Annotated in this window: 109 protein-coding genes (1 of these 109 running past the window's edge); 75 read left to right on the top strand and 34 right to left on the bottom strand. The window is 58.4% G+C overall.

Translation table 11 applies throughout. The features are described 5' to 3' along the window. The 13 genes from ACYVIS_RS05900 to rpsQ all read left to right on the top strand — a co-directional run. Positions 1–551, top strand: partial view of a GntR family transcriptional regulator gene (locus ACYVIS_RS05900; protein WP_232741943.1) — the 3' portion only. The gene continues 205 nt to the left of window position 1, outside the view; the window shows 551 of its 756 coding nt (coding positions 206–756); the start codon falls outside the window, past its left edge; its stop codon occupies positions 549–551. A 166-nt stretch (positions 552–717) separates the two neighbouring features. Beyond that, positions 718–1611, top strand: coding sequence for an MBL fold metallo-hydrolase (locus ACYVIS_RS05895; protein WP_232741944.1), 894 nt, complete (start codon positions 718–720; stop codon positions 1609–1611). Between the two features lie 100 nt (positions 1612–1711). After that, on the top strand, positions 1712–2683 hold the full coding sequence (locus tag ACYVIS_RS05890) for a Bug family tripartite tricarboxylate transporter substrate binding protein (RefSeq protein ID WP_232741945.1): 972 nt from the start codon (positions 1712–1714) through the stop codon (positions 2681–2683). A 227-nt stretch (positions 2684–2910) separates the two neighbouring features. Beyond that, positions 2911–3600 (top strand): 50S ribosomal protein L3, encoded by a 690-nt coding sequence (rplC, locus tag ACYVIS_RS05885; RefSeq protein ID WP_232741946.1) that lies wholly within the window; start codon positions 2911–2913, stop codon positions 3598–3600. Positions 3601–3602: 2 nt separating this feature from the next. Continuing rightward, positions 3603–4223 (top strand): 50S ribosomal protein L4, encoded by a 621-nt coding sequence (gene rplD, locus ACYVIS_RS05880; RefSeq protein ID WP_232741947.1) that lies wholly within the window; start codon positions 3603–3605, stop codon positions 4221–4223. Continuing rightward, positions 4220–4516, top strand: coding sequence for a 50S ribosomal protein L23 (gene rplW, locus ACYVIS_RS05875; protein ID WP_232741948.1), 297 nt, complete (start codon positions 4220–4222; stop codon positions 4514–4516). Before rplD ends, rplW begins: the two co-directional genes overlap by 4 nt. Continuing rightward, positions 4517–5344, top strand: a complete 828-nt coding sequence (rplB, locus tag ACYVIS_RS05870) for a 50S ribosomal protein L2 (protein WP_232741949.1) — start codon at positions 4517–4519, stop codon at positions 5342–5344. A 12-nt stretch (positions 5345–5356) separates the two neighbouring features. Further along, on the top strand, positions 5357–5632 hold the full coding sequence (gene rpsS, locus ACYVIS_RS05865) for a 30S ribosomal protein S19 (protein WP_232741950.1): 276 nt from the start codon (positions 5357–5359) through the stop codon (positions 5630–5632). 3 nt (positions 5633–5635) lie between these two features. Then, positions 5636–5965: a 50S ribosomal protein L22 gene (gene rplV / locus ACYVIS_RS05860; RefSeq protein WP_232741951.1), complete on the top strand. Its 330-nt coding sequence runs from the start codon at positions 5636–5638 to the stop codon at positions 5963–5965. 9 nt (positions 5966–5974) lie between these two features. Further along, on the top strand, positions 5975–6778 hold the full coding sequence (rpsC, locus tag ACYVIS_RS05855; protein ID WP_232741952.1) for a 30S ribosomal protein S3: 804 nt from the start codon (positions 5975–5977) through the stop codon (positions 6776–6778). 2 nt (positions 6779–6780) lie between these two features. Further along, on the top strand, positions 6781–7197 hold the full coding sequence (gene rplP / locus ACYVIS_RS05850; protein WP_232741953.1) for a 50S ribosomal protein L16: 417 nt from the start codon (positions 6781–6783) through the stop codon (positions 7195–7197). Positions 7198–7206: 9 nt separating this feature from the next. Next, the gene (rpmC, locus tag ACYVIS_RS05845) at positions 7207–7398 is read left to right on the top strand and encodes a 50S ribosomal protein L29 (protein WP_232741954.1); all 192 of its coding nucleotides are present in this window, start codon (positions 7207–7209) and stop codon (positions 7396–7398) included. A gap of 1 nt (position 7399) precedes the next feature. Continuing rightward, the gene (gene rpsQ / locus ACYVIS_RS05840; RefSeq protein ID WP_232741955.1) at positions 7400–7681 is read left to right on the top strand and encodes a 30S ribosomal protein S17; all 282 of its coding nucleotides are present in this window, start codon (positions 7400–7402) and stop codon (positions 7679–7681) included. A gap of 1076 nt (positions 7682–8757) precedes the next feature. Here rpsQ and ACYVIS_RS05835 read toward each other — a convergent pair. Next, on the bottom strand, positions 8758–10092 hold the full coding sequence (locus tag ACYVIS_RS05835) for an OmpP1/FadL family transporter (RefSeq protein WP_460873488.1): 1335 nt from the start codon (positions 10090–10092) through the stop codon (positions 8758–8760). 353 nt (positions 10093–10445) lie between these two features. Here ACYVIS_RS05835 and gtdA point away from each other — a divergent pair, with 353 nt between their 5' ends. From gtdA to ACYVIS_RS05785, 10 genes are all read left to right on the top strand, one after another. Next, entirely contained in the window at positions 10446–11498 is a 1053-nt protein-coding gene (gtdA, locus tag ACYVIS_RS05830; RefSeq protein WP_232741957.1) for a gentisate 1,2-dioxygenase, read from the top strand. Between the two features lie 59 nt (positions 11499–11557). Further along, complete coding sequence (locus ACYVIS_RS05825; protein ID WP_232741958.1) at positions 11558–12256, top strand: fumarylacetoacetate hydrolase family protein; 699 nt, start codon at positions 11558–11560, stop codon at positions 12254–12256. Next, positions 12257–13519 (top strand): flavin-dependent oxidoreductase, encoded by a 1263-nt coding sequence (locus ACYVIS_RS05820; RefSeq protein WP_232741959.1) that lies wholly within the window; start codon positions 12257–12259, stop codon positions 13517–13519. A 39-nt stretch (positions 13520–13558) separates the two neighbouring features. After that, the gene (locus ACYVIS_RS05815) at positions 13559–14521 is read left to right on the top strand and encodes a tripartite tricarboxylate transporter substrate binding protein (RefSeq protein WP_460873487.1); all 963 of its coding nucleotides are present in this window, start codon (positions 13559–13561) and stop codon (positions 14519–14521) included. Positions 14522–14544: 23 nt separating this feature from the next. Next, positions 14545–15183 (top strand): maleylacetoacetate isomerase, encoded by a 639-nt coding sequence (gene maiA, locus ACYVIS_RS05810; protein WP_232741961.1) that lies wholly within the window; start codon positions 14545–14547, stop codon positions 15181–15183. Positions 15184–15214: 31 nt separating this feature from the next. Then, positions 15215–15610, top strand: coding sequence for a chorismate mutase (locus ACYVIS_RS05805; RefSeq protein ID WP_460873486.1), 396 nt, complete (start codon positions 15215–15217; stop codon positions 15608–15610). Continuing rightward, on the top strand, positions 15591–16586 hold the full coding sequence (locus tag ACYVIS_RS05800) for a Bug family tripartite tricarboxylate transporter substrate binding protein (RefSeq protein ID WP_232741963.1): 996 nt from the start codon (positions 15591–15593) through the stop codon (positions 16584–16586). The genes ACYVIS_RS05805 and ACYVIS_RS05800 overlap by 20 nt, the downstream gene beginning before the upstream one ends. Before the next feature lie 68 nt (positions 16587–16654). Beyond that, a complete protein-coding gene (locus tag ACYVIS_RS05795) occupies positions 16655–17998 on the top strand; it encodes an FAD-dependent oxidoreductase (RefSeq protein WP_460873485.1) in 1344 nt (447 codons plus the stop codon). 45 nt (positions 17999–18043) lie between these two features. Beyond that, the gene (locus tag ACYVIS_RS05790; RefSeq protein ID WP_232741965.1) at positions 18044–19240 is read left to right on the top strand and encodes a 3-hydroxybenzoate 6-monooxygenase; all 1197 of its coding nucleotides are present in this window, start codon (positions 18044–18046) and stop codon (positions 19238–19240) included. A gap of 155 nt (positions 19241–19395) precedes the next feature. Next, positions 19396–20319 carry a LysR substrate-binding domain-containing protein gene (locus ACYVIS_RS05785; protein ID WP_460873483.1) on the top strand — a complete coding sequence of 308 codons (924 nt, stop codon included), beginning with the start codon at positions 19396–19398 and terminating at the stop codon, positions 20317–20319. A 26-nt stretch (positions 20320–20345) separates the two neighbouring features. On the opposite strand, the gene ACYVIS_RS05780 is transcribed toward ACYVIS_RS05785, so the two are convergent. The 4 genes from ACYVIS_RS05780 to ACYVIS_RS05765 are packed head-to-tail and all read right to left on the bottom strand — an operon-like array spanning position 20346 to position 24580. Continuing rightward, complete coding sequence (locus tag ACYVIS_RS05780; RefSeq protein WP_460873482.1) at positions 20346–21284, bottom strand: CobW family GTP-binding protein; 939 nt, start codon at positions 21282–21284, stop codon at positions 20346–20348. Then, complete coding sequence (locus ACYVIS_RS05775; RefSeq protein WP_232741968.1) at positions 21281–22933, bottom strand: amidohydrolase; 1653 nt, start codon at positions 22931–22933, stop codon at positions 21281–21283. Before ACYVIS_RS05775 ends, ACYVIS_RS05780 begins: the two co-directional genes overlap by 4 nt. A gap of 9 nt (positions 22934–22942) precedes the next feature. Then, positions 22943–24346 (bottom strand): sodium:solute symporter family protein, encoded by a 1404-nt coding sequence (locus ACYVIS_RS05770; RefSeq protein ID WP_232741969.1) that lies wholly within the window; start codon positions 24344–24346, stop codon positions 22943–22945. 33 nt (positions 24347–24379) lie between these two features. Continuing rightward, the gene (locus tag ACYVIS_RS05765; RefSeq protein WP_232741970.1) at positions 24380–24580 is read right to left on the bottom strand and encodes a DUF3311 domain-containing protein; all 201 of its coding nucleotides are present in this window, start codon (positions 24578–24580) and stop codon (positions 24380–24382) included. Positions 24581–24734: 154 nt separating this feature from the next. On the opposite strand from ACYVIS_RS05765, the gene ACYVIS_RS05760 reads away from it, so the two are divergent. After that, complete coding sequence (locus ACYVIS_RS05760) at positions 24735–25634, top strand: LysR family transcriptional regulator (protein ID WP_232741971.1); 900 nt, start codon at positions 24735–24737, stop codon at positions 25632–25634. 27 nt (positions 25635–25661) lie between these two features. On the opposite strand, the gene ACYVIS_RS05755 is transcribed toward ACYVIS_RS05760, so the two are convergent. Beyond that, a complete protein-coding gene (locus tag ACYVIS_RS05755) occupies positions 25662–26645 on the bottom strand; it encodes a Bug family tripartite tricarboxylate transporter substrate binding protein (RefSeq protein ID WP_232741972.1) in 984 nt (327 codons plus the stop codon). 55 nt (positions 26646–26700) lie between these two features. Continuing rightward, positions 26701–28284 (bottom strand): sulfatase family protein, encoded by a 1584-nt coding sequence (locus tag ACYVIS_RS05750; RefSeq protein WP_460873481.1) that lies wholly within the window; start codon positions 28282–28284, stop codon positions 26701–26703. Between the two features lie 139 nt (positions 28285–28423). On the opposite strand from ACYVIS_RS05750, the gene ACYVIS_RS05745 reads away from it, so the two are divergent. Continuing rightward, entirely contained in the window at positions 28424–29341 is a 918-nt protein-coding gene (locus ACYVIS_RS05745) for a LysR family transcriptional regulator (protein WP_460873480.1), read from the top strand. A gap of 7 nt (positions 29342–29348) precedes the next feature. On the opposite strand, the gene ACYVIS_RS05740 is transcribed toward ACYVIS_RS05745, so the two are convergent. Next, entirely contained in the window at positions 29349–30491 is a 1143-nt protein-coding gene (locus ACYVIS_RS05740; protein WP_460873479.1) for a serine hydrolase domain-containing protein, read from the bottom strand. A 130-nt stretch (positions 30492–30621) separates the two neighbouring features. Here ACYVIS_RS05740 and ACYVIS_RS05735 point away from each other — a divergent pair, with 130 nt between their 5' ends. After that, entirely contained in the window at positions 30622–32094 is a 1473-nt protein-coding gene (locus ACYVIS_RS05735; RefSeq protein ID WP_460873478.1) for a M81 family metallopeptidase, read from the top strand. A gap of 415 nt (positions 32095–32509) precedes the next feature. On the opposite strand, the gene ACYVIS_RS05730 is transcribed toward ACYVIS_RS05735, so the two are convergent. From ACYVIS_RS05730 to ACYVIS_RS05700, 7 genes are all read right to left on the bottom strand, one after another. Then, positions 32510–34024 (bottom strand): M81 family metallopeptidase, encoded by a 1515-nt coding sequence (locus ACYVIS_RS05730; RefSeq protein ID WP_460873477.1) that lies wholly within the window; start codon positions 34022–34024, stop codon positions 32510–32512. A gap of 97 nt (positions 34025–34121) precedes the next feature. Further along, the gene (locus tag ACYVIS_RS05725; RefSeq protein ID WP_460873476.1) at positions 34122–35390 is read right to left on the bottom strand and encodes a Zn-dependent hydrolase; all 1269 of its coding nucleotides are present in this window, start codon (positions 35388–35390) and stop codon (positions 34122–34124) included. Between the two features lie 20 nt (positions 35391–35410). After that, positions 35411–36124, bottom strand: a complete 714-nt coding sequence (locus ACYVIS_RS05720) for an ABC transporter ATP-binding protein (RefSeq protein ID WP_460873475.1) — start codon at positions 36122–36124, stop codon at positions 35411–35413. Then, complete coding sequence (locus tag ACYVIS_RS05715) at positions 36124–36888, bottom strand: ABC transporter ATP-binding protein (RefSeq protein WP_232741979.1); 765 nt, start codon at positions 36886–36888, stop codon at positions 36124–36126. The genes ACYVIS_RS05720 and ACYVIS_RS05715 overlap by 1 nt, the downstream gene beginning before the upstream one ends. After that, positions 36885–37868 (bottom strand): branched-chain amino acid ABC transporter permease, encoded by a 984-nt coding sequence (locus tag ACYVIS_RS05710; RefSeq protein WP_460873474.1) that lies wholly within the window; start codon positions 37866–37868, stop codon positions 36885–36887. The genes ACYVIS_RS05715 and ACYVIS_RS05710 overlap by 4 nt, the downstream gene beginning before the upstream one ends. Beyond that, positions 37869–38726, bottom strand: a complete 858-nt coding sequence (locus ACYVIS_RS05705; protein ID WP_232741981.1) for a branched-chain amino acid ABC transporter permease — start codon at positions 38724–38726, stop codon at positions 37869–37871. A 135-nt stretch (positions 38727–38861) separates the two neighbouring features. Next, positions 38862–40073, bottom strand: a complete 1212-nt coding sequence (locus tag ACYVIS_RS05700; protein ID WP_460873473.1) for an ABC transporter substrate-binding protein — start codon at positions 40071–40073, stop codon at positions 38862–38864. A gap of 617 nt (positions 40074–40690) precedes the next feature. Between ACYVIS_RS05700 and pdeR the strand changes: the two genes are divergently transcribed. Continuing rightward, positions 40691–42682: a cyclic di-GMP phosphodiesterase gene (pdeR, locus tag ACYVIS_RS05695; protein WP_460873496.1), complete on the top strand. Its 1992-nt coding sequence runs from the start codon at positions 40691–40693 to the stop codon at positions 42680–42682. Positions 42683–42751: 69 nt separating this feature from the next. On the opposite strand, the gene ACYVIS_RS05690 is transcribed toward pdeR, so the two are convergent. Both ACYVIS_RS05690 and ACYVIS_RS05685 read right to left on the bottom strand, forming a co-directional pair. Continuing rightward, the gene (locus tag ACYVIS_RS05690) at positions 42752–43618 is read right to left on the bottom strand and encodes a crotonase/enoyl-CoA hydratase family protein (RefSeq protein WP_460873472.1); all 867 of its coding nucleotides are present in this window, start codon (positions 43616–43618) and stop codon (positions 42752–42754) included. A 586-nt stretch (positions 43619–44204) separates the two neighbouring features. Next, positions 44205–45632: an NAD-dependent succinate-semialdehyde dehydrogenase gene (locus ACYVIS_RS05685; protein WP_460873471.1), complete on the bottom strand. Its 1428-nt coding sequence runs from the start codon at positions 45630–45632 to the stop codon at positions 44205–44207. A 409-nt stretch (positions 45633–46041) separates the two neighbouring features. Here ACYVIS_RS05685 and rplN point away from each other — a divergent pair, with 409 nt between their 5' ends. The 22 genes from rplN (at position 46042) to ACYVIS_RS05575 (ending at position 59581) form a co-directional block, all read left to right on the top strand. After that, the gene (rplN, locus tag ACYVIS_RS05680) at positions 46042–46410 is read left to right on the top strand and encodes a 50S ribosomal protein L14 (protein WP_232741985.1); all 369 of its coding nucleotides are present in this window, start codon (positions 46042–46044) and stop codon (positions 46408–46410) included. A 10-nt stretch (positions 46411–46420) separates the two neighbouring features. Continuing rightward, positions 46421–46741, top strand: coding sequence for a 50S ribosomal protein L24 (gene rplX, locus ACYVIS_RS05675; RefSeq protein WP_232741986.1), 321 nt, complete (start codon positions 46421–46423; stop codon positions 46739–46741). Between the two features lie 12 nt (positions 46742–46753). Then, entirely contained in the window at positions 46754–47293 is a 540-nt protein-coding gene (gene rplE / locus ACYVIS_RS05670) for a 50S ribosomal protein L5 (RefSeq protein WP_232741987.1), read from the top strand. A gap of 11 nt (positions 47294–47304) precedes the next feature. Beyond that, positions 47305–47610 carry a 30S ribosomal protein S14 gene (gene rpsN, locus ACYVIS_RS05665; RefSeq protein WP_232741988.1) on the top strand — a complete coding sequence of 102 codons (306 nt, stop codon included), beginning with the start codon at positions 47305–47307 and terminating at the stop codon, positions 47608–47610. 11 nt (positions 47611–47621) lie between these two features. Then, on the top strand, positions 47622–48017 hold the full coding sequence (gene rpsH / locus ACYVIS_RS05660; protein WP_232741989.1) for a 30S ribosomal protein S8: 396 nt from the start codon (positions 47622–47624) through the stop codon (positions 48015–48017). Between the two features lie 10 nt (positions 48018–48027). After that, complete coding sequence (rplF, locus tag ACYVIS_RS05655; RefSeq protein WP_460873470.1) at positions 48028–48561, top strand: 50S ribosomal protein L6; 534 nt, start codon at positions 48028–48030, stop codon at positions 48559–48561. A gap of 21 nt (positions 48562–48582) precedes the next feature. Further along, complete coding sequence (rplR, locus tag ACYVIS_RS05650) at positions 48583–48948, top strand: 50S ribosomal protein L18 (RefSeq protein WP_232741991.1); 366 nt, start codon at positions 48583–48585, stop codon at positions 48946–48948. Between the two features lie 9 nt (positions 48949–48957). Then, positions 48958–49479, top strand: coding sequence for a 30S ribosomal protein S5 (gene rpsE / locus ACYVIS_RS05645; RefSeq protein WP_232741992.1), 522 nt, complete (start codon positions 48958–48960; stop codon positions 49477–49479). Between the two features lie 3 nt (positions 49480–49482). Further along, positions 49483–49668, top strand: coding sequence for a 50S ribosomal protein L30 (gene rpmD, locus ACYVIS_RS05640; protein WP_232741993.1), 186 nt, complete (start codon positions 49483–49485; stop codon positions 49666–49668). Positions 49669–49679: 11 nt separating this feature from the next. Further along, positions 49680–50120, top strand: a complete 441-nt coding sequence (gene rplO, locus ACYVIS_RS05635) for a 50S ribosomal protein L15 (RefSeq protein WP_232741994.1) — start codon at positions 49680–49682, stop codon at positions 50118–50120. Positions 50121–50131: 11 nt separating this feature from the next. Continuing rightward, on the top strand, positions 50132–51457 hold the full coding sequence (secY, locus tag ACYVIS_RS05630; protein WP_460873469.1) for a preprotein translocase subunit SecY: 1326 nt from the start codon (positions 50132–50134) through the stop codon (positions 51455–51457). Positions 51458–51466: 9 nt separating this feature from the next. Beyond that, entirely contained in the window at positions 51467–51685 is a 219-nt protein-coding gene (infA, locus tag ACYVIS_RS05625; RefSeq protein WP_068375372.1) for a translation initiation factor IF-1, read from the top strand. Positions 51686–51716: 31 nt separating this feature from the next. Further along, the gene (gene rpmJ / locus ACYVIS_RS05620; RefSeq protein ID WP_003805360.1) at positions 51717–51830 is read left to right on the top strand and encodes a 50S ribosomal protein L36; all 114 of its coding nucleotides are present in this window, start codon (positions 51717–51719) and stop codon (positions 51828–51830) included. 34 nt (positions 51831–51864) lie between these two features. After that, a complete protein-coding gene (rpsM, locus tag ACYVIS_RS05615) occupies positions 51865–52230 on the top strand; it encodes a 30S ribosomal protein S13 (RefSeq protein ID WP_073104496.1) in 366 nt (121 codons plus the stop codon). Between the two features lie 14 nt (positions 52231–52244). Further along, the gene (gene rpsK / locus ACYVIS_RS05610) at positions 52245–52646 is read left to right on the top strand and encodes a 30S ribosomal protein S11 (RefSeq protein WP_232741996.1); all 402 of its coding nucleotides are present in this window, start codon (positions 52245–52247) and stop codon (positions 52644–52646) included. 11 nt (positions 52647–52657) lie between these two features. Further along, positions 52658–53281, top strand: coding sequence for a 30S ribosomal protein S4 (gene rpsD / locus ACYVIS_RS05605; protein WP_232741997.1), 624 nt, complete (start codon positions 52658–52660; stop codon positions 53279–53281). Between the two features lie 155 nt (positions 53282–53436). Continuing rightward, complete coding sequence (locus tag ACYVIS_RS05600) at positions 53437–54423, top strand: DNA-directed RNA polymerase subunit alpha (protein WP_232741998.1); 987 nt, start codon at positions 53437–53439, stop codon at positions 54421–54423. 186 nt (positions 54424–54609) lie between these two features. Beyond that, entirely contained in the window at positions 54610–54996 is a 387-nt protein-coding gene (gene rplQ / locus ACYVIS_RS05595) for a 50S ribosomal protein L17 (RefSeq protein WP_232741999.1), read from the top strand. A 238-nt stretch (positions 54997–55234) separates the two neighbouring features. Further along, entirely contained in the window at positions 55235–55606 is a 372-nt protein-coding gene (gene cutA / locus ACYVIS_RS05590; protein ID WP_232744737.1) for a divalent-cation tolerance protein CutA, read from the top strand. A gap of 120 nt (positions 55607–55726) precedes the next feature. Beyond that, the gene (gene dsbD / locus ACYVIS_RS05585) at positions 55727–57757 is read left to right on the top strand and encodes a protein-disulfide reductase DsbD (RefSeq protein ID WP_460873468.1); all 2031 of its coding nucleotides are present in this window, start codon (positions 55727–55729) and stop codon (positions 57755–57757) included. Between the two features lie 133 nt (positions 57758–57890). Continuing rightward, positions 57891–58526, top strand: coding sequence for a DUF1007 family protein (locus ACYVIS_RS05580; RefSeq protein ID WP_460873467.1), 636 nt, complete (start codon positions 57891–57893; stop codon positions 58524–58526). Continuing rightward, on the top strand, positions 58508–59581 hold the full coding sequence (locus ACYVIS_RS05575; protein ID WP_460873466.1) for a nickel/cobalt transporter: 1074 nt from the start codon (positions 58508–58510) through the stop codon (positions 59579–59581). The genes ACYVIS_RS05580 and ACYVIS_RS05575 overlap by 19 nt, the downstream gene beginning before the upstream one ends. Before the next feature lie 34 nt (positions 59582–59615). Here the strand turns inward: ACYVIS_RS05575 and ACYVIS_RS05570 are convergent, their stop codons facing one another. The 3 genes from ACYVIS_RS05570 to yihA all read right to left on the bottom strand — a co-directional run bounded on the left by ACYVIS_RS05570 (position 59616) and on the right by yihA (position 62712). Further along, on the bottom strand, positions 59616–61010 hold the full coding sequence (locus ACYVIS_RS05570) for an HdeD family acid-resistance protein (RefSeq protein WP_460873465.1): 1395 nt from the start codon (positions 61008–61010) through the stop codon (positions 59616–59618). 65 nt (positions 61011–61075) lie between these two features. Beyond that, entirely contained in the window at positions 61076–62092 is a 1017-nt protein-coding gene (gene hemB / locus ACYVIS_RS05565) for a porphobilinogen synthase (RefSeq protein ID WP_460873464.1), read from the bottom strand. Next, a complete protein-coding gene (gene yihA, locus ACYVIS_RS05560) occupies positions 62089–62712 on the bottom strand; it encodes a ribosome biogenesis GTP-binding protein YihA/YsxC (RefSeq protein WP_460873463.1) in 624 nt (207 codons plus the stop codon). Before yihA ends, hemB begins: the two co-directional genes overlap by 4 nt. A gap of 153 nt (positions 62713–62865) precedes the next feature. Here yihA and ACYVIS_RS05555 point away from each other — a divergent pair, with 153 nt between their 5' ends. The 14 genes from ACYVIS_RS05555 to galE all read left to right on the top strand — a co-directional run bounded on the left by ACYVIS_RS05555 (position 62866) and on the right by galE (position 84532). Further along, positions 62866–63570, top strand: coding sequence for a c-type cytochrome (locus ACYVIS_RS05555; RefSeq protein ID WP_232742004.1), 705 nt, complete (start codon positions 62866–62868; stop codon positions 63568–63570). Between the two features lie 89 nt (positions 63571–63659). Then, on the top strand, positions 63660–65702 hold the full coding sequence (locus ACYVIS_RS05550; RefSeq protein WP_232742005.1) for a cytochrome c biogenesis protein ResB: 2043 nt from the start codon (positions 63660–63662) through the stop codon (positions 65700–65702). A gap of 11 nt (positions 65703–65713) precedes the next feature. Further along, positions 65714–67072, top strand: a complete 1359-nt coding sequence (gene ccsB, locus ACYVIS_RS05545; RefSeq protein ID WP_232742006.1) for a c-type cytochrome biogenesis protein CcsB — start codon at positions 65714–65716, stop codon at positions 67070–67072. A 363-nt stretch (positions 67073–67435) separates the two neighbouring features. After that, positions 67436–67558, top strand: a complete 123-nt coding sequence (locus ACYVIS_RS05540; protein ID WP_460873462.1) for a hypothetical protein — start codon at positions 67436–67438, stop codon at positions 67556–67558. 183 nt (positions 67559–67741) lie between these two features. Then, positions 67742–70453: a sugar ABC transporter gene (locus ACYVIS_RS05535; RefSeq protein ID WP_460873461.1), complete on the top strand. Its 2712-nt coding sequence runs from the start codon at positions 67742–67744 to the stop codon at positions 70451–70453. Next, positions 70446–75611: a tetratricopeptide repeat protein gene (locus tag ACYVIS_RS05530; RefSeq protein ID WP_460873460.1), complete on the top strand. Its 5166-nt coding sequence runs from the start codon at positions 70446–70448 to the stop codon at positions 75609–75611. The genes ACYVIS_RS05535 and ACYVIS_RS05530 overlap by 8 nt, the downstream gene beginning before the upstream one ends. Before the next feature lie 66 nt (positions 75612–75677). Then, the gene (locus tag ACYVIS_RS05525; protein WP_232742009.1) at positions 75678–76217 is read left to right on the top strand and encodes a penicillin-binding protein activator LpoB; all 540 of its coding nucleotides are present in this window, start codon (positions 75678–75680) and stop codon (positions 76215–76217) included. A gap of 12 nt (positions 76218–76229) precedes the next feature. Then, positions 76230–77606 (top strand): PelD GGDEF domain-containing protein, encoded by a 1377-nt coding sequence (locus tag ACYVIS_RS05520; RefSeq protein ID WP_460873459.1) that lies wholly within the window; start codon positions 76230–76232, stop codon positions 77604–77606. Continuing rightward, positions 77599–78603, top strand: coding sequence for a hypothetical protein (locus ACYVIS_RS05515; RefSeq protein ID WP_460873458.1), 1005 nt, complete (start codon positions 77599–77601; stop codon positions 78601–78603). Before ACYVIS_RS05520 ends, ACYVIS_RS05515 begins: the two co-directional genes overlap by 8 nt. Next, positions 78600–80153 (top strand): GT4 family glycosyltransferase PelF, encoded by a 1554-nt coding sequence (gene pelF / locus ACYVIS_RS05510; protein ID WP_460873457.1) that lies wholly within the window; start codon positions 78600–78602, stop codon positions 80151–80153. The genes ACYVIS_RS05515 and pelF overlap by 4 nt, the downstream gene beginning before the upstream one ends. Next, on the top strand, positions 80153–81529 hold the full coding sequence (gene pelG, locus ACYVIS_RS05505; RefSeq protein WP_460873456.1) for an exopolysaccharide Pel transporter PelG: 1377 nt from the start codon (positions 80153–80155) through the stop codon (positions 81527–81529). The genes pelF and pelG overlap by 1 nt, the downstream gene beginning before the upstream one ends. Before the next feature lie 4 nt (positions 81530–81533). After that, a complete protein-coding gene (locus ACYVIS_RS05500) occupies positions 81534–82412 on the top strand; it encodes an endo alpha-1,4 polygalactosaminidase (RefSeq protein ID WP_460873455.1) in 879 nt (292 codons plus the stop codon). Positions 82413–82480: 68 nt separating this feature from the next. After that, on the top strand, positions 82481–83482 hold the full coding sequence (locus ACYVIS_RS05495; protein WP_460873454.1) for a GGDEF domain-containing protein: 1002 nt from the start codon (positions 82481–82483) through the stop codon (positions 83480–83482). A gap of 39 nt (positions 83483–83521) precedes the next feature. Beyond that, positions 83522–84532, top strand: coding sequence for a UDP-glucose 4-epimerase GalE (galE, locus tag ACYVIS_RS05490; RefSeq protein WP_460873453.1), 1011 nt, complete (start codon positions 83522–83524; stop codon positions 84530–84532). Between the two features lie 48 nt (positions 84533–84580). Here galE and ACYVIS_RS05485 read toward each other — a convergent pair whose 3' ends face one another. The 3 genes from ACYVIS_RS05485 to lptM all read right to left on the bottom strand — a co-directional run bounded on the left by ACYVIS_RS05485 (position 84581) and on the right by lptM (position 89372). After that, a complete protein-coding gene (locus ACYVIS_RS05485) occupies positions 84581–87562 on the bottom strand; it encodes a putative bifunctional diguanylate cyclase/phosphodiesterase (protein WP_460873452.1) in 2982 nt (993 codons plus the stop codon). A gap of 232 nt (positions 87563–87794) precedes the next feature. After that, complete coding sequence (gene lysA, locus ACYVIS_RS05480) at positions 87795–89066, bottom strand: diaminopimelate decarboxylase (RefSeq protein WP_460873451.1); 1272 nt, start codon at positions 89064–89066, stop codon at positions 87795–87797. An 84-nt stretch (positions 89067–89150) separates the two neighbouring features. Then, complete coding sequence (gene lptM, locus ACYVIS_RS05475; RefSeq protein ID WP_460873450.1) at positions 89151–89372, bottom strand: LPS translocon maturation chaperone LptM; 222 nt, start codon at positions 89370–89372, stop codon at positions 89151–89153. A gap of 31 nt (positions 89373–89403) precedes the next feature. On the opposite strand from lptM, the gene cyaY reads away from it, so the two are divergent. Next, a complete protein-coding gene (gene cyaY / locus ACYVIS_RS05470; RefSeq protein ID WP_460873449.1) occupies positions 89404–89733 on the top strand; it encodes an iron donor protein CyaY in 330 nt (109 codons plus the stop codon). Positions 89734–89772: 39 nt separating this feature from the next. On the opposite strand, the gene ACYVIS_RS05465 is transcribed toward cyaY, so the two are convergent. After that, on the bottom strand, positions 89773–92220 hold the full coding sequence (locus ACYVIS_RS05465) for a penicillin-binding protein 1A (protein WP_460873448.1): 2448 nt from the start codon (positions 92218–92220) through the stop codon (positions 89773–89775). Between the two features lie 115 nt (positions 92221–92335). On the opposite strand from ACYVIS_RS05465, the gene ACYVIS_RS05460 reads away from it, so the two are divergent. The 3 genes from ACYVIS_RS05460 to ACYVIS_RS05450 are packed head-to-tail and all read left to right on the top strand — an operon-like array spanning position 92336 to position 95163. Continuing rightward, positions 92336–92947, top strand: coding sequence for a shikimate kinase (locus tag ACYVIS_RS05460; protein WP_255696595.1), 612 nt, complete (start codon positions 92336–92338; stop codon positions 92945–92947). Further along, positions 92944–94029 carry a 3-dehydroquinate synthase gene (aroB, locus tag ACYVIS_RS05455; RefSeq protein ID WP_460873447.1) on the top strand — a complete coding sequence of 362 codons (1086 nt, stop codon included), beginning with the start codon at positions 92944–92946 and terminating at the stop codon, positions 94027–94029. The genes ACYVIS_RS05460 and aroB overlap by 4 nt, the downstream gene beginning before the upstream one ends. A 9-nt stretch (positions 94030–94038) precedes the next feature. Beyond that, entirely contained in the window at positions 94039–95163 is a 1125-nt protein-coding gene (locus ACYVIS_RS05450) for a deoxyguanosinetriphosphate triphosphohydrolase (RefSeq protein WP_460873446.1), read from the top strand. Positions 95164–95202: 39 nt separating this feature from the next. Here ACYVIS_RS05450 and ACYVIS_RS05445 read toward each other — a convergent pair whose 3' ends face one another. Next, positions 95203–96573 carry an MFS transporter gene (locus ACYVIS_RS05445; RefSeq protein WP_460873445.1) on the bottom strand — a complete coding sequence of 457 codons (1371 nt, stop codon included), beginning with the start codon at positions 96571–96573 and terminating at the stop codon, positions 95203–95205. A 129-nt stretch (positions 96574–96702) separates the two neighbouring features. Continuing rightward, positions 96703–98322 (bottom strand): GMC family oxidoreductase, encoded by a 1620-nt coding sequence (locus ACYVIS_RS05440; protein ID WP_460873444.1) that lies wholly within the window; start codon positions 98320–98322, stop codon positions 96703–96705. Between the two features lie 35 nt (positions 98323–98357). Here ACYVIS_RS05440 and ACYVIS_RS05435 point away from each other — a divergent pair, with 35 nt between their 5' ends. Then, positions 98358–98531, top strand: coding sequence for a hypothetical protein (locus ACYVIS_RS05435; protein ID WP_232742026.1), 174 nt, complete (start codon positions 98358–98360; stop codon positions 98529–98531). A gap of 33 nt (positions 98532–98564) precedes the next feature. Beyond that, positions 98565–99335 (top strand): IclR family transcriptional regulator, encoded by a 771-nt coding sequence (locus ACYVIS_RS05430; protein ID WP_232742027.1) that lies wholly within the window; start codon positions 98565–98567, stop codon positions 99333–99335. A gap of 23 nt (positions 99336–99358) precedes the next feature. On the opposite strand, the gene uvrA is transcribed toward ACYVIS_RS05430, so the two are convergent. After that, a complete protein-coding gene (uvrA, locus tag ACYVIS_RS05425; protein WP_460873443.1) occupies positions 99359–102217 on the bottom strand; it encodes an excinuclease ABC subunit UvrA in 2859 nt (952 codons plus the stop codon). A 128-nt stretch (positions 102218–102345) separates the two neighbouring features. On the opposite strand from uvrA, the gene ACYVIS_RS05420 reads away from it, so the two are divergent. After that, positions 102346–103554, top strand: a complete 1209-nt coding sequence (locus ACYVIS_RS05420) for an MFS transporter (protein WP_460873442.1) — start codon at positions 102346–102348, stop codon at positions 103552–103554. 180 nt (positions 103555–103734) lie between these two features. On the opposite strand, the gene catC is transcribed toward ACYVIS_RS05420, so the two are convergent. The 3 genes from catC to ACYVIS_RS05405 form a co-directional block, all read right to left on the bottom strand. Beyond that, positions 103735–104010, bottom strand: a complete 276-nt coding sequence (gene catC, locus ACYVIS_RS05415) for a muconolactone Delta-isomerase (protein ID WP_232742030.1) — start codon at positions 104008–104010, stop codon at positions 103735–103737. 20 nt (positions 104011–104030) lie between these two features. Continuing rightward, entirely contained in the window at positions 104031–105020 is a 990-nt protein-coding gene (locus tag ACYVIS_RS05410; RefSeq protein ID WP_232742031.1) for a Bug family tripartite tricarboxylate transporter substrate binding protein, read from the bottom strand. 81 nt (positions 105021–105101) lie between these two features. Next, entirely contained in the window at positions 105102–106229 is a 1128-nt protein-coding gene (locus ACYVIS_RS05405) for a muconate/chloromuconate family cycloisomerase (RefSeq protein WP_460873441.1), read from the bottom strand. Positions 106230–106367: 138 nt separating this feature from the next. On the opposite strand from ACYVIS_RS05405, the gene ACYVIS_RS05400 reads away from it, so the two are divergent. Together ACYVIS_RS05400 and ssb are read left to right on the top strand one after the other, a co-directional pair. Beyond that, positions 106368–107273, top strand: coding sequence for a LysR family transcriptional regulator (locus tag ACYVIS_RS05400; RefSeq protein WP_232742033.1), 906 nt, complete (start codon positions 106368–106370; stop codon positions 107271–107273). Positions 107274–107444: 171 nt separating this feature from the next. Next, a complete protein-coding gene (ssb, locus tag ACYVIS_RS05395) occupies positions 107445–107951 on the top strand; it encodes a single-stranded DNA-binding protein (RefSeq protein WP_460873440.1) in 507 nt (168 codons plus the stop codon). Between the two features lie 209 nt (positions 107952–108160). Here the strand turns inward: ssb and ACYVIS_RS05390 are convergent, their stop codons facing one another. Continuing rightward, positions 108161–108739, bottom strand: coding sequence for an AAA family ATPase (locus ACYVIS_RS05390; RefSeq protein WP_460873439.1), 579 nt, complete (start codon positions 108737–108739; stop codon positions 108161–108163). 14 nt (positions 108740–108753) lie between these two features. Beyond that, positions 108754–110403: an MFS transporter gene (locus ACYVIS_RS05385; protein ID WP_460873438.1), complete on the bottom strand. Its 1650-nt coding sequence runs from the start codon at positions 110401–110403 to the stop codon at positions 108754–108756. A gap of 331 nt (positions 110404–110734) precedes the next feature. Between ACYVIS_RS05385 and ACYVIS_RS05380 the strand changes: the two genes are divergently transcribed. Both ACYVIS_RS05380 and ACYVIS_RS05375 read left to right on the top strand, forming a co-directional pair. Beyond that, positions 110735–111544, top strand: a complete 810-nt coding sequence (locus tag ACYVIS_RS05380) for an enoyl-CoA hydratase/isomerase family protein (protein ID WP_460873437.1) — start codon at positions 110735–110737, stop codon at positions 111542–111544. 78 nt (positions 111545–111622) lie between these two features. After that, positions 111623–112594 carry a Bug family tripartite tricarboxylate transporter substrate binding protein gene (locus ACYVIS_RS05375; RefSeq protein WP_460873436.1) on the top strand — a complete coding sequence of 324 codons (972 nt, stop codon included), beginning with the start codon at positions 111623–111625 and terminating at the stop codon, positions 112592–112594. A 5-nt stretch (positions 112595–112599) separates the two neighbouring features. On the opposite strand, the gene ACYVIS_RS05370 is transcribed toward ACYVIS_RS05375, so the two are convergent. Both ACYVIS_RS05370 and ACYVIS_RS05365 read right to left on the bottom strand, forming a co-directional pair. After that, positions 112600–113034: a cupin domain-containing protein gene (locus ACYVIS_RS05370; RefSeq protein WP_232742039.1), complete on the bottom strand. Its 435-nt coding sequence runs from the start codon at positions 113032–113034 to the stop codon at positions 112600–112602. 39 nt (positions 113035–113073) lie between these two features. Further along, positions 113074–114543 carry a M20 family metallopeptidase gene (locus tag ACYVIS_RS05365; protein WP_232742040.1) on the bottom strand — a complete coding sequence of 490 codons (1470 nt, stop codon included), beginning with the start codon at positions 114541–114543 and terminating at the stop codon, positions 113074–113076. A 264-nt stretch (positions 114544–114807) separates the two neighbouring features. Between ACYVIS_RS05365 and ACYVIS_RS05360 the strand changes: the two genes are divergently transcribed. Then, positions 114808–115119: a high-potential iron-sulfur protein gene (locus ACYVIS_RS05360; protein WP_232742041.1), complete on the top strand. Its 312-nt coding sequence runs from the start codon at positions 114808–114810 to the stop codon at positions 115117–115119. Positions 115120–115343: the final 224 nt, after the last annotated feature.

Raw genomic sequence — 115343 nt, 5'->3', positions numbered from 1 at the left:
TGATCGAGCGCACGCGAGGCAAAGGTACGTTCGTGATTGGCGATGCCACCAAAGAGCGTTGGCTGATGTTGCCCGGAGACTGGCATTCACTGGTACGGCATATCGAGAACCTGCGGGTTCGCTTTGTGGTGCTCGATAGCGGCTACGGTACGCTTCCTGCCGAAGTGCAGGGGCAGGCCGGCAGTGGGCTTTATTGGTGGACCATGCGGGTAAACTGGACCGACGATATGCCCTATAGCATCAATACCGTCTATGTCATCAAGCGCTTGGTGGATCTGAAAAAATCGGCCTTCAAGTCCGAGCCGGTACTGCCTGTGATCAACCGGTATTTCAAAGACGAACTGCATACGGCTACGCAAATATTGACGATCCGGTCCGCCGACGCCCTGGTCGCCAAGCAATTGCATATCGAGATCGGCACGGCGGTAGCGCAGGCGCTGCGGGTCGCGCGCAACGAGCAGCAAGAGATCGTATATGTTGCGCGAGTCCTGTATCCGGCCAAGCACCTGTGCGTCGAGACGCAATTCCATCCGCGCGACGAAGCGGATTGATGCCGCATTTTGCGGAAAATTTGAATTTTACTGATTGACTTCTTCAAAAAAAATGATAAAGTCACAAAAAACGGACTTTGATACTTTAAAAGACTCTTGTCCATGAAATTTGGCTGCGGATCGGCCTGCCGTGGGCTTGAGGGTTCTTGGGCTTTAGGAGACACACTTGAAAATCACTATGCTTGGCACGGGTGCGGCGCTACCCGATCCCGATAGGGCGCAATCGTCGATTCTGGTCACCCTGGATAATGGCCGGAATTATCTGTTCGACTGCGGCGAAGGTTCAACGCGCCAGATGGTGCGGGCCAATATCAATCCCGCCGACGTGGGCTGGGTATTCATCAGCCACTTGCATTACGATCATGTCTGCGGCCTGCCCTTTTTTGTCTTGTCCAGCTGGGTGTTCAACCGCGAAGGCCGGCTTAAAGTGTACGGGCCGCGCGGTACACAGGACTTCGTCGACCATTCGTTTGAAAACGGCGCCTTCAAGGTCGATATCCAGGCTCGTGCCTCTTATGGCGTGCGACAGAAGAATATCGAGGCGGTGCGTCCACTGGTAACCGAGGTCAGTCCTGGCCTGATCTACCAGGACGAAGACGTCAAGATTTACGTCGATCTCGTTGACCATATCCCCACGGAAATTACCGATTGCTTCGGCATTCGCCTGGAAGCCGAGGGCAAGGTCGTGGCTTTCAGCGGCGACACCAAGCCGTGCGAGTCCATGATACGGCTGGCCAAGGATGCCGACCTGCTGATCCACGAATGCACCTTTCCCGAGTCGTTCCTGGCGCATCGGGCTAAATCCGGGGTCGGCACCTACGCACACACGAGCCCTTTGGAATTAGGGAAAATTGCCACGCAAGCCAATGTGCAGGCACTCGTTGCCACTCATTTCGGGCATTACGACTCCACCAGCCCGGTGATCAAGCGGGCGGCAGCGAATCACCTGCCCGTGGACTTGATGGGCCCGGACATGCTTGATGAAGTTGTGCGGGACTTGCGCAAGAACTACAAGGGATCGATACGGCTGGCCCATGATTTGATGCGGATCGATTTATAGTAAGGCGGTGCGTGGAAATCTGGCCGGGGCACCGAGTTAGAAGCTTTATGAAAAAGAGGTGCCGGCCTTTGCCCTTATGCCGTTGTCCGGGAGATAGATTATGTTTGCAAGGCGTTATGGATTAGGTAAATGGCTGGCCGTTTTAGGCCTGAGCTTCAGTGCGGCCGCCGCCGCGGCTTATCCAGATCATCCGATACGGGTGGTATTGCCGTATGCCGCGGGAGCGGCCGGGGATATCGTGTTCAGGATGCTGCAGCCCGGATTGAACAAAGAATTGGGCCAGTCGGTCGTACTGGACTACAAATCGGGAGCGGGCGGAAACATCGGCACGCAAGAGGTGGTGCGCGCGGCCCCAGACGGCTACACCCTGGTATTTGGCGCAACCAATAATTTCGTCATCAACCAGTTCCTCTACAAGATGAACTTCGATCCCCTGAAAGCTTTGGAGCCCATCGCCAAGGTGGCCGAGGTTCCCGCATTCATTTATCTGAACGCCAATGTGCCGGCGCATGATTTTGCCGAATTCAAGGCTTATGCCGCACAACATCCAGGCGTCCTGAACTATGGCACACCGGGCGCCGGCACTACTCCGGCCCTGTCGGGCTGGATGTTGTCCGAGGCCGTGCATGGCGACATGACGGCCATTACGTATCGCGGGTCGGCCCCGGGCGTGCAGGCGTTGCTATCCAATCAGATCCAGGTCTATATCGGCGGCTACGGAGTGGCTTCCGCTTATCTGCCCTCCGGCAAGCTGCGCGTTTTGGCGGTTGCCCTGCCCAAAAGGTTCGCCGAATTGCCGGATGTCCCTACTACCAAAGAAGTGGGCATAGGCGATGCCGTGGTCAGCAACTGGTGGGGACTGGCGGCGCCCAAAGGCACTCCGGCCGCGGTGGTGGCGCGCATCGAGCAGGCCCTGCATAAGGTACTGGCCGATCCGGCAATCCAGCAAAAGCTGCAAGCCCAGGGCTTTTTGGTCAATCTGGGCAGCGCAGCCGCGTTCAAGGCCGATCTGCAAAAAGAGGCGCCCTACTGGCAGGATGTCATCAAGCGTTCGGGCGTAAAGATCAATTGATCCGGGTGCTTGTGGCGCGCAGGCAATACGGCATCGGCAAACAGGCATTCTTGGCAGGCAGCAGCTTGCCAAGTGGGCAAAATCCGTGTTAAAGTTGCTAGCTTAGCCAAAGTTCTTGGTTATGTGATTGCGTGCGCAAGCACATATTACATTTGCGTGGCGGGGGAAGTAACCTTGCGCCGCGCCTAATTAGCCCCGACCAATCGTAGTTGGGAATGGAGAAAACGATGTCGAATCCGACACCTACGCCTGCCGCCTATCGGCTGGGACTCGTGGGGCGCAAAGTCGGCATGACCCGTATTTTTACCGAGGAAGGCGAGTCCATCCCGGTTACAGTACTGGACGTGTCGAACAACCGCGTTACCCAAGTCAAGTCGCCAGAAGTCGATGGTTATGCAGCCGTGCAAGTTGCCTATGGTAGCCGTCGCGCCTCGCGCGTGACCAAGCCGGTGGCAGGGCATTATGCCAAAGCCGGCACCGAAGCCGGTAGCATCCTCAAAGAATTCCGTCTAGACCCCGCCAAAGCCGCTGAGTTTTCAGCCGGTGCCGTCGTGGCCGTTGAAAGCGTATTCGAAGCAGGCCAGAAAGTTGATGTAACAGGCACGACGATCGGTAAAGGCTTTGCCGGCACGATCAAGCGTCACCATTTCAAATCGCAACGTGCTTCGCACGGTAACTCGCGTTCGCATCGCGTTCCGGGTTCGATTGGTCAGGCACAGGATCCGGGTCGTATTTTCCCGGGTAAGCGCATGTCCGGCCATTTGGGTGATGCGACTCGCACTGTTCAAAATCTCGACATCGTTCGTGTCGACGCAGAACGCGGTTTGTTGTTGGTCAAGGGCGCTGTCCCCGGCCACAAGAATTCCGATGTCATCGTGCGTCCGGCCATCAAGATGTCGGCCAAGAAAGGAGCTTAATCATGGAACTCAAGCTCCTGAATGACCAGGGTCACTCTGCTTCGACCTTCGCCGCGCCCGACACAGTGTTCGGCCGCGATTTCAACGAGGCGCTCGTACACCAGATCGTCGTGGCGTTTCAAGCCAATGCGCGCAGCGGCAATCGTGCGCAAAAAGATCGTGCAGAAGTCAAGCACAGCACCAAAAAACCCTGGCGCCAAAAAGGCACCGGTCGTGCCCGTTCGGGTATGACATCCTCGCCCATCTGGCGTGGGGGTGGTCGTGCATTCCCGAACTCGCCTGAAGAAAACTTCAGCCAGAAGGTCAACAAGAAAATGTATCGCGCCGGTATCCGTGCGATCCTTTCCCAGTTGGCCCGCGAAGATCGTATCGCCGTGGTGGACACCTTTGCTCTCGAATCTCCCAAGACCAAGCTGGCCGCTGCCAAGCTCAAAGGCATGGGTCTCGAGTCAGTTCTCATCATTACCGATGTGCTCGACGAAAACGTTTATCTCGCAACGCGCAATTTGCCGCACGTTGCCGTGGTCGAACCGCGTTATGCCGATCCGCTGTCGTTGATCCACTATAAAAAAGTGCTGATCACCAAGCCGGCCATCGCTCAATTCGAGGAGATGTTGGGATGAACGCCGAACGTTTAATGCAAATTATCCTGGCTCCGATCGTGACTGAAAAAGCTACCTTCGTTGCCGAAAAAAATCAGCAAGTCGCTTTCCGTGTCGTCGCCGATGCTACCAAGCCCGAAATCAAGGCCGCCGTCGAACTCCTGTTCAAGGTGGAAGTCGAGTCCGTGCAGGTCCTGAACCGCAAGGGCAAGGAAAAACGCTTTGGTCGTTACATGGGTCGCCGCCGCAATGAGCGCAAGGCATATGTCTCGCTCAAAGACGGTCAGGAACTCGACTTTACGGAGGTGAACTAAATGGCACTCGTAAAAGTCAAGCCGACTTCGGCTGGCCGCCGCGGCATGATCAAGGTCGTCAGCCCTGATCTGCACAAAGGCGCGCCATTCGCAGCTCTGCTCGAAAAGAAAACGCGTGGTTCGGGCCGTAACAACAACGGCCACATCACGGTTCGCCATCGTGGCGGCGGTCACAAGCAGCATTATCGTCTGGTCGACTTTCGTCGCAGCAAAGACGGCATTCCTGCCAAGGTTGAACGCCTCGAATACGATCCCAACCGCACTGCGCACATTGCGCTGCTTTGCTATGCAGACGGTGAACGCAGCTACATCATCGCCCCTCGTGGTCTGGCGGTAGGCGCAACGCTGGTGTCCGGGGTGGAAGCTCCGATCCGCGCCGGCAATACCCTGCCTATCCGCAATATTCCCGTGGGTACGACGATACACTGCATCGAGATGCTGCCTGGCAAAGGCGCGCAAATGGCGCGTTCGGCCGGCGCATCGGCCGTCCTGCTGGCTCGCGAAGGCACCTATGCCCAAGTGCGCCTGCGTTCGGGTGAAGTGCGTCGCGTACACATCGACTGCCGCGCAACGATTGGCGAAGTCGGCAACGAAGAACATAGCTTGCGTCAAATCGGCAAAGCCGGTGCCATGCGCTGGCGCGGTGTCCGTCCTACGGTGCGTGGCGTTGCCATGAACCCGGTCGATCACCCGCACGGTGGTGGTGAAGGACGTACTGGTGAAGGTCGGGAACCGGTCAGCCCATGGGGCACGCCGGCCAAGGGCTTCAGAACCCGTCGTAACAAGCGCACAGACAATATGATTGTCTCGCGTCGCAAGCGCAAGTAAGGGGCGAACAACATGTCACGTTCGATCAAGAAAGGTCCATTCGTCGACGCGCATCTGATCAAAAAGGTCGATGCTGCCGTCGGAGGCAAGGACAAAAAGCCGATCAAAACCTGGTCGCGCCGTTCCACCATACTGCCCGAGTTCATTGGGCTGACGATTGCTGTGCACAATGGTCGCCAGCACGTTCCCGTTTACATCAACGAGAACATGGTCGGCCACAAGCTCGGCGAGTTCGCCCTGACCCGTACGTTCAAGGGCCATGCTGCGGACAAGAAGGCCAAGAGGTAAGCGATGGAAACTACAGCTATCATTCGTGGAGTCCATATTTCAGCGCAAAAGACGCGCCTTGTTGCGGACACCGTCCGTGGCAAATCGGTGTCTCAGGCCCTGAATATCCTGACTTTCACACCCAAAAAAGCCGCGGGCATACTCAAGAAAGCACTTGAGTCCGCGATCGCCAACGCCGAGCACAACGACGGCGCCGATATCGACGAGCTTAAAGTCACCACTATTTATGTGGACAAGGCTCAATCGATGAAGCGTTTCTCCGCCCGTGCCAAAGGCCGCGGTAACCGTATCGAGAAGCAGACTTGCCACATTGTGGTCAAAGTCGGCGCTTAAGGAGCGACAATGGGACAGAAAATACACCCGATTGGGTTCCGCCTCGCGGTTAACCGCAACTGGAGTTCGCGCTGGTATGCCGACGATAAAGCCTTTGGCGGCATGCTCGCCGAAGACATTCGTGTACGCGAATATCTGAAGAAAAAACTCAAGAGCGCTTCCGTCGGTCGCGTGATTATCGAGCGTCCTGCCAAGAATGCCCGCATTACGGTTTACTCGGCTCGTCCGGGTGTCGTGATCGGCAAGCGCGGCGAAGACATCGAAAGCCTGAAGGCCGATCTGCAGCGTTTGATGGGCGTGCCCGTGCATGTCAACATCGAAGAGATTCGCAAGCCTGAAACCGATGCCCAGCTTATTGCCGACTCGATTGCCCAGCAGCTCGAAAAACGCATCATGTTCCGTCGCGCCATGAAACGCGCGATGCAAAATGCCATGCGTCTCGGTGCCCAGGGCGTCAAGATCATGAGTGCGGGCCGTCTGAACGGTATCGAAATTGCTCGCACCGAGTGGTATCGCGAAGGTCGCGTACCTCTTCATACATTGCGCGCCAATATCGACTACGGCACAGCCGAAGCACAAACGACCTACGGCATTATCGGTATCAAAGTCTGGGTCTACAAGGGCGACATGCTGCCTAACGGCGAAATGCCCCCCGAGACCGCGGCTCCTCGCGATGAAGAGCGTCGTCCTCGTCGCGCACCTCGCGGTGAGCGTCCGGATGGCCGTCGTCCGGCTGCCGGCCGTGGTCGCGGTGGCCCTCGCAAAGACGCTGCGCCAGCTGCGGCTGCCGCGCCGGCGCCTGAAGGAGAATAAACATGCTGCAACCGTCACGCAGAAAATACCGCAAAGAGCAAAAAGGCCGCAATACCGGCCTGGCTACGCGCGGTGCTCAAGTGTCGTTTGGCGAATATGGTCTGAAAGCCACCGGTCGTGGCCGTCTGACCGCTCGCCAAATCGAAGCCGCACGTCGTGCGATCAACCGTCACGTCAAACGTGGCGGCCGTATCTGGATTCGTATCTTTCCCGATAAGCCTATTTCCCAAAAGCCAGCAGAAGTGCGTATGGGTAACGGTAAAGGCAATCCCGAATACTGGGTCGCAGAAATTCAACCCGGCAAGGTGCTCTACGAAATGGAAGGTGTAAGCGAAGAGCTTGCACGTGAAGCGTTCCGCCTGGCCGCCGCTAAGTTGCCAATCTCGACGACATTCGTGTCGCGTCATATTGGAGCTTAAGGAGACCCTATGAAAGCCAGCGAACTCCGTTCCAAAGATGCAACCGAGCTTAGTAAAGAGCTCGAGAGCCTGCTGAGAGCACAATTCAGCCTGCGCATGCAGCGTGCCACCCAGCAGCTTTCCAATACCAGTCAGCTTGGCAAGGTCCGTCGCGATATCGCGCGTGTCCGTACCCTGGTGACTGAGAAGGCAGGAAAGTAAGATGAGCGAAACTCAAAATACTCAAGAAACCAAGCGTCAACGTACGTTGATCGGCCAGGTCGTCAGCAACAAGATGGAAAAGACTGTCGTGGTTCAAGTCGAACGCCGCGTCAAGCACCCCGTCTACGGCAAGATTGTCATGCGCTCCAACAAGTACAAGGCGCACGACGAGACGAATCAGTACAACGAAGGCGACACTGTAGAAATTGCAGAAGGCCGCCCTATCAGCCGCGATAAGTCGTGGACAGTTGTACGTCTGATCGAGGCTGCTCGCATTATCTAAAAACGATGCGGACGCTTCAGAAAAGGGCCCGAAGAGCGATCTTCGGGCTTTTTTCATTTATCGGCGCGTGGGCAGCGCTTGCGCCATCCGCCTCAGGTGGGGCACACCATCTTCGATGCGATCATTCCAGGCATGCCCGGCGCTTGGTGGGGAGGCAATTGTGAAAGCGCTGATTGGAACATTTTTTGGCTCAAGTGTTTTATGGCACTGGGCGTGTTTCAGTCGATTTTTTTTGAGCCGTTTTTAGGTTTGAGCTGCTTGTACAGGCTTGAACGATGAGGTTGGACGGTGCGTTGCTGTGTAGGCGGCGGTTGATTCTATAAAGACGCCGCAGGGTGGGCGGTGCTGTGTAGTCCGGCACGTCCAGCGGTCGTGGTGCTACGCACCCCGACTGCCCGGGTCTGCCTCGTCCAGGCGGGCGTCGGGCCAACTCACTGCGCCGCTGGCGCGGCTCCGTTCAAACAGGGCCCGCCGACACCCCCCGCCTTCCCTTCGTCAGCACCCGGCGCTGGACTACCGCCGGACTACACAGCGCCGCCCACCCTGCGGCTTGCGTTGAGGTAATGCATCGAGGTATACGTGACCACGTGATGGAGGCATGGTGCGTGCACGTTAATTCCAGACATCCCGTAACGTAATTCCAGGCATGCCATTACGCGAGCCGTCTATTGGGGCTTGGGGTCAGGGCCGGCGTAAGGCGTGCGCCGGATGCTACCGTAGGGAAGGCGGGGGCTTTCGGCGGGCGCTGTCTGAGCCCAGCCTCGTGAGGCTGGGCGAGTTCGCCCGACGCCCGCCTGGACGAGGTAGATCCGGATCAAGCACGCCGTGCCGGTCCTGACCCCAAGCCCCAATAGACGGCGTCTTCAAATACCAAAGCTACCAATCCATCGAGTGCCATAAACACTCAAACCAAACATGCTCCAACCTTCGATCCCAGGACCAATTCCGCGGTCGTTCAAGCGAAACAGTGATGGTTGAATACCTGAAAACTGTATCTGTTTCGATTCAATCGTGGGCATTATGATATCTGCCGCCAGAGCGTCTGGGACGGTCGTCCTGGACGCGGCGGCGCCTGCCTAGAAACGGTATGACATCTGCACCCCCAGCATATCGGCGCTGGTCTGTAGATCACCGCTCACAGTACCCTTTTTAGGATCGGTGCTGTTGTTGATCGAGGAGTGGAAGAACAGGTGCGCGTAGCCCACATCGATCGTGGTGCGCTCATTGAAGCGATACTGGGCGCCAATCGATGCGATGATCCGGTCGGAATCGGGCAATGAAGTGGGGCGCAATGAGCTGTTGGGTATCGGTGTCTGGTCGTAGGCGATGCCGGTCTTGAATTGCCAGCGCTGATTGAACTGATAGTTGACACCCAATGCCACGCGCCAAGTGTCGCGGAATTTCAGTTTCAGGCTGTCCTCGCCCAGTGCGCCGTTGTTGATGTCCAGCGACGGTATGCTGCTCCAGCCAGTCCAGGATACATCGCCCAATAACTGCCATTTGCTGTTCAGGTCGTGCACGATGCTGAAAATGGCGGTATCCGGCAAGGTAACGTCGGCGCTGTTGTCGACCTTGCCGGGCAGTTTCCCGGCAAACAAACCGGGAATAGTCGAGAGCGTCGTGGTGCCGGAGAGGTTATATTTCATTTTGGAGCGGTAGGCGACGCCGATACGGGTATCGTCCGTAACCTGGTAGAGCAGGCCCAGATTCCAGCCCCAGGCATCGCCCTTCAGTTCGGCCCGGGCATTCATGTCGGGCGAGGCGGCCAATTGCCCGGCATATTGTTGGAAAAGATTGGGGGGCAAGCCATTGGGCAGCTGTGCAATCAGCCCCGCCGCGGGCAGGTTGCGCCGGTAGTCGGCATCGAGATGCTGCCAGTTGACGCCCGCGCCCAAGGAAAGCCGGTCATTGACCTTGTAGGCGATCGAGGGGTTGACATTGATGGTTTCGATACTGAAGCTGGTGGACTGATAGCGGCCGATCCAGCTTTTGTTGTAGCTGGTCGCAAGACCGAACGGGGCGTTTACCCCCAGGCCCACGAACCAGTCGGGATTGAGCTGCCACGAAATGTAGGCATTGGGGATGACGCCCAGCGAGCCCGCATCGCCGCCTGTATTCGAGCCCAGCGGCAAGCCGCCCGGGCCGGTGCTGCCATTGTTTGAAAACTTGAACGACGTTGAGATGGCCGTGGCACCCGCCGAGATACTCACGCCCGGCAGGCGCGTCATGCCGGCGGGGTTGAAAAATATGGTGCTGGCGTTATCGGCAATGGCTGCCGATCCTGCATACCCATTGCCCAGGCCGCTCGCGTTTTGCTCGATGAGCTGAAATGCCGACGCGTGTGCGTTGCTTGCCCCTATGCTCAAAATAATCGCCGAAACGAAATGTAACGGCGAAATGCTTTTCCTCATGACACTGCCCCTGATTGAATTGGTTTTATGCATAGCAAAGCCGGCTAAAGCCGCTGTGGTTTAACTATATGTCTTGAATATATAGGTAGTCTGATACGTCGTCCATACAGAATGAGGGCTTTGGGGAAAAGATTTCATACACGTTGCCATTATTGGTATTGAAATATTCGACCAGATATATAAATTTTCGTATGATTAATAATAATATTTCATTTTTAAACATATACCGGACAGGACACAATAAACAAAATTCATGGCACTGCCCGGCCTGCACGGTGTGGCTGTGTGACGATATTGCGTGTGACAGGCAGCGGCCCGCCATCGCGGGCATGAGCTTGCCCAGGAGAGACAAAATGAAAAAAGTGGCGGCCAATCAGGCCGAGCGCGACGATTACTACCGACGTATCGGCGACAAGAATATGACCCCTTTATGGGAGTCGCTGCACAATCTGGTGCCGAAATCACCCAGTTCGCCTTGCGTTCCCGCAATCTGGAAATACGCCGCCGTGCGCGCCGAAATCATGGAGTCCGGCGGCTTGATCAGCGCCGCGGAGGCTGTGCGCCGTGTTCTGGTCCTGGAAAATCCCGGACTGAAGGGCCTGGCCAGCATAACGCAAACGTTGTACGCGGGTTTGCAGCTCATTCTGCCGGGCGAAATCGCACCCAGCCATCGCCATGTGCAGTCGGCACTGCGCTTTATCGTCGAGGGCAAAGGGGCGTATACCTCGGTCAATGGCGAGCGTACCACCATGCGGCCGGGCGATTTCATCATCACGCCGTCCTGGACCTGGCATGACCACGGTAATGTGCAGGTGGCCGAGGGCGGCGAGCCTGTGGTCTGGCTGGATGGCCTCGATATTCCATTTATTCGCTTCATGGATGCGGGCTTTGCCGAAAACTATCCCAAGGCCGAGCAGCCCGTGGTGCGCCCGGAAGGCAATAGCTTTGCGCGTTTCGGCTACAACATGGCGCCGGTGCGCCATGAACACGCCGGCAAGACTTCCCCGATTTTCAATTATCCCTACGAGCGTAGCCGCGAGGCGCTCGATCATTTGTACCGCCATGGCGAAGTGGATGCCTGGGATGGCGTGAAACTACGCTATACGGATCCGACGACCGGCGGTTATGCGATGCCCACCATGGCGACGTTCATGCAATTGCTGCCGGCGGGATTCCAGGGCAAGGCCTACCGCTCCACCGATGCCACCGTATTCTCGGTGGTCGAAGGCACAGGCTCGGTATGCATAGGCGAAGAACGCTTCGAGTTCGGGCCACGCGATGTGTTTGTGGCGCCTTCGTGGCTGGCGGTCCGGCTTTTTGCCGATGATGATGCCGTGCTGTTCAGTTATTCGGATCGCCCGATTCAGGCCGTGCTGGGCCTGTTGCGCGAAGAACGGATGGACTGAGGCGCGGTGCGCCGTATTGCAGTGGGTCGTATCGAATTATTAGATATAAAGGTCATGGAATGTCATTTGTAATCAATCCTCCAGAAGTGGTGTCGATTCCGGTTGTGGGGTCGGCCGATCGGTTCCCCGTGCGCCGGGTGTATTGCGTGGGGCGCAATTATGCCGCGCATGCTCGTGAAATGGGCTTTGATCCCGACCGTGAACCTCCCTTCTTTTTTTGCAAGCCGGCCGATGCCGTGCAGCCCGTTGCCGAAGGCCGGACGCTGGATTTTGCGTATCCGGCCGAGACCGAAAATTTACATTATGAAATCGAGCTGGTTGCGGCAATCGGCAAGGGCGGGGCCGGGATTCGTGTCGAAGACGCGCTGGGCCACGTCTGGGGTTATGCGGTAGGGCTGGATATGACGCGCCGTGATCTGCAGATGAAAATGCGGCAGGCCGGCCGGCCCTGGGAACTGGGCAAGGCTTTCGACGGCAGCGCGCCCATCGGCCCCCTGTATCCCGCCAGCCAGTTCAGCCATGCCGAGGACGCTTCGATTTCATTGACGGTAAACGGCGAGGTCAGACAGCACAGTACGACAGCCAAGCTGATCTGGTCGGTGGCCGAGACGGTAAGCTACCTGTCCCGTTATTTCCGGCTTGAGCCCGGCGATCTGATCTATACCGGTACGCCTGAAGGTGTGGGGCCGGTCGTGGTGGGAGATCTGATGACAGGCACCATAGCCGGCCTGGGTACGCTTTCGGTGAAGGTGGTTTGAATGGCCAGGTTCGACACCGAAGTCGCCATCATCGGCGCGGGCGTAGGGGGACTGGTGCTCGCTCTGAGCCTGCACCAGGCGGGTATTTCCTGCCGCGTGTACGAGGCCGTCGATGAGATCAGACCGCTCGGAGTAGGCATAAATCTGCTGCCGCATGCCACCAAAGAATTGGACGAGCTGGGCCTGCTGCCCAGGCTGGACGCTGTCGGAGTCAGAACCAAAGAATCCATATTCTTTACCCGCCATGGGCAGTTTGTGTATAACGAGCCGGCAGGACAGGCTGCGGGCTATGACTGGCCTCAGTATTCCGTTCATCGCGGTGATCTGCAGATGGCCTTGCTGGCTGCCGTGCTGGAGTGTCTCGGCGCGGAGAGTGTGGTGACCGGATGCCGTTGTACGGGAGTCAGCCAGGAGGGCGATCATGCCGTGGCCAGTTTCGAGGACGGCGACGGGAATGGACTTGCGCCCGTCACCGCGGCCATCGTTGTCGGGTGCGACGGGATTCATTCCGCGCTGCGCAGGCAGCTTTATCCGCATGAAGGGGCGCCGCGTTATTCCGGCATAAACATGTGGCGCGGCGTGACATCCTGCAAGCCGTTTCTGACGGGCGCCAGCATGGTGCGGGCGGGCTGGCTGGCGCATGGCAAGATGGTGATCTATCCGATTCGCAACAATATCGATGCGCAGGGAAACCAGTTGATCAACTGGGTGGCCGAGATCGAATCGCCTGCGCGGGTGCAGCGGGACTGGACTCGGCAGGGCCGCCTCGATGATTTTTTCCCGGCGTTTGCCGACTGGCATTTTGACTGGCTGGACGTAGCCAGGCTGATACAGGACGCGCAGGCCATATTTGAATATCCGATGGTGGATCAGGACCCGCTTCCCACCTGGACCCAGGGGCGCATGACCCTCTTGGGCGATGCGGCGCATCCCATGGTGCCCAGAGGATCCAACGGTGCCGGCCAGGCCATCATCGATGCACGGTATCTGGCGGGCCAGCTGAAGCGCTTGGGCTTGACCCATGAGGCCTTGATGAATTACGACCGGGCGCGGGTCGAGGCGACCACGCGTGTCGTCCTTACCAATCGTCAAAACCCGCCCGATACCATACTCAGAGAAGTTTATGAGAAGTCGGGCGACAAGCCCTTCGATCGTATCGAAGACATCATCAGCCGCGGCGAGCTGGAGGCCATCTCGAATCGCTATAAGCAGATTGCCGGGTTCGATCCCGGCACCTTGAAGTCCAGGCAGTCCTTTTTGTAAGCGCCGATTGATTCCTAAGAAATAAAACAGGGAGACATTATGTTCAACTCGATTCGTATCGCACTGACGGCCTTGCTGGCCGCCGCATGTTCGCTGAGCTACGCCGCCGATTGGCCCAGCCAGCCCATCACGCTCATCGTGCCGTTTACGCCCGCCACGGGGATCGATCTGATCGCCCGGCAACTGTCTGCGGCGCTGCCCAAGAAACTGGGCCAGCCGGTCGTGGTCGAGAACCTGGCGGGGGCCAGCGGCAATATCGGTACGGAAAAAGCGGCGCGTGCCAAACCGGATGGCTATACCTTCCTGGTGACGGTGAGCACCTTGGTGATGAATCGCACGCTCTACAAGCTTCCCTACGATCCGGTCAAGGATTTTGCGCCGGTTGGCCAGACCTCGTGGGGTACGCTGGTCCTGGTGACGGGCCCCGCCAATCCGATACATACCGTCGCCGGGCTCGTCGCCGCGGCCAAGGCCGAGCCCGGCAAGCTGACGTACGGCTCGCCGGGTGTGGGAACGCCGCATCACCTGGCCATGGCCCTGCTTGACGGCCTGACCGGGATTCAGATGCTGCACGTACCCTACAAGGGCACGGCGGGCGCCGTGCAGGATATGCTGGGCGGCCGCCTGGACTACATGTTCCTGCCCATCCATGTCGCCCTGCCGCAGATAAAGGCCGGGAAGCTGAAAGCCATTGCGGTTGGAAGCCCGAACCGGGTTCCACAGCTTCCTGAAATTCCCACACTGGGCGAGGCTGGCTTAAAGGGCGCGAATGTCGATATGTGGTACGGCGTTCTGGCACCCAAAGGCACTTCCGCCGCGATCATCGGCAAAATGAACAAGGCGGTCAATGAGGTCCTGGCATCTCCGGCAACGGCCGTGGCGTTCGAGTCGCAAGGCATGGTACCCGCTGCATCGACGCCTGAACAATTTGGCGCCTTGATTGCCAAGGACGATGCGCGCTGGGCCGATGTCATCAAGCGCGCCAAGATTACTGCCAATTGAAATAATGTTCCGGATCGTCAACCATGCAGCTTTATAGTTTCTTCAACAGCTCCACTTCGTATCGCGTCCGTATTGTGCTGGCCTTGAAGCAGGTGCGGTACGATTACCTGCCGGTGAATATCCGCACATTGCAGCACAGGGCGGCCGACTACGTGGCGAAAAATCCCGGCGAAGGCGTGCCCCTGCTTGTGGATGGCGACTTCAATCTGGGCCAGTCGCTGGCCATCATCGACTACCTGGATGCCACGCATCCCGAACCCCGTCTGATTCCACGGGAGCCGCCGCAGCGTGCGCGAGTGCTTGAAATTGCCAACCTGATCGCTTGCGATATGCATCCGGTCAACAACCTCAAGGTCTTGCGCTACCTGGTCGAGGTGCTTGGCGCCAGCGACGAGCAAAAAACAGCGTGGTATCGCCACTGGATCGATGAGGGATTGCGTTCGCTGGAGGCTTTGCTGCGGCAATCAGGGGCCGGCCGCTATTGTGTGGGCGATGGGCCTACCCTGGCCGATTGTTGCCTGGTGCCGCAGGTGGCCAATGCACTGCGCATGGGCTGCAAGCTGGACGAGTTCAAGCGCGTCATGGCCGTATATGAACATTGCAATGCCCTGCCGGCCTTCCAGCAGGCGGCTCCCGGGCTGCAGCCCGATTTCATCAAGTAGCCGCGAGGCGTTGCCCATCGATGGATGAACAATGACAGAACGAGAACCTGCAGTGGATGGCGCGCCCTTGCGCGAGTTTACCGATCCCGCCTATATGCCTTTGTGCGCATCGCTGTCGCAGGTGCGCGCCAACATCGATCGCCTTGATGGCGACATTGTGCGCCTGATTGCCGAGCGCGCCATGTACGTAAAAGATGCCGCGCGCTTCAAGCGGGATGCGTTTCAGGTCAGGGCGCCGGCCCGGCAGGCCGAGGTGTTTGAAAAGGCAATTGGACTGGCTCGTGAACATAACCGCGGCTTTGAAAATCTTGAGCAGGTCGTCGAGAAAACCTATAGGGCCATGGTGGCCGCGTTCATAGAGAACGAGCAGCTGTACTTCAATTTTATGGTACCAACAGGAGACAAGAATGATCAGAATTCCAGGTAAATGGAAGAATGGCTTTAATGCGGCGGCGCTTGCTTGCGGGCTGGCCCTGTCGCCGCTGGCGGCGAGCCACGCGGCGGCGTGGCCGGATCATACGCTGACCTTGATCGTGCCTTTCGGGCCGGGTTCCAGCCCCGATCAAATGTCCCGTATCGTGGCCGACCAGGCCAGCAAAATATTGGGTCAAACCATTATTGTCCAGAACAAGCCGGGCGCGGGTGGCGACCTGGGTACCGCGGCGATTGCCCATGCCAAGCCCGACGGCTACACGTTCGGCGCATCGATTACAGGGCCTCTGGTCAACAATACCGTGTTGTACAAAGACCTGCCCTACGACCCGAAAACCGAGCTTGCCCCCTTGACGCTGGCCGTGGACCAGCCCGATGTGCTGGTAGTGCCCAGCAAGTCGGGGATCAAGACGATTCAGGACTTGATGAAATCGATCAAGGACAATCCCGGCAAACTGAATTTTGCAACGCCCGGCACGGGTACCGTGTCCCAATTGGCCGTCGAGCTGCTGCTGCAGAAAATCAAGGCAAAGGCGACTCATGTCCCTTACCCTTCTTCGCCCAAGGCGCTTACTTCCATGTTGACGGGAGACACGCAGTTCGCCGCCCTGCCCCCCATTTCCGTGATGGCCATGGTCAACGATGGCCGCTTGCGTGCCTTGGCGGTCACGTCGGAGCGGCGCTCCGGCGCCCTGCCCTCTATCCCCACCATGAGCGAGGTCGGTGTGCCAGGCATTGTGGGATCGGCCTGGATAGGGTTCGTCGCTCCAGCCAAGACGCCGGCCGATGTACAGAAAAAGCTGTCCGATGCTCTGATCCAGGCCATCAAGAGCCCTGAAGTCACCAAACGGCTCAAGGCGCAGTACATGGATCCCGTGGCCAGCACGCCCGCCGAATTCCGTCGTTACATGGATGAGGAACTGGCGCGCTGGAAGCCCTTGATCGAGCAATTGCATCTGCAGGTGAATTGAACGGGGCCTGGCGGCCGCTCGCGGATCGTGAGCCGGCCGCTGGGTTCATGCGTAGTTGAGGAGTCGTGATGGACTATATACAAGAACCCGCGCGTCAGGTGCCGCTGTACGGCGAATACGATGTGGTTGTTCTGGGTGGAGGCCCTGCTGGAATCCTGGCGGCGGCCACTGCCGGTCGTCATGGTGCGCGGGTCTTGCTGCTGGAGCGCTACGGTTTTCTGGGGGGGATGGGTACGGCGGCCGGAGTCTCCAATTTTTGCGGCCTGCACGCCAATGTGCATGGTGAAATCAGGCAAGTCGTGCATGGTACGGCGGACGAATTGCTGGATCGCATGCGCCGGCTCGATGGGCTGAATGAGCCGCATCTGATTTTCGGCAAGATTCATGCCCAGGCTTACGATATCTCGGCGTTCAAGTGCGCCGCGGACGAGCTGCTTGGCGCTTGCGGCGCGGACGTGCTGTTCCATGCGCTGGCGACAGGTCTGGTCAAGAATCAACAGGGCCAGGTCGATACGCTTTTTCTGGAAACCAAGTCCGGCCGGAGGGCGGTTCGCGCCCGGTGCTTCATCGATTGTTCCGGCGATGGCGACCTCGCTCACTGGGCCGGCATTCCCTACGAAAAAGGAACCGGGGCGGGGCAAATGCTCTACCCCACATTGATGTTCAAGGTCGGCAATGTTGATGCGGCCCGGGCGGGAGAGGCCTGGAAACAGATTCCCGCCCTGATGGACGAGGCCGAGGCCAGCGGGGAGTTCAAGTTTCCACGGCGCGGCGCTATCGTCCGGCCGCAACGGCATGCCTACGAATGGCGTGTCAATGTCACACAGCTTAGCCAGCCCGACGGCTCTGCCGCCGACGGCACGGATGCCGGTTCCCTTTCCAGAGGAGAGCAGGAAGGACGCCGTCAGATTGTCGACTACCTGCGCTTTCTGCGCGCCAAAGTGCCGGGATTCGAAAACGCCTATGTTCTGGATATCGCCCCCCAGCTGGGTATACGCGAAACGCGGCGGATACAGGGCGAGTACAGCTTGACGCAGGACGATGTATTGAATTGCGCCGATTTCGAGGACACGATAGGGGTCAATGGCTGGCCGCTGGAATTGCACGTGGCCGGCGATGTGAAGTGGATGTGGCCGCCGATTCCCGAGTCGCGTGGCTATAACCAGTTGCCCTTGCGCATGATCGTGCCGCGCGGCGACGCGGGAGTGAACAATGTTCTGGTTGCCGGTCGTTGCGCGTCCATGACGCACGAAGGGCAATCCGCTGCCCGCGTCAGCGGCAGTTGTTTCGTGATGGGCGAAGCGGCCGGCACATTGGCGGCGCTAAGCCTCGGGCGGGGAATGGCCCTGCGCGATTTCCCTATTGGGGAATTGCAGGACGTTCTGCGGGAAAACGGAGTATTTCTGGGGTAGGCGCCGCAGTGTGGCGCAATGGAAGTCATTGCAGGCAAGGAAGTCATGAAAGATACGAAACAGAAAGTTCTTATTGTCGGGGGCGGAATCGGCGGCCTGGCGACGGCGCTGGCGCTGGCCCGCCAGAACATAGAAGTACTGTTGCTGGAGCAGGCCGCCCATATAGGCGAAATCGGCGCGGGAATTCAGTTGGGCCCCAACGCGTTTGCGGCGCTCGATGCCCTGGGCGTAGGCGAGATAGCGCGCAAACGGGCGGTATTTACCGACCACATCATCATGATGGACGCCATCGACGCCCAGGAAGTCGTGCGCATTGAAACCGGGGCGGCATTCCGGCAGCGTTTTGGTGGGCCGTATGCCGTCATACACCGAGCCGATATCCATTTGTCGATACTCGAGGCGGTGCGTGAAAATCCGCTGATCCAGTTCAAGACATCGACGCATATCGTCGATGTCAAAGTGGGGCCGGCCGGGGTTGAGGTCATCGATACCCAGGGCGTGTCCTACAAGGCTGATGCGGTAATCGGCTGCGATGGGGTCAAGTCGGTGATCCGGCAGAAAACCATAGGCGGCGAGCACCGTGTGACAGGCCATGTGGTCTACCGGGCGGTTGTCGAGCGCGCCAATATGCCCGAAGACCTTTGCGTCAATGCCCCCATGCTGTGGGCGGGGCCGCGCTGCCATCTGGTGCACTACCCCTTGCGCGGCGGCCAGCAATACAATCTGGTTGTCACCTTTCACAGCCGCGAGCAGGAAGAATGGGGTGTGCGCGACGGCAGCAAGGAAGAAGTGCTGTCTTACTTTGCGGGCATACATGAGCGGCCGCATCAGATGCTGGATCGCCCTACATCCTGGAAACGCTGGGCGACAGCGGATCGCGATCCCGTTGGCGAGTGGGGGCGCGGTTTGAGCACCCTGGCCGGCGACTCGGCTCATCCCATGACGCAATATATGGCGCAGGGCGCATGCATGGCACTGGAAGATGCTGTGACGCTCGGCGAGGCCCTGCGCCTTGCCGAGGGCGATTTCGCGGCGGCATTCAGGCTCTACGAATCGATACGCATCCCGCGAACGGCGCGTGTCGTGTGGTCGACCCGCGAGATGGGGCGCATCTACCATGCGCAGGGAGTCGAGCGGCTGGTGCGCAATCAGCTATGGAAGGGCAAGCCGCAAGAGCATTTTTATAACGCGCTCGAATGGTTGTATGGCTGGCGACAGGAGAACTGCCTGGCCGCACTGTAATTTCCATCCGCAAATTTGCTTCGTGGATCGCCGGCGTATCGAATTTTGCCGGCAAGGCGTGCCGACAGCTATAGTGCAAGGTCCTGGGTCTGGCCAGAGAATAGCGTAAGCTAATGGCTGCGCCTCATCAAAGCCCTGCAAGGCAAAGCACATCTATGGATTGGACCCATCGCATCCGCTTGCGGAACCTGAAAATCATACTCAGTCTGGCTCAGACGCGGAACCTGAGCCATTCGGCGGCCATGCTCAACACCACGCAGCCGGGCCTGTCCAAATGGTTAAAAGATCTGGAAGAAGACATAGGCCTGCCGCTTTTCGAACGCCATGCCCGCGGCCTGAGGCTGACGTCGCATGGCGAGGCACTGGTGGCTCATGCCCAGCGCATCGATGCCCAGCTGGATCGTGCCGCCACCGATATGCAGATGCTGCGCGAAGGCGGTGGCGGGCGCGTGGTAATAGGCGCCTCGGGGGCCGCCGCTTCGGAAACCGCACCGCGCGCCGTGCTGGAGCTGTTGGCGCAAATGCCGCAATTGCGGGTCAGCTTTGTCGAGGGCACAATGGATCGCCTGCTGACGCTGCTTGGACAGGGCGATCTGGATATTGTCATAGGGCGCACCACCACCGAACGTTACGACGAATCGAGCGTGGCGACCGAAGTGCTGTACGTGGAACCTATCGATCTGGTGGCGCGGCCCGGCCACCCCTTGTTCGAGTTGTCCGAGATCGGCTGGAGCGATGTGCGCTCTTATCGCTGGGTGGTTTGGCCGCGCGGCACCCCCATACGCAATGCCATGGACGAGGGGCTGGCGGCCGTCGGCCAGGAGTTGCCGGTCGATCATGTCGAGTCCAATTCGGTGACAGCCAATATCACCATGCTGAACAACAGCGATATGATCGGCACCGCCTCGCACCGGGCAACGCTGATGCTTGCCAGATTGCAGCTGTTGCGCATTTTGCCGCTCGAGCTTCCCGGATACGGATCGGTATCCATGTACTGGCGCAAGGATGAACTTCATCCGCAATCCGTCGAGGCGGGGCTGGCATGCATCCGCCGCATTTCGCGTGACTACGAGAGCTGAGAGGCCAGCGGCCGAAACGCGAACACTCAGTCGCAGTGCCTGATCAGGCTTTCGATGCCGGACTGATCCATGGTTTCCTGCAGGCCAATGAAGACCAGGACCGATACGCGCGCCATGTCGGCGCCGACGGCTACAGGCTTGATCGCGACGCGATGGCCGACCACCTGGACGCTGAATGCGCGCGGGTCGGCGGCAAAATAAACGATGCCCTTGGCGCGCAGCACCTCGTTGGGCAAGGATTTCAAGTTTCGCTCCAGTTGTGCCTTGTCCGGGAAGTCGCCCGTCGTGACGGAAAAGCTGGCCACGCGGCTCAACGGCTTGTCCGCCAGCCTGGAAAAGGGCTCCGGCCTGGCGCCCGGTGCGAAATCGGGCGAGAAAAACAATTCCGGAGCGATGGCGCCGTTGACGGTTTCGATAAGTCTTTGCCGGCCGCTGACGGTTTTTAAAAGGCCGATACGTTTCTGTTTGGTGGCGGAGTCGATCAGGTCGATCTTGTTGATCAACAGCAAGTGTGCGGCGCGGATCTGCTGCGCCACCATGTCTCCGACGTAGGGGTCTTGCAGATGCTGGTCGATACGCTCGGCGTCGACTGTAACGACAATGCTGTCAAGTTCGTAGGTTTTGTCCAGCAGGCCGATTTGCGCGATTTTCCCCGGGTTGGATACTCCGCTGCTTTCGATAATCAGATACTCGGGGCGCGGAGTGGCCGTCCCCAGGCGAATCAGTGCGGTGGCAAGCTCGCCGCCGATGGTGCAGCATATGCAGCCGTTGGCCAGTGCGATGACCTCTTGAGTGCGGCGGGCGATCAGGGCGGCATCGATATTGATCTGGCCGAAGTCGTTGACCAGCACAGTAATTCTCTTGCCCCGAGAGTGAGTCAGTATATGGTTCAGGAGTGAGGTTTTGCCCGAACCCAGGTAGCCGCCGATCACAATCAGCTTGATGGGCTGGGCCGAGCTGATCATCCGTTTTTTCCCGGCGCTTCAAACATCCGTCCGGCCACCACGGTGCCCCACACGCGTATGTCTTTAAGGCGGGCCGGGTCGATTGACAGGGGGTCTTCTTCCAGCACGGCGAAATCGGCGAATTTCCCGATTTCGAGGCTGCCTATCTGGTGGTCCAGCTTCAGCGTATAAGCGGCGCCCAGTGTGATGGCGTGCAAGGCCTGGTCCAGGGTAATGCGCTCCGATTCGCCCAGTATGCGCCCGCCTGCCGTTTCGCGCTGCATGGCGCACCAGGCTGTGAACAGAGGGTTGAGCGGTGTGATGGGCGCATCGGAATGAAAGGCCACCGGCACGCCATGGCGTATCGCGCTGCCGCCCGCATCCATGCGATTGGCCCGATCGGGCCCCATAGTCTTTGTGTAGTGCGCGTCGCCCCAGTAATAAATATGGTTGGCGAACAGATTGACGCACAGGCCTAGCTTGGCCATGCGGCGGAACTGGGCCGCGTCCGCCATTTGACAGTGCTGCAGGGTATGGCGGTGATCGTGCCGCGGGTATTGATCCAGCACGCGTTCAAGGGCATCGAGCGTCACTTCGGTGGCCTCGTCGCCATTGGTATGGATGTGCAACTGCAGGCCGGCGCAGTGGAAGGTCTTGATCAGATCTTCGAGCTGGGCCGGCGGGACCAGCCACAATCCATTCGGACTGCCGTTGAAGTATCCGGGCCAGCGCAAGCGTGCCGTAAAGCCCTGGATGGAGCCATCGACAATAAGCTTGACGAGTCCGAACCGCAGCTTGTCCGTGCTGGCGCCGATGGCATCCAGGACACGCTGTGCGTTGTTTTCTCCGCTGCGCTGGGGAGCATAGGCCGGAACCAGCCTGACCGGATAATCCGGATCGGCCGCGACTTGCTGCAGATTTTTATTGCCAGCCTCCGACAAATCGTTGACCAGATCGGTGGCGGTAGTGACGCCGGCCAGTTGTGCGACGCGGCCGAAGTTCCAGATTGAATCGAGATTCTCGCTGGCGGCGATCGACAGGCCCTGGCCTATCACCCGGTACACCGGCAGCATGGCGGCAAACTCTTGCAGTTCTCCGGTGGGTTTGCCATCGGCGCCAAGCGGTACTCCTTCTATTTCGTCGCCGCCCGTAATTTCGGCCAGATCCAGCATGGCCGAATTCACATTCATGAGGTGCACGCTGGCATGCAGCACGACAATCGGGCGGGTGGCGGAAACGCGATCCAGTTCGCCGGCGCTCAACCGTGCATCGCCAAAGAAAATGGGGTCGAATCCCCAGGCCAGCAAAGGTTTGCCTGAATCGCCCATCAGGGCCTGGGCCTCGGCCAGGCGCCCGATCACGCTTTCTATGGTTTTCAGCCCGCTCCACAATTTGCCATCGGGGCCGCGGCGATCGTAGTAGCCGACATAGACGGCGCTCCACATCGATCCTTCCATCAGGTGGCAATGGCCTTCCACAAAGCCGGGCATCAGCGTCTTGTCGGCAAAACGAGTGTCGATCTCGACGCTGCCCCATTGTTTGACGTCGTCGGCGGTGCCCAGCGACAGAATCTTGCCGTCCCTTACAGCGATATGTGTGGCGCAAGGCTGCGCGGGATTGATGGTGATGATTTTCCTGGCAAGAAAAACCTTGACCACGGGCTTGCTCATGATGAGTTCCTAGTCGATGACGTGTTGATAGATAGGCATGCTGGCGTGTCTTGGCTTGAACAGCACGGTGCCCGCGCCCGCGATCAGGACGTTGAGGCACAGGCATACCAGCCCGATATTGATGCCGCCGAAATGGATGCCTGCGGTATCGGCATAGATGGCGGCGCCCTGCCCGACCAGAATGCCAACGCCGAGCGCCACGGGATTGATGTTTTTCAGGAACAGGACAGCAATGATGGCGGGAAAGAACTGCGTGAATCCGTAGTACGCCGTATTGATCAGGGTGAGCATCAGGTTAGGGGTGACGAGCGTCAGCACCATGGATGCCAGCAGGTAGATCACCACCACAATGCGAGCGACTTTCTTTTGTTTGGCCTCCGGGGTGTGCGGCATCAGGTTGCGGCTGACCAGGGGTCCGATCGACAGGCACAGCCCGGCCAGCACCAGCAGCCCCGACAAGGCCGCTCCGGCCGCCACAACACCGATCAGCCAGCCAGGCAGCAGATGCACGGCGGCAATAATGAACGCATCGTTGGGCGAAGCCAGCTTCAGGTTTGCGCTGATGGCGTAGTAAGAGGCCAGAACCAGAAACGGATACATGAACATATAGAGCGGCATGGGGATTTGCGCGCGCCGTATGGTTTGGTCGCTTTTGGCGGTAAACAGGAATTGCGTCAGCATCGGTATGCACAAAAAGCCCATTGCCTGAAAGAAAATCGTGCTGATCGAAAACTGCATCTGCGCGGTGTTCATGGTGTTGCTGACTTGTTTGCTGGCCGCGTCGAACACTTCTTTTACATCGAAATGCCAGGATACCGCCACGCCGGTCACCACAATGGCCAGCACCATAATGATGTCTTTCAGTACCGCAATGGCCGCGGTGCTGCGCACGCCTGAAATGACAATATATAAGAAGGCCAGTGCGGCGGAAATAATAACCAGGACCACAGGCGCGAATTTCCAGCCCAGGCCATGCAGTGCAACGATCAGGCCGGTAAATTGCAGTTGGCCCCACGGTATCAGGAACAGCACGGCGGTTATGGTGACGACCAGTTCGAGGAACCGGCTTTGAAAATGCCCTTTGAATAAATCGGGCAGGGTCACCGCATTGTATTTTTTGCCAGCGCGCCAGATATGCGGCCCGATAAAATAAATGAGAGGATAAGCCAGCAAAATATAGCCGAGGAACCAGATGCCGTAGGTCGGGCCCTTGGCGTAGATTCCGCCGGGAAAGCCAATCATGGTGCCTATGCTGTAGATCTCGCCGGCCGTCAGGAAAAACACCAGCAGACCGCCAAATTGACGCGAAGCCACAAAATAATCATGAGAGCTTTTGTCTCGAACGGTTCGTCCGGCTCGCAATGCCAGCCACACGGAAAACAGGATGATGCCTAAAAAGACGGTTGTAGCCATGTTGGGTCTCGTTTATGGAATAGGTATCGCGAGTTAAAGGGCCGTAGGCGTACGGTGCCGGTCGAAGCAATACCAGCAAATGGCCAGGCACAAGGAGGTCAGTGCGAACCAGGCGAAAATCCACAGATACAGGAATGGCACACCCAGCAGGGTGTAGCTGACTGTATTGGCCCATGGCAGCAGACCGATGACGCCCAGATAGGGAATCACTACTCCGATAAAAAAACGCAACATGCTTGTCTCCTTGCGGTGTGATTACTGCATATCGATGAATTATTGTTTTTTTTAGAATGCTTTGTCTCACAATGAAGATCAAATGATTTATATTGATGGGTATAAATGACAGTTATATTGATGCCCTTACCCGCCTGCGCAAAAGGTAGAAATCATGAAAAGCCATCATCTGAGGGCCTTGATTGCGATTGCCGATTGCGGCAGCATCCAGGGTGCGGCACTGGCTTTGCATCTGAGCCAACCCGCCATTACCAAGGCCTTGCAGGATCTTGAGCAGGAAATGGCAGTGCCCATGGTGGTTCGTACCCCGAAGGGGGCGCATTTGACCGCGTACGGCCTGGGCCTGCTCAAGCATGCCAGGGCGATCGAGCAGCAATTGCGCCATGCCAAAGAAGAAATCAATGCGCTTGTAGGGGTAAGAAGCGGCAGCCTGGTGATAGGCGCGACACCGGTAGCCTGTATCGGCCCTCTGGCCAACGCGATCATCGACTTTCAGCGGCAGAGTCCGGATGTCAATCTGAAGGTCCTGGAGCTGCGCCCTGCGCAGATCATCGAAGGGCTGACCGACGGCACCATTGATGTCGGGCTGGTTTCACGGGTGGGTCTGCCCGAGGCGCCCGCCTACTATTGGGAAACGATGTACAAAGTCGGCCTCACGGTCGGGGTAAGAAAAGGGCATCCGGTGCAAACGGCATGCGGTCTGGCCGATTTGGCGGATCTGCCGTGGTTGGTCTGGGATTCCAACGAAGAGCCCGGCAACATGCTGTATGAAATATTCGCCCAGCATCGCTTGCCGCAACCGCGGCGAGTCATACGCTGCACCTCGGCAAGCCTGTATGCGATGCTGATTTCCAGCACCGACATGGTTGGCTGCCTGGCGGACACGGCATACGACTTCACGGTCTTCGGCCATTCGCTCCATCCTCTGTCCATCCGGGAGTTATTGCCGGAGCTGAATGTCGGGCTGGTTTGCCACGATGCCAAACTGCTGACCCCAAGCGCAAATAATTTTGTGCGCGAACTGCGCTTTATCTGCCGGCGTTTTTCCGCTTGAGGCGGCAGGCGCCATATAGGCCCATCTTCAGTTCACGGTAACGTGCGCTTTTTCTATCACCACCTTCCATTGCCGGGCCGCTGCCTGTATTTCTTTTTCAGCCTCGGCCGGTGTGCCGTAGGTGGGATTGATATCCATGATTTTCAGTTTTTCCAGTACATCGGGTTCTTTGAGGAACTGGTTGAGCAGCGTGTTCCACTTCATCACGATGTCCTTGGGGGTATTCCTGGGCGCCATCAATACAAAGCCAAAGCCCATGTTGAAATTTTCCATTCCGGGGATGCCGGATTCGGCAATTGTGGGGGTGTTGGGCAACAGCGGATCGCGCTGTGTGCCCGACACAGCGAGCGCCACCAGCTTGTGGGCATTGATGTGCGGGAGCATGTTCGCAACGGCCAGGAATCCGCTGTCGACCTGACCGGACAGCAAGGCATTGACCGCGGGCGCATTGCCTTTGTAAGGAACATGCGTCATTTCCACATGGCTGCCGAGTTTGAAGGCTTCCATGGCCAGATGTCCCGGTGACGCGGCCCCCGCCGAGGCGTAGGTGAGTGCGGTTTTACCTGCCATATCGACAAACTGCTTGAGCGTCGTGGGCCCCAGGCCTGCCCGGGTGACCAGGCCCAGGTTGAATGCGCCGGCCCTGCCGACGACGGCGAGGTCTTTGTTGGCATCGAAATGGTTGTTTTTATAGACGAAAGGGTTGACGGTGGCCAGCGTGTCGACGCTCAGCAGTAAGGTGTAGCCGTCGGGCTTGGCGCGCGCCGCATATTCCCCGCCGATTGAGCCGGAGGCGCCGGCCTTGTTCTCGACGATTACCGATTGATGAAGTTCTTTGCTGGTTTTGGCCGCGAAGAGACGGGCAACGAAATCCAGCGGGCCGCCTGCACTGAAATTCACGACGATGGAAACAGGCCGTTCCGGATAGGCGGCTTGCGCCGTACCGCCCAGGCATAGAAACAGGGCGCCAAGGCCGCCGATCAAGCGATGTTTTAATTGCGTGGTTGACATGGTTGTCTCCGATAGTTATTTGATAATGGTTTTTGGAAAAAAATGGCGGCTCGACTCAGGCAATGGCGCTGGGGTTCGGACTGGTGTCGGTATGCGAGAGCATGGACAGGGCCAGGGCTTCGAGCAATGCCGATTTGCGGGACGCATGCGTGGGCGAGTCCCACAGGTTTTCGAGTTCCATCGGGTCGCGCTTCAGATCGTAGAGTTCTCCGAAATCGGCGGCGTCGTAAAGACTGAGCCGGTACTCTTTGTCCAATAGGGTGCGCATTCTCACGCGGGTGTCCATGCCGAACATGACGCGCTGGCCTTCTTCTTCGATCAGCACATGATTGCGCAGGCCCGGGGTGCTGTTGTCCATGAGCGGCAGCAGGGATTTGCCTTGCATGCCGTTGTAGGGCACAAGGCCGGTGCGTTCCAGAATCGAGGGCGCGACATCGATGGTGGAGGCGAGCGCCCCTTCGTTGTGCCGGGCTTGCGGGCGGCTCGGGTCCATCCATATAAAGGGCGTGCGAATCAGGCTCTGGTAATGGATGGGGCCCTTCCACAGCAATTGGTGATCCCCCAGGTAGTCGCCGTGGTCGCTCATGAAAATAACGATGGTGTTATCGGCGACGCCCTGTGCCCGCAATTCGGCCATGACCTGGCCGACGACGTGATCGATATGGGAAATCGAGCCGTAGTTCAGCGCGATCGCTTCCCGCGCTTCGCGTTCGGTGCATGAAAACAGGGCGGGGGTATGCTTGACGGCCTTTGATAGTTCGCGCTGCTTATAGAGCCACGCCACGTGCGGCGGCGGTGTGTGCGCCTGGCTGGCGTGGAAGGATTCCGGCAGATCCACCTTATCGGGATCGTACATGTCCCAGTATTTGCCGTGGGGTGTAAAGGGGTGATGCGGATCGGGGAATGAGCATTTGATGAAGAAAGGCTTGTCGCCTTGCGCGTATTCGCGGATCAGTTCGCAGGTTTTCCCGCCGACGTAGGCGTTGGTGGAAAGCTCCTCGGGTACGCGGGTGCGCCATGCCTGCCGGAAGCGGCTCAGTTCGTAGTCGGGCGTGGGTATGGCCTGTTCCGGCCCGGCCTGCCGTGCCGCTTCGGGATGCTGCTCTTGCAGCCAGCGCCAGTAGTGCCCCCAGACCTGATCGCCGTGGTCCACGGTCAGGGCGACGCGTGAAAAGCCGTAGAAGGGGGTTGCCAGATCATGGTCGGGATTGTTGCGCCAGTACGGGCCCCATTCCTGATCGTAATTGCCTCCATACGAGCGGCGCGCTTCTCCGAGAGTTTCGGGATCGGTGGGCCGGGGCCACTGCGGACCTATGCCGGTCATGTTCTGCAAATGGGATTTACCCACCAGCGCGGTTTCGTATCCAGCCTCTTTGAGTTTGTCGGCAAAGGTCACGGACTCGAGCGGCAAGGGAATGCCGTTGTGGCGTGCCCCGTGGACGGAGGGCATGCGCCCGGTCATGAGCGATGAGCGGTTGGGCATGCAAATCGGGGTGGCGACATAAAAGCGCTCGGCCTTCCATCCCCGTTTCGCCAAGGCATCCAAATTCGGGGTCTTGATGACGGTGTTGCCGTACGCGCCGAGATGCTGCGCCTTTTGCTGATCGGTGATGAACAGGATGAAATTGGGTTGGCTCATTATTGGGGGTGCCGTGTGCCGCAAGTGCGATAAAACCGGGGGATGGTTGATTATCGGCAACTGATGTATAAATGAAAAATGAAAATAAGTTTTATTTCCATATGATTTGGTTATATCTTGTATGTAAAAAGGCACTCTGATGGACTGGAGCTACAAAATCCGACTCAGGAATCTGCAAATGCTGGTTCGCTTGTGCGAGCTTGGAAACATGAGCCAGGTGGCGCAGGAGTTCAATGTCACGCAGCCGGCGCTGTCCAAGTGGGTAAAGGAATTCGAGGGGAATGTCGGAGCCCCTTTGTTCCAGCGTCATGCGCGGGGCCTGACGCCCTTGCCCCTGGCGTTGGAACTGGCGCGGCAGGCCAAGGGAATTGTGGGGCGTCTGGACCGGGCGCGTGCCGTGGTCGATTACATGAAGGGGCCGACGGAGGGGCAGGTGGCGGTGGGGGTGTCACCCATGGTGGCCATAGCCTTGTTGCCGGGCGTGCTGCGCAATTTCCACCGTCTGCATCCCAAGGTGTTTGTACACATACGTGAAGACACGCTGGATCACCTGAATTCGAAACTGCTGTCGGGCGAGCTTGATCTCGTTATCGGCCGGATCGAGGAAGGCCAGGCTCCGCCTGACCTGACGCATGAAAAGCTGTGCGACACTCCGCTTTGCCTGGCAGTGTGCCGTTCGCATCCTTTGGCTGGGACCAAGAACGTGACCTGGGCTCAGGCCTTGAGCTACCCGTGGATGGCTCCGCCGCCCGGCAGCCCGTTTCGCAATCTCATGGAATTGACACTGGAGTCCATGAATCTGGGCAAACCCAATGTCCTGGTCGAGTCGGCCTATATACACACCAACGCGGTGCTGCTGGAGGGCACCGACCTGATTGCACCCATGTCCCGCGCAACAGCCTGGTGTATACAAGGCGCTGCGCTTGAAGTGCTGGACCTGTTTATTCCCTACCAGGGGTCGGTAAGCCTGCTCTGGCGTCTCGAGGATCAAGGCGAGCAGCTGATCCAGGATTTCATGGATTGCGCGCGCCGGCAGTCCGTGAATATGGTGGTTTAGCCCTGCGCTACTGCAGGGCCAGGCAGAGTCCGGCGAAGAAATCCTCTACCTGGATTTGGGTCTGGTCTTTGAACATGGGCTTGGGCAGAGCGCCCCAGACCATGGCCACGAGATTCTGCGCAGGGTTGACATACAGGTGCTGGCCGAAAATGCCTATGGCCTGGAAAGCACCTCGGTGTACAGGGTGGCGGGTGTCGGGCAGGGGCCATACCATATAGCCGTAGTCGATTTTGGCTCCCGAAGCCAGGAACGGCCGGCTGGCGGCCCGCATCCAGCCGGCGGGCAAGATTTCAACCCCATCGATGATGCCGCGATTCAGCAGAAACAGGCCGAACCGGCCGTAGTCGCGCAGGCAGGCAGAGATGCCGCTGCCGCCGACCTCGAGTCCGTCGGGCGACTCCAGCCACCAGGTGGCATCCGACTCGGTGCCCAGCTTCGACCAGATCCGCTCCGAGAAATAATCGGCCAGGGAACATTGCGTTGCCGCCCGCACCAGAGCACCGGCGATATGGGTTTCGCCGGTGCTGTAGTTCCAGCGGCTGCCCGGCGCGGCGGCGCGCGGCAGGCTGGCCATCATGTCGAGAATTGCGCCCGGCTGCTGCGCAATCTGCAGATCGAGCATGCGGCGCCGGTCCGACAGCGGGTTGGTGTAGGTTTCGTCCCATTGGACACCCGAGGTCATGGTGAGCAATTGTTCAACGGTGACGCCATCGTAGGCGCTGTGGTTCAAGGCTGGCAGGTAGCGGGTTATGGGGTCGGCCAGGCTTTTTATACAGCCGTCCTGGATCGCGACTCCTGCCAGGGTGGCCGTGACCGTTTTGGCGATCGACATCGACACCCAGCGCGTGCTTTCTGTGTTGCCCAGTTGGTAAGTTTCGTAGCAGACCTCGCCGTTCTTGATGACGAGCAGGCCGCCGACACGGTTGATCGAGAGAAAATCGTAGAGATCGTAGCTTTTGCCTTGCGAGGCGAATGCAAAGTTTTGTAGATGTGTTGCTCGGCCAGGCAGGGGGCGGATCCGGGGGCCGCGGGCAATCGTCCTGCTTGGGAAGAGTCGGTCGATATGGCGGAATGTGCGAACCTGGGTATCGGGCAACAGGGCGCCGTCATAGATTTGCCTGACGGTTCCAAAAGATTCTTCGATTTGCATGATTTGGTGAGCCTGCCGCAATGAGGGACCATCGATGCCTGCCAACGTAGTGGATGCGCCCTGGGCTGTCAAATGGTAAAACAGGTGCTGTGCAGGATCTGGATGCATTCATATATTAGAGAGGCCGAGGATGAGACTTTTGTTGGCAACGTTCAAGCATGAAACAAATACGTTTTCTCCGGTGGAGACCAGGTTTGAGCGATTTTTCAAGGGATCCAATGGGGTTCTGAGCGGCGCACAGGCGATTGCTGCCCGTACGGGGACCGGCACAGGCATAGGAGGCTTTATCGATGTGGCTTCCCGCTACGGGGCGGAAATCGTGGTGCCGATTGTCGCCGACGCATGGCCCAGTGGCCCTGTGGATCGCGACGCTTACGAAAAAATTGTCGCCGCCATACTAAGCGCGGCCGAAGGCGCCTACGACGGAATTTTGCTGGATCTGCATGGCGCCATGGTGGTCGACGGTTTCGAGGACGGCGAAGGAGAATTGCTGCGCCGCCTGCGGCGCATCCAGCCTTCCGTTCCGATAGGCGTCACGCTGGACATGCATGCCAATCTGTATCCCGACATGGTGTCGAATTCGACGGTGATTACGGGTTATCACACGTATCCACATGTGGATATTTACGAGGCCGGAGTGCGTGCGGCGGAAATCATCTGCAAGACCATCCAGGGGCAGCTCAGGCCGGTGATGACATGGGGCAATCGTCCCATGCTGCCGCATGTCATGCGGCAGGGCACCCACAGCGGCCCGAATCGCGATCTGCAGGAGCGCTGCAAGTCGCTTGAGCAGGCAGGCACTCTGGCTGCTTCGCTGTTTGTCGGGTTTCCCCATGCCGATATTGCCAATGCGGGTCTGAGTGTCGTGGTGTGCACTGATGCAAATCCCGATGCGGCGACTGCGGTTCGCGATTCCCTGCTTGACGAAGCCTGGGACCGGCGCGCGGAGTTTCTGTTCGAGTCTGTGCCTTTGACCGAGGCGGTCGAATCGGCGACGCGGCAGACGGAGTACCCGGTTATCCTGCTGGATCACTGCGACAATGTGGCTTCGGGCGGGACCATGGACACCACTGTGGTCCTGAAGGAAGCTCTTGCGCAGGGTTTGAGCAATGCGGTGTTTTACGCTATTTATGATCCGGCGGCGGTGGCGCAGGCCATACAGGCGGGGGTTGGCAATAAGGTGACGCTGTCGATGGGCGGCAAGGCCCGGCTGCTGGCCACCAACGAGGAAAATCCGCCTCTTGAATTGACGGTTACGGTGCGCACGATCAGCGATGGGCGCTTCAAGCTGTGGGGGCCGATGAGCGCGGGGGTCGAGATTTCCACCGGCCCAACCGTGGTGCTGGATACCGGCAATATTCTGATTGTGGTCGCATCGGGGCATATGGAGCCCTTCGATTTGAATTGTTTTTATTCGCTGGGAATCGATGTGCGCAATATGCATTACGTGATCATGAAGAGCCGGGTGCATTGGCGTGCGGGATTTACGGGTGTGGCCAGGCATGTGATTGAGTGCAATGGAATAGGGGTGACGACTTCGGACTATTCCAAATTGAAGTTCGAACACGTGCGCCGGCCTATTTATCCGTTGGATCCTTTTTGATTGTGGTGGTGTGCGTGGGGCTTGCGTACTCTGTTTTGGCTCGTCTTCGGTGTTCTCTTTAGGCGCGAGCATGGCGGGTCAATGGCCAGGACAAATGCCTGCACGATATGCGTTCTTGAGACGCTGGGGTGGCGGCCCAGGCAGGGTGGAGCTCGCATCGTCCGGTCCTGGCTGCGCCAGGACTGCCCGCGGCCGGCGCCTGGATCGGGCGGTCGCGGAACTCGCGTCGTCCACAGCCCCCCGGGCTGTGGACACCCTTGACGCTCAAACAACCGCTCCCTTGCCTCCCGATCCAGGCGCCGGCCGCGGCGGACTCAAGCTCGCTCACCCTGCCTGGGCCGCCACCCCAGCTTGCATTGGAGTAGTTGGTGGGGATTTCTTTGCGTTCATGCTCAGGGGCGGTTGAAAAATGAAATTATCGATTCGGCCAGTGGGTATTGGGATCGAGCGGATAGACGGGATGGTGCACATTCTTGAACGGGAACAGGGCGTAGTTCGAACTGGTGACGCCGCTGCTGTCGCATTCCACAAACCCCTTGGCGATGGGAAAAAATACCGGGCGGCAATACATGCGTGATTTCAGCAGCAGGAAACTCTTGCGTGCCGGATCCAGCCCCACGCAAGTGAACACGCCCAGATCCCAGGGTTCGTGGGTGCGTTCGGTGACCACGATTTCCAGATCGCCGCATGCAAACAGGGCTGTTCTGCCCATGCTGCATTTCATGCCGGTGTAGGTAGGCCCGGAAATGATGTATTCGCCGTTGCCCAGGTGTTTGACCTGGCCGGTGAGCGTGACCGGTTCCTTCACGATGCCCAGGCTTGTCAGAGGCCGCTTGTTGCCCAGCTGAAGAGTGACCGTTGCGCCCTCTCCCGCATGTACCAGTTGTTCGACGGCTTGAGGATCGCACAGCGGGCCGACGCCGATATTGCCCAGACCTTGAGCCAGGGCCTCTTGCAGCACGTCCATGGTGTCGCAGGTGCCGCCGGACATGCAGTTGTCGCTGTGATCCAGCAGCAGTATCGGGCCTCGCGGGTTTCCGCAGCCGGCCTGCGGGCCGGTTTTTGCCGCGAGGGCTTTGGCATTGGCGATCGAGTCGGCCAATGGCGGGCTATGGTATACGAATCCTTCTTTTGACGCCCAGATCTTCAAGGCGATCTGGCGTGCGGCCTGGCGTGCGGAGGCGGCGTCCTTGCCCACGGTGACCACGCTGATGCAGGGGGCGGGAATATCGGCCAGGGCGAAGCCGGCCAGCACGGAGGCAGCCAGGACGCTGCTTTGCTCCGCCTCCCTGGCGGCCTGGATGGCGGCGCACATGGCGGGCGAATTGCTGGCGCTTTTTAGCGTATGAGTCATCAGGGGCAGGCGTTCCCAGGCAAGCGCCGGGCTGATTTCACCTTTGAGCCTGGCCAGCAGCAGCCGGCCCGCGTGTTCCCCGGTTTCGTACATATCGATGTGGGGATAGGTTTTGAAGCTCACGATGATATCGGCGTTGTCCATCATTTTTTGCGTGACGTTGCCATGCAGGTCGAGCGCGACGGCAATGGCTTTTTCAGGATGGCGGGCCTTCAGGCGCTCCAGTAGATCGCCTTCGCCGTCGTGGCTGTTTTCGGCCACCATGGCGCCGTGCAGGTCCAGCATCATGGCGTCGCAATGATCGGAGGCATCGAGTATGTGGCGGCATAGGGTGTCATAGGCCGTTTTTTCGACCGGGCCGCTGGGATTGGCCGTGGCGGAGATCGGCGTGATGAGGTCGGCGCCGGCCGCCTTTGCCAGATCGATAAATGCGCTCATTGCCGTGCGGCCGCCCAGGTTTTCGGCATAGGCATCGGCTCCGTAGGTGGGGCCATCGATGCCGAATGAGGCAAGCGGGGTGGGGACTGGCGAGAATGTATTGGTTTCGTGATTCATTCTGGCTATGAGTAGTTTCATGACTGTCTATCCGTGTAATGTCATTTCTGAGTCGCTCGTGAGCGCGCGGGCCGTGTGCGCCGCATGAGCCTGCGGCTTGCTGCCAGTGTGCCGCGGTTCAGGAGTCGGCCGAAGCGATCCCCGCCTGCTCCAGTATGGCCAGCAGCAGTACGTTGCCGCCGGCCTGAATGTGTTCCGGCTTGGCGTCTTCGATTTCATTATGGCTGATGCCATCTTTGCAGGGAATGAAGATCATGGCGGTGGGCGCCACGCGGGCCAGGTAAACGGCGTCATGGCCGGCACCGCTGACGATATCGGTGTGCGTGAAGCCCAATTGGTCGGCGGCATTGCGCACCGCCTGGATCTGTTCCTGGTGAAAGGGTTGCGGCGGGAAATAAACCACTTGCTCAATGTCGACCGCGAGAGCGCCACCCGCCTGCAGTTCGCGGCATGCGGTGTGCAGCGCGGCGTCCATGGAACTCAATACGTCGTCCGAGGCGGCGCGCAGATCGACACTGAGTTTCACGCGCCCAGGAATGACATTGCGCGAGTTGGGGAAGTTGTCGATCCATCCGACGGTACCGCGCCCGTGGGGAGCGTGGGCCAGCGCGATCCGGTTGACCGACTGGATCAAACCGGCGGCCGCCAGCAGGGCATCCTTGCGCAGCTCCATGGGTGTGGGGCCGGCATGGGCTTCCATGCCGGTGATGGTTATGTCATACCAGCGCTGGCCCAGGGCTCCGGTCACGACGCCTATGGTGTCTTGCCTGGCTTCGAGTATGGGGCCTTGTTCGATATGAGCCTCGAAGTAGGCCTTGATGGGGAAGTGTTGGCTGCGCGTATTGCCGGCATAGCCTATGCTGTTCAGCGCGCTGGCGACACTGATGTTCTGCGCATCGGTTTGCGCGAGCGTCTCGGCCAATGGAAAGGCATCCACGAAAACCCCCGAGCCCATCATGACGGGCACAAAGCGTGAACCTTCTTCATTGGTCCACACCACCACTTCAATGGGCGCCTCGGTGCGGATTTTGCGATCGTTGAGGGTGCGCAGCACTTCCAGCCCCGCCAGGACGCCGTAATTGCCGTCGAATTTCCCCCCGGTGGGCTGGGTATCGATATGGCTGCCGGTGAGTACCGGCGGCAAATCATTATTGCGGCCCGGACGGCGGGCGAAAATATTGCCGATTTCATCGATGCGGATCGAGCAGCCAATGTCCTTGGCCCATTGCACGAACTGGTCGCGCCCCTGGCGGTCGAGTTCGGTCAGGGCCAGGCGGCAGACACCCCCTTTTGGGGTGGCGCCGATTTTCGCCAGCGACATAAGCGATTGCCAGAGGCGATCGCCATTGATGTGCAGAGTCGCGCTTGCAGAGAGGGATGAGTTCATGGTGTTCTCGAATCGAAATTTTAGGGCGATGCTGACTGGACTGCCCCGACGCCCAGGTATTGATCTTTGGCGTACGTGTCGTGCATGAACGACGCGTTGTCGTTGCTGTAGACGATCTTGCCGCCCTCGATGATGTAGTGGCGTTCAGCCAGTTGAGTGCAGACTTCCAGGTTTTGTTCGACCAGCAGTATGGAAATTCCCTGGGCCTTGAGCAGCTTCAGCTGCGCGACGATTTCTTCCACGATGATTGGCGCCAGGCCTTCAACGGGTTCGTCGAGCATGAGCAGTTGGGGATGATTCATCAGTGCGCGGCCTATGGCCAGCATTTGCTGTTCGCCTCCGGAGAGCTGCGCGCCGCCGTTGCGCCGCCGCTCGTATAGTCGTGGGAAGATTTTGTATATATCTTGCAGCGACCAGGGGGAGCCTTTTTTTCTGCCCAGATTCAGGTTTTCTTCCACTGTCAGCAAACGGAAGATGCCGCGATGTTCGGGCACCAGGCAAACCCCCCGGCCGGCAATCCGATAGGCGGGCAAGTGGGTGATGTCCTGGCCTTTGAACAGAACGGTTCCGCTTGCCGGCGTGATCAAGCCGGCAATGCTTTTCAGCGTCGTGGATTTGCCCGCCCCGTTGCGGCCCAGCAGCGTAACCAGCTCTCCCTGCCCGACTTCGATGGAAACGCCCTGGATGACGTGGCTTTTGCCGTAGTAGCTGTGTATCTCCTGTGCCTTCAACATTATCGGCCTCCGGTAATCATATTGCCCAGGTAGGCGCTTCTTACCCGGTCGTCCGACTTGATGGCCTGCGGTTCGCCCTCCACCAATACCTTGCCCTGCTGCATGACGGTAATTGTGTCGGAGATATCCATGACTATGCCCATATTGTGTTCAATCAGGATGACCGTGAGTTCATCGCGCAGGCTGTAAATCAGTTTCTTCATGGAGTCGATGTCGTCGATACCCATGCCGGAGGTCGGCTCGTCCAGAAAGATGGCCCTGGGCCTGGCCGCCAGCGCCATGCCGACTTCGAGGCGCCTCTGCTGGCCGTGCGACAGCGCGCTGCTCAGCTTGTGCCTGACCTGGGTCAGGCCGACTTTCTCAAGTATGGCCTCGATCATGTCGGCTTGTTCGCGGCGCATTTTGATGAGCGACCATAATCGCAGTGCCTGCAAAGGGCGTATGCCTTGCGTGGCCAGCCTGAGGTTTTCATGGACCGACAGAGTGGGAAACAGCGAGGTAACCTGGAATGATCGCGCCATGCCGGCCTGCACCCGCTGATAATCCGCCCGCTGGCTGACATCGTGACCGTCGAAAATAATCGACCCTTCGGTAAGAGGCACGGTACCGGTGAGCGAATGAAAAAGTGTGGTTTTTCCCGCCCCATTGGGGCCGATTACCGAGTGTATGGTTTTGGCCTGCACGCATAAATCGACGCCGGCCAGCGCCACGAATTTCCCGTAGCGCTTGACAATGTTGCGGGCTTCCAGAATAGGCTGGGTCATGGTTTGTGCTCCTTGGCCGGGCTATCCGTCCGATTGCCGCGGGCGCGTTTGAAGACCAGTTCGCACAAGCCCCATAGCCCTCCTTGCAAATACAGGCTGACGACCATCAGCAGCAAGCCAAACAGCAGCAGCCAGCGGGGCCACAGGTCGGATAGCCAGTCGGACGCGATGACATACAGCGCCGCACCCAGCACCGAAGCGAACAGATTGCCGGTCCCGCCGATTACCGTGATGACCAGGATCGTTTCGCTGATGTGATAGTTGATGCTGGTCAGCGGCGCAATGCCGGTCATCATGGCGTACAGGGCCCCGGCCAGGGCCGTCGTGGCGCCCGACACCATGAAGGCGACCAGCTTGAAAAGCCTGATGTTGTAGCCGATTGCCGTGGCGCGCGCCGGATTGTCGCGTATGGCGAGCAGCGTGCGGCCGAAAATCGATTCGACGATGCGTTGGAGCAGATAAAACACGATCAGAAAAATAATCGCGACGAAGCTGTAGTATTCCCAGCTGGTTTTATTGGGCAGCAGCGTGTGGCCGAATGCGGTAAGTGGCAGCGTGGGAATGTTCAACAGGCCATTGTCGCCGCCGGTCCAGTCCGGCAGCGAGTACGCCAGGAAATAAAACATCTGCGCCAGCGCGAGCGTGAGCATGACGAAGTAAACGCCTTTTTGCCGTATGCTGAGCCAGCCGACCGCCGCGGCGACAAGCGCTCCGACCAGCATGGCCAGAAGCAGGGTCAGCGGCATGGACAGGCTGGTGCGCGTCAAGGCAATGCCCAGGGCGTAGCTGCCTGCGCCGAAGAAGATCCCCTGGCCGAAGGACAGCAGGCCCGTGTATCCCAGCAAAACATTGCATGCGAGCGCCGCCAGGGCGTAAATCAGCACCTCGGTGGCCAGTGAGCCCGACTTCAGGAGCAAGGGCAGGAGCAGGACGGCGGCCAGGGCCAGGAGCAGGAATCGGTGTTTGTGCAGCAGTTCCATTCAGGCTCTCCCCATCAGGCCGTTGGGGCGCAATAGCAGGACCAGCGCCATTGAGACATAGATCATCAGGCTGGCGCCCTGGGGCCACAAGGTACTCATGATGCTTTGCACGATGCCCACCAGCAATCCACCCAGAAGAGCTCCGGAAAAACTGCCCATGCCGCCCACCACGACGACGACAAACGCGACGGCGAGGGCTTCAATGCCCATGAAGGGTTCCACGCCGCGCAGCGGCGCGGCAAGCGTCCCCGCCAGGCCGGCGGTAGCGGCGCCGAGGGCAAATACCAGGCCAAAAATTCGATGCACATTGATGCTGAGCAGCGTCACCATTTCGGGAGATTCGCTGCCGGCCCGCACGATGCTGCCCAGGCGGGTGCGCTCAAGCAGCAGCCATATCAGTGTTGCCAGGACCGCAGTGAAGACGATGACAAAAAGGCGGTATTTGGGATAGATGAAGCCGCCCCAGATGATTACCCCTTTCAATAGATCGGGGGGCGGAACATTCACACCGACCGGCCCCCATACAAGTATGACCAGTTCCTGTATGGCGAGTGCCAGGCCAACCGTGAACAGGATATGGAATTCGTGAGGCAGGTTATAGACCTTGCGCAGGATGAGTTTTTCCGTCAGCCACGCAAGCGCACCGACGATGCACGGGCCGATCAGCAATGTCCACCAGAAGTTCACCCCCCACTGCAGGGCCTGGTAGCACGCGTAAGCGCCCAGCACATAAAAGGCGCCGTGCGCGAAGTTGACAAACCGCAGCAGGCCGAAGACGATGGACAGGCCCACGGCAAGCAAAAAATAAAGCATGCCGATGCCGATGCCATTAATGACTTGCAGGAGATAAACATTCATAGGCGGGTTCGACCCTAGGAGGAAGTGCGGCTTTTCGACAGGTTCAACCCTGCAAGCGGAAAATGCTGTCGGCGCTGTACCGCGCCACCGCTACCCTGTTTCAGGGCCGGCGGCGCGGGATGGCGGGGCGACGCCTCAGGTAGACATTTTGCAGCCCGCTTCTGCGACTGACAGGAAAGACTGGCCCGAGTGCAGGATCTCGCAGTAATCGTCCTTGTCTTTCATTTTGTTTTTGGCCTTTCCTTTCAGCAGGTAATAATTCTTGATGACCTGGTGGTCTTCTTTGCGTATTTGTTCAGGGCCTGTCAGGCCGTCGTAGCGGGCGCCTTCCATGGCCGCAATGACTTTGGCCGGATCGGTGGAGCCCGCCTTGTTGATGCCGTCTATCATCAGCTTGGTGCAAATATAGGAACCTGCCAGACTGTAGTTGGGGTTCATCTTGAACTTGGCCTGGGTCTGTTTTACCAGGGTATGGTTCAGCGGACTATCGATGCCGTGCCAATACTGCACGCCGAAATAGACGCCTTCGCACAGATCGGCGCCGAGCGATTCGAATTGTTCCAGGCCCGAAGCCCAGGCAATCAGGATGGTGGTCTTGGTTTTCATGCCGAAGCTGACGGCCTGGCGCAAGGTTTCCGAGCTTTGCGAACCGAAATTCAGAAGCAGCAGGACATCGGGCTTGGCTGCCATGGCATTGGTGAGATAGCCGCTGAATTCCCGTTCGTCCAGGGCATGATAGCTATTGCCGACGTGCTCGAGCCCGTTCTTGCTGAGCAGGTTTTTGGTTGCGGTGAGCAGGCCTTCGCCGAACACGTATTTGGGTGTAATCGTGTACCAACGCTTGGCCTGGGGCATCATTTTGATGAGCGGGCCGACGGTTTCCTGTATTGCGCCATAGGTGGGCACCGACCAGCGGAAGGTGGCGCGGTTGCAATCGACTCCAGTGACTTCATCGGCCCCCACGGTGGTGACGAAAACGCCTCCCAGCTTGTCGATGGCCTTGCCCATGGCCAGTCCCACCGATGACAGCACCCCGCCGGCAAAGAAATGGGCGTTGGATTGCTGGAACAAGTCTTGCACCTGGCGGATGCCGACGGCCGGCTTGCCCTGGGAGTCCAGGATCTTGTATTGCAGCGGACGGTTCAGTGCCTTGCCGGTTTCTTCGATGATGAGCTGCATGCCCAGGGCAGCGTATTTTCCGTTAGCGGCAAATGGGCCCGACATGGAGTTTGGGCAGCCAAACAGAATGGGGCCGGAATCGCTTGCGGCAAATGCTGTTTTCAAGCCAAGCAATGGGGTTGACATGGCCGCCATGGCACCGATCTTGAGTAGTTCTCGTCTGTTCATAAGTTGTCTCCGTGGTGTGATTATGTTCAAGCTCATGAGATCAGGATGAAGGAAGTGGCGTGCGCGGTGTCCTTTATTCTGTATCCGGATCGATTCTGAGTGCTGTATGGCATCATGGAAATATACGGTTAGCCCAAATAAATCAAACTGTATAGGTAAAAATCAAATTTCCGTACTGATTTATGAGCTGCACTATACCGAAAGGCGGGATCCGGCGTATGTATTAAACAGCGTGTGGCGCCGAAATGGAATGGGCGTTGACCATGGCGGGGTGCCGCGACACGGTGGCGCCGCAAACGGGGCTGGCCGAGAGGTGCAATTAACAGGTGGACCAGGCGCATGGCAGCGTTCTTTACTCTTTTAATACAACAATTTATATCGTAAGTTTAATAAAGCTGTTGCACAATGGCCGCTGAAGCAACCCCTGGCTCGAAAAATTTGCTATTGTCACAAAAATAAACAGTTGGCGAATAATGATGAGCCCAACTATACTTGACAACTAAGTGACTATAGCCTAGTGGTTGCTGCACCTAATTTTGCCGGGACATACGATGTTTTATCAAGTAGGTAATGAAGAGATCAGCGTTGCCGACGATAAAAGTAAGAGGCTTGCCATGCTGGATGACGACGTAACCGAATCACTGCTGTTTACCTATTTTGGTACTAGAAGCCCTTTCTGGCAGCTTTCGGCTGACAGCGATGCTTTGCAGCTGGCTGGCGTCAAGGGCATCCCAAACCTGGCTGTTGCGCTGGTGCCCGAGCAGGCACGTGAAATCCGGGCCTTCTCGGGGGTGACCTCGCATGCAGAAATAGACATCAAGCTTTTTGGCGAATCCCAGAAACTGAGCCTGGTTGGCAAGAAGAATGGCGCCAATTCCTGGTCGGGAACCGCGTCCGACTACATGGACACGCCCACCGTTGCCAAAGATCTCGCGCACGGACTCGAGTTCGCCGAGCAAGTCATATCCGAAGTGAATTCCCTGGTGGTCATCATCGACCACAACAGCAATATCCTGCGATTCAACCGCCTGTGCGAAGAAGTGACCGGCTTGCGCGAAAAAGACGTAATCGGCAAAAATGCGCATGCTTTCATGCGATCCGACGAACAGGCGGCTTCGCGCGCCAACATCAGCGATTTCTTTAAAAATTCCTCGTCGTACGAAGTCGAGCGCCATATCAACACGCTCAACGGCCCGCGTACGATCCTGTGGCGCAACAAATTCGTGCAAAGCGGCAGCGGTCCCGACGAACGCTACCTGGTCTGCTCGGGTACCGATGTTACCGAAGAGCGCAAGGCCCAGGCCAAATTGCTCGAGCTTGCCACTGTCGATACGCTGACCGGCTTGCCGAACCGGCACGCCATCTACGAGAAAATCACGGCATCCCTGCAAAGCGGCGATCGCTTCGGCATTCTTTTCCTCGACCTCGATAACTTCAAGCAGGTCAACGATCACTATGGCCATCTGGTCGGCGACAGTCTCATCCAGGCCGTGGCCCTGAATATCAAGGCCTGCATGCGCGAGGGCGACAGCGTTGCCCGCCTTGGCGGCGACGAATTCCTGGTCTTGGTCCAGAATGCCTCGTTCGCCCTGATGGAAAGTGTCGCGCAGCGAATTACCGATCGTCTCAAGAACCCGATCAGCCTGGGGTTGATCGAAGTCTATACCGGTTGCTCGATCGGCATTGCGCTCTGCCCCGAACATGGCGATACGCTGGATCATCTCATTCGCTGTGCGGATACGGCCATGTATGTAGCCAAAGACGCCGGCAAACGCACGTATCGCGTGTTCTCGCCCGATATGGACAACAGGGTTTCCGAGTTCGTCTGGCTGGACGTCAACTTGCGCAAAGCCCTCGATGCCGACGACCAACTGGTGCTTTACTACCAGCCCAAGCTGTGCCTGAAAACCGGTGTGGTTCGCAGCGTCGAAGCCTTGTTGCGGTGGGACTCGCCTGACCGCGGGCGCATACAGCCTCTGGATTTCATCTCGTACGCCGAAGACTCCGGCCTGATCGTTCCGCTGGGTCGCTGGGTAATGAGAACGGCGGCAAAACAGGCCGCGGCCTGGAAAGCCCGCGGTTTGGATATTCGCGTTGCGGTAAACGTATCCGCGCGCCAGTTGTGCAGCTCGACGGTTGTTCAGGATTTTGCCGAAGCGCTGCGGCAGGCCGGCCAGACTCAATGCCTGCTCGACCTCGAACTGACCGAAAGCTGCCTGGTTGATGACGAAGCCCTGGCTCATGCCGTGATTCGCCAGTTCCGCGACCTCGGGGCTCAAGTTCACCTCGACGATTTCGGAACCGGCTACTCTTCCCTGTCCCAATTGGCCCGCCTGCCGCTCGATGTGATCAAGCTGGATCGCAGTTTCATTAGCTCCATCAACGAAAATGCCACCTCGCAGGCGCTGGTCCGGTCAATGGTCGCGGTCGCGCAGCAGCTGAAGTTCAAGGTTGTCGCGGAAGGCGTCGAAACCGAAGCGGAAGCCGAATTCCTCAAGAGTATCGATGTCGATGACGCCCAGGGTTACTTGTATGGGCGGCCTATGCCGGCAAAAGAGTTCGAGGAATGGCTCAACAACAAGGGCAAGAAGCTACGGCTCGTAGCCTGAGATAGCATGAAAACGCGCCCTGGCCGATGCTTCCGCCAGGGCGCGATGCTGTTGAGCGGTAACGCCGGCTTAAGTTCCGTTCTGTGATTTGCTTGCGTGCCGGTTTTGGAGCATGACCAGCCGTTCCATATAAGCAAGATCCTTCTCTTCCAGCAGAAAGGCCGATGCGGCCCAGTCTTCGGTAATTTCCATCAGCTCGGCCCTGTCGATGGGCAGTACCCGCTGGCGAGTGCGCAGCATGGCGCGTATGCCGTTGAGCTTGGGCCGAATAACGTCGATAAATGTGCGGGTCGAAATATACGCATTGTCTTTTTCGAACACTCCGTCGACCAGGCCTTTATCGAAATACCATTCGGCGGTATGCGACTCGCCTGTGCTGATCAGCTCTTCCGCCAGCCGCATATGCGATTTTCGTGCTACCAGGGAGTAGGCCCCCATGCCCGGAAAAAGATTGAAGGCAATTTCCGGAAATCCCATTTTCACGTCTTTCTGGGCCAGCACATAATGATGCGCCAGGGCGGCTTCAAAGCCTCCGCCCAATGCGCTCCCTTCGACCATTGCAATGGAAATGGCGCCGGTTCCGAAACCGGTCATGGCTTCGTACACAGCGTCGATACATGCGCGCGCATAGGAAAGTAAAAGCTCTCGCTCGCCGGCACGGATATGCGATGCAAAAAGCTGCAGATCGCCGCCCACGTTATAGACCTGGGGCACGGTAGAGCCGGTTATCCAGAAGTCGATCGGCAGCCCCGAATCGCGTGCGGCGCGCCCCAGGCGGGCGATGTCTTGCAGGAGAGCCGGATTGAAACAGGGGCGGGGCTGGGCATGCAGCATCATCCACAGAATATTGCGGCCTTCCTCATAGAAAGGCGTTATCTGGGTCAGGTCTTGGGCTTCAGTGAACGGTCGGCAAGCCGGATGATCAATTAAGTTCATGGTTGGCCCGACAAGTACCGTTTTTTGCAATCAAGGCAATGACCGCAATGCGTTTGAAGCGTGAGTCTGAAATGATGGGCGTCATTATATTTATAAACGGCAAGCGAGCTTACAAATATGTAGCGAGTAGAGAAATACCCGAATGATGGTAGGCCGGAGGGGAGTGTGTGTGTAAGCGGCTGGTGCCGGGGCGGTGCCGCAGGCAGGATGCGTGTTTTCTGTGTGCTTGCGCAATGTACGCGATAGGTCGAGGGGCGGTCATGGTTTCCTGTACTGAAAACATCCATGCGGAGATGGGCTTACCCTTCGTGTGCACCGCATACTGGTTTGCCTGACGGGTGGTTCAAGTAAAATTACTGTTGCTAATGGTAAGCAGTATACTAACAGAGAAGCACCGTTCTGCAGACTGGTTTTTCCCTATGGCGGGGTGGTTTAGAGGTGTTTCAGGCGTCTTCCGCTTGCAGACCTTGCTGCGCGAGGTCGTGCCGGCCCCCGGTGTGCGAGCCGGCACTATCGAAAACAAGAAAAATCGGCCAAGGGGGAAAAGAGCCGCATGGCCCTTTCCCGATAAAAACCCCTTTAACGCTTAAACGTGCGTGACGAACTTGGTGACCAGGTAGCCATCGAAAGTTTCCGCGCCGCCTTCGCTGCCGATTCCGCTGTCCTTGATGCCGCCGAACGGCGTTTCGGGCAAGGCGCTGCCGAAGTGGTTGATATTGACCATGCCGGCTTCGATACCGTTGGCGGCTTTGGTGGCTGTCTGCAGCGAATTGGTGAATACGTAGGAAGACAGGCCAAAGGGCAGCGAATTGGCTCGCTTGATGACGTCATCGGTATCCGAGAAACGGGTAATCGGCGCGATAGGCCCAAATGGCTCTTCCGTCATGAGCATGGAGTGCTCGGGCAGGTCGGTAACCACTGTGGGCGCAAAAAAGTGCCCGATACGGTTCAATGGCTCGCCGCCCAATACAACCTTGCCGCCCAGCTCGAGGGCATTCTCGACGAATTTCGACATGGTGGGAACGCGCCGCTCATGCGCCAGCGGGCCCATTTGTGTGTCGGGATCCAGTCCGTCGCCCACTTTGACGGTTTTAAGCGTATTGACGAAAACTTCCAGGAATTGATCGTAGACCTTTTCGTGCACGTAAAAACGGGTCGGGGATACGCATACCTGGCCAGCATTGCGCACTTTGAAGCGAGCCAGCTGTTTGGCGGCGCGCTCGATATTGGCGTCGTCGAACACCAGGACCGGAGAGTGCCCGCCCAGTTCCATGGTGACGCGCTTCATGTGCGCGCCGGCCAGCGCCGCCAGGTGTTTGCCTACCGGTACCGAGCCGGTGAAAGATACCTTGCGCACGATGGGCGAGCGGATCAGGTAGTCGGAAACCTCGGACGGTACGCCCCAGACTATATTCAGCACACCCGCCGGCAAGCCGGCATCGTGGAAGATGCGGGCGATGGCCATGACTGCGCTGGGCGAGTCTTCGGGACCTTTGAGAATAATGGTGCAGCCGGCGCCGATGGCGGCGCAAACCTTGCGTATGGCCTGGTTGTAAGGGAAATTCCAGGGGGTAAACGCGGCGCATACGCCGATTGGCTCGCGCAGCACCATTTGCCGCACGTCGGGGCTGCGTGGTGTAATGACACGCCCGTAAATGCGGCGGCATTCTTCGGCGTGCCAGTCGGCGTGATCCGAGCAGGCCATGATTTCGCCCACGGATTCGGCCAGCGGCTTGCCCTGGTCCAGCGTCATGTTGCGGCCGATTTCCTGCGCCCGTTCGCGCGAAAGCTGTCCGACCTTGCGCAGGATTTCCGAGCGCTGCATGGGCGAGCTGTGGCGCCAGGATTCGAAGGCGCGCTGGGCTGAATCAAGGGCGCGGTCGAGGTCGGCCGTGGTGGCGTGAGGAAGCTGGCCCAGCACTTCCAGCGTAGAGGGGTTGCTTACCTCCTGGGTCTTGCGGCCGTCGCCGCCGATAAACTCACCGTCTATATATAGAGCTAACGTTTCATACATGCTGTACTTCCTCGGGTAAATGTTGAAAAATGAGGGCGCGGCTTCGCGACATGAGGCCTGAACGCGACATGTGCCGCTTTAAGCTGCCTTTGGCTTGCAATCCAATACAAAATAGAATACCATAGAGGACTTGCTAGCTAAAATACCATTGCTAGTGACACCAAAAGGCAGTAAACCCTAAGCAGTTTAAGCAAGATTTCAACCCAGGGTTCGGCGGGGTTGCAGGTAGGCGGTTCGAGTTTTGGTTGTGGGGGTTTTGGGCATAACAGGCCCGGAATCATAGGCCCAAAACACAAAATGAAACGATCCGGCTGCGAGCGGCCAAGGCGAATCTGACGGGACCAAAACTGGTTGCGTGGCCCTGTAAATGGTTACAGGGCAAAGCGGCTAAGTTGGAACAGGAAAAATCATGATCCAAATGCAGACCACGCTAGACGTGGCCGACAACACCGGTGCACGTCGAATTATGTGCATAAAAGTGTTGGGCGGCTCGAAGCGCCGTTATGCCGGCATCGGTGACATTATCAAGGTAAGTGTCAAAGATGCGGCTCCTCGCGGGCGCGTCAAAAAAGGCGAAATATACAACGCAGTAGTGGTTCGTACCGCTAAGGGCGTGCGTCGTAAAGACGGTTCGCTGATTCGTTTCGGTGGCAATGCCGCCGTGTTGCTCAATGCCAAGCTGGAACCCATCGGTACCCGCATCTTCGGACCTGTAACGCGCGAACTGCGTACAGAGAAGTTCATGAAGATCGTGTCCTTGGCCCCAGAAGTGCTGTAAGGAGCGAACCATGGAAAAAATCCGTAAAGGCGACGAAGTCGTCGTGTTGACCGGCCGCGATAAAAAACGTCGTGGCACCGTGTTGCAGCGCGTCGATGCCGACCATGTGCTGGTCGAAGGTATCAATGTCGTCAAGAAGCACGTCAAAGCCAACCCCATGGCAGGCAGCCAGGGTGGTATCGTCGACAAGACTTTGCCCATCCACATTTCCAATGTGGCGCTTTTCAACCCCGAAACCGGCAAGGCCGATCGCGTCGGGGTTCAAGAAGTAGACGGTCGCAAAGTTCGTGTATTCCGTTCCAGCGGCGCTGTCGTTGGCGCCAAGGCTTAAGGGGCGAACAACATGGCTCGTTTACAAGAGTTTTATCGCAGCAAGGTCGCCGCTGACCTGCAAGCCAAATTTGGCTACAAAAGCGTAATGGAAGTGCCGCGCATCACCAAGATCACCCTGAACATGGGCGTATCCGAAGCGGTTGCGGACAAGAAAGTCATTGAGCATGCTGTCTCTGACTTGACCAAGATCTCAGGTCAAAAGCCTGTGGTTACCAAAACCAAGAAGGCTATCGCGGGCTTCAAAATCCGTGAAGACTACCCCATTGGCTGCATGGTCACTTTGCGTGGCCGGCGCATGTACGAATTCCTGGACCGCCTGGTCGCCGTGGCTCTGCCGCGTGTACGCGACTTCCGTGGTATCTCGGGCCGTGCTTTCGATGGGCGTGGCAATTACAACGTCGGGGTTAAAGAGCAGATCATTTTCCCCGAAATCGAATACGACAAAATCGACGCGCTGCGTGGGATGAATATCAGCATCACCACCTCCGCCAAGACCGACGAAGAAGCCAAGGCGCTGTTGACGGCCTTCAGCTTCCCGTTTCGCAATTAAGGGGCGATGACGTGGCTAAACTTTCACTCATCAATCGCGACATCAAACGCGCCAAGCTGGCAGAGAAGTTTGCTGCCAAACGTGCCGCGCTCAAGGCCGCCATCGACGACCAGTCGAAATCCGACGAAGAGCGCTATCAGGCTCGTTTGCAACTGCAACAACTGCCGCGCAATTCCAACCCGACTCGCCAGCGCAATCGCTGCGTCGTAACGGGCCGTTCGCGTGGCGTCTATAGCAAATTCGGTTTAACTCGTCACAAGCTGCGCGAAATGGCTATGCGCGGCGAAGTGCCGGGTATGACCAAAGCCAGCTGGTAGGAGAATTACACATGAGCATGAGCGATCCCATCGCCGACATGTTGACCCGCTTGCGCAATGCGCAACAAGTTAACAAGACGTCGGTCAGCATGCCCTCCTCGAAGCTTAAAGTGGCTATTGCCGCTGTGCTGAAAGACGAAGGCTATATCGACAGTTACCAGATCGTCGGCGACAAGGCCAAGCCTGTCCTCGAGATCACCTTGAAATACTACGCTGGCCGTCCGGTCATCGAGCGTATCGACCGCGTTTCGCGCCCCGGGCTGCGTATCTATAAGGGCAGCAAGACCATTCCTCAGGTTATGAATGGTTTGGGTGTGGCTATCGTGTCGACTTCGCGCGGTGTCATGACCGATCGCAAGGCTCGCGCCAATGGCGTGGGCGGCGAAGTGCTGTGCTACGTGGCATAAGGAGAATCACATGTCACGTATTGCTAAATATCCAGTCGCTATGCCCAAGGGCGTGGAAGCGACAATCAGCGCCGGCCAGATTGCCGTCAAAGGCCCTCTGGGTACGCTGACCCAAGACTTGACTGGCGATGTGGTCGTCCGTCAAGAAGATGGTCAACTGACATTTGCAGTTGCTAACGATACCCGCCATGCCAAAGCCATGTCGGGAACTGTGCGCGCACTGGTGGCCAATATGGTTGCCGGCGTCAGCAAAGGCTTCGAGCGTAAGCTGAATCTTGTGGGCGTGGGTTTTCGTGCCCAGGTTCAAGGCGATGCGCTCAAGCTGCAACTTGGTTTTTCGCACGACATTCTGCACAAGATGCCTGCCGGCATCAAAATCGAGTGCCCTACCCAGACGGAAATCGTCGTCAAGGGCGCCAACAAGCAGGTTGTCGGTCAGGTAGCGGCTGAAATCCGCGCTTATCGTGAACCCGAGCCCTATAAAGGCAAAGGCGTACGGTATGCGGATGAACACGTCGTCATCAAAGAAACCAAGAAGAAATAAGCGCGCAGGCAAGGACGAATCATGGACAAGAAAATCTCCCGTTTGCGTCGTGCAGTATCGACCCGCCGGAAAATCCACGAGTTGCGTATGCATCGCCTCTCGATTTTCCGCTCGAACCTGCACATATACGCCAACATCATTTCGCCGGAAGGCGATCGCGTGCTCGTCAGCGCCTCGACGCTCGAGCCCGAAGTTCGCAAAGAACTTGCTGGCCAGAAAGCCAACGGCGGCAACATTGCCGCTGCAGGCCTGGTAGGCAAGCGCGTGGCCGAGAAAGCAAAAGCGGCCGGTATCGAGCTGGTCGCCTTCGACCGGTCGGGCTTCCGTTATCATGGCCGCGTGAAAGCGCTGGCCGATGCCGCGCGTGAAGCCGGCTTGAAGTTCTAAGGAATTCAAATGGCTAAAGCACAAGGCAAGCACGCCCCCGAGCAAGAGCGCGACGACGGTTTACGTGAAAAAATGATTGCGGTCAACCGCGTCAGCAAAGTAGTGAAAGGTGGCCGCACCATGAGCTTTGCTGCGTTGACCGTGGTCGGTGATGGCGATGGCCGCATCGGCATGGGCAAAGGTAAGGCCCGTGAAGTGCCCGTCGCCGTTCAGAAGGCAATGGAACAGGCACGCCGTGGTTTGGTCAAGGTGGCCCTTAAAAACGGCACTTTGCATCATACCGTTGTAGGTAAGCATGGCGCCTCGACCGTTCTCATCCAGCCCGCAGCTGAAGGTACTGGCGTTATTGCCGGCGGCCCAATGCGCGCAATTTTCGATGTGATGGGTGTGCGTAACGTGGTTGCCAAGAGCCTCGGCTCCAGCAATCCTTACAACTTGGTCCGCGCAACGCTGAATGGCTTGCGTGCTTGCTCGACTCCGGCCGAAATTGCTGCCAAGCGCGGCAAGTCGGTCGAAGAGATACTGGGGTAAGTCATGGCACAGAAGCAAATCAAAGTAACCCTCGTGCGTTCTGTTATTGGTACCAAGCAGTCCCACCGCGACACCGTTCGTGGCCTGGGTCTTGGAAAACTCAATAGCAGCCGCGTGTTGATCGATACGCCCGAGGTGCGTGGGATGATCCGCAAGGTGGATTATCTCGTCACTGTCTCGGAAGCCTGAAAGGAATCGGGATGTCAGAAACTCAACTTAATACGCTGCAACCTGCCGAAGGCAGCAAGCATGCCAAGCGCCGTGTAGGCCGTGGTATTGGCTCCGGCCTGGGTAAAACCGCCGGCCGTGGTCACAAAGGCCAGAAATCGCGTTCGGGCGGCTTCCATAAAGTCGGCTTCGAAGGCGGTCAAATGCCTTTGCAGCGCCGTTTGCCCAAACGCGGCTTCACGCCGCTGGGCCGGCACCTGTATGCCGAAGTGCGCCTGTCCGATCTGCAGCGCCTGCCCGTCGACGAAATCGATGTCCAGGTTCTCAAGCAATCGGGCGTGGTTGGCCAGGGCGTGCGTTATGCCAAGGTCATCAAGTCTGGCGAGCTGTCCCGTAAAGTCGTCCTTAAAGGCCTGACTGCAACGGCAGGCGCTCGCGCAGCCATCGAAGCCGCTGGCGGCTCCCTGGCTTAAGAGAGGCTACAGTGGCTAAAGCGCAGGCACAGAGCAAACCGGGTTCACGATACGCCGATCTCAAGCGTCGCGTCGTATTCCTGGTGCTCGCCCTGGTCGTCTATCGGTTGGGAACTCATATTCCGGTGCCGGGCATCAATCCCGACGCACTGGCCGAGTTGTTCCAGCACAACCAGGGCGGCATTCTGGGCTTGTTCAACATGTTCTCGGGCGGGGCGCTGGCGCGTTTCTCGGTGTTTGCACTGGGGATCATGCCCTATATTTCCGCTTCCATCATTATGCAGTTGATGGCGGTGGTGGTGCCCACGCTCGAAGCGATCAAGAAAGAAGGGCAGTCGGGGCAACGCAAGATTACCCAGTACACGCGCTATGGCACGGTGTTTCTGGCCCTGATTCAGGCGGTAGGCATTTCCGTTGCGCTCGAATCGCAGCCGGGCCTGGTCATCGACCCAGGCATGATGTTCCGTTTCACTACCATCATTACGCTGGTAACCGGCACCATGTTCATCATGTGGCTGGGCGAGCAGATTACCGAACGCGGCCTGGGCAACGGCATTTCGATCCTCATTTTCGCGGGTATCGTGGCCGGTTTGCCCAGTGCACTGACCGGCTTGCTCGATCTGGTGCGCACGGATGCGATGTCGGTTTTGTCGGCGTTGTTCATCGCGGCGCTGGTCGTTGCCGTGACCTATTTCGTGGTGTATGTTGAGCGCGGCCAACGCCGGATTACGGTCAATTACGCCAAGCGCCAGGTCGGCAACAAGATTTACGGCGGTCAAAGCTCGCATTTGCCGCTCAAGCTGAACATGTCGGGAGTAATCCCTCCCATCTTCGCGTCGTCCATCATCCTGCTGCCCGCAACGGTAACCAGCTGGTTCTCCAGCAACCCGAGCATGCGCTGGCTGGGCGATCTGGCGGCGGCGCTGTCGCCGGGCCAGCCCTTGTACGTCACGTTGTATGCAGTTCTTATTATTTTCTTTTGCTTCTTCTATACGGCACTGGTGTTCAATAGTCGTGAAACAGCAGATAACCTGAAGAAAAGCGGTGCGTTCGTTCCGGGTATTCGTCCTGGTGAGCAAACTTCGCGTTACATCGACAAGATACTGATGCGATTGACCCTTGCCGGTGCCATCTACATCACTCTGGTGTGTTTGCTGCCCGAACTCATGCAGGCTCGCTGGAATGTGCCGTTTTATTTCGGTGGTACTTCTCTGTTAATTATTGTGGTGGTAACCATGGACTTCATGGCGCAGGCACAGGCCTACATGATGTCTCATCAGTATGACTCGCTGCTCAAGAAGGCCAACTTCAAGGGTGCGGGACTGCCAATGCGGTAAGAAGGCACAATGGCGAAAGACGACGTTATACAAATGCAAGGTGAGGTTATCGAGAACCTCCCCAACGCAACTTTCCGTGTCAAGCTCGAAAACGGCCACGTGGTACTGGGCCATATTTCAGGCAAGATGCGTATGCATTACATCCGGATTCTGCCGGGTGACAAGGTTACAGTGGAACTCACGCCCTATGACCTGTCGCGCGCCCGAATCGTATTCCGCTCTAAATAAGCGGTCGGCTACAGGAAACTAGGAGTCAACCATGAAGGTAATGGCATCGGTAAAGCGGATTTGCCGCAACTGCAAGATCATTAAACGTCACGGCGTGGTGCGTGTCATTTGCACCGACCCACGTCATAAGCAGCGTCAAGGCTAACGCCGAAACGTAACGGAATTAACAAGGAAAAGTCATGGCCCGTATTGCTGGCATCAACATTCCGCCGCATCAACACGCCGAAATCGGACTTACCGCCATTTTTGGTATTGGTCGTACTCGCGCTCGCAAAATTTGCGAAGCTTCGGGTATCGAGCTTTCCAAGAAAGTGAAGGATCTGACCGATGCCGAACTCGAGCGTATCCGCGAACACGTTGGCGTGTTCACGGTCGAAGGTGATTTGCGTCGCGAAGTGCAACTATCGATCAAACGCTTGATCGACTTGGGAACTTACCGGGGTATGCGTCACAAACGTGGCCTGCCTGTACGTGGTCAGCGTACCCGTACCAACGCCCGCACCCGTAAAGGGCCGCGTCGCGCTGCTGCTTCCCTGAAGAAATAATCGAGGATTAGAAGATGGCGAAAGCTTCCACCAGCGGCGCAACCCGCGTACGCAAAAAAATCAAGAAGAGCGTCTCGGACGGCATCGCGCACGTTCATGCGTCCTTCAACAACACGATCATCACCATTACCGATCGCCAGGGCAATGCTTTGTCCTGGGCCACATCGGGTGGTGCCGGTTTCAAAGGCTCACGCAAATCCACGCCCTTCGCTGCCCAGGTCGCAGCCGAGTCGGCGGGCCGCGTTGCCCTGGAATACGGCATCAAAACACTTGAAGTCCGCATCAAGGGCCCCGGTCCTGGCCGCGAATCGTCCGTGCGTGCTCTGAATGCCCTGGGAATCAAGATTTCCAGCATTTCCGACATTACGCCGGTGCCGCATAACGGCTGCCGTCCGCCCAAGCGCCGTCGCATCTAAGGGGAAGCATCTTGGCACGTTATATTGGACCTAAATGCAAGCTCTCGCGCCGCGAGGGTACCGATTTATTTTTGAAGAGCGCTCGCCGCTCGCTCGACTCGAAGTGCAAGCTCGAGTCCAAACCGGGCCAGCACGGCCGCACCTCCGGTGCCCGTACTTCCGACTTCGGTTTGCAACTGCGTGAAAAGCAAAAGCTGAAACGTATGTACGGCGTGCTCGAAAAGCAATTCCGCAAGTATTTTCAAGAAGCTGAGCGTCGCCGTGGCAACACTGGCGAGACCCTGATTCAATTGCTGGAATCGCGCCTCGACAACGTCGTATATCGCATGGGCTTTGGCTCGACTCGCGCAGAAGCGCGCCAGTTGGTCAACCATCGCGCTATCGAACTGAACGGCAAGGCCGCCGACATCGCTTCCATTATCGTCAAGTCCGGCGATGTGGTTGCCGTCCGCGAAAAAGCCAAGGCTCAGGCCCGCATCCGCGAATCGCTCGATCTGGCAACGGGCAATGGCCTGCCCCAGTGGGTAGAAGTCGATGCCAGCAAACTGACCGGTACGTTCAAGCAAGCGCCCGATCGCGCTGATGTCGCCCGCGACGTTAACGAATCGATGGTTGTCGAGCTGTATTCACGTTAATTGCCGGGATAGTGCCGCGTGGCGCTGTCTCGCAACAGGCCCACTTTTTTGCAATCGTCGAAGAAGTGGGCTTTGCGATGTTATCTGCCGGTTCGTCCGGCTTGTCCGTCAGCCTTATCGGTGTAACGAGCCGAGGGTATTGAAAAGGAACACACATGTCGTCTCAAGGTTTTTTGAAGCCCCGCTCTATTGAAGTGGTCCCCGTAGGCAAGAATCACGCGAAAGTCGTGATGGAGCCGTTCGAACGCGGTTATGGCCACACGCTGGGCAACGCGCTGCGCCGCATTCTGCTGTCGTCGATGGCGGGCTATGCGCCCACCGAAGTCCAGATGACGGGCGTGGTTCACGAATACTCCACCCTGGCCGGTGTGCGGGAAGATGTCGTCGATATTCTCCTGAATCTGAAAGGCGTGGTCTTCAAGCTGCATAATCGTGAAGAAGTCGCCTTGGTTTTGCGCAAACAAGGGCAGGGCGTGGTTCTGGCAAGCGATATCGAGTTGCCTCACGACGTTGAAATCATCAACCCCGATCACGTCATCGCCACACTGACCGATGCCGGCAAACTCGAAATGCAAATCAAGGTCGAGCAGGGCCGTGGCTACGTTCCGGGCAATGTGCGCGCACTGGCCGACGACCGTACCCATACCATTGGCCGAATTGTGCTCGATGCTTCGTACAGCCCGGTTCGCCGCGTCAGTTACGCTGTTGAAAGCGCGCGTGTAGAGCAGCGTACCGACCTGGACAAGCTGGTGCTCGATATCGAGACCAACGGTGTGGTATCGCCCGAAGAAGCCGTGCGTCAATCGGCCCGCATCCTGATGGATCAGATTTCGGTTTTCGCGGCGCTCGAGGGTGCTGGCGATTCCTACGAAGCTCCAACCCGCGGCACGCCGCAGATCGATCCTGTATTGTTGCGTCCGGTCGACGACCTGGAGTTGACGGTTCGTTCCGCCAACTGCCTGAAGGCCGAAAACATTTACTACATCGGCGACCTGATCCAGCGTACCGAAAACGAATTGCTCAAAACGCCGAACCTGGGCCGCAAGTCCTTGAACGAAATCAAGGAAGTGCTTGCCGCGCGCGGCTTGACTCTGGGCATGAAGCTCGAAAACTGGCCTCCGCTCGGCCTCGAACGCCCTTAAGGCGCTCGGAAGATATTCGCAGTAAACCAGACGGTGGCTTTATCGCGCCGTCGCTTGCAGTAAACCGGGACAGCAGCACGGTGTGTTGAAGTCCCGCCCTTTCTCCCGGCCCGCAGCACGTACGCTGATAGAAGAGCCGGATAACTCGGCGGATCGAACCGTCAAACAGATTCAAAGGAAAACATCATGCGTCATCGCAGTGGTCTACGTAAATTAAATCGCACCAGCAGCCATCGCCTGGCTATGTTCCGCAATATGGCTGTTTCGCTGTTGACTCACGAAGCAATCAAAACCACCTTGCCCAAGGCCAAGGAATTGCGCCGCGTGGTCGAGCCTCTCATCACTTTGGGCAAAGAGCCTACCCTGGCCAACAAGCGTCTGGCGTTTGCCCGCCTGCGCGATCGCGATGCGGTCGTCAAGCTGTTTGCCGAAATCGGCCCGCGCTACAAAGAGCGCAATGGCGGTTACACTCGTGTTCTGAAAATGGGCTTCCGCCAAGGCGACAACGCACCGATGGCGTTCATGGAGCTGGTTGACCGTCCTGAAGTTGTTGAGGCCGAAGACGCTGAATAAGTCGCCGCGGGCCAATGGCCTGTGTTCACAGGCACAATGGTTCGCGTTTTGAGTGCCAGGCGTCGTGAAAGCAGAATCCCTATCGGCAGATCTTGCCCGTAGGGATTTTTATTTGGCGCAGCCGGTAGTTCGATAAAATGGCCGGATATTGAATCTGTCTGGAACCCCTATGTCGAAATTCATCAAATCCGTCAGTGCCGGCGTTTCCAGACGCGATGTCGATCCCGCGGTGGTACCCATCCCGGCGGCGTCGCATGGCGCATCGCAAGCCCGTGGCCCGGAACAGGGAGGCGACGTGGTACTGGTTCTCGGCAATGCGCCCGATCTGCTGCTGGCCAAGCGCATTGCACACATCCTGGTAGAAGAAGGCCTGGCCGCATGCGTGAACCTTGGAGCGGCGGGCCTGTCCATGTATATGTGGCAGGGCGAACTCGTGGGGGCTGAAGAAATTCCGTTGACCATGAAAACCACGCGTATGCGCCTTCAGGAGCTTATTGCGCGTTTCCAGGACCTGCACCCCGACGAGGTTCCGGAAATCCTCGTGGTGCCGGTTGTCGGTGGTTCGGCAAGCTATCTGGCCTGGGTGCAGAAGCAGACTTCGCCCGCATAGTACGCTGACAGCGCGGCAAATAGGCTACCATCGTGAAAGGCTCATGCAACGCTGCGATGGCCGGTATTTCGACCTGCCGCGCCCGGCGTGTTCAGGGCAAAAGGAATTAGGGAATTTTCAATGATGTATTCGACCCGCGCGGTTCAGGAATCGCGTTATCGGAAAAGCGGGCTGTTGCTGGCGCAATCAGGGTGCGAGTTGCGCAGAGGTGCGTTTTATCCAGGGCGCAGTTTTGCGGTTCTGCTGGCCGTTGCCCTGTTTATTCTCGCCTTGCTGGGTAGTGGCGCGGCGCGCGCCGACGAAGATTATCTCGAACCGGAGCAGGCTTTTACCTTTTCCGCGGCCATGGCCAGCCCTACCGAGCTCGACGTGCACTTCAAGATCGCGCCCAAATACTACATGTATCGAGAGCGCTTCGAATTTGCCCTGACGCCCGACGGCAGCCGCCTGGGCACGCCCGTGCTTCCCGCCGGCATCGTTGAGTACGACCCCACCTTCGACAAGAAGCTCGAGATCTATCACGACCAGGTCACCATTCGCGTGCCGCTCAAACCGGGTGCCGCGCAGGTGCTCAAATTGGCCGTCACCGGCCAGGGCTGCGCCGAAGCAGGGTTGTGCTATGCCCCCATGACCACAGAACTGATGTTGACTCCGACTGCCGGGGGCTATCGGGCCAGCGGCCCAGGTCTCGTGGCCAGCGTGCCCGCGCCGCAAGCGCAAGGCTCCCGGGCGGCGGATTCGGCCAGCAAGGCTCCCGGCCTGGGCTCGGTCCTGAATCTGGGAGACATGGGCTTTGCCTCGTACCTGGCAAGCGCGGGCTGGATCCAGATCGTGGCCTTGTGCCTGCTGCTGGGCCTGTTGCTGTCGTTTACGCCCTGTGTGCTGCCCATGGTGCCCATTCTGCTTGCCATTGTGGCCGGCGATGCCGGCAAACAGGGCAAGGCATCCCGTTGGCGCGGCCTGGCGCTGGCGGCGGCCTATGTACTGGGTATGTCACTGGTTTATACCGCGCTGGGCGTTGCCGCTGGTCTGATCGGGGCCGGCTTGGCTGCCTGGCTGCAGACGCCTTGGGTGCTGGGGCTCTTTGCCTTGTTGCTGGGTTTGTTGGCGCTGGCCATGTTCGATGTCTTTACCCTGCAGGTGCCCAGCGGCATGCAGACGGCGCTCAACAATACTTTGTCGCGAATCCCTGGCGGGCGCTTTGGCGGCGCCTTCGTGATGGGCATGGTGTCCGCGCTGATCGTGGGGCCGTGCGTGGCCGCGCCGCTGGCGGGTGTGCTGCTGTTCATTTCGCAAACCGGCAGCCTGGTGTTGGGCGGGCTGGCGTTGTTTGCGCTGGCTTGGGGGGAAGGCTTGCTGCTCCTGCTGGTGGGCGCGTCCTCCGGAGCCCTGCTGCCGCGAGCTGGAGCCTGGATGGAAGGCGTCAAGCGTCTGTTTGGCATATTGCTGCTGGCGACTGCCTGGTGGATGGTCAACTCGATTCTGCCGGCCTGGCTGACCATGCTGGGCTGGGCATTCCTGGCCGGTTGGAGCGCCGTCATGCTGCATGCTTTCGAGCCTCTGCCGAGCGAAGCGCGGTTGGCGCATTATCTGGGCAAAGCGGTGGGCCTTTTGCTGGCCCTGTGGGCGGCGCTGTTGCTGATTGGCACGGCTGCGGGCGGGCGAGATATATTGCAGCCGCTTGCGGTTTGGCAGGCCGTCGGCGGCCCACCCGGAGAGGGCGGCGCGGCGAGGGCGCAGGCAGGGTCTGGAGCGGGGGGTGATGCCGTTGGCGCCAAGGCCTTGCGGGCCAAGTTCACTCAGGTCGCTTCGGTGGCCGAACTCGATAATCTGCTCGCCAACACCAACCGGCCGGTCATGCTGGATTTCTATGCGGATTGGTGCGTATCGTGCATCGAAATGGAAAAATTCACTTTCAGCGATCCGGCTGTCGCAGAAAAACTATCGCATTTCGTGCTGGTGCAGGCCGATGTTACGAAGAACACCGCCGACGACCGTGCCTTGTTGAAGCGTTTCCACTTGTTTGGTCCCCCCGGCATCATGTTTTTCGACCTCCATGGCCGCTTGCTGGCCGATGCCCGGGTCATAGGTTTTAAAAATGCCGGGCAATTCAGTGCTGTACTGGATCGGGTGCTGGCCGCGGGGAAATAGGCCTTTCGATCGCGCCGCCCGCAATCGGCAAACGGTGGCCTGGTGTTCCGTTCGGATCGAGTGGAACGGCAGGTTTTACCGGTGGTAAACCAGTACAATAGGCGCCGCTCCGTCCACATTCACGAGGTGATCTTTGAGGCAAGACACGCGCGCGCAGCCCGGATGGGTTCGGTATGGGGTGGTATTGGCTGCGATCTTGTTCGCGCAGCTTTCCTGCGGCCCGGCCCAAGCTCATCCGCACGTGTGGGTCGATTACTCGGTCGCGATCCAGGGCAATGGCACGCTTGTGCATGCCTTGAAGGAGCAATGGGTATTCGCCAAAAGCTTCCCGGTGGCGGTGGTGATCGATCCGGCCAACATGCCGAAATCGGGCCCGCTCGATGCAAAAAGCACTGCGATATTCAAGGCCCAGGCATTCAATTCGCTTAAATCCACAAATTACTTCACGCACCTTTACGTCGATGGCAAACCGGCCGTCTTTGGCGAGCCGCGGCATTTTGCCGTGGCAATCGAAAACGACAAGGTGGTGTATACCTTTGAGCTGCCTTTGGCCAAGCCGGTCGACCTGGTTCGCCATGTGGTCGAGCTGGGTGTCTGGGATGAAAGTTTTTTCGTCGACTATCAACCGGCCGAGCCCACCCCTGTAGGGTTCGCGCCAGAGATGGCCGCCCGGTGCAACGCGCAGGCGTATCGCGACCGCGATCATCCGATTTTTGGTGGAATGGTATTCCCGACAGGAGCGAAACTGGCATGCGCCGTGTCGAAGTGAGCATGTTGTGGGTGCGCTGGGCGTGGCTGATCGGCTGCATGCTGATAGTCCTGCAGCCGGCGCATGGCGCCGATGTGTTCGGCCGCAGCACTGAAGATAGCCCGGCGATAGAGCAGCGCCAGGCCTGGCCTGTGCCGCCGCTATTGCGCGAGCTGCTGGTAAAGGGTGTCCGGATCCAGAGCGAGTTGAATGCGCGCCTGGCCGATAAACTCGAAGAGGTGCGTGACGGCACGAATCCGCAAGCCTGGTGGATAATCGTTCTGGCTGCTTTTGCGTACGGAGTCTTGCATGCACTGGGGCCCGGACATGGCAAATTCGTAGTGGGGATCTATCTTGCGTCGCACCGTGCCCGGATCCTGCATGCCGTTTGCCTGAGCGTTTGGGCGGCGCTGGCGCAGGCACTCACGGCAATCGTTCTTGTGCTGGCGCTGGGCGCCTTCTTTCGTCATGGCCTGGGTACAGTCCTGACTCGGGCGGTCGATCTGGAGCTGGCAAGTTACCTGGCGCTGGCCGCAGTTGCGGGATGGACGCTCTGGAGCATAGTCACGCGCCGCGATTGCTGCGACGTAACACCGCGTATACAGCTGCGTACACTGACTTTATCCGGAACAGATACCGAGGAACAGCCGCCGCGCAGTACCTACCTGGGCCATGCATTTCGGCCTGTTGCGCAAGGCCTGTCGAGCAAACGCTGGGCGGGTCGACAGACGGGCCGCGTCTGGGTTGCGCGGCAAATCTTTTTCACTGGCCTGGCTGTCGGATTGCGGCCTTGTGCAGGTGCTTTGTTTGTATTGATTTCGGCATTGGCGTATGGGGTATTCCTGACGGGAGTATTTGCCACGCTTGCCATGGCTGCCGGAGTCGCGCTTACCGTAGTGGCGATTGCACTGGCCGGCCTGGGTGTGAATCGCGCGTTGACGAACCGGGGCCGCAATGGGTCGATACAGCGCGCGCGCCGCTTGCTGGCCCTAAGTGGCGCCGCCTTGATACTTCTGTTTGCCGGCGTGCAATGTTTTCTGCTGATCAGCGGCATGGCGAATCCCTCATTGAGTTGAGGGCCATGCATTGGCAGGCCTTGTGCCCGCCTATTCAGGCAGCGCCTGGCGGTTTGACTGCGTTTGCCTCATCGTCCTGCTTGCGCCATACGCGCCGGAAACGAAGAATCTTGGCTAGCGCGAATCGCGCCATTTTCCACCACCCGGATGGCCGTGGATCGGCCAGCATGCTGAGAGCTCTGGCATAGTCCAGCATCAGCCCCGGCGTCCACGCCATGGTGACGGCACGCTTGCGGATTTGTGCGGCAACCCATAACTCGGGTGTGGTCAGCATTCGTACAAAAGCGCTGGAACCCTTTTTTTTCTCCTGCAATCGGCCCACTGCACCGTCGAGTGCCGCTTCCAGCGCTTGCGAGACGGTGCTCGAACAATTGCGATGAGTCAGGTTATAGGTTGCGTCGCTTCGGGACTGTTCCCAGTACCTGCGGAGTTTTTCCGGGTCGTAGTTCCTGATGCGCACCCGTCTGGTGGAGGGGCGCCATGCTTTTGATTCCGTCGCATAGTCGGGTTGGAATATTCCGGGCAGGTTGTTCTCGGGGGTAGCGCGCAATACTCTGGTGAGATCGTCCGGCGATCGATCGATTTCGACACTGGGGTACAGGCTGATGTATATGCCTTCCGGTGATTCGAGCGCCGCGTGCCCGGTCGATATGGCTCCGTTGACGTCCACCGCGGCAATGTAGCGATCGATAATGGGCTGGCGTTGAACCGGCGCTTTGGATGAGCCGGCCGGCGTCCATATATGAACCGTCAAAGCGTGTTCATGGTCGGCGGGCGGCCCGTCCCATTTGCTCGGCCTGGAGGCGTGCAAGGCCACGTCGGCGGGGATTTCCGGCGCAATGGCCGGGTGCTTGGCGTGCGCGAAAGCCGGATTCGCGACCAGGTGCCTGACACGCGTTGCAAGTATGATCAGGTGTATGCCGCCGAAAGCCAGGAACAGGCCCAGGCAGTAGGGCAAGGTGCCGGCGTAATGCGTCGGATAAGGCTGGTAGAAAAAAATCGCCAGCAATATTTCAGCGATGCCTCCCGCCAGAGCATAACCCCAGCGCCGGTAACGCACTACATAGGCAGAGGCGGATTGCACGATTCCGTCGATCAGAAACAGGGTGCCGAAAATCATCGACAGAATGAAATGGCCGTGCCGGGGGCCCAGCAGGATCAGCACCCCCGCGATGATCACCGCGGTACCCTTCACGTAACGCAGGACTCGTTGTCCGCCAATCCCTGTCCAGGCGACCGCGAGCGTGGCCAGCCCTTCCGCAAGAAAGGCATAGGCGAAAAAAGCTATCGGGAAATACAAGGCGCCATCCAGGGCATCGATGAAGATGAAAACGCCTGCGATCAGCCATAAGCAGCCGATCACCAGCAAACCGCGCCAGCGATCGCGCAAATAGTCGACGCCCAGCAGCAACAGTACAAGCCGGAACATGGCAGCCTTTTTAATGCTTTACATTTCTGTATTTACCGCTTCGGCCGGCAAGAGTGCAAAAGCATCTAGCCCTGTTGTTTGAGCAGTTTGGCCGCCGCAATGGCGAAGTATGTCAGAATTCCGTCGCCGCCGGCGCGCTTGAAGGCGACCAGGGACTCCATCATGACTTTATCGTGATCGAGCCAACCGTTGGCGGCCGCCGCCTTGATCATGGCGTACTCGCCGCTGACCTGGTAGGCGTATGTGGGCATGCCGAAGGCATTTTTCACATCGCGCAGAATATCCAGATAAGGCAGCCCTGGTTTCACCATGACCATGTCGGCGCCTTCGCGGATATCGGCTGCCACCTCCCGCAGGGCTTCGTTACGGTTGGCCGGGTCCATCTGGTAGGTGAATTTATTGGATTTCCCCAGGTTGGTGGCCGAGCCCACCGCATCGCGGAATGGTCCGTAAAACGCGCTGGCATATTTGGCGGAATACGCCATGATGCGGGTATAGATATGCTTTTGGGCTTCGAGCGCCTGGCGGATCGCGCCGATGCGGCCGTCCATCATGTCGCTGGGCGCCACGATATCGACACCGGCCGCGGCCTGGACCAGCGCCTGGCTCGTCAATATTTCCACGGTGGGTTCATTCAGCACATAGCCGTCGGCATCGATCACGCCGTCTTGCCCATGGCTGGTGTAGGGGTCCAGCGCGACATCGGTCAATATCCCCAGCTCGGGGAAATGCTTCTTGAGCATGGCAACCGTGCGTGGAATCAGGCCCTTGGGATTGGTGGCCTCGATGCCATCGGGGGTTTTCAGGCTGGGGGCGATGACCGGGAACAGGGCCAGCACCGGAATGCCAAGCGCAACGCATTCTTCGGCGACCTTCAGCAAGGTGTCGGGCGAATAGCGCACCACGCCGGGCATGGAGGGCACGGGCTCCTGTATGCCCTGGCCTTCCATGACAAATACCGGGTAAATCAGATCGCTGGCCGTCAGCACGTTTTCGCGCACCAGACGGCGCGAAAATTCGTCACGGCGGTTGCGGCGGGGACGGGCGGCCGGAAAATCGGCTGAAACGATAAAAGAAGTCATGGAACAACCTTTGGAGAAATCCAGTTTTCAATATGGGCGGCCGCTTCTTCCAGCCCGATGCGATGGGTAGCGGAAAATGGCACGGTGTTCAGGGCGCCGATATCGGCCAATTCTTTTCTGACGGCGAATACGGCCTTGACACGCTGGCCATAAGGCAGCTTGTCGGCCTTGGTCAGTAGCGCCAGAACCGGGCGCTGCGTAGGGGCAACCCAGTCGGCCAGCCGGCGGTCCATCTCGGTGACGCCGCGCCGGATATCGATCAGCAGCACGATACCCGCCAGCGATTCGCGTTCGCGCAGGTAGCCGCCCAATACCTCGGCCCATTCTTCGCGAGCATTTTTTGCCACTGAAGCATAGCCGTAGCCGGGCAAATCCACCAGGAATCCCAGGGACTGGTCGGGATCCAGGGGGTCGGGAATGCCAAACAGGTTGATCAATCGGGTACGCCCCGGCGTTTTACTGGAGAACGCCAGGCGCCTTTGATTGGTGAGCACATTGATGGCTGAAGATTTGCCGGAATTGGACCTGCCGACGAAGCAGACTTCGGCGGTGGTCGGGGCCGGCAATTGATCCAGGCGGGCCGCGGAAACTGTGAAACGGGCGCGATGCAAAATAGACACGGGGTTACCTAGGTCGGTTTAATTTAACTGCTATTGTATAATCGCAGGTTTGAAACTGTTGCGGTCGTTGTGGTTGGGAGGTTCTTCCGGCGAAAACGGCCTAATCTTAGTGGCGTATATCGCCCGGATCGAAACCCGATCGTCGAGGTCTTCATGAAGCGTGTGCTTTCCAGTATGTTGGTTGCCAGCGGCTTGCTGCTGGGTTCGTCTTTTTTGTCCGCCAGCTTTGCCGCCGAAGCGGTCGGGGTTCCCAAGCCCGACGCCGCCAAGGGCGAGCAGCTCTATGTCAACGGCGATTCGGCGCGCGGCATTATTGCCTGTGCTTCCTGCCACGGGGCGGCTGGCAACAGCACGATTCCGTCCAATCCGAATCTGGCGGCCCAGCCGCACGAATATCTGGCCAAGCAATTGGCTGATTTTCGTCCGAAAGACGCCAAATCGACACCCTTGCGCCGCGGCGCAAATGGCGCCAACACGGTCATGACCAACTTTGCCGCCGCGCTTACACCCGCCGATATGCAAAATATCGCGTATTACCTGGCACAGCAACCGCTCGATCTTGCAAAGGCTGGCACGGCTAGCAAAAAAGCCACCGTGGAACTTGGCCAGAGCATCTGGCGTGGCGGCTTGCCCGACCGCAATGTCGCGGCGTGCGCCAGTTGCCACTCGGCAAATGGCGCCGGCCTGCCTGGCGAATTCCCCCGCCTGTCCGGCCAGCACCCTGCCTATATTGAAGAGCAGCTCAAGCTGTTCCGTAGCGGCGATCGCGCCAATGGCCCCATGATGCATGATATCGCCGATCGCATGTCCGACGCCGATATCGCGGCCGTTGCCGACTACGCCGCGGGTTTGCGTTAAACCTGTGGTTGTGCGGGAACTATTTCCGTGCAGCCAGATCAAATAGGGGGGAAGCTGTAGCCGGCGTCCTCCCTTTTTTGCGAATTGAAATGAACCGAACTTTATCTGTACGCCGCTGGAGCATCGATGTCCTCGAATTGCTCGGCTCCATGCGTTTTGCCGTCAGTCTGTTAATGTTCATTTGTGTGGCAAGCCTTATCGGCACTGTGCTGCAGCAGAATCAGCCCCCCAGTAAATACATCGACCAGTTCGGCCCCTTTTGGTTTGCCGTATTCGACAAGTTCTCCATCTGGCATATCTACAATAGCTGGTGGTTTTTGCTGATCATGACCTTTCTGGTGGTCTCGACCGGCATCTGCCTGATCCGCAATGCACCCAAAATGGTGAACGATGCCCGTTCGTTTCGCGAATACATACGCGAAAGCAGCCTGCGTTCGTTTCATCACCGGATCGAATGCGGTTCGGTACTTGCTCCGAACGAAAACCAGAACCGCGTGCAGCAATGGTTGTCCGAGCAGGGCTACAAGTTCAAGACCCGCCAGGATGGCGAAGGCGTGCTGATTGCCGCCAAGAAAGGCAGCGCCAATCGCTTCGGCTATATTTTTGCCCATGCGGCGATTGTCATCATCTGTATTGGCGGCCTGCTCGACAGTGAGCTGGCTGTCAGGCTGCAAGTGTGGCTGGGCAAGAAGCCCATTACGCAAAACATGCTGATTTCCCAGGTGCCGGAATCCGGGCGCCTGCCGGCGGGCAACCCCAGCTTTCGCGCCAATATGCTGGTGCCTGAAGGCAGCGAGAGCAGTACCGGCATTGTTGGGGTCGACGATGGCGTGCTGGTCCAGCCGCTGCCCTTCGTGCTCAAGCTCAAGAAATTCGTGGTCGATTATTATTCGACGGGGATGCCCAGCAGCTTTAAAAGCGATGTCGAAGTCACCGACCCGGCAACCGGCAAGAAATTCGACCGGACCATCGAAGTCAACGAACCCTTGCGCTACAAGGGAGTCACTGTTTACCAATCCAGTTTCGACGATGGCGGCAGCAAGCTCCAACTGGTGGGTTACCCTCTGGTCGGATCAAAAAGCCAGCCGTTCGATGTGTCGGGTACGGTAGGTAAATCGACCGAAATCACCATGGGCAGCGATCCCAAGGCGGGGCGCGTCGAGCTGGATCTGTCGGGTTTACGCGTAATCAATGTCGAAAACCTGTCGGGTAACGTCAATCCGCAACCCAAGCCCATGCTGGCGCAAGTGGCGGCTGTCACAGGCAGCGCCGCCGGGGCAAAAAACGAAAACCTGCATAACGTGGGGCCCAGCGTGCAGTATCGCGTGGTTGGCCGGGATGGCCAGTCGCACGAATTCAATAACTACATGCTGCCCATGAAGCTCGACGGCAGTTATGTATTCCTGGCGGGCGAGCGTGATAACCCGGGCGCCAACTACCGGTATATGCGCATCCCGGCCGACGCCAATAACTCTGTGGCCGAATTCATGAGTCTGCGCGCGGCCTTGCACGATCCATTCATGCGTGCTGAGGCGGCGGGCCGTTTCGCCGCCAAGAATGCCAGTTCCGAGGCACAGCGGCCATTGCTGGAAAAGGCGGCTGCCGGCGCTCTGGAAACCTTTGCCAAGGGCGGTTTCAACGCCATTGTCGAGAAAGTGCCAGAGCCGGAACGCGAAAAGATCCTGGGGTTTGCGGTGCCCATGGTGCAATTGTGCCTGGTTGAATTGCGCGACCTCGAGCGCGAGAAGACAGGTGCCAAACCTATTGATCACGAAGGTCCGGCTGGCGAGAAGGCCAGCAAATGGATTCAGCTCTCCCTGCTGGCGCTGGCGAACCTGCCCGATTACCCGGCGCCCGTATTCATGTCGCTCAAGAGCTTCGATCATGTGCAGGCCAGCGTGTTCCAGGTGGCTCGCAGCCCTGGCAAGAATGCGGTTTATCTGGGCTGTTTATTTTTGATATTAGGCGTATTCTCGATGTTCTATATTCGGGATCGACGGATTTGGGTCTGGGTCAAGCCGCATGGACAGGGCAGCGAACTGCTGGCTGCCATGACTTCGCAACGGCGCACCCTCGACTTTCAACACGAGTTCGAGCGCTTCAAAGACGCGATCAAGCGCCTGTCTACGTAAAGAGGTTTCCTATGACCGATACAATCATCAAGCCGGGCCTGCCGATGTGGCAGGACGCCATGACGGCGAGCGGCGATTCGCGCGGTCGGCGCGGCTTGCCGAACTGGTCCGATATTGTCTTTTTCCTGGTTCTGGCCGGCGGGGCGGCGTATACGCTCATGAATTTCAGTAATAGCATGGACTATTACGAGAAGCTGATTCTGTGCGGCGCGGTCGCCGTGTTCAGCTGGATGGGCTGGTTGTGGCGTCCCTTGCGTACCCTGATGATCGCCAGCGGGCTCAGCGCCCTGTTCGCCATCTGGTTATACAGCAATGGCGGCGGTCTTGGCCAGGGCGACATCACGCGGGCCGAGCATGTGTTTTTCCTGAAATACTTGTTCTCGTCGCAGTCGGCCATTTTATGGATGTGCTCCCTGTTCGTGCTGGCCACGATCTGTTATTGGATCGGTATTTTCAGCAACACGGCAGCCTGGCTTGGCACCGTGTTCGCCTGGGGTGCCGTTTATGCCGGCGTGACCGGCTTGCTGGTGCGCTGGCGCGAAGGGCATTTGCTGGGTCCCGATATCGGCCATGTTCCGGTCAGCAACCTGTATGAAGTGTTCGTGCTGTTCTCACTGATCACGGCGCTGTTCTACCTGTACTACGAACGACGCTATGCAACGCGCGCGTTGGGTGGTTTCGTGATGCTGGTCATCAGCTCGGCGGTCATTTTCCTGCTGTGGTATTCCTTTACGCGCGATGCGTTTGCCATTCAGCCGCTGACTCCCGCTCTTAAAAGCTGGTGGATGAAGCTGCATGTGCCGGCCAACTTCATTGGGTATGGCACATTTTCGCTGGCGGCCATGGTGGGTTTTGCCTATCTGATCAAAGAGCACGGCCAGACTACGTCGCGCGCCCAGTTGATTCCCTTGTTCATACTTGGGGCGGTATTGTGCGCCGAACCCATGGTGTTCGGCTCCAAAGAGCTGTCGCTGACCTGGATGCTCTATTTCGGGCTTGGGGCGATTATCGTGGGAGCAATACTGGCGTTTCGCCGGCAGATCGCCAATAAGCTGCCGTCGCTCGAAATCCTCGACGACATCATGTACCGCGCCATTGCGGTCGGTTTCGCCTTCTTTACGGTCGCCACGATCCTGGGTGCGCTGTGGGCCGCCGACGCCTGGGGCACATACTGGCAGTGGGATCCCAAGGAAACCTGGGCGCTTATCGTCTGGCTCAATTATGCGGCGTGGCTGCACATGCGCCTGATGAAGGGCTTGCGCGGCAGCATGGCCGCCTACTGGGCATTGGGAGGTTTGCTGGTAACCAGTTTTGCCTTCCTGGGTGTGAATATGTTTTTGTCGGGCCTGCACTCATACGGCGAGCTTTAGGCTGCGCTGCATCCTCCTTGTGGCGGGCTAAAAGTGCCGGGCTGATATTTCATCAGCCCGGCACTTTTGCGTTAACGCCAGGCTGGCACCTGCATGGAATATCCAATTACCTCAGTAACTATTGTAATCCATCAGATACAAAATGTAGTTGATTATCATCTATTTCCGCACTGAATGTAACGAATTCACTTTTTTCAATATGTCAATAGGCCATGAGGTATCGGTTAAAAGATATACAAATGGCGTACCTTGTGACACAATTCACATCTCGGTACGTAGCCCAGCTACGAAAAATTGTCTAAACCCCCGCTAAATTTCTCGAGTTTCGCAGATCTCGTCGATTAGGGTTCCAAGACGGGCATCATGACGTCCTCGTATGTAACACAATGGTCCGAGGCAACGGTACAGTCGCCCGAAATAAAAGAAAACAACAATGATGTGGTGTTTGGCATTGCGGCAAAGAAAAAGGCCAGGAAAAAGGCATAGGTAATGTAGCAAGGGCACACCCATCGTAACAAGAGCAATCAAGATATGATGTGGCGTCAAAGCTCCAACAAAGACGGCAAGATGGGTTTAGCGCGCGGGTTACGCCCATCGCCAAATCAAGGCCGAATGCACGGTCTTTGCCTACTGGCGCTCCGCCTGTTTGCGGTCGGGATCGCGAGCGTATTGGTATCTTTGCCCGGGCATGGCGTGGCTCGCGCTGCAACGGTTGCCGCTGGCTCTGTGCAAGCCCCGAATATTGCGTTCTACTACCAGAGCGACTTGCCTGTCGACGAACTGCAAGCGTTCGATACGGTGGTTATCGATCCGGCCCGTGCCGTTTTGCCTCAGGCCAATCTGGCGCCGCATACGGCCTGGTTTGCGCGCCTCGATTTGAGCGGGCTTGCGGGGAAATCACACGATGTAAATGCTTTTGTCAGCCAGACGGTCGGCCCATTGTGGGAAAAAGGGTACCGCGGGTTTTTATTGGATGACGGGGCGGGGCTCGACGAAAACGCGGCTCAATCCGACGCGTGGCTTGGCCAGCTCATGAAAGCAATACACGCCAAATATCCCCAGGCTCGCCTGATGCTGCGCAACCATTTGGGCCTGGTCCAGGCCAATGCGGCCGATTTATATGCCGCAGTGGTCGATTCGCTTTATCAGAAGCAGAATGGCTATGGCAGCTTTCTTGCGGAAGTTCCACAGGCGCTGCGCGCCAATGCGCTGAAGCAGATCAAGAGCATCCAGGCCCATGCGCCGCTGCCGGTGGTCGCCATAGACTACTGCGCGGTGGGCGACCAGACATGCCGCCGCAATACGGCGCGTCGGCTCACCGCCGATGGCGTCACACCTTTTGTCACGGCCCCGGGCATGGCCACTGTTGGTGTCGGCCGCATCGAAGTAATGCCGCGCAAGATCCTGCTGGTGCAGACTGTTGGCCGCTATCAGCCGCTGGACAAGTCGGTCGGCGCATACAGTATCGCAATGCCGCTCAATTATCTTGGCTACGATATCCAGTACGCCGATATCAATGCCCCCCTGCCTGGCCATATTACAAACGATCGTTACGCCGGGATCGTGGTCGCCATCGATCGGGCCGTCAATAACTCGGGCGCCTGGCGCCAATGGTTGCTGGCGCGCATACACGAAGGGATGCGCGTTGCCGTTTTCAATCAATTCGGCTTTCCCATCGATGTCCAGGCCGGCCGCGCCCTGGGCCTCGAGGTGGTGCCGGGCACGGCTCCTGCAAATAGTTCGCCCCAGGTGGTAAGCAAGGCACCCATGATGGGCTTCGAGATTATGCCCAAGCCCGATATTCGCAGCGCGTTGGGAATACGCGTCGGAGCCGGGGGGCGGTCTTTGCTGCGTTTGAATGCCAATAACTACATATACGATGCGGCGGGCCTGACCTCATGGGGAGGCTATGTGCTGGACCCGTATACGGTGGTCAGCCGAAGTGCCATCGGGCAGGATCGCTGGGCTATTCAGCCGATCGATTTCCTCAGGCAGGCCTTGGCGCTACCCGACATGCCGGTGCCCGACTTAACGACCGAAAATGGCCGGCGCCTGATGTTTACCCATGTTGATGGTGACGGTTTTGCGTCCCGGGGCGAATTTGCCGGTGCCACAAATGAATACAGCGGTCAGATTCTGTATAACCAGATCTTTACCAAGTACCGACTGCCCATGACTGTGTCGGTCATTGAAGGAGAGGTTGGCTCTTCAGGCATGTATCCCAAGCTCACGCCGGTGCTTGAACCCATCGCGCGCAAAATATTCGCCTTGCCCAATGTTGAGATTGGCAGCCACACATACTCCCACCCTTTCTATCTAGAACAGGTCGACAGCACGGGCAAGCGATTCAATAACGGCAAGCTCAGGCCGGAGTGGCGAGGAGATACTCCATTTTCCCTGGATATTCCTCATTACGACTTCAGCATGGAGCGTGAAATTCAGGGCTCTATCGATTACATTAACCATCGTCTTGCGCCGCCCGGGAAATCCGTTGTCGCAGTCTTGTGGCCGGGGGACGCCGCGGCGCCGCCAATCGCCTTGCGCCTGGCTGCCAAGGCAGGCGTGCTTAATATCAATGGCGGCGATACGATAATAACCAAGAACAATAATAGCTGGACCAATATCGCGCCCTATGGCCTTGCTAAGGGCGATCGCCCAGGTGATTACCAGGTCTATGCCGGGGTAATGAATGAAAACGTCTATACCAACGATTGGCTGGGGCCATACTATGGCTATGATCGCGTACTTGAAACGTTTGCATTGACCGACAAGCCCATACGCTTCAAACCTATCGATATTTACTATCACTTTTATTCGGGGACCAAGACGGCCTCGTTGAAAGCGCTGCATACCGTATTCAATGCCGTGCTCAAGCAGCCGATTTTCCCGGTCTTTACGACTGAGTATCTCGAGCGGGCTCTTGACTGGCGCCGTGTGGCGGTTGCGCGTGAAGGGAATCGCTGGATCGTGCGGTCGGGCCAGTATCTGCGTGAATTGCGCTGGCCCGGCAATGGGGTTCCCGACTTGTCGACGGCTTCGGATATCTCGGGCTATCTACCCGGTCCAGGCGGTTTATATATTCATATGGGAGGCGACCAGGCGTCGTTTGCGATTTCGCCGAAATCTTCGGGAAACATACCTTATATCGCCCAGGCCTCGGGCTTTGTACGCAATTTCGAGCGTACGGGCAGAGGGATGCAGTTCGAGTTCGGCGGGTATTACAAGCCATTTGTGCAGTTGGCCGATGCCGGGAGTTGCCGCGCAACCATCGATGGCAGGCCGGCGGGCGCGGCTGGCAAGGGGGGGGCCTTGCAATTGAGCGTAAGCGGCAACGCGGCCAAACCCGTTTCTTATCATTCAATCAAGGTGAACTGTGAATAAGGGTCGCGAACAATTATGCCCGCTGTGGCTTTCCGCCGTGATCGGGGCGGGCGTTGTCGCGGCGCTGGCTACGGCTTACCCGCGCGATGGCGAGCAGGCTCGAAGCCTTGCGTCGCAGCCGCCTTCCGAGTTGTCCACCGCTTATCTGGAAGCCTGGCTGCGCCTCAAGCCCGACTCGCCTCAATATTTGAATCTGCTTGCCACCCAGTACATAAAGCTGGGTCAATGGGGGCCGGCTCTGCGCGTTGCCGATAGGCTCGCGAGCTTGGGCAAGGACGACAAGGCGCGCCAGCAGGCTTTGTTGTTGAAGGTCTCGGCCACCGAACAGATGGCATACGAATACCCGCCGGCAGATCCGCGCCGGGCGGAAGGTGTGGCCCGTTTTACCAAAGTGCTGGAACAAACCTCCCAATACCAGTGGGATATCCCCATGATGCGTTCATTCGCCGAAAAGGCGCGCGACGCCGGCGCCGATGCGATCATGACCAGCTACTATCGAAAACTGGCCGCCGCCGACAGCACTCATGCGGCGCAGTGGCAGGAAAAGCTGGGCGACGCGGCCCTATCTCATCAGAATTACAACGATGCGGCTCAGGCTTATTTTGCGGCCTACGATGCGGCGGGTACGCTCGACGCCAAGCGGCAATACTTTATTGAAGCGCTGAAGGTGCTGGAATCGGGCAATCAAGTTGCCCGTGCCTGCGACGAAGGCGCGCGACGCCTTGGCGACCTGGCCCAGGATCCTCAAACCTTGCGCTATCTGCTTGATTTGGCACGGCAAGTGAACCGCAGCGATCTGGTGACTCGCTATGCACGCGATTTGATAAAACTTTCCCCCCTGAGTGCTGTGTCTGCGGCGGGTGGGCACGAGGCCCGCGCCTACGACACGGTTGTCCGACACGAAGCGGGTACGTCCACGATGGGCGCCATGCCTATTCCTTTGTACCGCGCAGGTGTCCGTAGCGCCAGCTATCTGCCGCAAATGACGGGTGCGCGCAGTTATCTGGCCGCCGCTGAAGCGGCTCCTGGCGCAAGCAGCCAGGATGCAAAAAAATCCGCCGAATACGAACTGGTCTACAAGGCGTTCGTTGAAAGCAACTCGCTCGATGATGCCGAAAAGGTGGCGCAGAAGGCGCTCGACGCTCATCTGGATCCTTTGGTGTGGACACGCCGCCTGGCCCAGGTGGCTCAATGGAATAATCACCCCAAAGTGGCATTGAAGTACTGGTTGTTGTTTGCGCAGGCGTCGGGCAATGAGGAAGCCTGGGGCAATGTGCTGAAGCTTGCTCCGCAGCTCGACGATGACAAGGCCTATCTGGCCGCGTGGCAGCATGTTCAGCCCGAGGCGTCGAAGACCCCGTCGGATGCGCTGGCGGGCCAGAGCGCCTTGCTTGCCCAGTATATGACGCTTGGCCATTGGGAGTCGGCCCTGCGTGTCGTCGAAAACCTCAAGGGCCAGGGCGATGCCAAGGCGCAGCAAGGCGCTTTGCTGTTGGAAGCGGCCGTGACCGAACAGTTGGCCTATCAATTTCCGCCCAACGATGCGCGCCGCGCCGAAGGCCTGGCCCGCTTTACCAAAGTGTTGGAACAAACCACCCAATATCAATGGGATGTGCCCGTCATGAGCGGGCTCGCGGAAAAAGCGCGCGCAGCGGGCGCCGATTCGGTCATGACGCATTACTACCAGATGCTGGCCGTGGCCGATGCGGCCAATGCGTCGAAATGGCAAGAGCGGATCGGCAATGCCGCGCTCAGCCGACAAGCCTACGGCGAAGCCGCGCGTGCGTACTTTGCGGCTCAGGAAGCAGCGCCTGGGCTTGATGACAAGCGGCGTTATTTCCTTGCCGCGCTAAAAGCGTTTGTGTCGGATGGCGAGGTTGGCCGCGCATGCAGCGAGGCAGAGAAGCGGGCGGGCAGCCTGGCCGAGGATCCTGAAACGTTGCGCTACCTGATCAATCTGGCGCGGCAGGCAAGCCGCACCGATCTGATGGCGCGCTATGCGCGCGATCTGATCAAATATTCCACTCAAAGCCAGCGCGGCGCCTATTATTCGGATTACGCCGATGCGGTGGGCTATGTGAATTTCAGGCCTGCCGATTTGGCCGGCCTGGTCCGCCATGCTGATTTTCGGCCGACAGACCGGGCCGTGGCTGGATATTTCGATGGCCAGACTGCGAGTGCCCATGTGCAATTGGTCGCTACCGCCTCGGGCACCAAGCCAGAATCGGGGGCTGCCGTGGAAAACAGCGACTTCGATCTCGCATTTCAGGCCTTTGTCGAGAGCAAGCAGTTGGGCGAAGCCGAAAAGCTGGCTCAGAAAGCGCTCGATCGTCACCTCGATCCCCTGGTATGGACACGCCGTCTGGCCCAGGTGGCCCAATGGAACAATCATCCGGCGCTTGCGCTGAAATACTGGTTGCAGTTTGCGCAGGACTCGGGCAATGACGAGGCCTGGGCCAATGTACTGAAGCTTGCGCCGCAACTCGACAACGACCAGGCCTATCTGGCCGCGCTGATACATGCATCGGACCGATCGCCGCGCGATCTGGCCTTGCGCGACAAAGTGGTTGCCACGTACGAGCGCCTGGGCCAGCCTCAGGCCGGCATGGCCTATCTTAAAAGCCGGGCCAAGGGTGCCGCGCGCCAGCCTTCGCTTGAGCGTTATGCGGCCCTTGCCGAACGTTCCGGCGATGACAAGGCTGCCTTGCAGGCCTACCGTAGCTTGATGTCCGCATATCCTGAAAACCTGGCCTATGCGACGCATGTTGCCACCATTGAATATCAGCAGGGGAGTCCGGCTGATGCTCTGGCGACTCTGCACAAAGTGCGCGACAAGGCGGCGAATGATCGTCTCGAATCCGCCCCATACTGGCGCTTGTATGGCGAGCTTGCGCGCCAGATGGAAAATAAGGAAGACGCTAACTTCGCTTACAAGCATCTGTTGGCGACGGGGCAATCGGATGCGTCCGACCTGAACGCCATGACCTATTTTTATGAAGGCCATCCGATCGATGCGGGCCGTACGGCCGAGATGGAATTCCGCAAGAACGAGTCCGAAGTGGCATTGAAGTCGGCCTTGCAGTTTTATGCGGCGGCGGGCGCCTGGCCTCGTATCCAGCTCTTGCTCAATAGTCTGACGCCCGAACAGCGCGCGGAGTTCAACCAATCGGCGCCGCTTTTAGCCGCCCGCGCCCAGTATTATCTCCAAACCCAGCGTTGGGATGCCGCCTTGGCCGATTACCGGCGCGCTGCGCAATTGCCCGACGCCGACGATGAAATCAAAACGGCATATTTGTGGGCGTTGGTTGATTTCGGAAAAGACGACGAGCTGCAAGCCGCTCTGAGCAAATGGCGTTCCGCCGCGAAAGTCAATTCGGCTTACTGGGGGGCGTTTGCCGCGGGCGAACTGCGTCTGGGCAATGCGGCCCGAGCCGTGACATATCTGCGCCAGCAGCGTGTGCAATCCGGCGATGACCCTTTATGGCTGATGTCCCTGGCGGATGCCGAGGAATCATCAGGCCATGCCAGCGCGGCCTGGGGTATTCGCCGCCAGGCCTGGCGCATTTTGCAGTCCAAAACGGCTTCCGGCCAGCTTGTCGATATTGCCGGCTCGAGCGGCAAGGCGAAAGCCGGCGATAAATTGTCTGCCTTGGATCCCAACGAGCGCCACGACCTGCGCATGGCGCGCGTGACTTTGAGCCAGACATTTACCAATGGCGATATTTCACGCAGTCTGCTGATCGATCTGCTCAAGCAGGATGGCCGCAAGCCTGAAGAGCGTGCGGTGGCGAACTCTCTGTTGGCCGACAATGCCGGCCTGCCAAAACTGCAGGACGTTGTGGCAGGCGGTGGAAAACAATCGTCAGGGCCTGCCGCGGGCAAAAGCAATGCACATCGCCGCCTCATCAGCGCAACCGCCAAAGAGGTGGCTGTGGCCTGGGCCATTAGCGGCGAGCATAACGATCTGGCTCGTGCCTGGCTGGCTCGCGAATACACCAGTCGTTTGCTGCGGCCTGCCGATGCCGAGGTGACACTGGCATTGGCCGACAACGATCGGGAAACGCTGGCGCGTGTGCTGGATACCCGCCAGGGACGTATTCCGGTCGACAGCCGCATCGCCGCATTGGTTCGGACGGGGCGGGCCAGTGAAGCGGAAAGCGTGGCGTTTGCGGCGGCCGAAGGCGCGCCCGACAACAGCGACGTGCATGACACCATGACCGAGACGCTGTTGCGCGACCGGCCTTCGGTTGGCGCCGATGTCATGAACTCGATTTCCGACCCCTTGCGCTATGTTCAAAGCTCAGTGGTGGGCGGCCTCAAGCTGACCAGCCGCCTGGGCCTGAACATCGAGGCCATACAGCGCAATCAGCGCACCACCGATACCGATCAACTGGCATGGGTGCCGGCGCATGATCGCGAGCTTAACCTGACCTTGCGCGACAGCACCATCGATCGCGACCTGTCGCTGACGGTCGGGCATCGCAATGCGGTAAATTCGTTTTATACCGGGAATATACATGGTGACTTCAATCGCACCGGCCCTTTGACGACCAGCTTCACCCTGGGCATCAATCAGTTCACCAATTTGTCTCCGGAAATGCAGGTGGGGGCTACCAAAGATACCTTCCAACTGGGCCTGCAATGGAATCCCGAATCGCGCTGGTTTGCACAAGGCACGGCCGAAGCCAATCGCTTCCATGCCCAGGATCGCACCTATATGGGTCATGGCTTCGATCTGGCGGCCAGCATCGGCTACCGGTTCCGCACGACCTATCCCGATTGGAACATCCGTTTGGTGGGAGCACGGGGCATTTACTCGGCAAGCGACAATGTGATTTCGTCTTTGGGGGTTCTTCTGCCTGATGGGACCGTCCCTTCGGCCTTCCAATTCATGCCGCAAAACTTTACCCAATATGGGCTGATGGTCGGTCTGGGTACCGACGACAAGAACGCCTATTCGCGCGGCTGGCGCCCCTTCGTCGATGTCGGCTATGTGCATGACAGCAATCAGGGCTGGGGACCGCAGGTCAATCTGGGTATAGGCGGCGCGCTGTTCGGCAACGATCATTTGCGGATTTTCTATGTACATGAAGCCGCGGCAAAGGGGAGCGGCCAGCGCGTGACGCAAGTAGGTTTGTCGTATCGATTGTTTTATTAAGCCGTGGCAGCGCACAAGACACGGCGCCCACATTGATTGTCATTTAATGAAAACCGGAGCAAGAGCATGAAAACCCTTGGTATTAGCAAATTTCTGAAATGGGGCAGCGTAATGCTGCTGGCTGTGTTGGCAGGTTGCTCGACAATCGACGCCAGCAACTCGCCCGCCCTGACCAAAGCCGATGGGCTGGCTGTGCTGCCTATTGCCAACTACACCGAAACGCCCGATGCGGGCCAGCGCGCCCAGAGCATTGCACAAAGCATATTGCACCAGAAAGGGTTCTCCGGCCTACAGGCTTACCCCAATAGCGACGGTGCGGATTCCCTGGTCGGCGGCAACTCTGATCAAACACGGACACAGGCGCTCGACTGGGCCCGTAACACTGGCGCGCATTATGCCTTGAGCGGTTCTGTCCAGGAGTGGCGCTACAAGGTTGGGGTGGACGGCGAGCCTGTGGTTGGCCTGACCTTCAATCTGATCGACCTGAAATCCGGTGCGATTGTCTGGAGCGCCACCGGCAGCCGCAGCGGCTGGAGCCGTTCCAGCGTGGCCGGAGTTGGGCAGACCCTGATCCGGCAATTGTTGTCTCCCTTAACACCACGATAAGGACAAGCCGCCGTGCAATCCGCTACGTTACAGCAACAGCCGTCAAAAGCGCGTAAATCCGACTCCAAGGGCAATGTCGGACTGTATGGCCGTTTGTTTGCGCCAGCGGCTACCCGGCCCGCTTCCATCATCGAGGTTATTGTCGGCATGATCCTGGTTATCGGGGTCTGCTATTTAATCCGGCCTGGCGATCCCCTGTTGTTGGGTATTGGCTTTCCGTGGATCTGGCTTGCCGCCACCGTTTTCGCGTTGCGTTATGGCGCGCTTCTGGGCGTGGTGGCGGGCTTGTGCGTAGCGCTCGCCTGGGTCGTGTTTTACGGCGACGGCGGCGCTACGGCATTTCCTACCATGTTTTTCGTGGGTGGATTGACGCAGTTGGTCATCACAGGGCATTTCTGCGATGTCTGGGCCAATCGCGCCAATCGTTTGCAGGGCGTCAATAACTATCTCAATGATCGTTTGGTGTCTATCACCAATAATCATTATTTATTGCGTGTTTCCCACGAGCGTCTCGAAAGGGATTTGCTTTCCAAGCCTTCCACTTTGCGCGATGCAGTGGGCTACCTGCGAAGCCTGTCCGCATCGAATGTGCAAAGCGACCCGCTGCCCAATGCCCAGGCCATGCTCGAGTTTGCGGCTTTGAGCTGCCAGATTGGCGTGGCATCGATCTTCCCGGTTGCGCGCAATGGCCTCGCGCAACAGGCCATTGCATCGGTGGGCGAGCGCTTCGAACTAAATGCCGATGACCCCTTGCTGCGCGAATGCGTCGAAAAGCGTGCGCTGTCGCATTTGCGCCATATCGATGCCCAGGAAAGCGCGTATCTGGCGTGCGTTCCGATCATTGCCGCGTCGGATCAGATGACAGGGGTGCTGGTGGTGCGCCGCATGCCGTTCCTGTCGCTGAATTTCGATAACCTGCAATTGCTGCTGGTCTTGCTCAATTATTATGCCGACGGTATCGAGCAGCAGGCGGTCGTGACTCAGGTGCAGAAAGTCGTGGCTGAATGCCCTTACGATTTTGCCCTGGAGCTGGGGCGCCTGGCTCACATGCGCCAGGTCAGCGGTGTTCATTCGTCGCTGGTTGCCTTGGTGTTTCCGCGCGGTACGATTGGGGATTCGCTGTTTGACCAGGTTGTGCGTCAGCGCCGTACGCTTGACCTGCTGTGGGCGTTCAGCACGGAGCAGACGCAAGTGGTGGTCGTGCTCATGCCATTGACCGATGAAAACGGCATCGATGGTTATTTACTGCGCATTGAAAGCAATTTGAAGACCCAGTTCGACACCGACCTGGCCCAGGCGCATGTGGCGGTGCACAGCGCCGCCGTCGACGCCGAGGCACCTGGCTCCGGACTCGAAAAATTACTGGTACGGTGCGGTCATCATGCTTAGGATACTGTGTTCGTGCGTGCTGGGCCTGCTGGCGCTCGTAACGCAGGCGCTGGCGCTGCGTACATTCTGGCAGCCTGTCGGTTCGTTCGACCCTGTGCTGGTGTTTTTCGGCTGGCAGGTTCTGGCTGCGTTCATGATGGGGCTGTTCATGCTCAGTGCCCTGCCCCGGCATTATCATGGGGGGCGCGTCGGGGCATTTGCCCATATTTTCGCCATTTGCCTGTTTTTGCCAGTGGCCGGTCAAGTACTTTTCCTGAGCGTGATACTGGTGGCCGTGCTGCTTCCCGCGGCAGACAAACAGGCGGATTCCGCACTTGTCGAAAACCCCGAGTTCGTTACCTATCTGGTGTCGCGGGTGACACATGGCGGCGGCGCACGATTGCGCGCGCGGCTCGAAAATCGCAATGGGTCGACTGAAGACCGCATGGCCGCCATGGTGGCCGTGCAGACGCTGCCGTCGCACATCACTGGCGGCATGCTGCGCGATCTTCTGTCCGATCCCTCCGAAGAAATTCGCCTGCTGGCCTACGGCATCGTCGATGGCGCCGAGAAATCCATCATGCAAGAGATCTTCCTGGCCCAGGAGCATCTGGCGGACGCGGTGACCGCAGCCGAGAAAAGCGACGTCAACAGCCGCCTGGCCGAACTGCACTGGGAATTGATTTATCAAAACCTGGTGCATGGCGAAGTCCACCGCTACACTTTGGAGCGCGTCGAGCAATATGCTCACGAAGCCCTGGAACAGAATAACGAAAATGCATCCATGTGGTATTTGCTTGGACGGTGCGCGCTGTTAAGCAATAAGCCGCGCGAGGCGCAGGAATTCCTGCAGAGCGCGCAGTTTTATTACTTCCCTGCCGACCGTCTGTTACCCTGGCAGGCCGAAGCGGCTTTTCTTCAGCGTGATTATGGTCGAGTCGGAAAGTTGCTTGGCCCCCTAGGCAACAGCACTGCGTCTCCTTTATTACAGCCCACTGTACGCTATTGGTCTAAATGAATACAAACCTGAATCGTCGGGCGCAATCGGCCGATATTGCTTTATTGCTTGAAGGGACGTTTCCTTATGTCTCGGGCGGAGTGTCGGCGTGGGTCAATCAAATGATTCGGGCATTTCCCGAATTTACCTTTGCCATCGTATTTATCGGGAGCCGTCGCCAGGATTACGGCAAGCCGCGCTATGAGTTGCCCGACAACGTGGTTCACTTTGAAGAGCACTACATTCACGAGGCCACATCGTCTGAGCCGGTGCAAACCAGCGCGGGCAACAAGCATGTTTTCGAGCGGGTCGCGCATATGCATGACGAACTGCGCAAGAACAAGAATCTGGGCGCAATCGGCAGACTGATGCGTGAAGTGATTCCCATGCTGGCCGACGGCGGCGACATTAGTGAACAGCAGTTCCTGCATAGCAAGCGTTCCTGGGATTTCATTACCGACCATTACGAAAAGTACTGCACCGACCCTTCGTTCACCGACTATTTCTGGACAATACGCATCATGCACAAGCCGCTATGGCAACTGGCGCGCATTGCCGAGAATCTGATCCCGGCCAAGGTTTACCACACGGTCTCCACGGGCTATGCCGGATTTCTCGGCGCTTTGCTGCACTTTCGTACAGAGCGGCCCCTGTTGGTTTCCGAACACGGCATTTATACCAAAGAACGCAAGATCGATCTTTTGCAGAGCCAATGGATTCGCGACAATCGTGGCATTTTTGAAAAAGATATTTCGCAGGTCGGGTATTTCCAGGACCTGTGGGTGCGTTTTTTCGAGGCGATGGGGCGCGTCTGCTACGAAGCCGCCAACGACATCGTGTCCCTGTACGAAGGCAATCGCCTGCGCCAGATTCGCGATGGCGCTCCCGAAACCAAGACACGCAGCATTCCCAACGGTATCGCCGTCGGCCGCTTTGCCGCGTTGCGGGATCGGCGGCCGGCCGATGTGCCGCTGGTTGTAGCGCTTATCGGGCGCGTGGTGCCGATCAAGGATATCAAGACATTTATCCGGGCAATTTTTATTGCCAGTCGCAAGCTGCCGGCCCTGCAAGGCTGGATCGTCGGCCCCGAAACCGAAGATCCGGAGTATGTTCGCGAATGCCGCGAACTGGTCGGCAGCCTGGGCCTGCAGGACAATCTGAAGTTTCTCGGGTTCAGGAAAGTCGATGAATTATTGCCCGAAATTGGCCTGGTTGCACTCAGCTCGATCAGCGAGGCGCTTCCGCTGGTCGTGCTTGAAGCGTTTGCCGCGGGCATTCCGGTCGTAACCACCGATGTGGGGTCGTGCCGGGAACTGGTTGAAGGCATGGACGATGCCGATCGTGCGCTGGGTTGCGCCGGATCGGTCGTGCAGATTGCCAACCCCGAGCTTTTTTCGCAGTCGATACTCGGCTTGCTTGAACAGCCTTCGGTGTGGCGAGCCGCCCAACAGGCCGGTATTGCGCGCGTCGAACGCTACTATACCGATACCCTTATGGAAGACAGCTATCGCGGGCTCTATCAGAAGCTGACGGCAAGCCGTGCGGACGGCAGCCCCAAAGGAGACCAGTAATGGCCGGCATAGGTTTTGAATTACGCAAGATCCTGCGGCGCGACAGCCTGACAAGCACCTTGTCGGCGTACGCGTACGCAGGCATTATCAGCGCGGGCCCGCTGATTTTATCGATAGTCGGTATCCTGCTGATCGGCCTGATGAGCCTGTCGGTCGTAGAGCCGCCCACACGTATCGTGCAGTTCCAGGTATCGGTCACATATCTGATAGCCGCCAGCCTGATTGTTACGGGCGCGCTCCAGCTTTCGTTTACGCGCTTTATTTCCGACAGGCTCTTCGAGCGCCGGCCCGATCGGGTACTGCCCAGCTACAACGCAGTGACGTTGGTAGCCACGCTCGTTACCGGTTTGATGGGGCTTATTCTGGCGGTCACCGTATTCAAGCACGAGTCTCTTGCCTACCGCATGCTGATGCTGATGGGCTTTGTCATCGTCAGCAATATCTGGATCGGTGTTATCTTTTTAACCAGCATCAAGCAGTACAAGGCCATCCTCGCCACGTTTTTTGTGGGCTATTCCGTGACTGTCATCTTTGCGGTCATGCTCAACCGGTTTGGCCTGGAAGGCCTGCTGGGGGGATTTGTTTTCGGCCACCTGATTTTGCTGATTGGCTTGGCCAGCCTGATTCATCGCAATTACGAGTCAGACGACTACATTTCCTGGGAGGTATTCGACCGGCGTTTTGCGTATCCCAGCCTGATCTTTGTCGGCCTCCTGTTCAATCTGGGCATCTGGCTCGACAAGTTCATGTTCTGGTTCTCGGCCACCGGCCAGGACGTCATCGGGCCGCTGCGCGCTTCCGTCATCTACGATATTCCCGTATTCATTTCGTATCTGTGCATTATTCCGGGGATGGCCGTTTTCCTGCTGCGTCTCGAAACCGATTTTGTCGAATACTACGACGGCTTTTATCGGGCCGTTCGTTCGGGCGGCACGCTAAATCAGATACGCGATATGCGCAACATGATGGTGCGCAGCGCCAGGACCGGCCTGTACGAGATTCTTAAAATCCAGGCGGTGGTGATTCTGCTGATTTTCGCGTTCGGCGACAAATTGTTGCGCCTGATCGGCATTTCAACCCTTTACCTGCCTTTGCTGCATATCGACGTGATTGCCGCAAGCCTGCAAGTATTGTTCCTGGGGATTCTCAACGTCTTTTTCTACCTGGACAGGCGCCGCATCGTGCTGGGTTTGACTGCCGCGTTCGTTTTGCTCAATGGCGTGTTTACGTGGATTACCCTGGATTTAGGCCCGGATGTATATGGATACGGATTTGCGGGCGCCCTGCTGCTGGTTGTATTGTTGGGTACTTACCTGCTTGACCGGCGTTTTGAAACGCTGGAATACGAAACCTATATGCTGCAACGGAGTTCCTGAATACATGCGGTTGCCGTTCCTATTGCGTTCCTCGCTGTCCCGCAAAATACGTTATGGCCTTGGCTTGCTGGCGGGGTTGGTGGCGTCGCTTTGTTTTGGCGGCGCGTCTGCCAACACGATGGCGGCACCGCGCAGCATTGCTTTTTATTATGGCAAAGCGCCCATACTGAAACAATTGGCGCAGTTTGAATTTGCCGTGGTCGAACCTGGCCACGGATTTGTGCCCGTCCACACGAGCCATAAAACCCGCTGGATCGCGTATGTCAGTGTCGGCGAGGTCAATAGTTCGCGCGACTATTACTCTGCCATTCCCAAGTCCTGGATAATTGGCCATAACGCGGAATGGAGTTCCGACATCATCGACCAAAGCGCGCCGGGCTGGCCGGAGTTCTTCGTCGAACATGTCATTGCGCCGCTATGGCGGCAAGGCTATAGCGGCTTTTTTCTTGATACGCTCGATTCGTACCAACTGGTCGTGAAGGATGATGCCCAGCGGCAGCAGAACCAGGAAGGGCTAGTTGCCGTGATTCGCGCCATACATAAGCGTTTTCCGCGCGCCGCCCTGATACTCAATCGAGGTTTCGAGCTGTTGCCGGAGGTACATAACGATGTTTACGCGGTTGCCTTCGAGTCGCTTTTCAAGGGCTGGAGCGAATCGCGCGGCGAATATATTGATGTATCGGATACGGATCGCGAGTGGCTGCTGGCACAGGCCAGCACGGTAAAGCAGCAGTATGGCTTGCCGGTCATTGCCATTGATTACTGTCTGCCGACGAACCTGCAGTGCTCGCGCGACACCGTGCGGCGCATCAGGGCACTGGGCCTGGTGCCTTATGTCGGCGACGGCCGCTTGCAAACGGTAAACCTTGCCTCCAGGCATTAGCAGGCCGGTTCGGTCGGCGGTTTCGCGCACGTCTTGGCCTCCGCATGTTAGGACTAAAAACAGATCAAATGTCATTTATAGCAAATGAGAACGAGGTTTTTGGGCACAGGGCAGATTTTCTTGCGATGGAAGTGCTATCGGTTCAATTGAACATTTTGCAGGTGTTCATGCCGATGGACTACTGGTTTGTGGGCAGGCAGGAAGACGCGCATGTCGAGGTCGTGGCCACTTTTGGGGGCGTCGATGCCATTGCGGCCAGCCATCTGGCCAGTCTGCTGGCCAGCGATGGAAACGATCAGGGAGCTGCCAAAGGGTTCAGCCACCGGCCGGTCAGTGAAATGGAATTGAAGGCACTTGCTTCCGCCCAGGTTTCCGCACTTCATCCCAGGCACGTTTTCAAGGCCGATTTGCGGCATGGCGACGGAAGAATATCCGGGATGGTGGCGGGGTTTTTGTCGCAGCAATTGCTGCCTGGCGTTTACCCGCCTTCGCGTACCAGGGAAATAGCGCTTTGCCTGAGCGCCATGGCGCAAACCTTGAGCATGCACGTCGAGCTGGCCGCGGCCGAGAAACTGGTGCTCGAAACGCAGCAGGATGCCCAGATCGATTCCTTGACCAAGGTTCTCAACCGGGCGGGCTGGAACAAGAAGTTGCGAAGTGTGGCGAGCGTCGAGGAAGAAGTTGCCATCGGTTTTCTCGATCTGGATTTTTTAAAGCTGGTCAACGACTCCCACGGCCATTTGGCTGGCGACGATTTGCTGAGGCGCACCGCGCAAACAATCAAGGCGGAACTTCGCAACAATGACTGCATCGCCCGCCTGGGCGGCGACGAATTTGCGGTAATGCTCCGGAATGTGGCCGCTACGGATGCCAGTGAGCTGAAAAAGCGGCTTCAATTGGCACTGAGCGAAGCCGATATCAAGGCATCGATTGGCGTTGCACTCAAATCCGAGGCGGGCTCGCTGCAAAAAGCCTTACAATTGGCCGATTCCCGCATGTATGAAGAAAAGCGCACAAAGCAGCGCCCGCCGGCCAATAACAGCCATGTTCTGAACTTCGGCCAAGTCTGAGCCGGGTTTGTTTTTATATAAACTGCAGGCTTATATCCCATGATTCCAACGATATTAGTTACCGGAGGCACCGGCTTCATCGGTAGCCACACCACAGTTGCCTTGCAGGAAGCGGGCTATCGTGTATTGATTCTGGATAACTTGTGCAATAGCAGCCCTACGGTACTGCGGCGCATCGAACAAATTACCGGTGTCGAGCCGGAGTTCGTTCAAGCCGATATCCGCGACGGTGGAGCCCTCGATACGCTGTTCCAGGCACATCAAATTACCGCTGTCATGCATTTTGCGGGCTTGAAAGCGGTGGGCGAGTCGACCCGGCTGCCGCTGGCTTATTACGACAACAATGTAAATGGCAGTGTGCAGTTGCTGAGCGCCATGCAGCGGGCCAGTGTGAATACATTTGTGTTTTCATCGTCGGCCACTGTGTATGGCGATCCGCAAAAACTGCCGCTAACCGAAGATCACCCCCGTTCGGCCACCAATCCTTATGGCCATACCAAGCTGGTGGTGGAAGATATTCTCGATAGTTTGTATAACGCGCAAGCGGGCTGGCGCATTGCGCGCCTGCGTTATTTCAACCCGGTGGGCGCCCACCCCAGCGCCCTGATTGGCGAAGCCCCGCAAGGCGTTCCCAATAATCTGATGCCCTATGTCGCCCAGGTGGCCACGGGCCAACGCGACAGGCTGCAGGTATTCGGCAACGATTACGATACGCCCGACGGCACCGGAGTGCGCGACTATATTCATGTCATGGATCTTGCGCAAGGTCACGTGGCGGCCCTGCGCTATTGCGAGCAGGCCCGGCAGGATCTGCTGACTGTCAATCTGGGTACTGGGAAAGGATACTCGGTGCTCGACATGGTGCGTGCCTTCGAGCAGGCGAGCCGGAAAACCGTGGCCTACGATATCGTGGCCCGCCGTCCTGGCGATATCGCGGCGTGCTGGGCCGATACGTCGCTGGCGGAGCAGAAGCTTGGCTGGCGCGCCGGAAAGAGCATCAAGGACATGTGCGAAGACGCATGGCGCTGGCAGGCGGCATCGGCAGGCTAAGTCCGAGGCTGAGGCTCCTGAGCAGATTGAAGCCTGCTTCAAGCCGCATCAGTGCCAGTCGGTCGGGGGCAGATTGTGATGTTGATCCCAGAAGTCGGTCGCGGTTTGCGGCGACGATATACCACGCACCAGGTCTCTCATGTGTTCGTCCAGAATAACGCTGTCTATGTTCTCGGCCGCGAGGAGGGTATCCGGGGATAGTGGCCGGGCAATGGCATAGCCCTGAACGTAATCAACTCCCATTTTTGCCAGCGCTTCCAGGGTCTCGCCGTTTTCAACCCATTCGGCAATGCTTTGCATGCCAAGATTGCGGGCCATGGCGACTATCGCTCCGACAATCGCCACATTGACCGGGCGTTCATTCATATTCCTGATGAAGGATCCGTCGATCTTGATTGCGTCGGCGGGCAGCTCGCTAAGATAGGAAAACGAGGTATATCCTGCGCCGAAATCGTCAAGGGCGATGCGCACTCCCAGCGCCTGCAGGCGTTTGATGAATCGCCGCGTGTTTTCCATATCGTGCAGGGCGACGCTTTCTGTAATTTCCATGCAAAGCATCTGGGCCAGATGTTCGAATCTGGCCAGTATGGCAAAGAAATCATCAACGAATTTCTCGTCGTTCAGCGACATGCCGCTCAGATTGATGCACACGAACCGGGTTTTTGGCAATTGCTCCTGATGGGTGTCCAGCCATTGCAGCGTTGTGGTGAATACCCATTTGTCGATAACCGAGATGGTGCCGCTTTCTTCGGCTGCGGCAATGATTCTTGAGGCTGGAATGAGCGCACCGTTCGAATCGTGCATTCTGAGCAGGACTTCGAAGTTCAGGGTTTCATAGGGGTCGTGCAGCGACATGATGGGCTGCATTTCGAGAAATAGTCGCTGCGGCGAGAATCCGCTGCCCAGTTCCTTGATCAGGTGCAGATCCTGGAGGTGATCCTGGAATGCCTGCGCATTGCGTTCGTAAACCATGACTTGACCTTGATTGGCTTTTTGAGCAGCCCTGCAAGCTCGGGCTGCCGTGGATATAGCATCTTGCGTTGATGTTTGCGTAGTAATTTCGACGAGGCCGACGGATGCCCTGGTCTGGAATGCTCGTGTTCCGATCTGGCATGGGGTAGCCCGAAGATCGTCTATGATTTTTTGCGAAATCTCTTTCGCCCGATCGATCGGGCAATTCTGAAACACGATAACAAACTCATCGCCACCGACGCGTCCCAGGTACTGTCCAGGGAGGAGTATGGATCCGACTCTCAGGCATACCTGTTTGAGCACATCATCGCCCGCGGTATGACCGTATAGATCGTTGATGATCTTGAGCGGGCTCAAGTCCATGTAGGCCAGAGCAAAGGGCTTGCCGGTAATCAACGACTTTAAAGATTCGTTCAGCTTTTCTTCAATCCCCCGCTGATTAAGTGTGTTGGTCAGTGGATCGTGATTGGCCAGAATGCGCAATTGAGCGATGGTGTGTGCCTGTTCTGTGATGTCTTGCAGGGAGCCTTCGATTCTGGAGCTGGCACGTACTGCCTTGGCCAGAAAATGCCGTTGCCTGGTGTGCTGGCCTGCCAGGTTCTGTATTTCTATTTCGGTATCGACGCCCTGCAGGGCCGCCGCCTTGAGCTTGTGCCAGTTTTCTGTGCCGAAGTAATCAGCCCAATGCCGTATCGTGTCCGCGCCTGGGATAAAGGCCAACATCTGCTCCAGTGCCAGATTAGTTCGTACGATAGTGCCGTCGTCTTCGAGGGTAAATAGTCCTATTGGCGTAACCTCATAAGTGCCTTGCAGCTCTGCCTGCGCCTGTATTCTTTCCAGACGCTCGATCCGCATGTGCTCGGCAATGGCCAGGGCAACGATCGTGCTCGACAGCAAGGCGGCCGCAACATTGATCAGGCTGCTGCTTAAAAAAGCGATATTCCGGGATTCCGCCAGAGTGTGGGCAATACCGGTGGTTAATACGATACCCAGAGAGATGCTGTACCAGAGCGCAACTCGGGATTGCGTCGCGATCAGAATGCGGCTTAAAAGAAAAATGGCTATGGCCATGCCAAACGTGGTGAGCAGCCACATTACGGGAAGAAACTGGGTGTATGGCAAGATGCCGGCGGCCACCAGCAAAGCCAGGCCCGCCCACAAAATGGCCCGCTGCATACGTGGAAAGTTAATGTGTGCCAGGTCGTTTGTAAACAGCTGGGTGAATAGCGAATATGTCAGCAGGTAATAAATTGCAATGGTCGTTTTTCTGAGAAACGGCAGCCAGGCGTAAGGAATTGCATGCCCCAGCCACTGCGTATCCCAGCCCATGGAAAGTGCACTGAGGCGCAGGTTGCCCAGCAGCCAGGCGGCAAACAGCAGATACATCCATTCACGATTGATCACCGCGAATATCAGGACTATCAGCGTCAGTGTGAGCAAGCCGCCTTCAAGTATGCCTGCGCTGCGGTCGTATTCCGTACCCGATTTCTCCATTTCGATGTTCGACCACAAGGTAGCCGACAGGCGCGCTTTGCCCAGGAAATCGGCCTTGCACAGAATCGATACGGGCAAGGCATTGTTCGAGATCCCGATGACAAAGCCCGATTTGACGTGCTGGACGCTACCCATCGCCTTGCTGCGATCCGCCTTGCCCAACAGGGCCTGTGTCGCGGCATTCCAGCAGGCCAGAGTTTGCGCATGTTCCGATGGAACCTCTACGCTCATGCTCTTTCCCTGACCTGAGGCGGGTATGACAAACGAAAACCATACAGGCGACTCCTGTGCCCGTATTGGATGCGAAGCGGCAAGCGGCTGCTCTTGAAGTTCGGTGAGCGCCTGGGCAGGGCTTTGGATGTTAGGTCCTTGGCTGGCCATACGCATGGCAAGCGGAGTGCCCGGCGTGAAATCGTACTGATTATTCAGGGTGAGCAGAGTCAGGATGGAAATAACGACAATACCGAGGGGTACCGCTCGAAATGAAAAATAATAGAGCAGTTGATCCAGAGCGGTAAGGTACTTTTTAGTGAAATTCCGGTGAAGAATTGTCAGCCATGCCATGATTCACCTTGTCGGAATTCGCTTGGTCCGCTCATCCAGATTCCTTTGTCCCTTGTTGTTTATATCTTTTAAACTCAATGGTATTGATGATATGGCATTTATAGCTTTATTTATGAGAGTTGGCATTGGTTGATTCCGAATAGTGGTTTTGGTTTGTAACGGAATCGGGCAGGTCAGTTTGCAAGTGCTTGAGTTTAGGTCTATTCGCTGTGGATTGCGATCGTTGGCGGCATTATTTCGTTTCCGGCAACAGGGTTTCGCTGGCGAACAGGCTGTGGAGCGGCTCGCGCGGACGCACTACATGATAGTGTTCGCCGTCGACCATGACTTCGGCAGCGCGTGGGCGCGTGTTGTATTGGCTTGCCATGGTAAAGGCATAGGCCCCGGCCGACATGATGGCGAGCAGGTCGCCCTGTTGCAGGGCGAGCATGCGGTCGCGCGCCAGCCAGTCCCCGCTCTCGCAAATGGGGCCGACAATATCGTATTTCCGGGCCGACTGACCGCGCGGCTCGACGGCTTCAATGCTATGCCAGGCGTCGTAGAGTGTCGGGCGGATCAGGTCGTTCATCGCGGCATCGACGACAGCGAAGTTCTTGGCTGTACTGTGTTTCAGATACTCGACCGTCGTCAGAAGCACGCCGGCATTGCCGACCAGGGAACGTCCGGGCTCCAGCACGATTTGCAGATGGCCCAGGTCGCGTGCCTGCAGGCGCTCGAACACCTGATCCAGCAATACCTTGGGCGACAGCGGCGTTTCGTCGGTGTAGCGTATGCCGATGCCGCCCCCCAGGTCCAGATGCCTGATGTGCACGCCTTGTTGCGCCAGCGTTTCGATCAGCGCCAGCAATTTTTCAAGCGCATCCAGGTACGGGCCGACTTCTGTAATTTGCGAACCTATGTGGCAGTCCACCCCTACCACGCGCAGGCTCGGCAGCGAGGCCGCCCGCTGGTACGTGGCCAGCGCGGCTTCAATCGCTATGCCGAATTTGTTTTCTTTCAGGCCCGTTGAGATATAGGGGTGCGTCAGCGCGTCGACGTCGGGGTTGACGCGCAGCGAGACGTCGGCAACGACACCCGTTTGGCCGGCCACCTCGGCGAGCCGTACCAGTTCGGCCTCGGACTCGACGTTAAAGCATTTCACGCCGGCCTTCAGGGCGGCCCGCATTTCCCATACTTGTTTGCCGACTCCCGAAAAAACGATTTTGGAGGGGTCGCCGCCTATGGCAAGTACCCGGGCAAGTTCGCCGCCCGATACGATATCGAAGCCGGCACCCAGGTTTTTGAATTCGTTCAGGACCGCCAGGTTCGAGTTGGCTTTCATGCCATAGCAGATCAACACATTGCGTTGGCCCACGGCTTGGCGGTAGGACTCCCAGGCATCGTTCAGCGCTTTGCGCGAATAGACATAGAGCGGGGTGCCAAATTCTTGGGCCAGTTTTGTCAGAGGGACGCTTTCAGCGTGTAGAACCCCATTCTGGAACTGGAAGTCGGGAGCAACGGTCATGAGCGGTGTTTCGGATGGATAAAGTGAGCAAGACAAGTGTGCGCGGGCGGGGCCGTTCCGGCGAAACGGTGTCGGCCAGCGAGCTTATTTAATGGGGGAGGCCTGCGCGCCGGTTTGGTCGGGCGCCTGCGTGGCCGGAAGCGGAACGCTGGTGGGTGGTTTGGTCAGGGACGCATCGGGCGGCGGAGGAGGCGGCATGTACAAGGGGCCTTTGTAGCCGCATCCTGCCAATGCCGCCAGCATGGCGAAGCTGGCTACAATACGGGGCATAGAACGGGCGGGTGTCGAGGTTCGGGACGCTTGCATGACAAAATTCCAAGTGCGGTAGTGTGTGATTATGAACGAAACTGAATTTCTTGCTCGAAGCGAAGCCATGCTTGACAGTCTGGAGAGTCAGTCAGACGACTGGGTCGCCCTGCACGACCTCGATATCGAGGCCAATCGCAGCGGCAATGTTCTGACCCTGATATTCAACGATGCGGTCCATATCGTGGTCAACAGCCAGGCTCCCATGAAGGAAATGTGGGTTGCCGCGCCCAGCGGCGGGTTTCATTATCGCTATGATGGACATAATTGGAATGATACCCGGGGCGGCCCCAATCTGGCCGAGGCCTTGTCGCAAATTTTTTCCGAAGCGGCCGGCGTGCCGCTCAAGGTCAGTGTGTAGCCGGATCAGGGGCCGAAAGTGGCGTAATCCGGCCCGACCCTAGAAGGGCACCTTGTCGGGCTGGGCGGCGCCGTTGCGCGTGGTGTTCCCGCCGCTCAATTGATTGAGCAGGTTCCCTATGCCGTCGTTGCTGCCGACGGCGGCGCCATTGCTGTCGAGGCTGTCGCCGGTAGGCAGCCCGACTCGCGCCACGGCTTGGCCGGGCGGGAATTCCGAGAAATAATAATCGCCGTCGATTTTGCTTAATCCTGGGGGCATAGGCCCGGGCGGTGTTTGCGGCTGGTCTTTTAGAGCAAAGCGCATGAAGTCGAGCCAGATCGGCAGAGCCGCGCCGCCGCCGGTTTCGCGATCACCCAGCGAGCGCGGCTGGTCGTAGCCCATCCAGGCTATCCCAACCAGCTTGGGAGTAAAGCCGGCAAACCAGGCATCGCGCGAGTCGTTGGTGGTACCGGTTTTACCGCCGATATCGTCGCGTTTGAGTTCACGGTGCACACGGGCTCCGGTACCGTACGTGGCCACACCGCGCAACAGGTCGTCCATGACATAAACGGTGCGCGGATCAATGGCGCGTGCCGCCGCGTCACCGGCAATGGTGGGCTTGGCCTGCATGATGACCTTGCCGCTGCTGTCGGTAACGTGATCGATGAGATACGGCGGGACGCGGTAGCCGCCGTTGGCGAACACGGAATACGCACCGGCCATTTGCAAGGGAGTGACACTGCCCGCGCCCAATGCAAGGGGCAGCACGGCGGGCTGGCGGGCACGGTCGAAACCGAAGCGGGTGATGTAGTCTTGCACGTATTTGGGGCCGACCGCCTGCATGATGCGGATGGACACCATGTTCATGGACTTGTACAGCGCCTGGCGCATGGTAAGCATGGGGTTGTATTCGTTGCCGTAATTCTTTGGCGTCCAGGCCTTGGAACCGGTTTGCGCCGCCGTGAGCGAGAATGGCTCGTTGGAAATTTGCGTGGCCGGCGTCAGGCCGCGCTCAAGCGACGAAGCGTACAGAAACGGCTTGAAGCTGGAGCCCGGCTGGCGCCACGCCTGCGTGACGCGGTTGAACTTGCCCTGGTCGAAATCGAAACCGCCCACCATGGCCTGAATGGCGCCGTCTTGCGGGTTCAAGGCCACAAAAGCCGCCTGCACCGACGGCATGTTGATGACTTCCCAATAATCGCCGTTTTTATGGATGTACACGACCGAACCACGCTCGATCTTGACTCCGGCCTTGGCGTTTTTTGCCAGGCCTCGCGCCACGACGCGCAAAGCCCGCTTGTCGGTGATGTCGATGATTTCCTGTGAGCTGCGTGCCACCGTGATCTTGTTGGGATCGGCCGACAGCACCAGGCCAGTCAGCAGGTCGCCGCTGTCGGAGTATTTTTCCTGGAGGTCATCGATGATGCTGTCGAGCTTGGCCGGGTCTTTTTCGATGCCGGCGGGAAGGTCGATGGTTTCTTCGGGGCCGGGATAGGCCGAGCGGCGCGTGTAGTCGAGTATGCCCGAGCGCACCGATTTATAAGCCTGTTCCTGGTCTTTGGAGTTGACCGTGGTATAGATATTGAATCCGCGCGAATAGATGTCGTCGTGGTAGACATCGAAAAGCAATTGGCGCGCCAGTTCGGCGACATAGTCGCCATGAATGGTGTAGCCGCCCGACGGCGTGCCGGCGGCCGACTTGATTTGAATGGGCTGCGCCATCGCCTGTTTGTATTCGGCGTCGGTGAGGTAGCCCAGGGCCTTCATACGGCCCAGCACATAGCCTTGGCGCACCTTGGCGCGCTGGAAATTGGCAATGGGATTGAAGCGCGAAGGTGCCTTGGGGATGCCGGCCAGCATGGCCGCTTCGGCCGGTGTGATTTCGGACAGGGGCTTGCCAAAGTAGGTGCGCGATGCGGCGGCAAAGCCATATGCGCGATGACCCAGGTAGATCTGGTTCATGTACAGATCGAGGATCTGGTCTTTGCTTAAATTGGCTTCGATTTTAAAGGTGAGCAGCAGCTCGTAGAACTTGCGGGTATAGGTTTTTTCCGACGACAGGTAAAAATTGCGCGCTACCTGCATGGTAATGGTGCTGGCGCCCTGGGATTTGGACATGTGCACGATGTTGGCGATCATGGCGCGCGCCACGCCCGACCAATCGATTCCGCCATGCTGGTAGAAGCGGTCGTCTTCGGCCGATAGAATGGCCGATTTCATTACATCGGGGATTTCATTGAATCGCAGCACGTTGCGCCGCTCTTCGCCGAACTCGCCGATCAATACCTTGTCGGCGGTATAGATTCGCAGCGGCACCCGGGGCCGGTAGTCCGTCATGGCGGAAAGATCGGGTAAATTGGGCCAGGCCAGCGCGAGGGCAAGGGCGCCTAGCAGCGCTCCGCATAACCCCAGGCCTGCGACAAAAATCGCCGTTTTGAGGAAAAAACGCCCAACCCAGGAATGGGATGCGGAGCCGGAATCGGATTTGGAGGAGGTAGGAGAACTCATTACGGGCGATTTTAAGTCTAACCAAGGTCAGACTATGATTTACGCATTAGGTTTCTGTAACCGAATAATGCAGTGTATCCGTCTATCGAGGGATTGCAAGTGAGATAATACACAAATGAACGACTCTTTATGTTGCGGCGCTGCGCCGACCGACCCTAAAGGCACCATCGATGCCTGTCGCTCCGAGGGAGTGACGCTGCCGTACGATCGGCCCATTTTCCTTGTCGGCATGATGGGTGCCGGCAAAACGACTATTGGCCGCAATCTGGCGCGATTGTTGAATCGCGAGTTTCTCGATCTGGATCACGAACTTGAAGCGCGTTGCGGAGTCCGGGTGTCGTTAATTTTCGACATTGAAGGCGAGGCGGGGTTCCGTCGCCGCGAAACCGCCCTGCTCGATGAATGTTCACGCCGGCCCGGCATTGTACTGGCAACCGGAGGCGGGGCGGTGTTGTCGGCCGAGAACCGCCGCTATCTGGGCGAACGGGGCGTGGTGATTTATTTGCATGCCAGCGGCGACGAGCTCTATCGCCGGGTGGCGCGCGACCGCAACCGGCCTCTGTTGCAAACGGCCGACCCGCGGGCGCGCATCCAGGTCTTGCTCGAGCAGCGCGAACCGCTGTACAGGGAGGTGGCGAGCCTTACCTTCGAAACCGGCGTCATGCCTATTGCCCAGGTGGTTCAATCCCTGATTCCTTTATTGCAAAATCACGAGATTCATTCATGAGCACGGTTCAAGTGAACACGCCCGGCGGGTGCTATCCCATTCATATTGCAGCGGGCCGCCTGGATCGCCTGGCCGACAGCATTCCTGCCGATGCCACGGCAATCGCCATCGTCACCAATTCAACGGTGGCGGGCTATTACGGCAAGCGCGCGGAGCAGGCCCTGGCCCAAACCGGCAAGCGCCTGGTGCGCATCGAACTGCCCGACGGCGAAGCCTATAAAGACTGGCAAACCCTGAACCTGATTTTCGACGCTTTGTTACAAAATCGTCTGGATCGCCGTGCCGTGCTGGTGGCTTTGGGCGGCGGCGTCATCGGCGATATCTGCGGTTTTGCGGCGGCCACGTATATGCGCGGCATACGTTTTGTCCAGGTGCCCACCACCTTGCTGGCCCAGGTCGATTCTTCGGTGGGCGGCAAAACCGCCGTTAATCATCCGATGGGCAAGAATATGATCGGCGCGTTCTACCAGCCGATTGCGGTCGAGATCGATACCGATGTCCTCAATACTCTACCCCCGCGCGAAGTAACGGCGGGTCTGGCCGAAGTCATCAAATACGGGATGATTATCGACGCCGATTTTTTTTCCTGGTGCGAACAGAGTGTAGCCGCCTTGAGGGCGCTGGATCCCGCCGCGCTTACCTATGCCATTCAGCGCTCGTGCGAGCTCAAGGCCTTGGTCGTTTCGCAGGACGAGCGCGAATCGGGTCTGCGGGCCATACTGAATTTTGGCCATACATTTGGCCACGCCATCGAATCGGGCCTGGGTTTCGGCACATGGCTGCACGGTGAGGCGGTAGGTTGCGGCATGGTCCAGGCGGCTGAGCTTTCGGCGCTTGCGCTGGGCTTGCCGACGGCGAGTGTCGAGCGCGTGCGGGCATTGGTCCAGGCCACAGGATGTCCGGTGCAGGCCCCCGATCTGGGCGCCGAGCGCTGGATCGACCTGATGCAGGTCGACAAGAAAACCGAAGCGGGCCAGCTGCGATTCATCCTGTTGCCGCAAATAGGCCAGGCGGTGTTCCAGCCGGCGCCCGCCGATGCATTGCGGACGGTTCTTGAAAGAACCGCCGTTGCCAGCCTCTGAGTGGCGGCCATGCCGGAACTCGCACTGTACGCCTGCCGCCCCGAGCAGTCGCGCGGCCGCCTTCATCCCGAGGCCGCGCCCAGCAATCGCAGCCAATTCCAGCGCGACCGCGATCGCATCATTCATTGCACGGCCTTTCGCCTGCTTGAATACAAGACGCAGGTTTTCATCAATCACGAAGGCGACCTGTTCCGCACCCGCCTGACCCATAGCATCGAAGTGGCCCAGATTGCCCGCTCCCTGGCCCGCAATCTGGGCTTGCACGAAGACCTGACCGAAGCGATTTCCCTGGCGCACGATCTGGGGCATACGCCGTTCGGTCATGCCGGCCAGGATGAGCTCAATGCCTGCCTGCGCGAGCTGGCTCCCGGGGTGGGTGGGTTTGAGCACAATTTGCAGAGCCTGCGTGTGGTCGATGAACTGGAAGAACGCTATGCCGCCTTCAATGGCTTGAATCTGTGTTTTGAAACACGCGAAGGCATACTCAAGCATTGTTCCCTGCGCCATGCGCGTCTGCTGGGCGAGGTTGGCGAACGTTTCGTAAACAAGACTCGGCCTTCGCTCGAAGCCCAGATCGCCAATCTAGCCGACGAAATCGCCTATAACAACCACGATATCGACGATGGGCTGCGTTCAGGGCTGATCTCTATAGAGCAACTGCAAATGCTGGAGATTTTTGCCACGCATTATGCCCAGGTGATGCGGCAGTATCCGAACCTGGAACGGCGCCGCGCGATTGCGGAAACGATACGCGCAATGATCAATACCCTGGTGCTCGACCTGACCGACACGACCCTGGCCAATATACGTCAGCATCAGCCCGATGGCGTCGACGCCGTGCGCCGCGCGCCCGCCTTGGCGGCGTTTTCAATATCCATGCGCCGCCAGGCCGATGCCCTGAAAAGCTTCCTGCTTGAAAACCTGTATCGTCATTACCGTGTCATGCGCATGACGAACAAGGCTCGCACCATTGTGCGCGATCTATTTGTGGCCTTTCTGAACGAGCCGCGTCTGCTGCCCCCCGACCACCAGCGTTCCGATCCGCTTTCGCAGGCCCGTGCCATTGCCGACTACATCGCCGGCATGACCGATCGCTTTGCGATTCGCGAGCACGAGCAGCTGTTCAATATGTAAATGCCCAGGGGCGGCCCTTGTGGCCGCCCCTGGGGCCCATCATCGGGATACCGCATCCGTAGGGGCAGGCCCAGTGCCTGCCCGGTGGATCGACGCATCGATTGTCCTATGGGCCGATACATCGGCCGCGCGATTTGCCGATCTGCCGATCAGCCATGCGCTGTAGGCCGATACAACTCCGGAAAAGATTACATACAGCACGATATGCCATGGCCGCCCGTCATTGGTCTTGAGCAATGCTGTTGCAATCAGGGGCGTGATGCCCGACGCGAATATGCCCGAGAACTGATAGACAAACGAAATCCCGGTATAGCGCACCTTGGTGTCGAACAGTTCGCAAAACAGCGCCGCTTCAGGTCCGTAGATGGAGGCGTAGAAAATGCCGAAAGGAATGATGATCGATAGCCAGACCACCATGACGTGATCGGAATAATTGGTCATGAACCAGAAGGCGGGCAGAGCCGAAAAGGCCGTGATCAGCGAACCCCAGAAATAGGTGCGGGTGCGGCCGTACTTGTCGGACACGGCGCCGAAGTACGGAATGAAGAAACACATTACGATGGCTGCGGCCATCACTCCGGTCAGGGCTTCGGTACGATTGATCTTGACCGTGTTGGTCAGGTAGCTGATCGCGAAAACCGCAAAAACGTTGAAGAAGACGCCATCGATATAACGCGCGCCCATCCCTTTCAGGATGTTGCCCGGGTAGCGTTTCATCATGTCGTAGAAGGGCACCTTCGATTCGGCGTTGGCTTCTTTGACCTTTGAGAATTCAGGGGTTTCCTGTACCGTCAAACGGATATAGAGTCCGACGAAAACGAGCAGGGCCGAGAGCATGAATGCGACTCGCCAGCCCCAGTCCAGGAATGCTTCGTTTGTCAATGTACCCGACAGCAGGGCCACGATGCCCGAGGCCAGGCACAGTCCGATCGACAGGCCGATTTGCGGCAGCGATGCGTAAAATCCGCGTTTGTTCTTTGGCGCATATTCGTAAGTCATGAGGACTGCGCCACCCCATTCTCCGCCCAGCCCCAGGCCCTGGACAATGCGGCACAAGAGCAGCAGGATGGGTGCCCAGATGCCGATCGAGTCGTAGGTGGGGATGAACGCAATCAGGAATGTCGCCAGGCCCATGATCATCAAGGTGAAGATGAGCATGCTTTTGCGGCCGATCTTGTCGCCGAAGTGGCCGAAAATAACTCCGCCAAAAGGCCGTGCAATAAAGCCCACCGCGAATGTGGCATAAGCCAGCAGCGTCCCGACCACGGGATCATGGCTGGGAAAATACAGCTTGTTGAATACCAGGCCGGCGATGACTCCATATAGGAAAAAGTCGTACCATTCGATGGTTGCCCCGATGAGCGAGGCGGTGACTACCTTCCTGATTGCTTTTTTATCTGGACTGGACATGTTGTCTCCTTGAAAAAGGGGCGCCTGCGGCAAATATTGCCGGGGCATGATGCTTTCTTTTTGTAGTGCTGGGTGCCGCTTGCTGCGCAAGACGCCCTGCCTGCCTCGGCAGGGCGCCGGTTTTCGTAACTAATGTGCCGGATGTCGGGCGTCTTCCAGAATGAAATCGGCCGCACGCTCGGCAATCATGACGACCGGCACATTGGTATTGCCTGAAACCAGTGTCGGCATGATCGATGCATCGACGACTCGCAAGCCCTGGATGCCGTGTACCTTTAATCTGCCGTCGACCACCGAGCCGGGGTCGCCGGCCGGTCCCATTTTTGCGGTACCCGAGGGATGGAAGATGGTCGCGCCGTTTTCACGGCAGAATTGCAGGATTTCATCGTCGGTCTGCACCGCCGCTCCCGGGCGAAACTCTCTTTTCATCAGGCGGTTCATGGGGGCGGCGGCCGCCAGGCGCCGGGCATATTTCACGCCCGCTACCGCGGTGCGCCGATCCAGATCGGTCGATAGATAATTCGCCTGCATCGAAGGCGCTTCGAATGGATCGGCCGACTTGATGTTGATTTCACCGCGCGATTCGGGCCGCAACTGGCAGATTGAATACGTGCAGCCCGAAAAATCATGCACCGCGCCTCCGGCCATGTCGGCCGACAGGGTGCCGAAGTGAAACTGGATATCGGGTGTGGCGTTTTCCTGCGGCAAGGCGCGGCAGAAAATGGCGCCCTGGTTAATGCCGATGGCCAGCGGCCCGCCCCTGAAAAGTAGCCACTGCAGGCCGATCTTGCTTTTACCCCAGAGCGTGCGCAGCTGGTCGTTGGTGGTGATGGGCTGGGTGACTTCGTAGATCAGGCGGATCTGCAAATGGTCTTGCAGGTTCTTGCCGACGCCGTCCAGGTCTTTGACGACGGGAATGCCGAATTTGCTCAATAATCCCGATGGGCCTATGCCTGATAGCTGCAGCAACTGGGGCGATTGAATGGCGCCGGCCGAGAGTATGACTTCCCGATTGGCCGACAAGGTGTGTTCGGTGCCGTTCTTTTTATAGCGTATGCCGCAGGCCCGTGTGCCTTGCATCAGCACGGCCATAGCCTGCGCATTGGTTTCGATGCGCAGATTGGGCCGGCCGCGAGCGGGGTTCAGATAGGCGACAGCCGTCGAGCAGCGTTTGCCTTTGCGTGTGGTGAGTTGGTAATAGCCAACCCCTTCCTGGTCGCCGGTATTGAAGTCGCGAAGTTTTCGCAAACCCAGGGAGGCTCCGGACTGAATCAAGGCCTCGACGAGCGGATGCCGGGTTTTGATGGACGTGGCATTGAGCGGGCCGGCGGTGCCGCGGGTGGGGCCCGCCCCCAGGTCATTGTTTTCCAGCTTGCGAAAATAGGGCAGGCAATCTTCCCAGCCCCAGCCGGGATTGCCCTGTTGCACCCAGCGGTCGTAATCCTGCTTCTGGCCGCGTATGTAGATGAGCCCATTGATGGAGCTCGATCCGCCCAGTGTTTTGCCGCGCGGCCAATAGATTTTGCGCCCCATCATGTTGGCGTCCGGGTCGGTATAGAAGCCCCAATTCAGCTTTTTGTGAAACATGGTTTTGCCGTAGCCGATAGGGATATGGATCCAGGGATTGCGATCCGGCGGTCCGGCCTCGAGCAGACACACGGAATATTTGCCGTTTTCGCTCAGTCTGTTGGCCAGCACGCAGCCTGCTGATCCCGCGCCTACGACGATGTAGTCTACGGTGTGTGGCATGTTGTCTCCGGTTCTATTGCTCAATCTATCGAAAAATGGAGATTGGCGAAAAGTATTTATTGGAATTTGCTTATCTGGGTGTGCGTATTGAAAATCGTTTAATGGAACACCATATTTCAATACTTATTGATTTGCGTGTGCGCCGCAAGATAGAATCAAGCCCTATTCCGCTGCTGAAACAATATATTCCGCTGGTGTTTCAGTATTGAACCGGGTGCTGTCTCTGCTGCAAGGCAAATTGCATGTCCAATGAGTCTTCTCGTTATTTGCGTGTTCCCAGCCTGCTGGAGCAACTGGCCCGCACCCAGCACCCGCAAACGCTGGCGCAGTTGGCGCAGCGCCTGGATCTGCCCAAGACGACGCTGATGCGCATGCTGCGCTCCCTGGTCGAGTCCGGCCTGGTTGTCCAGACACCCAATGAACGGGGCTATGTGCTGGGGCCGCGCGCGACTCGCCTGGCCCTGGCTACCCTGCGCACGCCGAGCTTTTCCAGATCGTCGCGGGCGATTCTGGGCCAGCTCGTCGAGGTGCTGGGCGAAACCTGCAATCTGACGACACTGGACGGCGACGAGATACGCTATCTGGAGCGTGTGGAAACGCATCATCTGCTGCGCCTGCAACTGGAGGTGGGCACTCACGTTCCCTTGCACTGCACGGCAAGCGGCAAGCTGATGCTGGCCTCGCTGGAGCCCGCCCATTGCGCGCAGATCCTGGGGCGGATCAAGCTGGGCAGTTTTACGCCGCGCACCTTGACTGACCGGGCTGCGCTCGAAGCGGAACTTGCGGACATCCGTCAGCGCGGCCTGGGCATTGATCGCGAGGAGTTCGTACTGGGCATGGTGGCGGTCGCGGTGCCGGTGCTGGACGCCCAGAAGAAAGTCATAGCGGCCGTAGCGTGCCACGGCCCCAGCGCGCGAATTTCACTGGAATTCCTGCTGAACTCGGTACCGACCCTGAAGAAGGCGGCGCTCGCCATGGGCGCCGCATTGGGCGACGATTCCATGCTGTGGTAGGGGCCGCCCTCGGGCCTGTCCGTTCAGGCCGGCAGGTGGGCGCCCAACAGTGGCTTCAGGTAGCGCCCGGTGTGGCTGGCCGGTGTGGCGGCGATGGTTTCAGGAGTGCCTTGCGCGACGATGCGCCCGCCCCCGTCGCCGCCTTCCGGACCCATGTCGATCACCCAGTCTGCCGTTTTTATGACATCCAGATTGTGCTCGATAATGACTACGGTATTGCCGGCATCGACCAGTTGACGCAGTACTTCCAGCAGCAGCGAAATATCCTGGAAATGCAGGCCGGTGGTGGGCTCGTCCAGGATATAAAGGGTGCGGCCGGTGCTGCGCTTGGACAGCTCGAGCGATAATTTGACGCGCTGCGCCTCGCCGCCCGACAGCGTCGTGGCGCTTTGCCCCAGGCGCACGTACGACAGGCCTACATCCATGAGCGTGTTCAGCTTGCGCGCCACCGTGGGCACGGCCTCGAAATACGGCAGCGCCTGCTCGACGGTCAGGTCCAGCACTTCGCTGATGGTGCGGCCGCGGTAGCGGATCTCGAGGGTTTCGCGGTTGTAGCGCTTGCCGCCGCACACATCGCAAGGCACATACATATCGGGCAGGAAATGCATTTCGACTTTGACGACGCCATCGCCCTGGCAGGCTTCGCAGCGTCCGCCCTTGACGTTGAAGGAAAAGCGCCCCGGGTCGTAGCCGCGTGTGCGCGACTCCGGGACACTGGAAAAGAGCTCGCGTATCGGCGTGAACATGCCGGTATAGGTGGCCGGATTGCTGCGCGGCGTGCGCCCGATAGGACTCTGATCGACATTGATGATCTTGTCGAAATGCGACAGGCCGTCCAGCGACTCGTAAGGCGCGGATTCGGTCTGGGCCCGGTGCAGTTGCTGGGCGACGGCGGTGGCCAGGGTGTCGTTGATCAGGGTGGATTTGCCCGAGCCCGAAACGCCTGTAATGCATACCAGGCGCCCGGCCGGGAGCGCCAGGTCGACCGCCTTGAGGTTGTTGCCGGTACAGCCTTTGAGATACAGCCAGTCGAGCCCGTCGTTGACCGGTCGCCGGACCGGTATTTCGATGCGCCGCGCGCCACTCAGGTACTGGCCGGTCAGGGAATCGGGATTTTCGGTCAGGGTTTGCGGCGTGCCGGACGCCACGATCCGGCCGCCGTGTTCGCCGGCCCCGGGGCCCATGTCGATCACGAAATCGGCCGAACGTATCATGTCTTCGTCGTGTTCGACCACGATCACGCTGTTGCCCAGGTCGCGCAAATGCTGCAGGGTTTCGATCAGGCGGTCATTGTCGCGTTGGTGCAGCCCGATCGAGGGCTCGTCCAGCACATACATGACGCCGGTCAGGCCCGAGCCGATCTGGCTGGCCAGGCGTATGCGCTGCGCTTCGCCGCCCGAAATCGTGTCGGCGCTGCGGTCCAGCGACAGATAATTGAGTCCGACATTATTCAGGAACTGCAGGCGGGCTTCGATTTCACGCACAATGCGCTCGGCGATTTCCTTTTTGGCGCCCGTCAGCTCGAGCGCCTGGAACCAGGCCAGGCACGCCGACAGGGGCATTGCTTCGACTTCGAAAATGGCGCGGCCACGCCGTTCGGCCGTACCCACTTCGTGGCCAATCAGCACATGGCGCGCTTCGGTGCGCAGGCGCGAGCCGCCGCAGTCGGGGCAGGTTTTGGTGTGCCGCAGCTTGCCGAGGTCTTCGCGTACGGCGTTCGAGTCGGTTTCGCGCCAGCGCCGCTCAAGATTGGGAATAATGCCTTCGAAAGCATGTTTCTTGACGGTCGAGCGGCCTTTTTCGTTCAAGTACAAAAATGGAATTTCTTCCAAGCCCGAACCGTACAGCACACATTGCCGCACTTCGGCGCTGAGCTCCTCGAAAGGCGTGTCGATATCGAAGCCGTAATGCGCGGCCAGGCTGGTCAGCAGTGTATGGGTAAAGGCGTTGCGGCGATCCCAGCCATGCACCGCGCCGCTTGCCAGGCTGAGTTCGGGAAAGGCGACGACGCGCTTCGGGTCGAAAAAATCAACATGGCCCAGGCCGTCGCAGGCGGGACAGGCGCCCACGGGATTATTGAAACTGAACAGGCGCGGTTCCAGCTCGGTCAGGCTGTGATGGCAAACCGGACACGCGTAGCGGCTGGAAAAAGCCTGTTCTTCGCCGGTATCCATATTCAGGGCAAGCACCCGGCCTTCCGCGAGATTCAAGGCTGTTTCAAAGCTTTCGGCCAGGCGTTGCTGGCTTTCGGGCCTGATGCGCAGCCGGTCTATGACGACGTCCACATCGTGCTTCTCGGTTTTTTTAAGCGGAGTGAGTTGATCGATTTCGATCATCTCGCCGTTCACCCGCAGCCGCACGAAGCCCTGCGCCTGCAAGCTGGCGCATTCATCTTCGAAACTGCCTTTGCGCGAGCGTGCCAGGGGGGCGAGGATAGCCAGACGGGTATCTGCGGCCCAGGTCATGACTTTGTCGACCATCTGGCTCACGCTTTGAGCTTGCAGCGGCAGGCCGTGATCGGGGCAATAAGGGGTGCCGACCCGCGCGTACAATAGGCGCAGATAATCGTGGATTTCGGTAATCGTGCCTACGGTGGATCGCGGATTGTGGCCCGCCGACTTCTGTTCGATCGAAATCGCCGGCGACAGGCCTTCGATCAAGTCTACATCGGGCTTGTCCATCAGCTGCAGGAATTGCCGGGCATAGGCCGACAGGCTTTCCACGTAGCGGCGCTGCCCTTCGGCGTATAGCGTGTCGAACGCCAGCGACGATTTTCCGGATCCGGATAGCCCTGTTACCACTACCAACTTGCGCCGCGGCAGGTCGATGGAGATGTTTTTCAGGTTGTGCGTACGGGCGCCCCGGATGCGAATCGCGTCCATCTGGTTCTTTCAGGTATTTCAAAGGCTAACTTGCTACTATAGCGCGCAGTCCCGATCTTTGCGCAGGGCGCGTGGGTTCGGGCACTTCAGGCAGTGCGCAGGACCCTGTTTTTCAAAGAAGAGTTTTCATGACCCACCCTACCCCTCATCCGGGCAAATCCGAGCGTCTCAGGCTAAAGCTGACCCCCACCGAACGGCGCGCCAGCACCATGCTGGCTCTGTTGTTTGCCTGTCGCATGCTGGGACTATTTTTGCTGACCCCTGTTTTTGCCGTGGCGGCGCACACCATACCCGGGGGCAACGATGCCGCCAAGGTCGGGCTGGCGCTGGGCGCCTACGGTCTGACGCAGGCCCTGATGCAAATTCCCTTGGGCATGGCGTCCGATCGTTACGGTCGCCGCCCCGTCATCGTATTCGGCTTGTTGCTGTTCATCGCCGGCGGGGTGATTTGCGCCCTGGCCAACGATATCAACTGGATTATTGCCGGCCGTGTGGTTCAGGGCCTGGGCGCCATTTCCGCCGCCATCACGGCCTGGCTGGCCGATGCAACCCGGCCTGAAGTTCGCACTCGCGCCATGGCCATGGTGGGCGGTTCGATCGGCATTTCCTTTGCCGCATCGCTGGTGCTGTCGCCTTTGCTGGTCGGTGAGTTTGGCCTGTCGGGCCTGTTTTGGGCCATCAGCCTGCTGGGCTTCGTGTGCCTGCTGATCGCCACCTTTGTCGTGCCGGTCGTGCCCTTGGCCAAAGCCCCTATCGTGCAGGTCAAGCCGCGCGACGTCCTGGCTCACGCCGACCTGCTGCGCCTGAACTTCGGGGTGTTCTGCCTGCATTTTGTACTGATGTCGATTTTCATCGTGGCGCCCGGCCTGCTGGCCCGCCTGGGCGGCTACGACTCGGCGCATTTGTGGGAAGTCTATCTGCCGGTGATTCTGCTCTCGTTCGTGCTGATGGTGCCGGCCGTGTTCTACGCTGAAACACGCCACGCGCATAAAGTCGCACTGGAGGTTTCAGTGGCGGGCCTGGTCGTGGTGCTGGCGCTCATGCCCTTGGCCAGCCATGCTTTCCTGGCGCTGGTGGCAACGTTTGTGGGTTTCTTTGTTGCCTTCAATATTCTGGAAGCCCTGCAGCCTTCCCTGGTGTCGCGAGTGGCTCCGCCCGAGTTCAAGGGCCTGGCCCTGGGTTTCTACAATACGGCCCAGGCCCTGGGCGTATTCATGGGCGCGGTGGTGGGCGGCCTGCTGGCCTCGTACGGCGACGCTTCCAAGGTGTTCCTGGTGGCTTCCGCCCTGACTTTTGTCTGGTTCCTGATTGCCCGCGGCTTCAAGGGGCATGGCTGAGCCGATCCGGTATTTTTGATTGCGCTTCAGGCTTGACCAGAAGGGCAGCCGCCATGGCCGCCCCTACCCGCGTCCTGCGATATGCCGGCGCCCGTTCGGAAGAGCAGCCATCAGGGCGGATAACACAAAGGCCTTAATCGAAGGCTCCCCGGCCGATGACATGCCTTCCCAGGCATGGCCTTATATCGACGAGGGATGCCTGCAAAGCGCCGTGACTTCCATTTCCATATAGGGAAACAAGGGCAGGCCGCTCAGGATCTGGTGCAGTTCGTCGTTGTCTTGTACATCGAAGATGCTGACGTTTTCATATTTGCCGACGACGCGCCAGATGTGCAGCCATTTGCCTGATTTTTGCAGGGCCTGTGAGTACTGCTTTTCTTCGAGCTTGATGGCATTGGCCGTATCGGCCGGCATGTCGAAGGGTATGTTCACCGTCATTTGAACTTTGAACAGCATGGCGCTTCTCCTGGGTGCGGTTAGTTGGCCTGGATGCCGGCTTCCTTGATGATTCGGCTCCATTTGCTTTCTTCGGAAGCCAGGTACGTCTTCAATTCGGCCGGCGAGCTCCCTACCGCCTCGGCGCCTATGGTACTGAATGTAGCCTGGACCTTGGGCGTTTTCATGGCATCGAGCATGGACTTGTTCAGCCTGGCAACGATGTCGGGCGGCGTGCCGGCCGGCACGAATGTAGCGAACCAGGGTGTTAGATCGTAGCCCGGCAGGCCGCTTTCCGCAACGGTGGGAACATCCGGCAAGGTGGCCGACCGTTTGCTGGTGGTGACCGCTATGGCTTTGAGTTTGCCCGACTGGATGTGCGGCTTGGCCGAGGTGATGCTGTCGAACATGAAATCCACTTGGCCGCCCAGCAAATCGGTCATGGCGGGGCCGCTGCCTTTGTAGGGGACATGCATCATCTTGATGTGCCCCAGGCTATTGAACAATTCTCCAGCCAAATGTATAGAGGTTCCCACCCCGGCCGAGGCGAATGTGTATTTGTCCGGGTTGGCCTTGGCCAGGGCCAGTACATCGGCAACCGTGTTGACGTCTTTCCGGCTTGCCTGCGTGACCAGTATGTTGGGCACATACGCCAGCAAGGAGACGGGCTCGAAATCCTTGATGGGATCGTAGTTCAGGCTCTTGTACAGAGACGGATTTACGGCCATGCCATTGGCCGCGATCATGATGGTGTAGCCGTCGGGCTTCGAGTGGGCAACGTGCGATGCGCCAATATTGCCGCCCGCGCCAGGGCGGTTTTCGATGACAACCGCCTGGCCCAGTTCCTTGCTCATTTGCTCGCCCAGCGTGCGGGCAATCACGTCCATGGCGCCGCTGGGAGGGAACGGCACCACCCAGGTAATAGTGCGTGTCGGGTAGTCGGCGGCCTGGGCCGGCAGGCCCAGGGCCCATGGCAGTGTCGCGGCGGCGGCCAGGACCAGAAGTTTTCTTTTGGCGTTGTTGAATTTCATGCTTATCTCCAGATATCAAATACGTGTGGTGTGGTTTCAAGCTTTCTGAAAGGGCGAATCAAAAGCCGGGTCTCCTGGCTCCTAGCCTTTACGCCTGTAATGCATCAGCTTGTCTTCATCCAGTGCGATTCCCAGGCCGGGGCCAGTGGGGACCTTCAGTGAAAAATCGGCGTACTCGGGCCGCTCGACGACAATATCGTCCTTGAGCAGCAGGGGGCCGAACAGTTCGGAGCCCCAGCCCAGGCGCGGCAGGGTACTGAATACGTGGGCGGCGGCTATCGAGCCGATGCTGCCCTCGAGCATGGTGCCCGCGTACAAAGCCATGCCGGCGGCGTCGCCGACGGCGGCGGTCCTGATTGTGTTGTAGAGCCCGCCTGCCTTGGCGATTTTCAACGCCAGGACATCGGCCGCGCCCCTCTTGGCAATGGCCAGGGCGTCGGCCGGCGTGTGGATGGCCTCGTCGGCCATGATGGGTACGATAAAGCGGCTTGCAAGCCGCGCCAGGCCATCGATGTTGTCGCGGGCGATGGGCTGCTCGACCAGGTCTATGCCGGCAGCCTCCAGTTGCGAGATGGCTTTGGCGGCATCCGCTTCGCTCCAGGCCTGGTTCACGTCCACGGTTATGCGGACATCGTCGCCCAAGGCTTGTTTGATGGTGGTTACATGCGCCACGTCTTCCCGGATGCCGCGGCGTCCCACCTTCAGTTTGAAGGTATCGTGCCGGCGTGAGGCCAGCAGGCTCTGCGCTTCGGCTATGTCTGTTTGGGTATCGCCGCTGGCCAGGGTCCAGAGCACCGGCAGGCGCTCACGCACTGCACCTCCCAGCAAGGTCGATATCGGTACCCCCAGGCGCTTGCCTTGGGCATCGAGCAATGCCGTTTCAATCGCGCATTTGGCGAAGCGATTTTCTTGAGCGATCGTTTCCAGGCCTTGCATGGCGGCATGGATATTTTGCGCATCCTTGCCGATCAGGGCCGGCGCCAGGTATTGGTCGATGCACAGCTTGATGCCCTCGGGGCTTTCCGCTCCGTAGCTCAGGCCGCCTATCGTGGTGGCTTCCCCCAGGCCTTCAATATCGTCCGAAGCCTTGATCCTGACGATGACCAGCGTCTGGCGGTTCATGACGGCCATGGCCAGTTTGTGGGCCCGGATGGTCGGCAGATCGACAATGATCGCTTCGATGGAAAGCAGGGTGGTGCTTGGTTTCATACTTTTAAAGTAGTGGAAAATGGACGATGGAATTTAAAGAAGCATTGAGCTATCTTCCGGAGCTTAGTATTCTTAAGGCTTTGGTGGGTTTTGTCCAAGATCAAATAAGTTGCTATGAATACTTTATAGGTATGGGTTATGGAACTCAGACAAATACGCTACTTCCAGTGCGTAGCCGAGGAGCTCAGCTTTACCAAGGCGGCGGCGCGCCTGCATATGGCCCAGCCACCGCTCAGCCGCCAGATCCGTCAACTGGAACAGGAACTGGGCGCGGAACTGTTCGAGCGCCTGGGGCGATCGATACGGCTGACGGACGCCGGCAGGTTTTTCCTGGATCAGGTAAGCCAGGTGTCCCGGCGGCTGGAAGATATTGCGGTGGCAACCCGGCGGATTGCCGAAAAGCGCAAGAAGTGGTTCGGCATAGGTTTTGTGCCCTCGACCTTGTACGGCTTTGTCCCCGCCTTCGTTCGGCAGGTGATTGCGCTGGACGATCAGTTTGAAATCGGCCTGGCGGAGATGACGACCGTACAGCAGTTCGACGCCTTGAAGACCGGGCACATCGACGTAGGCGTAGGGCGCATATTGCTGGAGGATCCGGAAATCGAGCGCCTGGTTCTCGTGGACGAGCCCTTGATGGTTGTTGTGCCCCGGAATCATAGGTTGTCGCGGCATGCCCGGGTGCGGCTGGAGGACATCTTGTCCGAACCCCTTATCCTGTATCCCGCCAAGCCCAGGCCCAGTTATGCCGACCATGTTGTCGGCCTGTTGGAGAAACATGGCCATGTGCTTAAAATCGCCATTGAAACCAATGAAATGCAAACGGCGGTGGGCCTGGTGGCGACCGGATTGGGCATTACCCTGGTGCCCGGCTCGGTGCACCGCCTGCACCGGGACGATATCGATTACCTGGCACTGGATGCGCCCGATTTCACCTCACCCATCATGATGAGCTGGTTGAAGAAAAACGATTCGCCGTTCCTGAAGGAAGTCATAGGCCTGGCCAAGAAAAGCGCCATCGATTATTACGGACAGGGGCGGGCTTAGGGCCTTTTCCTGGCGGGCGACAGGGCTATGCGGGCCTGATGGCAAGGTGGAAGCGGCTTCTGTGGCCTTGGCTGGATGAAAGTATCTTCGTGCGAATACCCGTTCGCTACACGTTTGACTGCAAATCGTCGATAATAGGCTTTATGTGAAATTTTTACGGTAGATATCGCCATGGCATCGGTCAATAAAGTCATACTCGTAGGCAATCTGGGACGCGATCCCGAAGTCCGCTACAGCCCCGACGGCGCGGCAATCTGCAATGTATCCATTGCGACCACATCCCAGTGGAAAGACAAGGCCACCGGGGAAAAGCGCGAAGAAACCGAGTGGCATCGGGTCGTGTTTTACAACCGCCTGGCTGAAATCGCCGGCGAATACCTCAAGAAGGGCCGCTCGGTCTATGTTGAAGGCCGCCTTAAAACCCGCAAGTGGCAAGACAAGGACACCGGCGCCGACCGCTTCAGCACCGACATCGTCGCCGACCAGATGCAAATGCTGGGTGGCCGCGAAGGCGAAGGCATGGGGGCGGGCGGTGGTGGCGGTGGCTTCAGCAGCTCGGCTCCGCAACAACAACAGCAGCAACAGCGCGCTCCGCGTCCCGCCCAGGGCGCACGCCCCGCCGCGCCGCAGGCCGCTCCGGCCAATCTGGCTGATATGGACGATGATATTCCGTTCTAGTTCGCCCGGAAAATTATCGATTCCAGCTTGTGATGAAAACCTCTGCCAGATAATCGTTCTGGCAGAGCTTTTTGGTACTGGCGCTGCAGATTTATGTATTGAGCGGGATTAGGCGGGGTGAAGCGCAGCGTGTCTTTGACGCGAGCTGGCCGTCGCTTCGGGGATGTTGGCAGAGGGCGGGTGGTTCTCCGCCTCACCACCCATACGCCTCAACGAACCAGCTCATCCAATATCCCGATTTGCTCGCCAAGAGGCAGGTTCGCATCAATGATGGGGATACTGCCATTTTGAACCGAGGCAGGTCGTTTCAGCGCGTCGACATAAGCCTCCCAATGATCAAGTTTCCATTGGTCGCGCGGGTCGGCCCGGGCAATAAGGCGTTCTTTGCGCACAGCCAAGGATAGTTCCAGCCAGACATGGCGAAGGCGCGTCTGGGCAGGAAACCCCAGCTCCTGCGTTGAAAACAACGCCAATGAAGCCAACTCCCGGCTCCATGGTCCGGGGAAAACCACATCCAGTCCCAGCACAAGCTGGTCCCTGGCAATACGCAGCGTGCTCAGGTATTCCAGGTCGCGTACTTTTTCCTTGAACAGCGGGCTATCCCGGTCGTTGGGGGCTTGCCCGAGCGCTTCCAGCAAACGGCCCGACCAGCTTTCGCTGACTACGTCTTTGTCCAGGATGCCCCAGGCACGGCCTTTTTCCCGTTGCTGCGCAACGAAATATTGGGTCAGGAACGATTTGCCGGTTCCGGCGTGGCCCAGGATGAAAAGAGCGGTTGGCTGGTGCATGGGCTATTTGGCGATCAGGGGATTTCGGTATGTTCCTTCAGCGGCGTGTCGTCCCGTACCGGCACGGTCTGGCGCTCGATCATGCGGCGCACGCGCGGCGGCTCCGTGCCGCGGTGGAGCGCCAGGAGCCTGTCGAAAACCTCGGCATCCGCCTGTGTGCGCCGCTGATGGTGGCGCACATATTCCACCCAGGTGGGCACATGATAGCTTTCCGTCCAGATGCGGGGGTTTTCAAGGTCGCGCAGAAGCGCCCAATGGCGTGCTCCGTCCCGGATGCGAATGCGGCGGCGAAGAGCCATTGCGATGAGGAAGGCGGGAACATCGCCCTGCGCGATCTCGTACTCCAGCATGATAAGAATGGGGCCGCTGCGCGGCTTCAAGTCCAATTGCAATTCCGGTTCATTGAAGCGATTCAGGGGGTCGAGATTCAGCGTGCCGAACTCCGGCAAGGCAAAGCGCAGCCCCATCATGGCTCCCAGGACCAGCGCGACGCCGGAGGCAATAAGTGCCGTGGCCACTCCCTGGGCATCGGCCGTCATGCCCCAGAGCCAGCTGCCTGCCGCCATGCCGCCAAAGGTAGCGGTCTGATAGAGTGCGAGCGCGCGCCCGACGACCCAGCGTGGCGTGGAGAGCTGTACCGTTACGTTAAAGAGCGACAAGGCCAGTACCCAGCACGCTCCGGCAGGCAATAGCGCGATACAGCTCAGCCACATTTTGTCGCTGAATGCGAGCAGTGCGGCGCTCAGTGCAAAGCCCAGGAAGCTTGCGCGCACGATCGTCTCATTGTTCCAGCGTTCACGCACCCACGCGTTGAGCAATGCTCCGCCGATGGCGCCGGCACCGAAACAACCCAGCAAGATACCATAGGTCAGGGCGCCGCCCTTTACCAGGTCGCGTGCGACCAGCGGCAACAGCGCGAGGATCGAGACCGCGGCAAGCCCGAAGACAAACCCGCGGAACATCACCTTCACCAGGTTGGGCGACATGGCGATGTAACGCAGGCCTGCTGCGATGGCGCTTCCGAACGCCTCGCGCGGCAGGCTGCGCGGCGAGTGTTGTGGCTTCCAGCGCGCAAGCGCCACGATAAGGGCAATGTAGCTGACCGCATTCAAGGCAAATGCAAACGCCGCGCCGGCGACCGCGACGATAAGGCCCCCGACGGCGGGGCCCACGCTGCGCATGAGGTTGTAGCTCATGCTGTTTAGCGTTACCGCCCCAGGAAGATCTTCTCGCGGAACAAGATCGCCCATCGAGGCCTGCCACGATGGATTATGCAGCGCCGTGCCGCAGCCGATAAAGAAAGTGAAGGTCAGCAGCAACCACGGCGTAAGCAGCCCGGCTATGGCAAAGACCGCAAGCACGGCTGAAACCAGCATCATCGCGGTTTGCGCCGTCAGCATGATATTGCGGCGGTCGAAATTGTCGGCAAGCGCTCCGGCGGCGAGCGAGAAAATCATGATCGGCAAGGTGGTGGCCGCCTGCACCAGGGCCACCATATCGTCCGAATCCGAGATCGTTGTCATTAGCCATCCGGCCCCGACCGCCTGGACCAGGCCGCCAAGGTTGGACGCCAGCGTTGCGGTCCATAGCGCGCGAAAGCTGGCGTGTCGAAACGGGGCCAAGGGTGATGTTGTTTGGGGAATCTTGAAGTCTCCTGTATGCATGCCCGAGATTCGTATGCCAGCCCAAAAACAGACTCTTGTGTCGGCGCAGACCGCCAGGCTCACTTGGTTTGGAAACGGCTACGCCGGATGCTCATGGGCCTATTTTTCACATTGAATTTATTGTAACAGTGGAACTGCGCTCACCACTCGACTTTATCGATACTTATAAAATATCGAATAATTTAATTGTTTGACCAATAATTGTATTAGACCTATACTCCGCGGCAAAGCTCAAGCCGAGTTCGTTTTTGCCGGGCTTGTTTTTCAATGGCTGAGGTACGGGCGGGTATTGAAGCAATGCAAAGCCGCCGGAATTATGGGGAGTAGGCAAATGACGCAGAAGAGCGGAGCAATTGTCGGCGGCGCGGAAGAATTTGTGGAATACCTGCGGGAAGGTCCGCTTGCTGTGGTGCGGCTGAACAGGCCCGATCGGCTCAACGCCCTGTCCGAGCCCATGAAGGACAGGCTTGGCGAATTGTTTGAACAGCTTGGGCGCGACGATTCAGTGCGAGCCGTCCTGCTTTGTGCGGCGGGGCCCGCTTTTTGCGCCAGCGGCGACATTACGACGATGGGCAACTTTACCGTCGCGTCGGCGCGTGATCGAATCAAGCGGGCCCATCGCATGATATTGGGGTTGGCGAACATGGAAAAGCCCGTCGTGGTCGCTGTTCGCGGCGCGGTGGCCGGAATTGGCTGGAGCCTGGCCATGGCCTGCGATGTGATCTACGCATCGGATACCGCCTATTTCTCGCAAGTCTTCAAGAATGTGGGCCTGGCGCCCGATGGCGGCGGGGTTTACTTCCTGGCGCAGAACCTGGGTGTGTTGAAAGCCAAAGAGCTGGTGCTTTCGGGCCGGAAGTTGTCGGCAAGCGGGGCTCTCGGCCTTGGTTTGGTGGCTCGAGTCTCGCCCGATGCGGTGCTGGAACAGGAAGCCAAGGCACTGGCTGAAAAGTTGGCCGCGGGCCCGACCTATGCATATGGCGTAGGCAAGAAAATGTTCAAGCAAATATCCACCCCGTCGCTGGAAAGTTTTCTGGACGCCGAAGCCTGGGCTCAGTCCACCGCGCTGATGAGCCACGACCATGTGGAAGGGGTGCGAGCATTTTTGGAGAAACGAAAGCCGCAATTCAAGGGCTGTTGAATCACCCTTGAATTGCATAGGTTGGGAATCGTCGTACAAGCGCGTTGGTCGGGCGGTCATTTGAATCAGGAGAACACAATGAAGCGAGGTTTCTGGTGTGCTGTGATTTTCACAGGAATTGCAACGCTGGGCCCAGTCCGGTTCAGCCAGGCGCAAGAGTATCCCACTCATCCTATCCGACTGATTGTCGGCTATGGCGCCGGGGGCGGAACGGACATGATCGCCCGCCTTGCCGGAGCCTATATGGCGAAGGAACTGGGCCAGCCCATTGTGGTGGAGAACAAGCCGGGTGCGGGCGGGAACATCGCCACCGAAGCGGTGGCCCGCGCACCCGCCGATGGCTATACCTTATTGCTGGCCGTCAACAACGTGACCATCAATCCGTATATCTACAAGCATATGGCTGTCGACATCGAGAACGATCTGCGCGGCGTGAGCATCATTGCAAACTCTCCGATCGTGCTGGTTACCAATTCATTGGCTCCATTTAAGAACTTGGCCGGAATGATCGATTACGCGCGAGCTCATCCGGGCAAAATCAGTTATGGCACGCCGGGCATAGGAACGCCGCAGCACCTGGCGGTGGAACTGCTTATGCATATGACGGGAATCAAAATGACCCACATCCCTTACAAGGGTTCCGCCCAGTCGCTGTCGGACTTGCTGGCCGGGCACATCCCATTGGTATCGGCTGCGATCAACTCCGCGGAACCCTTTATTGCTGCCGGGAAGTTGCAGGGCCTTGCCGTGGCCGACCCCAAACGCGTGGAAGCCCTGAAGAATGTGCCTTCGATCAGCGAGGCAGTACCGGGATACGATGTTCAGATCTGGTACGGGCTGATGGCGCCGAAAAAAACACCGGACGCTATCGTGCGCAAGCTGAATGAGGCCCTGGCGCGTGCCGTGACCTTGCCGGGGATGGCGGAAAAAATGCGGGATCAGGGGTATGCCATTGCATTGACCTCGCCGCATCAGATGGATGAGGAAATCAAGAAAGACCTGAAGAAATGGGGAACGGTCATTCGTGCGGCGGGAATACAGCCGCAATGAGTTGATCAGGCCCGCGGTGCGGCGGGAACCAGGCCATAGCGCGTCATGACTGCCATGAGCTGCGCACGGTCTGGGGCACCGCCGGCGCCGATGACATTGGCGACGTCGCGGAAATACTGGGGGCCGATGTCGGGGGTCTGCACGATCAAGGCTCGGGCGCAGTCGCGGTGAGGATTGCTGAATCCATGCACCGACCCCCTGGGTGAATACATGCAGTCGCCTGGCTGCAGATCGCGCGTAACGTCATCGACCGAATAACGCAAGGTCCCTTCCAGAACGTAAACGCATTCATCGTTGTTCATATGGCTGTGCGGCGGCGGGACGTTCGATCCCGCCGGGACCGTCAACTCGAATACGCCCATGCCCGCCTGGGCGGCCCCATCGACCAGATACTTGATTTCAAGCTGGCCAAGTTTGATTGCCTCGAATGGCTGTGTCATGGTTGCCTCATCGAATGATCGTGTAAAAGAGCGCCGCCGCTACAGCGGCAAGGCGGCAATTGTCTGCGCGACAGCCGCCGTAAGTTTTTTACCGTAGGGCACGTGCAGGAATTCATTGGGGCCATGCGCATTGGATTGCGGCCCCAGTACCCCGCACACCATGAACTGCGATTTCGGAAAACCCGCCTGCAGCATGCTCATCAATGGGATGGTGCCGCCCTGGCCGATGTAGCCGCAAGGCGCGCCGTAATACTGCTGCGAGGCGGCGTCAAGCGCTGCGCTCAGCCAGGCGGCCGACTCCGGCGCATTCCAGCCTGTGGCGGCTCCCTGGTCGGGTTTGAACAGCACCCTGGCGTTGTAGGGCGCGTCGGCTTCCAGCAGTGATTTCAGTTCCTGTACGGCGGCGACCGCATCGATCAGCGGCGGCAGGCGCAAGGAGAGTTTGAAGGCGCTGCGGGGGCGCAGCACATTGCCCGCGCTGGTCAGGGGCGGCAGGCCTTCGGCACCTGTCACGGAGAGCGTTGGCCGCCAAGTGCGGTTCAACAAGGCCTGCTGGGGCTCGGTGGTCATGGGCAGCACGAATCCGCCGTCCGCACCGCAGCTCCAGGGGAAGCGGCGCCAAACCTCATCGCCCAGGATGCGTGCCGTGGCCTGCACCTGTTCGAGGCGGTCGGCGGGGATTTCGCAATGAAAGCTCTGCGGCAGCAAGCGTCCCGTGGCGCTGTCTTCCAGGCGGTCCAGCAAGTGCCGCAAAATGCGAAAGCTCGACGGCACGACGCCGCTCGAGTCGCCGGAGTGCACACCTTCGTCGAGCACCTGTACTTCCAGGGTTCCGGCGACCAGACCGCGCAATGAGGTCGTCATCCAGAGCTGATCGTAATTGCCCGCGCCGGAGTCCAGGCACACCACCAGCGCCACGTTGCCCAGCCGATCACGCAAGGCATTGACGTAAGGCAGCAAATCGTAGCTGCCGGATTCTTCGCAGGTTTCGATCAGGCCCACGCAGCGCGGCCGCGGTATGCCTTGCTTGTCCAGAGCCAGGATGGCCGTCAGCGATGCGTAGGTTGCATAGCCGTCGTCGGCGCCGCCGCGGCCGTAGAGCTTGCCGTTTTCATACTTGGGGGTCCACGGACCCAGCCCGGAGCGCCAACCCGTGAATTCGGGTTGTTTGTCGAGGTGGCCGTACAACAGCACCGTATCGCCGTTATCGCGGCGTGTGGCCGGCACATCGAAATAGATGATGGGAGTGCGGCCCGGCAAACGCACGACCTCCAGCGTCAGGCCGCGAACCTTTTGCGCCTCGATCCATTGCGCCGCGTCGCGCACCACCCGTTCGATGTAGGCGTTCTCGGCCCAGTTGGCATCGAAAGCGGGGCTTTTTGCCGGGATGGCAATGTAATCGGTCAGGGCCGGGATAATCTCCTGGTCCCATTTTTCGTCGACAAAGCCCTGCAATGAGTCTGGATTCAGTGAGTGAGGCAAAGCGCTGCCGGGGACACGGGCATTCATGGGAGAGACCTTGAAAGGAGCGTAATGAAAAATATTCTACGCCCATTGAGCGGGTTTTTTCTTTACGGCTGGTTGTTTTCCCGTGGACAGACTCCTACTATAAATAAGGTGGGAAGCCGGCTTGGCGCCCTGCGCCGCATAAGGGCGCTGGAAAAAGGACAGGCCTGAAGGCATTTGGGCTCCCGGTAACTTCCGGGATTTGTATTTAAAACCACGTAACACCCATCGCCTGACGAACGCGATGGGATATCAAGGAGTCTCAATATGAAATCATCTCGACGCACTTTTTTAATCTCCGGCATAGGCCTCGCCTCGTCGCTGGCATTGACGGGCCAAGCGTTTGCGGATGCGGCAAAGGTCGATGAAAACGACCCCACCGCGCAGGCGCTTGGCTACAAGCACGATGCAAGTTTGGTCGACAAGGCCAAGCAGACCAAGTACGCTGCCGGCGAGGATTGCGGCAATTGCCAGCTTTTCCAGGGCAAGGCCGGTGATGAATGGGGCCCCTGTCCGATCTTTGGCGGCAAGCAGGTCTCTGTAAAGGGCTGGTGCAGCGCCTACACCAAGAAAGCCTGACGGCAATACCCGTAAGGGTGGTCCTTGTGGCCACCCGCGGTTGACACATCGCCCCTACACGGACCCACGAGCGGCCCACACAATCCCCTCATAGTCGCTGTAGTCATTCGCTTTGGTCATGATCGCCCAAAGAACTTAATGCAAGCGGGGGTGGCGGCCCAGGCGGGGTGAGCGAGCTTGAGTCCGCCGCGGCCGGCGCCTGGATCGGGAGGCAAGGGAGCGGC

Source organism: Paralcaligenes ginsengisoli (genome assembly GCF_054781135.1).
This window is presented reverse-complemented; position numbering and strand designations above follow the sequence as displayed.

Bases quoted from the DNA above. Each gene is read 5' to 3' on its own strand.
- ACYVIS_RS05765 (WP_232741970.1), bottom strand. From the start codon at position 24,580: ATGTTGCGTTTTTTTATCGGAGTAGTGATTCCCTATCTGGGCGTCATC.
- ACYVIS_RS05405 (WP_460873441.1), bottom strand. From the start codon at position 106,229: ATGAAACCAAGCACCACCCTGCTTTCCATCGAAGCGATCATTGTCGAT.
- ACYVIS_RS05515 (WP_460873458.1), top strand. From the start codon at position 77,599: ATGCTTAGGATACTGTGTTCGTGCGTGCTGGGCCTGCTGGCGCTCGTA.
- rplD (WP_232741947.1), top strand. From the start codon at position 3,603: ATGGAACTCAAGCTCCTGAATGACCAGGGTCACTCTGCTTCGACCTTC.
- cyaY (WP_460873449.1), top strand. From the start codon at position 89,404: ATGAACGAAACTGAATTTCTTGCTCGAAGCGAAGCCATGCTTGACAGT.
- rplO (WP_232741994.1), top strand. From the start codon at position 49,680: ATGTCAGAAACTCAACTTAATACGCTGCAACCTGCCGAAGGCAGCAAG.
- ACYVIS_RS05795 (WP_460873485.1), top strand. From the start codon at position 16,655: ATGGACTATATACAAGAACCCGCGCGTCAGGTGCCGCTGTACGGCGAA.
- rplB (WP_232741949.1), top strand. From the start codon at position 4,517: ATGGCACTCGTAAAAGTCAAGCCGACTTCGGCTGGCCGCCGCGGCATG.
- aroB (WP_460873447.1), top strand. From the start codon at position 92,944: ATGAGCACGGTTCAAGTGAACACGCCCGGCGGGTGCTATCCCATTCAT.
- ACYVIS_RS05890 (WP_232741945.1), top strand. From the start codon at position 1,712: ATGTTTGCAAGGCGTTATGGATTAGGTAAATGGCTGGCCGTTTTAGGC.
- rplP (WP_232741953.1), top strand. From the start codon at position 6,781: ATGCTGCAACCGTCACGCAGAAAATACCGCAAAGAGCAAAAAGGCCGC.
- ACYVIS_RS05570 (WP_460873465.1), bottom strand. From the start codon at position 61,010: ATGTTCCGGCTTGTACTGTTGCTGCTGGGCGTCGACTATTTGCGCGAT.
- rplR (WP_232741991.1), top strand. From the start codon at position 48,583: ATGGACAAGAAAATCTCCCGTTTGCGTCGTGCAGTATCGACCCGCCGG.
- ACYVIS_RS05360 (WP_232742041.1), top strand. From the start codon at position 114,808: ATGAAATCATCTCGACGCACTTTTTTAATCTCCGGCATAGGCCTCGCC.
- rpsK (WP_232741996.1), top strand. From the start codon at position 52,245: ATGGCGAAAGCTTCCACCAGCGGCGCAACCCGCGTACGCAAAAAAATC.
- ACYVIS_RS05800 (WP_232741963.1), top strand. From the start codon at position 15,591: ATGATCAGAATTCCAGGTAAATGGAAGAATGGCTTTAATGCGGCGGCG.
- pelF (WP_460873457.1), top strand. From the start codon at position 78,600: ATGAATACAAACCTGAATCGTCGGGCGCAATCGGCCGATATTGCTTTA.
- rpmC (WP_232741954.1), top strand. From the start codon at position 7,207: ATGAAAGCCAGCGAACTCCGTTCCAAAGATGCAACCGAGCTTAGTAAA.
- rpmJ (WP_003805360.1), top strand. From the start codon at position 51,717: ATGAAGGTAATGGCATCGGTAAAGCGGATTTGCCGCAACTGCAAGATC.
- rplX (WP_232741986.1), top strand. From the start codon at position 46,421: ATGGAAAAAATCCGTAAAGGCGACGAAGTCGTCGTGTTGACCGGCCGC.
- ACYVIS_RS05375 (WP_460873436.1), top strand. From the start codon at position 111,623: ATGAAGCGAGGTTTCTGGTGTGCTGTGATTTTCACAGGAATTGCAACG.
- rpsC (WP_232741952.1), top strand. From the start codon at position 5,975: ATGGGACAGAAAATACACCCGATTGGGTTCCGCCTCGCGGTTAACCGC.
- rpsH (WP_232741989.1), top strand. From the start codon at position 47,622: ATGAGCATGAGCGATCCCATCGCCGACATGTTGACCCGCTTGCGCAAT.
- ACYVIS_RS05720 (WP_460873475.1), bottom strand. From the start codon at position 36,124: ATGTTGAAGGCACAGGAGATACACAGCTACTACGGCAAAAGCCACGTC.
- ACYVIS_RS05705 (WP_232741981.1), bottom strand. From the start codon at position 38,726: ATGAATGTTTATCTCCTGCAAGTCATTAATGGCATCGGCATCGGCATG.
- ACYVIS_RS05785 (WP_460873483.1), top strand. From the start codon at position 19,396: ATGGATTGGACCCATCGCATCCGCTTGCGGAACCTGAAAATCATACTC.
- ACYVIS_RS05760 (WP_232741971.1), top strand. From the start codon at position 24,735: ATGAAAAGCCATCATCTGAGGGCCTTGATTGCGATTGCCGATTGCGGC.
- ACYVIS_RS05755 (WP_232741972.1), bottom strand. From the start codon at position 26,645: ATGTCAACCACGCAATTAAAACATCGCTTGATCGGCGGCCTTGGCGCC.
- ACYVIS_RS05715 (WP_232741979.1), bottom strand. From the start codon at position 36,888: ATGACCCAGCCTATTCTGGAAGCCCGCAACATTGTCAAGCGCTACGGG.
- ACYVIS_RS05555 (WP_232742004.1), top strand. From the start codon at position 62,866: ATGAAGCGTGTGCTTTCCAGTATGTTGGTTGCCAGCGGCTTGCTGCTG.
- rplV (WP_232741951.1), top strand. From the start codon at position 5,636: ATGGAAACTACAGCTATCATTCGTGGAGTCCATATTTCAGCGCAAAAG.
- galE (WP_460873453.1), top strand. From the start codon at position 83,522: ATGATTCCAACGATATTAGTTACCGGAGGCACCGGCTTCATCGGTAGC.
- ccsB (WP_232742006.1), top strand. From the start codon at position 65,714: ATGACCGATACAATCATCAAGCCGGGCCTGCCGATGTGGCAGGACGCC.
- rplQ (WP_232741999.1), top strand. From the start codon at position 54,610: ATGCGTCATCGCAGTGGTCTACGTAAATTAAATCGCACCAGCAGCCAT.
- rpsQ (WP_232741955.1), top strand. From the start codon at position 7,400: ATGAGCGAAACTCAAAATACTCAAGAAACCAAGCGTCAACGTACGTTG.
- ACYVIS_RS05600 (WP_232741998.1), top strand. From the start codon at position 53,437: ATGTCGTCTCAAGGTTTTTTGAAGCCCCGCTCTATTGAAGTGGTCCCC.
- ACYVIS_RS05740 (WP_460873479.1), bottom strand. From the start codon at position 30,491: ATGCAAATCGAAGAATCTTTTGGAACCGTCAGGCAAATCTATGACGGC.
- ACYVIS_RS05805 (WP_460873486.1), top strand. From the start codon at position 15,215: ATGACAGAACGAGAACCTGCAGTGGATGGCGCGCCCTTGCGCGAGTTT.
- ACYVIS_RS05835 (WP_460873488.1), bottom strand. From the start codon at position 10,092: ATGAGGAAAAGCATTTCGCCGTTACATTTCGTTTCGGCGATTATTTTG.
- uvrA (WP_460873443.1), bottom strand. From the start codon at position 102,217: ATGGACGCGATTCGCATCCGGGGCGCCCGTACGCACAACCTGAAAAAC.
- ACYVIS_RS05500 (WP_460873455.1), top strand. From the start codon at position 81,534: ATGCGGTTGCCGTTCCTATTGCGTTCCTCGCTGTCCCGCAAAATACGT.
- infA (WP_068375372.1), top strand. From the start codon at position 51,467: ATGGCGAAAGACGACGTTATACAAATGCAAGGTGAGGTTATCGAGAAC.
- ACYVIS_RS05725 (WP_460873476.1), bottom strand. From the start codon at position 35,390: ATGAACTCATCCCTCTCTGCAAGCGCGACTCTGCACATCAATGGCGAT.
- ACYVIS_RS05750 (WP_460873481.1), bottom strand. From the start codon at position 28,284: ATGAGCCAACCCAATTTCATCCTGTTCATCACCGATCAGCAAAAGGCG.
- ACYVIS_RS05365 (WP_232742040.1), bottom strand. From the start codon at position 114,543: ATGAATGCCCGTGTCCCCGGCAGCGCTTTGCCTCACTCACTGAATCCA.
- ACYVIS_RS05400 (WP_232742033.1), top strand. From the start codon at position 106,368: ATGGAACTCAGACAAATACGCTACTTCCAGTGCGTAGCCGAGGAGCTC.
- catC (WP_232742030.1), bottom strand. From the start codon at position 104,010: ATGCTGTTCAAAGTTCAAATGACGGTGAACATACCCTTCGACATGCCG.
- ssb (WP_460873440.1), top strand. From the start codon at position 107,445: ATGGCATCGGTCAATAAAGTCATACTCGTAGGCAATCTGGGACGCGAT.
- pelG (WP_460873456.1), top strand. From the start codon at position 80,153: ATGGCCGGCATAGGTTTTGAATTACGCAAGATCCTGCGGCGCGACAGC.
- lysA (WP_460873451.1), bottom strand. From the start codon at position 89,066: ATGACCGTTGCTCCCGACTTCCAGTTCCAGAATGGGGTTCTACACGCT.
- ACYVIS_RS05820 (WP_232741959.1), top strand. From the start codon at position 12,257: ATGGCCAGGTTCGACACCGAAGTCGCCATCATCGGCGCGGGCGTAGGG.
- ACYVIS_RS05690 (WP_460873472.1), bottom strand. From the start codon at position 43,618: ATGAACTTAATTGATCATCCGGCTTGCCGACCGTTCACTGAAGCCCAA.
- rpsS (WP_232741950.1), top strand. From the start codon at position 5,357: ATGTCACGTTCGATCAAGAAAGGTCCATTCGTCGACGCGCATCTGATC.
- ACYVIS_RS05780 (WP_460873482.1), bottom strand. From the start codon at position 21,284: ATGATCAGCTCGGCCCAGCCCATCAAGCTGATTGTGATCGGCGGCTAC.
- rplF (WP_460873470.1), top strand. From the start codon at position 48,028: ATGTCACGTATTGCTAAATATCCAGTCGCTATGCCCAAGGGCGTGGAA.
- rplW (WP_232741948.1), top strand. From the start codon at position 4,220: ATGAACGCCGAACGTTTAATGCAAATTATCCTGGCTCCGATCGTGACT.
- rplC (WP_232741946.1), top strand. From the start codon at position 2,911: ATGTCGAATCCGACACCTACGCCTGCCGCCTATCGGCTGGGACTCGTG.
- ACYVIS_RS05790 (WP_232741965.1), top strand. From the start codon at position 18,044: ATGAAAGATACGAAACAGAAAGTTCTTATTGTCGGGGGCGGAATCGGC.
- ACYVIS_RS05410 (WP_232742031.1), bottom strand. From the start codon at position 105,020: ATGAAATTCAACAACGCCAAAAGAAAACTTCTGGTCCTGGCCGCCGCC.
- ACYVIS_RS05420 (WP_460873442.1), top strand. From the start codon at position 102,346: ATGACCCACCCTACCCCTCATCCGGGCAAATCCGAGCGTCTCAGGCTA.
- hemB (WP_460873464.1), bottom strand. From the start codon at position 62,092: ATGACTTCTTTTATCGTTTCAGCCGATTTTCCGGCCGCCCGTCCCCGC.
- dsbD (WP_460873468.1), top strand. From the start codon at position 55,727: ATGATGTATTCGACCCGCGCGGTTCAGGAATCGCGTTATCGGAAAAGC.
- ACYVIS_RS05450 (WP_460873446.1), top strand. From the start codon at position 94,039: ATGCCGGAACTCGCACTGTACGCCTGCCGCCCCGAGCAGTCGCGCGGC.
- ACYVIS_RS05575 (WP_460873466.1), top strand. From the start codon at position 58,508: ATGCGCCGTGTCGAAGTGAGCATGTTGTGGGTGCGCTGGGCGTGGCTG.
- rplE (WP_232741987.1), top strand. From the start codon at position 46,754: ATGGCTCGTTTACAAGAGTTTTATCGCAGCAAGGTCGCCGCTGACCTG.
- ACYVIS_RS05745 (WP_460873480.1), top strand. From the start codon at position 28,424: ATGGACTGGAGCTACAAAATCCGACTCAGGAATCTGCAAATGCTGGTT.
- rplN (WP_232741985.1), top strand. From the start codon at position 46,042: ATGATCCAAATGCAGACCACGCTAGACGTGGCCGACAACACCGGTGCA.
- ACYVIS_RS05370 (WP_232742039.1), bottom strand. From the start codon at position 113,034: ATGACACAGCCATTCGAGGCAATCAAACTTGGCCAGCTTGAAATCAAG.
- ACYVIS_RS05735 (WP_460873478.1), top strand. From the start codon at position 30,622: ATGAGACTTTTGTTGGCAACGTTCAAGCATGAAACAAATACGTTTTCT.
- rpsM (WP_073104496.1), top strand. From the start codon at position 51,865: ATGGCCCGTATTGCTGGCATCAACATTCCGCCGCATCAACACGCCGAA.
- ACYVIS_RS05550 (WP_232742005.1), top strand. From the start codon at position 63,660: ATGAACCGAACTTTATCTGTACGCCGCTGGAGCATCGATGTCCTCGAA.
- ACYVIS_RS05380 (WP_460873437.1), top strand. From the start codon at position 110,735: ATGACGCAGAAGAGCGGAGCAATTGTCGGCGGCGCGGAAGAATTTGTG.
- ACYVIS_RS05700 (WP_460873473.1), bottom strand. From the start codon at position 40,073: ATGAACAGACGAGAACTACTCAAGATCGGTGCCATGGCGGCCATGTCA.
- ACYVIS_RS05730 (WP_460873477.1), bottom strand. From the start codon at position 34,024: ATGAAACTACTCATAGCCAGAATGAATCACGAAACCAATACATTCTCG.
- ACYVIS_RS05390 (WP_460873439.1), bottom strand. From the start codon at position 108,739: ATGCACCAGCCAACCGCTCTTTTCATCCTGGGCCACGCCGGAACCGGC.
- ACYVIS_RS05485 (WP_460873452.1), bottom strand. From the start codon at position 87,562: ATGGCATGGCTGACAATTCTTCACCGGAATTTCACTAAAAAGTACCTT.
- ACYVIS_RS05685 (WP_460873471.1), bottom strand. From the start codon at position 45,632: ATGTATGAAACGTTAGCTCTATATATAGACGGTGAGTTTATCGGCGGC.
- ACYVIS_RS05775 (WP_232741968.1), bottom strand. From the start codon at position 22,933: ATGAGCAAGCCCGTGGTCAAGGTTTTTCTTGCCAGGAAAATCATCACC.
- rpmD (WP_232741993.1), top strand. From the start codon at position 49,483: ATGGCACAGAAGCAAATCAAAGTAACCCTCGTGCGTTCTGTTATTGGT.
- ACYVIS_RS05445 (WP_460873445.1), bottom strand. From the start codon at position 96,573: ATGTCCAGTCCAGATAAAAAAGCAATCAGGAAGGTAGTCACCGCCTCG.
- ACYVIS_RS05495 (WP_460873454.1), top strand. From the start codon at position 82,481: ATGTCATTTATAGCAAATGAGAACGAGGTTTTTGGGCACAGGGCAGAT.
- ACYVIS_RS05525 (WP_232742009.1), top strand. From the start codon at position 75,678: ATGAAAACCCTTGGTATTAGCAAATTTCTGAAATGGGGCAGCGTAATG.
- rpsE (WP_232741992.1), top strand. From the start codon at position 48,958: ATGGCTAAAGCACAAGGCAAGCACGCCCCCGAGCAAGAGCGCGACGAC.
- ACYVIS_RS05460 (WP_255696595.1), top strand. From the start codon at position 92,336: ATGAACGACTCTTTATGTTGCGGCGCTGCGCCGACCGACCCTAAAGGC.
- ACYVIS_RS05815 (WP_460873487.1), top strand. From the start codon at position 13,559: ATGTTCAACTCGATTCGTATCGCACTGACGGCCTTGCTGGCCGCCGCA.
- ACYVIS_RS05385 (WP_460873438.1), bottom strand. From the start codon at position 110,403: ATGCATACAGGAGACTTCAAGATTCCCCAAACAACATCACCCTTGGCC.
- ACYVIS_RS05770 (WP_232741969.1), bottom strand. From the start codon at position 24,346: ATGGCTACAACCGTCTTTTTAGGCATCATCCTGTTTTCCGTGTGGCTG.
- lptM (WP_460873450.1), bottom strand. From the start codon at position 89,372: ATGCAAGCGTCCCGAACCTCGACACCCGCCCGTTCTATGCCCCGTATT.
- gtdA (WP_232741957.1), top strand. From the start codon at position 10,446: ATGAAAAAAGTGGCGGCCAATCAGGCCGAGCGCGACGATTACTACCGA.
- ACYVIS_RS05540 (WP_460873462.1), top strand. From the start codon at position 67,436: ATGACGTCCTCGTATGTAACACAATGGTCCGAGGCAACGGTACAGTCG.
- ACYVIS_RS05430 (WP_232742027.1), top strand. From the start codon at position 98,565: ATGTCCAATGAGTCTTCTCGTTATTTGCGTGTTCCCAGCCTGCTGGAG.
- ACYVIS_RS05825 (WP_232741958.1), top strand. From the start codon at position 11,558: ATGTCATTTGTAATCAATCCTCCAGAAGTGGTGTCGATTCCGGTTGTG.
- ACYVIS_RS05465 (WP_460873448.1), bottom strand. From the start codon at position 92,220: ATGAGTTCTCCTACCTCCTCCAAATCCGATTCCGGCTCCGCATCCCAT.
- ACYVIS_RS05440 (WP_460873444.1), bottom strand. From the start codon at position 98,322: ATGCCACACACCGTAGACTACATCGTCGTAGGCGCGGGATCAGCAGGC.
- maiA (WP_232741961.1), top strand. From the start codon at position 14,545: ATGCAGCTTTATAGTTTCTTCAACAGCTCCACTTCGTATCGCGTCCGT.
- ACYVIS_RS05710 (WP_460873474.1), bottom strand. From the start codon at position 37,868: ATGGAACTGCTGCACAAACACCGATTCCTGCTCCTGGCCCTGGCCGCC.
- ACYVIS_RS05435 (WP_232742026.1), top strand. From the start codon at position 98,358: ATGGAGATTGGCGAAAAGTATTTATTGGAATTTGCTTATCTGGGTGTG.